Consider the following 94,908-nt stretch of genomic DNA (forward strand, 5'->3'; position numbering starts at 1 on the left):
CTCTGCAGGGGCTTTGTTTTGCGCGCTCGCTTCGTACACTCGGGTTAGAATAAACTTCGCCTTAACAAGCACCACACAGTGCCTTCGCAGGAGATTTCATGATTCAGGATGACGACACCCCTGTTCCCGCCGACAAGGGCCTGACGCAAGGTCAGCTGATCCATCTGATGTATGGTTTGTTTGCCGTGGGGATCCTGTCGGCAGGATTTCTGGGCGCCGCTGTGGTTGCCGCTGTGGTGCTGGCTTATCTAAAACGCAGCGACATGGTGGGCACCATCTATGCCGGACACCTCGACTGGATCATCCGCACTTTCTGGTGGGGCCTGTTGTGGCTGGTAATCAGTGCCGCACTGACAACAATCTTTATTGGGTTTATTACCGGTATCGTTGCGATGATCTGGATCATCTACCGCTTGGCCAAAGGCTGGCTGGCCCACTTCGCCGGAGAAACCCCGCTGCCGGGGCTGTAATAAGCAAGCCCCCGGCACTGCCGGGGGCTGCATGGCAATACCAGGGGAAACTGGCTTATTTCAGGTGCTGGCTTACCAGTTTGGTCAGCTCGAACATCGATACCTGATCTTTGCCAAACAACGGGCGCAGCTTGGCATCTGCATTAATGTTGCGGCGGTTGGCCGGGTCTTGCAGATCGTGCTTCTTGATGTAGTCCCAGATGCGCTTGGTAACTTCAGTGCGGGGCACGGCTTCGTTGCCGATGATGGCCGCCAGAGTGGCGCTCGGCGTCAGGGGCTTCATGAAGGCCGCATTGGGTTTGCGCCCGGACTTTTCGGTGGTTGCCATGAATACAGGCTCCTACTTGATTGAATGATTAGCCCCCGAAGCTTACCGCGTGTTTCCCTCAAAGACAAAGCGCTTGCGTAAAAAATCCTTAAGAAAATAATTCAAGAGACGATTCATGAGCATTTCAGACACCTTCACAGAGGCTTCAAGGCCTTTGTCAGCTGTGCAGACAGGCTCAGCGGCCAGTGTGGGCACGCAAGACACGCTTGTCCTGGTGCGCCCCGACGACTGGCATCTGCATTTGCGTGATGGTGCGGTGCTGCGTAGCGTGGTGGGAGATTCGGCGCGCCAGTTCGGCCGGGCCATCATCATGCCCAACCTCAAGCCGCCTGTTACCACCACAGCGGATGCGCGGGCGTACCAGGGACGCATACTGGCGGCATTGCAGCAGGCCGGTGTGCCGGCAGGCGGTTTCCAGCCGCTCATGACGCTATACCTCACCGATCACACATCGGCCGATGAGATCCTTCGTGCCCGCGATTCCGGCATCGTGCATGGGGTCAAGCTTTACCCCGCGGGTGCCACCACCAACTCCGACTCCGGCGTCACTGATTTGCTGGGGCATTGCACGGTAACCCTTGAGGCCATGCAGGCCTGTGGCATGCCACTGCTGGTGCACGGAGAAGTCACTGATCCCGATATCGATCTGTTCGACCGCGAGGCGGTGTTCATCGACCGGGTGATGAAACCCTTGCGTCAGGCGTTTCCTGCGCTCAAGGTGGTGTTCGAGCACATCACAACCGCCGACGGCGTCGCCTATGTGCGCGAGGCGCCCGGGCCGGTGGCAGCCACCATCACGGCGCACCATCTGCTGTACAACCGCAATGCCCTGTTTAAGGGCGGGCTGCGGCCTCACTGGTATTGCCTGCCGGTACTCAAGCGCGAGCGCCATCGTCTGGCACTGCTTGAGGCTGCTACCAGCGGCGACAGCCGATTCTTTCTGGGTACGGATAGTGCGCCGCACCCCAAGGGTGCCAAAGAGCAAGACTGTGGCTGCGCAGGTTGCTATACCGCCCACCACGCAATGGCACTGTATGCCACCGCTTTTGAGTCGGTGGGGCGCTTGCGGCACCTCGAGGCCTTCGCCAGCCTTAATGGCCCGGCTTTTTATGGTTTGTCGCCCAACACAGACACCCTGACGCTCGAGCGCATCGCCCAGCCTGTCCCGGATGTCTTGCCCATGGCCGACACCGAAGTGGTGCCCCTGGCTGCAGGTGAGACACTCGCCTGGCGTGTGCAGGCCAGCTGATCGGCATCAGGCTTGGTTGCACTGGGCTTTATTCGCCGCGTTTGGCTTCCAGTGCCTCCCAGCGCTCAAACAGGGTGTTCAGCTGGGTGTCGATTTCACCGAGTGCCGCCTGGATGTGCTCGGCTTGCTCGGGGCCGTCCCGATAGAGATCTGGGTCGGATAAGGCAGCAGCTTGCTCAGACTGCCTGGCCTCAAGAGCAGCAATCTGGTCGGGTATCTTGGCCAGTTCCTCGGCTTCCCAGGGGGCCAGACGGTTCTTGCGAGATCTGGCGGCTTCTGGTGCCTCTACCGGCTGCGATGTGACTGTTTGCCGCCCCTGCGGGCTGTCATCGGCCTTTGCCGCCGTATCGCCCGTGCCGGATGCCTCGGCCACCTGTGGCGTGGGCCGCTGGATGAGCCAATCGGCGTAGCCACCCACGTATTCCTGCCAATGCCCATTGCCTTCGGCGACGATGGTCTGGGTGACGACGTTATCCAGAAAGCTGCGGTCGTGGCTGACCAGCAGCACGGTGCCGGTGTAGTCTTGCAGCAGGCTTTCCAGCAGTTCCAGGGTATCGATGTCGAGGTCGTTGGTGGGTTCGTCCAGCACCAGAATATTATGTGGCTGGGCAAACATCCTGGCCAAGGCCAGGCGGGCGCGTTCACCCCCCGACAAACTGGATACTGGTGAGTGCGCCCGGGCGGCCGGAAACAGAAAATCCTCGAGGTAACTCATCACGTGCTTGCGCTGATTGCCGATTTCAACCCATTCGCTGCCGGGGCTGATGGTATCGGCCAATGTAGCGGATTCGTCGAGGTGATCGCGCATTTGGTCGAAGTAACCAATCGACAGGTTGGTGCCCAAATGCACACTGCCTTCATTGGGCTGGAGTTCGCCCAGCAAAATGCGTAAAAGCGTGGTCTTGCCTGCCCCGTTGGGGCCGATGATGCCAATGCGGTCGCCACGCAGGATCAGGGTGCTGAAATTCCGGATCAGGGTGTTGCCACCAAACGCGTGACTGACATGCTCCAGCTTGGCCACCTGTTTGCCCGAGCGCTGGCCATCGGCCAATGCAAAGCGCACCTGGCCTTGTTGATCTCTTCGGGCGGTGCGCTCGCGGCGCAAGGCTTCAAGGCGTCGCACGCGACCCTCGTTGCGGGTGCGCCGTGCTTCGATACCCTTGCGAATCCATACTTCTTCTTGCGACAACAGCTTGTCAAACCGAGCGTTGGCCTGTTGTTCTGCCTCAAGCCATTGGGCCTTGCGTGCCTGCCAGGCTGAGAAATTGCCCGGGAAGCTCAGCAGTTGGCCACGATCAAGCTCGATGATCCGGGTGGCCACTGAGTCGAGGAAACGCCGGTCGTGAGTGATCAGGATGATCGTCATCCGGGATTTTTGCAGCAATTCTTCCAGCCAGGTAATGCCTTCGAAGTCCAGGTGGTTGGTGGGTTCGTCCAGCAGCAACAGATCGGGTTCTTGCACCAGTGCCCGGGCCAGCGCCACCCGTTTGCGGGTGCCGCCAGACAAGCCCCGAACCAGGCTGTCGGGGCTCAAGCCCAGTGCGTCAATCAGGGTTGAGGCCCGTGCGCTGCGCGACCAGTCTTCGGAGGCCAGCAGATCGCCGCACAGCACCTGCATGACAGTCTGATCTTCGGGCAAGATAGGTTCTTGCTCGACAGTGGCCACGCGCAGGCCCTTTTGACGTCGGATTTCACCGTCGTCCAGCTGGGTGCGGCCATCCAGTACCCGTAGCAAAGACGACTTGCCGGCGCCATTGCGACCAATAAGACCAATGCGTTCACCGGCCAGAAGGGCGAGCTCTGCATGGTCGAGCAGCGGATGATGGCCATAGGCCAGTTGGGCCTGGCTTAGGGCAAGAATTGTGTCGGGCATAAAAAACCGGAGAAACAGAGGGTGAAAAGTGCGGGCTGCCGGCATGCATCCTGGATGGTTTGCAGGCACCACCGCTTATTGTCGCAGTTTGGTGCCTTGCGTGCCGGCAAGCCCCGCGCATGCCGTACAATTGCGGGGCGGGGCAGATCAGGCAATCGCGGTGCCACGGCACCGAGGAAGGTCCGGACTCCATCGGGCGGGATAGCGGCTAACGGCCGTCCGGCGATCTCTGACGAGAAAGCCGAGGAACAGGGCCACAGAGACGAGTCTGCCATGCGGGTGCGTTTTCGGATGCACACGGGTACGGCTACTCCGTACTGCCGACGGGCTTTTGCCTGTCGGGCATGGCAGGGTGAAACGCGGCAACCTCTATCCGGAGCAACATCAAATAGGCATGCGCCGGCTTTGTGCCGACAGGGCGGCCCGCCCGAGCATGCGGGTAGATGGCTAGAGCATGCCAGCAATGGTATGTCCAGAGGAATGATTGCCCGCCCGGGAAACCGGGTGTACAAAATCCGGCCTATCGATCTGTTCCGCATTTTTCATCTTGGGCATTAGGAATTATGCGCATACGGCTGTGAGAATAGCTGTGATACTCTGTCACCACTTTTTCGAACCAGCGGTTTGCTGTCTATCCTTGCAGCAGATACGCCGGCGGGATTCCAACCCTGGATATCCAGCAGGAGACATCGGTGGCAGATTCGACAGCATCATCTCTGTCGGAGACGGCAACCGGGCAGGCACATCCGCTGCTCGAAGTCCGTGATCTGGCGAAGCGCTTTGGTGGCCTGAAGGCCGTAGACCATTGCTCATTTCAGGTGGAACGCGGCACCATCACAGGCCTGATCGGCCCTAATGGTGCAGGCAAAACCACCATGTTCAATCTTATTACCGGGTTCATCAAGCCCGATTCCGGCCGCATTTTGCTGGATGGCCAGGATATCGGCCACCTTCGACCCGATGAAATTTTCATGCGGGGCATGTGCCGCACCTTTCAGATTCCCCGAGAGCACGGCACCATGAGCGTGCTCGAAAACCTCATGCTGGTGCCTGCGGGGCAAACCGGAGAACTCTGGTGGAACGCCCTGCTGCGTCCGGGCCAGGTCAGATCCGAAGAAGCCCGCCATTTGCACAAGGCACAAGAGGTCCTCGAGTACCTCCAGCTTACCCATGTGCAGCACGAGTACGCCGCCAATCTGTCGGGCGGGCAAAAGAAGCTCCTCGAGATGGGCCGCACCCTGATGGCCGACCCTCAATTGGTGCTGCTCGACGAGCCCGCCGCCGGGGTCAACCGTACGCTGCTGCAAAGCATCATCAAAAATATTCAAACTATGGCGCGCGACCGCGGCATCACCTTCCTGCTGATCGAACACGACATGAACATGGTGATGAACCTGTGCAATCCCGTCATTGTCATGAGCGAAGGACGCAAGCTCGCCGAGGGTGAGCCCGAAGCGGTACGCAACAATCAGGCTGTTCTCGAAGCCTATCTCGGAGGCCAGTATGCCACTGCTGCAGGTTGATTCCATCACAGCGGGCTACGGCGACACCGAGATCCTGCGGGGCTTGTCCATTTACGTCGAAGCCGATGAAATCGTTTCCATCATTGGTCCCAACGGGGCGGGCAAGTCTACCCTGATGAAAACCATTTTTGGCCTGTTGCATCCGCGCCAGGGCTCTATTACGTTTGATGGCCACGACATCAGCCACGACGCCCCGCACCGTATTGTGCGTCGCGGCATGTGCTACGTGCCTCAGGTGGCCAATGTCTTCACCACTCTTACCGTCGAAGAAAACCTCGAGATGGGCGCGTTTCCCATGGGGGCTGTCGATCTCACCGCCGGCAAAGAGCGTGTCTACGACATGTTTCCCAAGCTGCGTCAGCGGCGCCGGCAACTGGCCGGCAAGATGTCTGGCGGCGAAAGGCAAATGGTGGCCATGGGCAGTGCGCTGATGATGAATCCCAAGCTGCTGTTGCTCGACGAGCCCACTGCGGCGCTGTCGCCCAAGCTGGTCGACGAGATCTTCGAACGCATCACCCGCATCAACGAATCCGGTATTGGTGTGTTGATGGTCGAACAAAATGCCCGCCAGTCGCTCGGGATGGCTCATCGCGGCTACGTCCTGGCTAATGGCGAGAACCGACAGGAAGGCACGGGCCAGGCCCTGCTGGATGATCCCAATGTCGGACGACTCTACCTCGGAGGTTGATATGGCCGAAACGGCAAACGCGCTGGCAGACGATGCGCTTGAAGCGTCAGCCGAGTCCGGCTCGGTGGATGTACGCGATTCTGGCGGTGTGCGCAGTGCCCGCTTTGTAGGCGGCGTGCTGCTGCTTGTGCTTATCGGGATGTGGATGGCCGGCTGGCTGTCCGGCACCAGTGCCCAGGATATGCTGTCCCTTACGGCCTGGGGGGTGATGCTGGGCGGGATCATCGCACTGGGCGGCATCGGCCTGACGCTGTGCTACGGGGTGCTTAAGTTTCCCAACTTTGCACACGGCGAGTTCGTCACTCTGGGGGCATATGTTACCTACGGCGTGGTGCTGGTGCTGCCGCAAAGTAATCCCATCTGGCGGTTTTCATTTGGCTGGGAGCTCCTCGTCGGCCTGCTGCTGGCCGCCATTATCACGGCAGTGGTAGCCATCGTCATCGATCGGCTGCTGTACCGCCCCTTGCGCAAGCATCAATCGCCCCTGGTGTTGCTGGCCATGGCGTCGCTGGGCATGGAGTTTCTTTTGCGCGGTATTGTCTACCTCATCTGGGGATCCGATTTCCACTTCTATTATTCAGGGCGTGCCAACCCGGCCCTAGAGCTCCCGCTTGGCTTAAGGCTGCAAGCCGACCAACTCTTTGTCTTTGCTCTGGCTCTGATTCTGGTGATCTTGCTGTACTGGATGCTTAATTACACGCGCATCGGCAAGGCCATGCGGGCCACCGCGGATAACCCCGATCTCGCACAGGTGCGCGGCATCAACACCGAGCAAGTGGTTGCCTGGACATGGGCCATCGGTGCCGGCATGGCCGCGGTGGGTGGGGTGATGTATGGCCTTGCTTCGCAAATGCGTCCCGACATGGGTTTTGTGTTGCTGCTGCCCTTGTTTGCCGCGGTCATCATGGGTGGCATTGGTAGTGCCTGGGGGGCGCTGGTGGGGGCCGTCATCATTGGCATTGCCATGCAGCTTACCTCCGCTTTCCTCAACCCGGCTTATGGGCCGGCAGTCGCTTTTGTCCTGATGGTGCTGGTGTTGCTCATGCGCCCTCAGGGGCTGTTTGCTCAACGCTAAGAGGCGCGTGTCATGGATCATCTGCATTTGCTTAAAGCCTGCTTCTTGCTGATTCCCGCCTTTTTGCTGGGCTGCCTGGTGTTTTCCAGCTGGTGCTGGCCAAAGCGGCTGCCGGCGGCTATCGTGCTGGCAGTGGTCCTGGCCTTTGGGGTGGCTGCCTGGCTGCCGGGCATCATGGATTATCTGGTGTCCTTCAGCATCATGGCCATTATTTACTCCATTCTGTCGCTGGGCCTTAACGCGCAGTGGGGTTATAACGGGCACCTCGATTTTGGTGTGGCAGGTTTTTTTGCCGTGGGCGCCTTTACCATGGCCCTGTTTGTAACCTCCGAGCCCGCTGGTGTCATGGCCGCCTATGCCCAACAATGGTTTGGCCTTAATGCGCCTTACCTGGTGGGCGTGGTGGCTGCAGGCATCATGGCAGGGGTAGTGGCCTACCTGATTGCCCAGCCGATTCTGCACCTCAGGGCTGATTTTCTGGCCATCGCCACTCTGGGTATTGCCGAGATCATTCGTCTGATCTTCCAAAACGAGCGCTGGCTGGCCAACGGGCCGCAGCCGCTGTCGGGCATCACGCAGCCACTGTCCTGCCTGCTGGATTCAGCCAATCCGTGCAGCTGGTTGCCCGAGGCCGTCAAGCCGGCGCTGTCGGCCATGGCGCCTCGCGATTACAGCTATCTGTATCTTGTTATTGTGTCGCTGGGTTTGGCAGTCGTTTATGTGCTGCTCGAAACCATGGTGCGCTCTCCCTGGGGGCGTGCCCTCAGGGCTGTGCGCGACGAAGAAGAATCCGCCGCCATGAACGGCAAACCGGTCAAATCGTTGCGGGTGCAATCCTTTGTGCTGGGGGCCGTCATCATTGGTGTGGCGGGTGCTTTGTATGCTCCTTATATGGTCACCATCGACTACAGCCACTTCAAGCCCCTGTTTGCCACCTTCCTGGTGTGGGTGATGCTGATGCTGGGTGGAAGTGGCAATAACAAGGGCGCTATCCTGGGTGCGTTTGTCATCTGGGCCGTCTGGAGCGGCACCGGCTTTGTCACGGATTACTTGCAAGTGGCGCTGCAAAGTGTGGCTCCCGACATGGCAGCACGCATGTCGTTCTTGCGCTGGGCGTTTGTTGGCCTGCTGCTGGCACTGATTGTGCTGTATCGGCCCCAGGGTATCCTGCCCGAGAAAAAGCGCGTCTCGCGGTTTATTCCGGATGGTCCCAAAAAATAAGCAGCCACGGCGGGCTGCCCCAGGGCAGCAGCCAAACAAAAAGGCCAGTTCGCAAGTGTGAACTGGCCTTTTTGTTTGGCCGGATACCCCGTTTTGGGGCATCCGACGGCTGGCTTATGCCGCTGGAATATCCTTGGCTGCCACCATTTTGACGGTTTCGATTTGGTCGCCGGAGTATTTCCAGATATTGACCGGGGTGATGACGTCGCCGTTTTTGTCGAAATCGCACGGGCCGGCAACACCGTTGTAGTTGATTTTCTTTTTGGCCTTGAGTGCCTTGAGCATCTCGGTGATACGGCCTTGATCGCCGCCGTCGATCAGATCGCCCGGCGGGTTGGCGATTTCACGCAGGTGATCGCGCAAGACGGTGCCGGTGATCTTGGAGGCATCCGTGGCCCCTGCTGCTACCGCAGCTGCCATGGCCAAGCCCGCCACCATGCCGGCGTCGTAGGAGCAGGTGGTAAACGGCGGGAAGTGGTCGTATTTGTAGGTTTCCATGTAGGTTTTGGCGAAGTCTTTGTACGACTGCGTGGTGGTGTCCTCGCCGGGAGCCGTGCCGTAGCGGCCGTCTATGACCTTGCCGCCAACTTCTTTGATGATGTCGATGCTGGCGTTGCCATCGGTGAACTGCCAGTTGGTGAAGTTGAAAGTATCGCGGGATTCTTTACAAATGGCGATGGTATGGGCCGGGTAGCTGACGATGAGTAGGAGGTCGGGTTTGTCTTTGAGCGCCTGGGACAGCATGGATTTGTACGTAGGCTGGACTTCTTCGGGGTGTGGTACCTGGGCCAGCACTGTGCCGCCGCGTTTTTTGAAGGCCGCGGCAAAGGCATTGGACAAGCCCTGCCCGTAGGGGTTGTTGATGTAGATGGTGGCGACTTTCTTGAACTTGTAGTTGGGGTCGATTTCGCCGTTGACGAATTGTGCGGCCACCACACCTTGCATGGCGTCGGAGGCACTGGTACGGAACAGGAGATCGGCCTTGGCATCGGCGGGCAGCACACTGACCAGCGGAGAAGTGGTGCCGTTACCAATTTGCAGAACCCCTGAAGGGATGGTGACTGAGGTGGCAATGGCCACCGTTACGCCGCTAGACCAGCCGTTGATGATGATCGGCGTGTGTTGGGTGTCGACCATCTGGCGGGCAGCTTGCACACCCACGGTGGGCAATGTGGCGCTATCGGCCGTGACGTGGTTGGCGATGATCGGGCCGCCGAAGACCTCTTTTGCGGCAGTGTTGATCTGATCCACCGCCAGACGCACGGCGTCCCGGTAGTAGGGGCCAAACTCGGCTGCCGAACCTGTCATGGGCAGAACCTGGCCAAGATTGATGGCAGGTGGGCCCCCGGCAGCAAGTGCGCGATGCAGCGGCAACATGCCGCCAATCATCATCATGCCGCCTGTTGCCCCGACAGATTGCAGGAATTGGCGACGTGATTTAGGGGTGGAAGTCTGATCCGACATGGAGGGTCTCCTTTTATTGGTGGCTGACGGTACCGCAGGCAAACGTAAAAGAGGCTCGGATGCTTTCGAGTCTGGCGCCGGGTGGCGCCGGGTTGGAGCCTCGGTTGAGGCACGGATTCATTACATAGGCTGGCCCCAGGTCTGTCAATCGGGGATTGGCACGAGTTCAGAAAACGCCTGGATCATGGTTTGTGCCTATTTATGCTGATAAAGGACATTCAGTTTGTTTTGCAGTTCATTGATTTTTCAAGATTTTATTTTTTATGAAATTGTTCAAAACAGTTGTAAGTGCTTGTTGTCATTGAATAAATCTTGAGTTTCTCCTTGACCGCCTTGCGGGTATCCCGTAGAGTGGGGAAAAGTAGATTTTTGTGTGACGAAGTGGGAGACACAACCCATGTTTCAAGGAAGCAGTGCGCTAACGTTGGATGCCAAAGGTCGGATGTCAATCCCGGCCCGGTACCGCGACGCCCTGCTGTCCGACGAGCAAGGCTGTCTTACCCTGACGCGTCATCCGGACGGCTGTCTGATGCTGTATCCGCGCTCTACATGGGAAATCAAACGTGCCCAGATATCTGCACTGACAGCTGCTGCGCGGCCATTGCAGCGGTTTGTGCTGGGGAGTGCCCAGGATGTCGAGATGGATTCAGCCGGACGAATTCTAGTATCACCCGAGTTGCGTGAAGCAGCCGATTTAAAGCGAGAAGTGATGTTGTTGGGGTTGGGGTCGGGTTTTGAATTGTGGAATCGCGAGCAGTGGGAAGCCCGCGGTCTGCAGGACGTCAACCAGCTGGATGCTTCCATTCTTGAGCAGATTTCTTTCTGAGCCCCGTCCATGGCGTATTCCCACCGTACCGTTCTGCTGGAACCGGCGATCGACGCATTGTTGAATGCGTCGTTTGGCCGCGGTGCGCTTTACGCTTCTTCTCCCGACCTTAACGGTGTTTACGTCGATGCAACCTTTGGCCGCGGCGGCCACAGCCGGCTGCTGCTGCAGCGCTTGGCGCCGGGTGCCCGATTACTGGTTTTTGATAAAGACCCGGAAGCCATCGCGATCGCCCGCCAGCTGGCGGCTGAAGATGCGCGTGTTGAGGTGGTGCACGATGGCTTTGCAACGCTTGGTCAGCAGCTGGATGATCGCGGGCTGGCGCAGGTGGATGGAGTACTGATGGATCTCGGGGTGTCGTCACCGCAAATTGACGATGCCAGCCGTGGTTTTTCATTTATGCGCGATGGCCCATTGGACATGCGTATGGACACAACTCGGGGGCAGACCGCCGCCGACTGGTTGGCGCAGGCCGACCAAGATCAGATCAAGGAGGTCATTGCTCATTATGGCGAAGAACGGTTTGCTTTCCAGATTGCAAAGGCGATTGTTTCGGGCCGCCAATCCGGGGTGCTGCGCACCACGAGCCAATTGGCCCAGCTCGTCGCCGGTGTCGTCCGCACGCGCGAAAAAGGCCAGCATCCGGCCACACGGACGTTTCAAGCTATACGGATTTACATCAATGCGGAGCTCGAAGAACTCGCGCACGCCCTCCCGGCAGCCCTGAGTCATTTACGTGACGGCGGGCGGCTGGCGGTGATCAGCTTTCATTCCCTGGAAGACCGCATGGTGAAACAGTGCTTGGCAGCGGCTGCGCGGCCGGGCCAGGAGCAGGCGCGCCTGCCAATCCCAGAGAAGGATATGCCCAAGCCCTGGGTGAACTTGCTCGGCCGTGTGCAAGCGGATGCCGCTGAGGTTCAGGACAATGTCCGTTCGCGTTCGGCTGTGCTGCGCGTGGCTCAACGCACGGCAGAGCCGCTGTCCGCCGGGCAGGCGGCGGCTTTGGTGCATCTGCCGGGCCAGCCTGCGGCGGGTGCCAGGCGGTCGGGCAAAAGGGGGCATCGATGATCCGGGTGGCCATCTTCCTGGCATTTTGCCTCATGCTCTCGGCCATTTCCCTGGTTACCGCGCGCTTTCAGACGCGCGAACTGTTTGTCGCATCCGAGCGCCTTAAATCGCAAGCCCACGAGCTCGACACCGAGTGGCGCCGTTTGCAACTTGAGCGCGCAGAACTGGCCCGCAACGTGCGTATCGATTCGCTGGCGCGCACCGAGTTGCACTTGATCCCGGTGACGCCGGATCGCACGATTTATCTGCAAGAGCCGGCACCGGCTGCAACCTCCTCATCCGGAGGGCGGCCATGAAGCGCTTTGGTTTCCATGAAAGCCCTGTATTGGCCAGTCGCCCGGTCTTCTGGCGGGCGCGGCTGGTGGTAATTGTGCTGATGCTGGCATTTGTGGCACTGGTGGCCAAGGCCTTGTCGCTGCAGATTCTGTCCAACGAATTCCTGCAGCGCCAGGGCGAGCGCCGCTACGAGCGCACCCTGGTGCTGCCCGCCTCTCGTGGCAAGATCTTTGATCGCAGCGGCTCGGTGGTGCTGGCGTCCAGCATGCCGGTGCGCGCCATTTGGGTGATCCCCGAAGACTTCCACAAAGCCAGTGACAGCCAGGTAAAGCAGTTGTCCACCTTGCTGGGCGTCTCCGTGAAAGAAATTCACCAGCGCACGCGCGATGAAGACAAGAATTTTGTGTACCTGCAACGGCAGGTAAGCATGGATGTTGCCGACAAGATCCGTCAGCTAAAAATCCCCGGGGTACAGCAGTTGCCTGAAACCCGGCGCTATTACCCCGAAGGCGAGGTCATGGCGCATATCCTGGGATTTACCAATATCGAAGACCGCGGCATCGAAGGCACCGAGCTGGCATTCAACGATCTTCTCTCGGGCCAGCCAGGTTCGCGTCGTGTCATCAAGGACAGGCTGGGCCGCGTGGTAGAGGACGTCCAAGCGGTGGTGCCGCCGGTGGACGGACAAAATCTGCAACTGTCCATCGATACTGGTATCCAGTTTGATACCTATACTGCCCTCAAGGCCGCAATCGAGCAGCACAAGGCGCGGGCGGGAGCGGCCATTGTGGTGGATGCCCACACAGGTGAAATCCTGGCAATGGTGAACCTGCCTTCCTACGATCCCAACGATACTGCGCAGCGTACGGGGCCGGCCTTGCGCAACCGCGTCATGACCGACACCTTCGAGCCGGGCTCCATCATGAAGCCCTTTACGGCCTCGCTGGCACTGGATGAAGGTGTGATCTCGACGCGGACCCAGTTTGACACGGGCAATGGCCGTTATCGCTATCAGGGGTCCCTGATTTCCGACGTGGGCCACTATGGGGTGCTGACTGTGGGTGGCATCATCCAGCACTCCAGCAACGTCGGCATGACCATGATCTCCGAGCTGCTTAGCTCGCAGGCCATGTGGACAAAATTCTCCGAACTGGGCTTTGGGCGTGTCCCCGAGACGCATTTCCCAGGCATGGCATCCGGGCGCTTGCGCCCCTGGCAACGTTGGCGCCCCATCGAGCGGGCCACCATGGCGTACGGCTATGGGCTGTCAGTGTCTCTTATCCAGGTGGCACATGCCTACACCGTATTCGCCCGCGATGGCGACATGGTGTCCTTGTCTTTATTGCGTCGCGAAGGGCGCCCCACCAGCGTGCAGGTGTATTCGCCCAAGGTGGCGCATCTGATGCGCAGCATGCTCGAAGCTGCCGCTGGGCCGGATGGCGCCAGGCGGGCCCAGGTGCAGGGGTATCGCGTGGCAGGCAAAAGCGGTACGGCGCGCAAGATTGTTGATGGGCAGTACAGCAAAACCAAATATCGGGGCTCGTTTGTAGGCTTTGCGCCCGTGTCTGACCCCCGAGTTGTGGTGGCTGTCTCCATTGATGAGCCCACGACCGGTGGCTATTACGGCGGCGCCGTTGCTGCCCCGGTTTTTTCCGATATTGTTTCCAGCACCCTGCGCCGAATGGGGGTGCGGCCCGATGCGCCCGTGGATTCACTGGTGGCCGTGGCAGAGCAGGGGGCGCATACACGATGAATACGATTGATATCCTGGCCTGGCTTGACGAGCGCGTTCAGCGCCATGCTCATCTGTGCCTGGACTCGCGCCAGATTCAGGTGGGAGATGTTTTCTTTGCCTGCCCCGGTATTGCCACCGATGGGCGTGCCTACATGGGCCAGGCGCAGGCTGCGGGCGCTGCCGCAATTGTGTGTGCCGCAGATGCCGCACACCCGGTGCCTGATGGCATTCCTGTTCTGATGGTGGAAGATCTGGCCTCTTTGCTCGGCGAGATCGCCCACCTGTGGTATGGCCGTCCTTCGGATGCGCTGGCGGTGATTGCAGTGACGGGCACCAATGGCAAGACGTCCACCGTGCGCTGGATTGCGGATGCCATGAATTCCGAGGGCATGCCCTGCGGGACTGTGGGCACGCTGGGTGTCACGCTGGCTGATGGTAGCAATCTGGGCGGTGTGCTTACCACTCCGGATGTGCTGACCTTGCACCGCAGCCTGGCGGCGATCGTGCGCTCTGGCGGGCAGGCGGCTGCCATCGAGGCCTCGTCCATCGGTATCGAACAGGGGCGGCTGGATGGCGTGCGCGTGCAAATTGCCGGCTTCACCAACCTTACCCGCGATCATCTGGATTACCACGGTACTTTCGAGCGCTACAAGCAGGCCAAGTTTGCCTTGTTCTCGCGGCCCGGGCTGCGGGGCGCGGTGATCAACGCCGATGATGCCGCAGGGGGTGAACTCCTGGGCATGTCCTTGTCAGCTTCGCACGTGGTGGGCTACAGCTTGCAACGATCATCTGGCGCCGCATTCAGGGCCGAAGATGTGCAGCATGGCGCCGATGGCCTGGTGTTCAAGCTTTTTGGGCCTGATGGCCGGGTGCAGATTTTTACGCATCTGGTGGGCGAGCACAATATTTCCAATCTGTTGCTGGTGGCCGGTGTGTTGCGCGAGCTGGGCTGGGGGATGAGCCGTGTGGCCCGGGCGCTGGCAGTGTTGCATCCCGTGCCTGGCCGGCTGCAGATGGTGACTGCCATTGGTGGTGCCAGTGCGGCATGCCCGCAGCCTCTGGTGGTGGTGGATTATGCCCATACGCCAGACGCCCTCGAACGTGTCCTGACGGCACTGCAGCCCGTGGCAGCAGAGCGCGGAGGGCGTGTGTGGTGTGTGTTTGGCTGCGGTGGCGATCGGGATGTCGGCAAGCGCGCCATGATGGGTGAAGTCGCAGCTCGGCTGGCCGACGAGCCCGTGGTTACCACCGATAACCCCCGATCAGAATCCCCGGACGCAATTATTGAAGACATTGTGGCCGGCATGCCGGCCCGGCCGCACATCGAGCCGGATCGCGCCACTGCAATTCTCGATACTGTCTGGCGGGCCGGCGAACAGGACGTTGTGTTGCTGGCAGGCAAGGGCCATGAAACCTATCAGGAAGTTCAGCATGTGCGCAGTGCGTTTGATGACCGCGAATGGGCGCGATTTGCGCTGAGCTGGCAGCAGGCCCCGGGGTTGTCCACCGACACGCGCCACGCCAGTGCCGGCGTGATGTTCCTGGCGCTGCGGGGCGAACATTTTGACGGCCATGACTACCTGGATGCTGCCGCCAAGGCTGGTGCGCGGGCGGCCATTGTGTCGCACGCAGTGGCTGGGGCAGCCATCGCGCAGATTGTGCTTGGCGACACCCATCAGGCGCTGATCCGGGTGGCCAGTGTGTGGCGCCGGCAGTTTGATCTGCCTGTGATTGCCGTCACCGGCAGCAACGGCAAGACCACCACCAAAGAAATGATCAGTGCCATTTTGGCCGCGTGGTGGGGCGACGCCGCCCGTCTGGCCACTTGGGGCAATTTCAACAACGAAATTGGCGTGCCGCTGACGGTGATGCGCTTGGGCAAGACGCATCGCGCTGCCGTGCTGGAACTGGGTATGAACCATCCCGGAGAAATCGCCGTGCTGGCAGCAATTGCTGCGCCGACAGTGGCGCTGGTGAACAATGCGCAGCGCGAACACCAGGAGTTCATGAGCTCGGTAGAAGCCGTTGCCCGGGAAAACGGTGCCGTGCTGCAGGCCCTGCCTGCCAACGGTGTGGCCGTGTTTCCCGACGACGAACCCTTTACCGGTTTGTGGCAGCAACTGGCTGCGCCGCGCAAAACCTTGCGCTTTGGCTTTGATGAAAATGCCCAGGTACACGCCTCCCGGATTCAGGCAGGAACAGATCACACCGAATTTCGCCTGCATGTAGGTCAGGAGGTGATCCCCGTTACCTTGCACGCCCCAGGCCGCCATAATCTGCGCAATGCCCTGGCTGCGGCAGCGTGCGCCCGTGCCGCCGGGGCGCCCCTGTCCACCATCGCCGCAGGCCTTGCCGCCTTTGTGCCGGTGGGCGGACGCATGCGCCCCCAGCTGCTGGCCGATGGTTTTCATCTGATCGACGACACCTATAACGCCAATCCTGATTCGGTGCGTGCCGCCATCGATGTGCTGGCTGGTCTGGATGGCCGGAAAGTACTGGTATTGGGCGATATGGCCGAGGTCGGAGACCAAGGGCCCTCCATGCATGCCGAGGTAGGTACCTATGCTCGCCAGTGCGGCATTCAGTGCCTGCTGACCCTGGGTACCGCAAGTGTCGAGGCTGCCCGCGCCTTTGGTGACGGCGCGCAGGCGTTTGATTCGCTGGATGCCTTGCTGCCGCGGCTGCTGGCTGCCCGACCCGCCCACATTCTGGTCAAGGGTTCGCGCAGCATGCGGATGGAGCGCGTGGTGCACGCCCTGCAAACCAATGGTGCAGACCAAGGGGGGAATCATGCTGCTTGAATTGGCACGCTGGCTGGCCGACCATCATTTCCGGGCATTTGGGGTGGTGGAATACATCACTTTCCGGGCGGTTCTGGCATCGGCCACTGCGCTGACCATTGGCCTGTTGGCAGGGCCCTGGCTGATTCGCCGGTTGACGGCACTGAAGATTGGCCAGGCTGTGCGCAGCTACGGCCCGCAAACTCACTTGCAGAAAAATGGCACACCCACAATGGGGGGCGCCCTGATCCTGATCGGGATCGGGATCAGCACCCTGCTGTGGGCCGACTGGACCAACCGCTTTGTCTGGGTTGTGCTGTTGGTGACCTTTGGTTTTGGCTGGATCGGCTGGGCGGATGACTACCGCAAGGTAGTGCACCACGACCCCGAAGGCATGCCGGCACGCCAGAAGTTTTTCTGGCAGGCCCTGATTGGCCTGGTGGCGGCGGTCTATCTCAGTTTCGCGGTGTCGGCACCGGCCAACGCCGATCTCTGGCCGTTGTTTCGCGACTGGGTGCTGAGCGGCTTCACCATGCCTTTGCCTGCGCGGGCCGATTTGATCGTGCCGTTTTTCAAGTCTGTCAGTTATCCCTTGGGTGTGTTTGGCTTTGTTGCACTGACCTGGCTGGTGATTGTGGGTACCAGCAATGCAGTCAACCTTACCGATGGCCTGGACGGCTTGGCCATTATGCCTACGGTGATGATCGGCTCGGCCCTGGGCATTTTTGCTTATGTGGTCGGGCGCGTCGATTACTCCAAGTATCTGCTGTTTCCCTATATCCCGGGTGCGTCCGAGCTCATGGTTCTGTGCGCCGCGATTGCCGGCGCCGGCCTGGCGTTCTTGTGGTTCAACGCGTATCCCGCCCAGGTGTTCATGGGCGATGTGGGTGCCTTGGCGTTGGGTGGTGCGCTGGGCACGATCGCCGTGATTGTGCGCCAGGAGATTGTGTTGTTCATCATGGGCGGGGTGTTTGTGGTGGAGACCCTCTCGGTGATGTTGCAGGTGAGCTGGTTCAAATACACCAAAAAGCGCTATGGCGAGGGCCGGCGCATCTTTCGAATGGCCCCGCTGCATCATCACTTTGAAGTCAGCGGCTGGAAAGAAACCCAGGTGGTGGTGCGCTTCTGGATCATCACCATGATGCTGGTCCTGGTGGGCCTGGCGAGTTTGAAATTGCGATGAGTACCGTATTTGAGTTTCCCTCTGTGCGCCGTGACGGCCTGACCCTGATTCTGGGTTTGGGCGAAACCGGCGTGGCTGCGGCGCGCTGGTGCGCGCACCAGGGGGCGGCTTTGCGTGTGCTGGACACCCGGGATGCGCCCGCGGGCCTGGCCACGCTGGCGGATCAGGGCATCGAGGCCGATGTGCATTTGGGTACAGATGCGCTGCAGCCGGCGACCCTGGATGGGGTGGTGTCGGTTGTGCTCAGCCCTGGGCTCAACCCCCATCAAGCACCTGTGGCCGGATTTTTGCAGGCGGCGCGCGAGCGCGGCATCGAAATCATCGGCGAGATCGAGCTGTTTGCGCGGGCCTTGGCCGATTTGCGCAGCCAGGGCTATACACCTGGTGTGCTGGCGATCACAGGTACCAATGGCAAAACTACCGTCACTGCCCTGGTGCGCCACCTGGCACAGGGGTGTGGGCGCCCGGCCCGGGCGGCCGGGAATATCAGCCCTGCCGCCTTGCACAGCCTGATGGATGCCCTGCAAACAGACGATCTGCCGGCACTCTGGGTGCTGGAGCTCTCCAGTTTTCAGCTGGAAACCACGCACTCGCTGGCGGCCGACGCAGCCGTGGTGCTCAATGTCACGCAAGATCACCTCGACTGGCATGGCTCGATGCACGACTATGCCGCGGCCAAAGCGCGTCTGCTGGAGATGGCCCGGATCCGTATCATCAACCGCGATGATGCGCGGGTATCCGCCATGGTAGAGCAGCCAGAAGCGCTGGATGTTCGCAGTTTTGGCGCCGGCCTGCCGGTTCTGGCGGGCGACCTCGGCCTGCAGAGCTCTCATGATTTGTCCTGGCTGGCCTATGTGCCGCAGATGAATGCTCCTGCGCCTGACAATGGCCGACGCAAAGGCCGTCAGCCGGAGGTGGCCGTGCGCACGCAAGGCACGCCGCACGCGCTGATGCCTGTTGATGCCTTGCAGATCCGGGGGCGCCACAATGCGCTCAACAGTCTGGCTGCGCTGGCGCTGGGCGATGCTGTCGGGCTGGACTGGGCCGGCATGTTGCACGCTTTGCGCCGGTATCGCGGCGAAGCTCATCGAACCGAATTCATCCAGACCATCGCCGGAGTGGATTTCATTGATGACAGCAAGGGCACCAATGTTGGCGCCACGCTGGCTGCACTGCAGGGGCTGGGGCGTCCGGTGGTGCTGATTGCCGGTGGTCTGGGCAAGGGCCAGGACTTCTCGCCGTTGGCCAGTGCTGTGCAGGCGCATGCGCGCGCCGTCATGCTGATTGGCCAGGATGCAGCCATCATCGCGCAAGCCCTGAAAGACAGTGCTGTGCCCCTCATTTTTTGCGACACCTTGCCTGATGCTGTTCAGCAGGGCCTGGATCAGGCGCAGCCCGGCGACGCCGTGTTGCTCTCGCCGGCTTGCGCCAGCATGGATATGTTTCGCAATTACGCCCATCGCAGTGCCTGTTTTGTCGAGGCTGTGCGCGAGCTGGCAGCGGACAGGGGGGAAGTGGCATGAGCCTGATGGCAGACCTCAGCGTGGGCTTCCAGGGTGGACGGCAGGGCCGCACCACCATGCCGATGGTGGACGTCAGCCTGGTGGTGGCGGTGACCGCGCTGGTGCTGTTTGGTCTGTTGATGGTGTATTCGGCGTCGATTGCGCTGGCAGATGGTCCACGCTACGAAAGTTATGGGCGCTTCTATTTTGTCGGCCGGCATGCCGCATTTATTATCGTGGGCCTGCTGGCGGCCTTGGTGACGGCCAGTGTGCCCATGAAGGTCTGGCAGAAGCTGTCCATTCCCTTGTTTGTGCTGGCGCTGGTGTTGCTGCTGGTGGTGCTGGTGCCCGGTATCGGACGCGAGGTCAACGGTGCGCGGCGCTGGTTGTTCTTGGGACCGGTCAATTTCCAGCCATCCGAGCTCATGAAATTCGTCGTGGCCTTGTACGCCGCTGATTACGTGGTGCGCAAAAAAGCGCACCTGCAGGGATTTTGGCGCGGCTTTGTTCCCATGGCAGTGACACTGGTGCTGGTGGGCCTGCTGCTGTTGCTTGAGCCCGACCTTGGGGCATTTATCGTCATTGGTGCCATTGCCGTTGGGGTGCTGTTTATTGGTGGCATCAATCTCAAGCTGTTTTCAACGTTGCTGCTGGGCGTGATGTCCTGCTTTCTGCTGCTGATCTGGCTGTCTCCGTGGCGGCGTGAGCGTCTGTTTGTTTATCTGGATCCCTGGAATCCCGACAACGCTTACGGCAGTGCATATCAGTTGTCACATTCGTTGATTGCCCTGGGACGAGGGGAGTGGTTCGGCGTGGGCCTGGGGGCCAGTGTCGAGAAACTGCATTATCTGCCCGAGGCGCACACCGACTTCATTGTTGCAGTGATTGGCGAGGAACTGGGCTTTGTGGGTGTGATGTGTCTGGTTGCCGTGTTCGGGTTTGTCGTGCTGCGCGGCTTTGAAATTGCCCGCAAGGCCATGGTGATGGATCGGGTGTTTGATGGTCTGGCGGCCCAGGGGCTGACCCTATGGATCGGCGTGCAGGCTTTCATCAATATTGGTGTTTGCGTGGGCTTGTTGCCCACCAAGGGGCTTACCTTGCCGTTGGTCAGCTACGGCGGCTCGGGCATCGTCATGAATCTCGTAGCCATTGCCTTGCTGCTGCGGGTGGATTTTGAGACACGTTGCATGATGAGGGGGAAGCGGCGATGACACAGCCCGTCATTCTCATCATGGCCGGCGGCACAGGCGGGCATATCATGCCGGGCCTGGCAGTGGCCGAGGCACTGCAATCCCAGGGCTGGCAGGTGCTGTGGCTGGGCAATCCTGATCGCATGGAAGGCCGGCTGGTGCCGGCGCACCACATCACGCTTTTGCCCCTGCGGTTTGGCGGGGTGCGTGGCAAGGGCCTGGCGGCGCTGCTCAAGCTGCCCTTTACCCTGGTGGCCGCCTGCCTGCAGGTGCGTCGCTTGCTGCGTCAGCATCGTCCCGATGTGGTGTTGGGTATGGGCGGGTATGCCGCCGTACCCGGTGGCCTGATGGCCCGCCTGAGCAAAATCCCGCTGGTGATTCACGAACAGAATGCGGTGGCCGGCACGGCCAATCGCCTGCTGGCCCGTTTGGCCACCCGGGTATTAAGCGGGTTTCCCGGTGTGCTGCCCGATGCGGTGATGGTGGGCAACCCCGTGCGCGAAGCCTTGCTGTCGGTAACGCCCGCGGAAGCCCGCTATGCAAACCGGCAAGGGCCGCTGCACCTGCTGGTGCTGGGTGGCAGTCTGGGTGCGGCCAGCATCAATGCCGTGGTGCCCGAAGCCCTGGCCTTGATGCCTGAGGACATGCGTCCCACCGTCTGCCATCAGGCGGGTGAACGCCATGCAGACACTGTCCAGGGGCACTATGCGCGCCTGGGGCTGCAGGCGGATGTGCGCCCGTTTATCCAGGATATGGCGCAGGCCCTGGGCGACGCTGATCTGGTGATCTGCCGCGCCGGCGCGATGACGGTGGCCGAAGTAGCAGCTGTCGGGGTAGCGGCCGCGTTTATCCCCTTGCCGCACGCCATTGACGACCACCAGACCGCCAACGCGCGCTATTTGTCTGACTGCGATGGCGGCTGGCTGATGCCGCAGTCCACATTAAGTGCCCGTGCGCTGGCCGACTGGCTGAGCCAACGTCGGCGCCCCGAGTTGGCGGCGGTTGCGGCGCACGCACACGAACATTCCAGCCTGAACGCTACGCAGCTGATTGCTGAAGCTTGCGTCCATACCCAGAAGGAATCGGTATGAAGCATCGTATACATAATATTCATTTCGTCGGGATTGGCGGCGCGGGCATGAGCGGGATCGCCGAGGTGCTGCTGAATCTGGGCTATGCCATCAGCGGCTCGGATGTGCAGGAAACCGCCGTTACCCGTCGCCTGGCCTCCTTGGGCGCCCGGATTTCCATTGGTCATGATGCCGCGCATATCCAGGGCGCCGGTGCGATTGTGACTTCTACGGCAATCCACGCAGACAACCCTGAGGTACTGGCCGCACGCGCCGCCCGTGTGCCGGTGGTGCCCCGGGCCCTGATGCTTGCCGAACTCATGCGCTTGAAGCGCGGGATTGCGGTGGCCGGTACCCATGGCAAGACCACCACCACCAGCCTGGTGGCCAGCGTGCTGGCTGCGGGCGGGCTGGATCCCACCTTTGTGATTGGCGGGCGCCTGAATGCGGCCGATGCCAATGCGCGTCTGGGGCAGGGCGAGTACATCGTGGTCGAGGCCGACGAATCCGACGCTTCGTTTTTGAACCTGCTGCCGGTGATGGCAATCATCACCAACATCGACCTTGATCACATGGACACCTATGGCCATGATGTGGCGCGCCTGAAAAGCGCCTTTGTCGAATTCACCCAGCGCCTGCCTTTTTATGGCAGCGCAGTGCTGTGCCTGGACGATTCCAATGTGCGTGAAATCATGCCGTTTGTCTCGCGTCCCATGACCACCTATGGCATCGACACGCCTGCCCAGGTGCGTGCCCGGGATCTGCGAGCGGAGGGCACCGCCATGGCGTTTGTGGTGGAGCGCCAGGGCCAGCAAGGCGCTCTGCCGCCGCTGGATATACGCCTGAACCTGCCGGGCCGACACAATGTGCTGAATGCCTTGGCCACCATCGCCGTCGCCACCGAGCTGGGTGTGCCTGATGGCGCCATTGTCGAGGCATTGGCGCAGTTTCGAGGCGTGGGCCGGCGCTTTACCCAAGTGGGCGACTTTCCTGTGTCGGCACGCAACGGAGGGGGGATGTATTCGGTGGTGGACGATTACGGCCACCATCCCGTGGAGATGGCGGCTACGCTGGCTGCCGCTCGTGGCGCCTGGCCCGATCGCCGCGTGGTGCTGGCGTTCCAGCCTCATCGCTATACCCGTACGCGGGACTGCTTTGAAGACTTTGTACGCGTGCTCAGTTCGGCCGATGCCGTGCTGCTCACCGAGGTCTATCCCGCTGGCGAGGCACCCCTGATTGCCGCGGATGGCAGGGCACTGGCGCGCGGCTTGCGGGTAGCCGGCAAGGTAGAGCCTGTCTTTGTGGAAAACGTGGCCGAGATGCCTCAGGCGATTCAGGATTTTGTGCGCGACGGCGATGTGGTGATCATCATGGGCGCCGGCTCAATCAGCCGGGTGCCCGCGCAATTGGGAGGCCTGTCATGAAGCAAGACTGGGGTCGTGTGGGTGTGCTGTATGGTGGCCTGTCCTCTGAGCGCGAGGTGTCGCTGATGTCGGGCACCGGTGTCTGCGCGGCTTTGCGAGAAGCCGGTGTGGATGCGCATTTGTTTGATACCGGGCGGCAAAGCCTGGCCGAGCTGTCTGCCGCCGGCTTTGATCGGGTGTTCATTGCCTTGCATGGCCGATACGGTGAAGACGGCACGATTCAGGGTGCGCTCGAGCTCCTGGGCATTCCCTACACCGGTAGCGGTACGTTGGCCTCCAGCCTGTCCATGGACAAGATCGCCACCAAACGACTTTGGCTGCAGCACGGTTTGCCCACGCCACGATTTGTGGCGCTTGAGCAAGCGGCCGCCGGCCAGACGGATCTTGTGGCTGAGCTGGGTTTACCCCTGATTGTGAAGCCTCCGCATGAGGGCTCGACCCTGGGTCTTACCCGGGTGTTCTCCGCCGGGCAGTTGCCGGCCGCTTTGGCGCTGGCTTATGCGCATGATGAGTGCGCCCTGGCCGAGCAGTTCATCGAGGGCCGGGAGCTTACCGTGCCGCTGCTGGGTACCGGTGCCGATGCACATGCCCTGCCGGTGATTGAAATCATTGCCCCCCAGGGAAACTACGACTACGAGCACAAGTATGTGTCCAACGACACGCAGTACGTGTGTCCGGCTGATCTGCCTGAGCCCCTGACCCAACAGATTCAGTCGCTGTGCGTGCAAGCCTATCGCGTCCTGGGGTGCGAGGGCTGGGCTCGGGCTGATCTGATGCTGGATCGGAATAATCAGCCCTGGTTGCTTGAAATGAACACATCTCCCGGCATGACCAGTCATTCGCTGGTGCCCATGGGTGCGAAAGCCCTGGGTATGAGCTATGGCGAGTTGTGTGTTGCCATTCTTGCCACCGCGCGCTGCAAAGTGCAGCGCCCGGAAGCCCACTGAACAGGAGCCAACGGTGTTTGCAGACGCCCGCCTGACCAACCTGATCGCCAACCTGCTGGCTTTGCTGGCTGTGTTGGCTATGGTGGCTGGCGTGCTGTCGTGGATCATCCGTCGGCCGTACTTTGCCATCCAGCAGATTCAGCTGGCGCCGGTGGCGGGCAGCACCTTGCAATATGTCAGCCCCAGCAGCCTGCAAACCGCACTGGCCGGCCAGGTGCAGGGCAATTTCTTCCTGCTGGATCTGGATGAGGTGCGTCAACGCATCGAAAACGTGCCTTGGGTGCGGCATGCAGCCATCCGCAGGGTATGGCCCTCCACGCTGCTGGTGCGTATCGAAGAACAGCAACCGCTGGCGCTATGGAATGAAAACCAGATGATCAATACCTGGGGCGAAGCCTTTACGGCCAATCCAGGTGAACTGCCCGATGGCCTGCATTTGCCGCAGCTGAATGGGCCCGCCAGCTCCGAGCGCCTGGTGGTGCAGCGTTATGCCGAGATTGCCCGCTGGTTTGCGCCGCTGGGCCTGAGCGTACGGGAAGCCACCCTGACACCCCGCTATGCATGGGAAGTGTCGCTCTCGGACGGAGTGCATCTGGCTTTGGGGCGCGACCCGGCCGCGGATGCCACCGACCCGCATGGCCGCTCGGGCGCGCTGCCGTTTGCCGCCCGCATCGAACGTTTTGTCCAGGCCTGGCCCGCGTTGTCGCAACGTCTGGGCAGCCGCATGATCGCCAGCGCCGATTTGCGTTACCCCAACGGGTTCGCAATCACGCTGGCCCCTGAAACCAATGCTACTCATCGACCTTCCAAACCATGACTCGTGACATCAAAGACCTGATCGTTGCACTCGACATCGGCACCAGCAAAGTGGTTGCCGTGGTGGCTGAAATCTTGCCGGATGCCGGGTTTGAAGTGCTGGGCCTCGGCCAGCACGAGTCAGACGGTATGCGCAAGGGTGTTGTCGTCAACATCGAATCCACCGTCAACTCCATCCAGCGTGCGCTTGAAGAAGCCGAGCTGATGGCTGATTGCAAGATCCGCGAGGTATACACCGGTATCGCCGGCAGCCATATCACCAGTTTCAACTCCAGTGGCATGGTGGCCGTCAAAGACAAGGAAGTCACCGCCACGGATGTCGAGCGGGTGATTGAAACTGCCAAGGCCGTCAACATCCCCACTGATCAGAAAGTGCTGCATGTCCTGACGCAGGAGTTCATCGTGGACGCCCAGGATGATATCCGCGAGCCGATCGGCATGAGCGGCATGCGCCTGGAAGTGCGCGTGCACATCGTCACAGGGGCAGTCAGTGCCGCACAAAACATCGTCAAGTGTGTGCGCCGCTGCGGGCTGGAGGTTCAGGATCTGACCTTGCAGCCGCTGGCTTCCAGCTTGTCATGCCTCACTGCTGATGAAAAAGAATTGGGTGTGGTGCTGGTGGATATTGGTGGCGGCACCACCGATATTGCCATCTATACCGGCGGAGCCATTCGCCATACCTCGGTCATCCCGATTGCCGGTGATCAGGTCACCAGTGACATTGCCGCCATGCTGCGTACGCCCACTCCGGACGCCGAGGAAATCAAGCTGCGCTATGGCGTGGCCAAGCAGGTATTGGTGGGTGCTGACGAAATGATCGAGGTGCCGGGGCTGGGTGATCGCCCCAACCGCAACGTCAAGCGCCAGGCACTGGGTGCCGTGATCGAGCCGCGCATGGAAGAGCTGTTTGGATTTGTGCAGCAGGTAGTACGTGAATCCGGCTACGAAGAATTGTTGTCCTCCGGGGTGGTGTTAACCGGCGGGACGGCGCTCATGCCCGGCATGGTCGAGCTGGCTGAGGACGTGTTCCTCAAGCCGGTCCGGGTGGCCGTGCCGGTCTATGAGGGCAGTTTGTCCGACGTGATGCGCAATCCGCGCTTCTCGACGGTGATGGGTTTGTTGATCGAGGCCCGCATGCAGCGGGCACGAGGTCGCAAAGTGGCGCAACAGAAAGGAACCGTCAAGTCCATTCTGACGCGCATGAAGGAGTGGTTCATGAACTGACCGATGGTCGGTCATTCGTGGGCTATCAGGGGATTGTTTTTTTCGTTTTCCGTATGTGAGGGAGTCAACCATGATGAATTTCGAAATGCTGGATACCAGCAGAAACGGCACCGTGATCAAAGTCGTCGGCGTCGGTGGCGCCGGGGGTAACGCGGTGGCCCATATGATCCACTCCGGAGTACAAGGAGTGGAATTTATCTGCGCCAACACAGATTCGCAGGCCTTGCTGGCCAGCGAAGCGCCTGTGCAGATCCGCCTGGGTCGCACCGGTTTGGGTGCTGGTGCCAAACCCGACCAGGGTCGTGCAGCGGCGGAGACTGCTCGCGAGGAAATCCGTGCCGCCTTGAACGGGGCGCACATGGTGTTTATCACGGCCGGCATGGGCGGTGGCACCGGCACCGGGGCTGGCCCAGTGGTGGCCGAGGTTGCCAAGGAACTGGGTATCCTGACCGTCGGTGTGGTTACCAAGCCGTTCATTTTCGAAGGCAACAAGCGCATGCGCCTGGCCGAAGAAGGGATCCGCGAGCTGACGCGCCACGTGCATTCCCTGGTGGTGGTGCTCAACGAAAACCTGTACGACCTGATGGACGAAGACGCCACCCAGGAAGACTGCTTCCAGGCAGCTGATGACGTGCTGCACAATGCCTGCGCAGGCATTGCCGAAATCATCAATGTTGAAGGCAATGTGAACGTCGACTTCGAGGACGTGAAAACCATCATGGGCGAGCAGGGTCAGGCCATGATGGGCACAGCGGTTGCCGCTGGCGCCGATCGTGCCCGTACCGCCGCTGAGCAAGCCATTGCCTGCCCCTTGCTTGAGGGTGTCGATCTGCATGGTGCCCGTGGGATTCTGGTCAACATTACGGCCAGCCGCTCGCTGAAAATGCGTGAAACCCGCGAAATCATGGAAACCATCCGCAGCTATGCATCCGAAGACGCCACCGTCATTTTCGGGACGGCGTACGACGATGCGATGGGTGAAAGCCTGCGTGTCACCGTGGTGGCAACCGGTCTGGGCGCTGCCAACAGCCGTCCGCAACTGGTGTCCAACAATGCTGAAATCCAGCGCACCGGCACCGACAATCAACCCGTGCATCTGGGCCATGATTTTGCCGGTACGGATGTGCCGTCGGTGATCCGCCGCCCTCGCACCAGTGCTTCGGCACAGGTACAGGCGCTGGAAGGCGCCGGGATGGATCACTTTGATATCCCTGCCTTTTTGCGTAAACAGGCCGATTGATCTCTGAAGATCTGTCGTTCTGACCTCACATCGCGGCTGCTGTCACGCCGGTCGCGGCGCCTGGCACACCCTTCTCTTCCCCTGGAGGAGGGTGTGCCTTCGCATAACAAGTGTGAAATCCAGTGACAAGGGTCGTGGAAAACCCGTAGAGCGGTTACAATACCCCGACATTCTGCGCCAGGGCGGTAGTGCCTTGTGCGTGTAGCCTATTCCGATATACCCATGCTCTTACAGCGCACGATCAAGCAAGCGATTTCCACCAAAGGCGTGGGCCTGCATTCAGGCCGCCGGGTTGAAATCACATTGCGCCCCGCACAGCCCAATACGGGCATTGTTTTCCATCGCACCGATCTTCCCCAGGTGGTTGATCTGCCGGCGCGCGCCGATGCTGTGGGCGATACCCGTATGGCCTCTGTATTGCAGCAAGGGTCAGTGCGCGTATCTACCGTCGAGCACCTGATGTCCGCCCTGGCTGGCCTGGGGGTGGATAACCTGCACGTTGATCTCAATGCCGAAGAAGTGCCCATCATGGATGGCAGCGCCGGCACCTTTGTGTATCTGCTGCGTAGCGCCGGCCTGCAAGAGCAATCTGCGGCCAAGCGGTTCATCCGGGTACTCAAGCCCGTCGAAGTCCGCGAGGGCGATGGCCCGGCCGCCAAATGGGCGCGCCTGGAGCCTCACGACGGCTTTGCGTTGTCGTTTTCCATCGATTTTCGCCATCCGGCCATCAACTCCACCGCCAATCGTGCCGAAGTTGATTTCGCCACTGATTCTTACGTCAAAACCATTGCGCGTGCGCGTACCTTCGGATTTGCCTCCGAGGTCGAGGCGTTGCGCTCCATGGGGCTGGCCCGGGGCGGCAGCCTGGATAACGCGATCGTCATGGACGAATACCGCGTGCTTAATTCCGATGGCTTGCGCTACGACGACGAATTCGTAAAACACAAGATCCTCGATGCCATCGGGGATCTTTATCTCGCCGGCCAACCGCTGGTGGCCCGGTACGTGGCCTGCAAGTCTGGCCATAGTCTTAACAACCAGCTGGTACGCGCTTTGCTGGCCCAGCAAGATTGCTGGGAAACCGTCACCTACGAATCCTCCCAGCTGGCACCCGCTGCCTACACCCGCGACTGGCAACTGGCCTAAGGGGCAGCGGTCGCTATTTTTGTGTACCTTCTGGCCGGTGATGACGCAATAACCGGCTGACTGCATCGGATAAGGGCCCGGGGCTTAGATCCTTGGCCAATGTCTCAAAGCAGTGCAAGGCCTGCTCGTCCAGTGGTCGGGTTTCACGCAGTGGCTTTTGTGTCCCGGCTTGCCCCATGGCGGCATCAATGCGCACGACAATGGTTTCTACCGGCCATCCCTGTTGCTGCAGCTGGCTGGCCACTTGGTGTGTCAGTTGCCGCAGGCGTGCGGCATAGGCAGGGCCAGGAACCAATACGGTAAGTTGTTGTCCCTCTATACGGGCTACCTGTGCGCGGCGCTGCAGGGCAAGGGGCAAGGTGGCGCGCAAGGCGCTTTGCAGGGCCATCAGCGTATGCGCTGTTTGCAGCAGATGGGCCCCTTGCGGGTTTGCCTGCAACCAGCTCAGGGCCGGGGCCCCAGGGGCATGGCTGCGGTGGCGAGAAGCCTGAGACATTTAAGGATTAGTTGGATGAAGTCAGAAGTTGATGTTGCAACAACCGCACGACGGTTCAGCCATTCTACCGTGCACTGGCTGGCACGCCTGGGCTTGTTGCTCTTGTTGTTGTCTGCCGCTGCATGGGCAGGTGCGCAGTGGCAGTCCTGGCAGGGCACTTCTTTGTTGCAAACTCAGCAAAGGCAAACGCTGAATGCCCGGATGCAACAGCAAACCGCGGCCCTGCAGGGTAACCTCGCCGATCTGGCAGGTCGCGTCGGAGAGCTCCAGGGGCGGGTGTTGGCCATGGAGGCCGTGCGCAGCCGTATCGCCCAAGCAGCCGGCCTCAAGTACAGCGCCCCAGAGATTGCCGGTGGTCCAGCTCCCACGGCCGCTGATGTGGACAGTTTGTCGCACATCCCGCAGGCTGATGCGTCCCAGGTGCTGGATGACATCACAGACCCTTTACCCATGTCCTTGTCCTTTGAGTCGGCCGAACAGTTGGGCGCACGGGTAGATGCGCTGGGTGCGCGTCTGGACAGCCAGGAAGACGCTTACGCATTGGTGGATGCGGCCTTGTCCCGGCAGGCGGGGTTTCAGGCCAGTTTGCCTACCTTGTCGCCGGTGGATTACCCGGCACTCAGTTCTTCTTTTGGCTGGCGCCGCAATCCGGTCACCGGGCGGCAAACGATGCACGAGGGGCTGGATTTTGCAGCACCCCGGGGCACGGACATCCGTGCCGCCTCGGGCGGGATTGTGGTGCGAGCCGGCACCTGGCACGGCTATGGCAAGATGGTTGAAATCGACCACGGCAATGGTTTGCGCACCCGATATGCGCATGCGTCCAGCATACTGGTCAAGGCGGGAGACCTCGTGCGTCAGGGAGATCTGATCGCTCGGGTGGGCAGCACAGGCCGCTCCACCGGGGCTCATCTGCACTTCGAGATTCGCATGGCAGATTACCCACTGGATCCTACCTTGTTCCTGCAGGCGCCAAACCGATCGTCCGCACAGGCCTTGGCGGGACTACGGGTAGCAGCCGCAGATCAGCCTGCCAAAGCGGCGGGCCCGCAGCTGCGTTAAACTGCATCGTTTACCTGCGGTCACTGTTCAGTGACCGTGCCTGACAATCATCCGGTTGCCGGGGCTGTTTTTGGCAGCGCCGGCCCGCAGCGACGACACACTATGGTTTCTCTGCTTAAAAAGTTCATTGGCAGCCGCAACGACAGGTTGCTCAAGCAGTACCGCAAGCAGGTCGCACAGATCAATGCGCTCGAGCCCTCTGTGCAGGCTTTGTCCGACGAAGCGCTACAAGCCAAAACTGACGAATTCCGTCAGCGGATCGCCGACGGCAAGTCGCTAAACTCTTTGCTGCCGGAAGCGTTTGCGGTGGTCCGCGAGGCCAGCAAGCGGGTGTTTGGCATGCGCCACTTCGATGTGCAGATGCTGGGGGCGATTGCCCTGCACAATGGCAAAATTGCAGAGATGCGCACGGGTGAGGGCAAAACGTTGATGGCTACCCTGGCGGTGTACCTCAATGCTTTGCCCGGCAACGGGGTGCATGTGGTGACAGTCAATGATTACCTTGCCCGGCGCGATGCCGAGTGGATGGGCCGCCTGTACGGGTTTCTGGGCCTGAGCACGGGCGTGGTGGTGCCGCAGCAAGAAAACGAAGAAAAGCGCGCGGCTTATCAGGCAGACATCACCTACGGTACCAACAACGAGTACGGTTTCGATTATCTGCGCGACAATATGGAATTCCGCCCTGGCGACCGCCGTCAGCGCAGCCTGTCGTTTGCGATTGTCGATGAGGTGGATTCGATTCTTATCGACGAAGCCCGTACGCCGCTGATTATTTCTGGTCAGGCCGACGACAACACCGAGCTGTACGTGCGGATGAATGCGGTGCCGCCTCTGCTGACGCGCATGGCCGAAGAACCGAAGCCGCACGAGCCAGAGCCCGAGGGTGATTTCTGGGTGGACGAAAAAGCCCAGCAGGTGCATTTGTCTGAGGCCGGGCAGGTCAAGGCCGAGCAGGTGATGGTCCAGCAAGGCATCTTGCCCGAGGGCGAGTCGCTATACGATCCCCGTCATATTTCGCTGATGCATCATCTGTTGGTGGCGTTGCGTGCGCACAATTTGTTCCACCTTGATCAGCAATATGTGGTGCAAGACGGCGAAGTCGTGATTGTGGACGAGTTTACCGGCCGCCTGATGGCTGGTCGCCGCTGGTCTGACGGCCTGCACCAGGCCGTTGAGGCCAAAGAGGGTGTGCGCATCCAAAACGAGAACCAGACGCTGGCCTCGATTACGTTCCAGAACTATTTCCGGATGTACGAGAAGCTGTCGGGGATGACGGGTACGGCCGACACTGAAGCCTACGAGTTCCAGGAGATTTACGGCCTCGAAACGGTGATTATCCCCACCAATCGTCCGATGGCCCGCGATGATCAGAACGATCAGGTGTTCAAGACAGATGCCGAGAAGTATCAGGCGATTCTGGCGGATATCGTCGATTGCCATAAACGCGGTCAGCCGGTACTGGTGGGCACCACCAGCATCGAGAACTCCGAGCTTCTGTCCAATGCCTTGCGCAGGGATGGTTTGCCGCACGATGTGCTGAATGCCAAGCAGCATGCGCGCGAAGCGGAGATCGTGGCCGAGGCGGGCAAGCCTGGACACATTACGATTGCCACCAATATGGCCGGCCGGGGTACGGATATTGTGCTGGGCGGCAGTGTCGACAAGCAGATTGATCTGGTGCGTGCTGATGCCGATCTGTCGGCCGAAGACAAAGAGGCACGGATTGCACAGATCCGCGCAGAGTGGGCACCGGCCAACGAAGCCGTGAAGGCTGCGGGCGGCCTGCGCATCATTGGCACCGAGCGTCATGAGTCACGGCGCATCGATAATCAGTTGCGGGGCCGTGCTGGGCGCCAGGGCGATCCTGGCTCGTCACGGTTCTATCTGTCGCTGGATGATTCGCTGATGCGCATTTTTGCGGGCGATCGTGTCCGTGCCATCATGGATCGTCTGCGCTTGCCCGAGGGTGAGCCAATCGAGGCACGGATGGTGTCGCGCTCGATCGAATCCGCGCAGCGTAAGGTAGAAGGCCGCAACTTCGATATTCGCAAGCAGTTGCTTGAGTACGATGATGTGGCCAATGATCAGCGCAAGGTGCTGTACGGTCAGCGCAACGAGGTTCTGGAGTCTTCTTCGGTTGCCGATACGATTGCGAATCTGCGCGAAGCTGAGATTACCGCGGTGTTCCGTCGCTATATTCCAGAGGAAACGATGGAAGAGCAGTGGGATGTGCCGGGTCTGCAGACGACGCTGGAGTCCGATTGGGCGATGCCGATGGCGTTGGCAGAGATGCTGGAGAAAGAGCCCAATTTAACTGACGATGATTTGCTGGATCGAGTATTGGCGGAATCCAAGCGTCTGTACGATGAGAAGGTGACGCTGGTTGGGCGCGAGGGCTGGGAGCCTTTCGAGCGCTCGGTTTTGTTGCAGGCGCTGGATTCAAACTGGCGTGCGCATTTGGCATCACTGGATCATTTGCGCCAGGGGATTCATTTGCGGGGGTATGCGCAGGTGGATCCGAAGCAGGCGTACAAGCGGGAGGCGTTCGAGCTGTTTTCGGACATGCTGGACCGGGTGCGCAATGAGACGGTCCGGGTGTTGATGACGGTGCGGATTCAGTCTGCCGAGCAGGTTGAGGTCGAGGAACCTACATCGCCGGCGCTCGAGAATGTGCGCTATCACCATGCGGATTATGACGCGGCGCTGCGGGGCGAGGATCCGGGCCTGGATCAGGGGTCTGCTGCGCAAGCGGGTGGTGTTCCGGCCGGGGCTGTGCCACGGGTGGGGCGCAATGATCCGTGTCCGTGTGGCAGCGGCAAGAAATACAAGCATTGTCACGGAAAATTGGCGTGATTTTTTGAAAGAGGCCGGGAAGTTTCCCGGTCTTTTTTCTGGGGGGCGCTCGACTGCGTCATTACTCTTGTCGGAGAGCCCGGCGGTGTGTTGGGCTGGCGGATGGGGCAAGTCGTTCGGTTCCGGCTGCGCCGGAACTGCCCGTGCGGGAGGCCATCAGAGGGCGCTCGCCAAACGCGCGGGGTGGTCAGTCCCCCGGACTGACCACAAGCGTCCCGCTTGAACGGCGGCTCGCTTGCCTCCCTCTGATGACCTCCCTCCCGGCGAACTCCAATTGCCCCACCCGCCAGCCCAACACACCGCCTGACGTACGGGGAGGGGGCAACGGTTCAGTTTGCCTGTTCAGAGGGTTGGGTCAGGCCGAGTTCATTCAAGAGCCAGTCGCGGAAGATGCCGATAGTGTGGCGTTGTTGGCCTGCGCTTGAGTAGGCCAGGTGGTGGCCGGTGTAATGGATTTCTCGCTCGCGTCCTGCAAGAGGGCGTACCAGACGGTTGCTCAGGAGTTCGCGCTCGGCCAGGCGGGTGGATTCCAGTGCCACGCCAAGTCCGTCTGCAGCGGCGGCGATTGCCAGAAAGCTGCGGTCGAAGCGTGCCCCTTGTGGGGTGCGTATGGGCAGGCCGTTCAGCTCAAACCAGGACGGCCAGCGAAACTGCTTGTATTCGCTTTGAATCAGAGGGACATGCGCGAGGTCTGCCGGGGTACGGATACGCTTTGCGGTTTCAGGGCTGCATAAGGGGGTGAGCAGTTCTTCGCCCAAGGGGATGCTCATGGCATTTTCGGATCTGGGTTTGCCGTAGGTGATATCGATGTCGAATTCATCGGTGCCAAAGCGCACGTAGTCTGTGCTGGCGGCCATACGCAGGTCGATCATGGGGTAGGCCGCAAGGAATCCCGCCAGGCGGGGAGCAAGCCATTGGGCTGCAAAACTGGGTGCGGAATGAAGGCGCAGCACGGTTGGGCCTCGGGCGGCGACAGTTTCGATGCCGTAGCGCAGGTCGTCAAATGCCCGGTTGACGTGCCGGTATAGGTATTCACCCTCAGGTGTCAGGTGAATTGCTCTTGTGCTTCGCACAAAAAGACGGGTTCCCATACCGGATTCGAGTTTGCGGATTGCGTGGCTTATAGCGCTGGCAGAAAGCGATAACTCGTTGGCAGCATTACGAAAAGAACCGTTTCTTGCTGCAGCTTCGAATGCGCGCAATAGAGATAGTGGGATGGTTTTAAACATCTTGCTCTCAATATTGATGAAATCATTTCATCAATTATTGCAGATATATCGTTTGTCGGTGCGCGGGTGTGCTTCTACCATGATTCCAGCATTTCAGTACAGGACATCAGGAGAGCAGAACATGCTATTGAAGGACAAGACCGTCATTATTTCAGGCGCTGCAGGCTTGCGTGGCATTGGTTACGCCACGGCGCGACTGTTTGCTGAAAATGGTGCGCGTGTCGCAATACTGGATCTGGATCAGGGCGCGGCGCAGGCAGCGGCGGATTCGCTGGGCAAGGGGCATTTGGGCCTGGCCTGCAATGTGGTCAGCCCACAAGCGTGTCAGACAGCAGTACATACGGTGACGGCAGAGCTGGGTGCGGTGGATGTGCTGATCAACAACGCCGGTATTACGCAGCCTGTGAAGATTATGGAGATCGATCCGGGTAGCTGGGATCGCATCATGGATGTGAACCTGCGCGGGGTACTGAACCTGAGCCAGGCAGTTATTCCGGGCATGCGCCGGCGTCAGTCGGGTTCGATTGCCTGCATGTCTTCCGTGTCGGCGCAGCGTGGCGGTGGGATCTTTGGTGGCCCGCATTATTCTGCCGCCAAGGCAGGGGTGCTAGGCCTGGCCAAGGCGATGGCGCGCGAGCTCGGGCCGGACAATATCCGGGTGAATTGTGTGACGCCGGGTTTGATCCAGACAGATATTACCGGCGGCAAGCTGACCGATGAAATGCGCACCGAAATCCTGAAGGGTATTCCTCTCAATCGGCTTGGGGATGCGCTGGATGTGGCCAAGGTCTATCTCTTCCTGGCGTCGGATCTGTCCTCTTATGTGACGGGTGCAGTCATTGATGTCAATGGCGGCATGCTGATTCACGGTTAAAGGAAACTATCTATGCATACTCTTAATCTGTCACCGGTGGAGAGCCGGAAGCAGCTTTTAAGCAAGCTGGCGGTGGATGCCTACCAGATTCGGCGCTATGCACTGCGCATGGGCGAGGTTCAGGGGCAGGGCTATATTGCTCAGGCGCTGGGCATTGCGGACATGCTGGCAGTGGCCTATGGGCATGCGCTGAGTTACCGGATCGATGATCCCAAGTGGGAGGGGCGGGATCGCTTTCTGCTGTCACATGGCCACTATGCGATCGGGTTTTATGCAGCCCTGATTCTGGCGGGCATTCTTCCGGAGGATGAGCTTGAGACGTATGGCTCGGATGACAGTCGTTTACCGATGTCAGGCATGGCCAGTTACACCCCGGGGATGGAAATTTCAGGCGGGTCGCTGGGGCATGGCTTGGCGATTGGTGTAGGGATGGCTTTGGCTTTACGGCACAAAGAGAACCCGGCTTTTGTTTATGTGTCGATGTCCGACGGAGAGCTGGATGAGGGGGCAGTCTGGGAGGCAGCCCTGTCGGCCGCACACCATGGTCTTGGCCGGCTGATCAATCTGGTGGATATCAATAACCAGCAGGCGGATGGGCCCTCATCAAAGGTTTTGGGCTTCGAGCCGCTAGCGGATAAATGGCAGGCCTTTGGTTGGCATGTGCAAGAGGTGGACGGCAACGATCTTGAGGCGGTGCTTGATGCCTTTGATCGGGCACGCCATCTGGAGGGTGACCAGCCAAGGGTAATTTTGCTGCGCACTCACATGGGATGTGGCGTGGATTTCCTGGAAGCCAGAGAAAAAAATCACTTTATCCGGGTTGATGAACACGAGTGGCAGCAGGCGATTGAGTACCTGGATGCCCAACACCAAGGAGCGCAGGCATGAATCAAACTGCCACCCCCCCGACGCGTCTGAAAACGTCGGCGATGATCGCCTCGATTGCCTCAGAAGGACAGGCCACAAAGTCTGCGCCCTTTGGGCATGCACTGGTTGAGCTGGCCCGACAAAAGCCCGAAATTGTCGGTTTGACAGGTGATCTGGCCAAATACACGGATTTGCATGTGTTTGCCGCTGCATTTCCAGAGCGCTTTTATCAAATGGGTATGGCTGAGCAACTGTTGGTTGCTGCTGCGGGTGGTATGGCCAAGGAAGGCCTGCAGCCCTTTGTGACTTCTTACGCGGTTTTTGCCACCCGGCGTGCTTACGACTTCATCCACCAGATCATTGCCGAGGAGCACCTGGATGTGAAGCTGTGCTGCGCGCTGCCGGGCTTGACCACGGGCTATGGCCCCAGCCATCAGGCGACAGAGGACGTCGCCATGATGCGAGCCATCCCCGGCCTGACTATTGTGGACCCCTGCGATGCGCTGGATATCGAGCAGGCGGTGCCCGCCATCTCTGCACATAAGGGGCCGGTTTACATGCGTCTCCTGCGTGGCAATGTTCCGGTGGTGCTGGATGAGTACGACTACAAATTCGAGCTGGGCAAAGCCAAGTTGTTGCGGGATGGTCGGGATGTACTGGTGATTTCCAGCGGCCTCATGACAATGCGGGCCCTGGAGACGGCACAGCAGTTGCAAGGCAGTGTTGATGTGGCAGTGTTGCATGTGCCCACGATCAAACCGCTGGATGAAGCCACCATTTTGCATGAGGTGCGGCGCAGTGACCGTCTGGTTGTCGTCGCAGAAAACCACTCTGTGGTCGGTGGGCTCGGAGAGTCTGTGGCCAGTTTGCTGTTAAAGGCTCGTTTGGCACCTGCGTTTCATCAGATTGGTTTGCCCGATCAATTTCTGGACGCCGGCGCTTTGCCGACACTCCATGATCGTTACGGCATATCCAGTCAGGCATTTGCAAAATCCATTCAGTCCTGGCTTTAATCAGCGTTTCTTTTTAATGCAGCCCTCTCTTTTACCGTTTTAATCTGGCTGATAGCCATTCGTAATTTACCCGTGAGGAGACAATCATGAGAATTTCACGACGCCAATTTATGCATACCTTAGGTGGTGCAGCCACCATTGCTGCGACACCTCTGTGGATGTCTCAAGCCCATGCAGCCACCACGCTTACTTTGGGGCATGGCGCAGCGCCCGGTAACCCCCGGTCGGTCGGAGCCGAAAAATTTGCGGCCTTGGTCGCGGAAAAAACTGGCGGCAGTGTCAAGATCAATGTGGCCGGCTCAGAACAGCTGGGCAACGACGTGGCGATGCTGACCAGCCTGCGCACCGGTGTGCTGGATTTCACCATCAATAGTCAGGGCGCCACAGGCGGGATTGTTCCGGAGATTAATGCGCTGGGGCTGCCTTTCCTGTTTGATAGCGCGAGTCATGCCTATCAGATCCTGCAAACGGATATTGGTGCTGATCTTGCCGCACGGATGGAGGCGAAAGGTCTGGTTCTGCTGGATTGGTGGGATAACGGTGTGCGGCAGATCAGCAACAGCCAGCGGCCCGTTCATGAGCCCAAGGATTTGTCGGGGATGAAGATCCGCACGCCAGCGGATGCCATGACCATCGATATTTTCAAGGCATTGGGCGCAGCCACCGAACAGATCGCGTTCAGTGAGCTGTACATTGCCTTGCAGCAGGGCGTGGTGGATGGTCAGGAGAATCCGCTGGCCAATATTGCCAGTTCGAAAATCTACGAAGTCACGCCTTATATCAGTCTGTCAGCCCATAAATGGGAGAGCACGCCGTTTCTGATGTCCCGGATGGCCCTGGGGCGTCTGAAGGATGCAGAGAAGCAGGCCGTGCGTGAAGCTGCCCGGGAAGCGGGGGATCTGCAGCGTGGACTGATGCAAGAGGCAGATAAAAAATACTTGGCGCAGTTCGAGGCAGATCCCAGCATCAAGGTCAATCCCGTGGATCGTGCCGCATTCAAAAAGGCAACCGCGCCGGTTGCGGCCGAATGGCAGGCCAAGCCGTTTGGTGACTTCGTCAAGAAACTCATCACCGCAGTCGGGTAATGGGCGCGGCCATGAAGCGCGAGTCCTCACTTGTGGGGCTGTCCACCCGGGGTGGCCGGGTGGGTGAACCCTGGTTTTTGGGTATTTCAGCCACCTGCAACGCCTGGATCGCCAAGGTTTGCGAGCTTCTGGTCATGGCAACCACGGTAATTTTGCTAGTACTGTTAGGCGTTAATGTGGCCGTGCGCTATGTATTTGAGGCGGGTGGTATCGAGTGGATCAGCGAGGTGCCCGCCCAATTGTTTCCGTGGATGATCGCCGGTGGCATTGTGATGGCCACTCAGCGTGGTGGCCATATTGCAGTTGATTTTGCCTATAAGTTGGTGGGTGATCGTGGCGGGCGGTGGCTGGCGATAAGTATTCAGGCTTTGGTGTCCGTGGCCTATGGGGTGCTGTTTGTGGTGGCCTGGCAGGTGGCTGACATTGTTGCGATCGAACGCAGCCCGCTGCTGGGTATTTCCGGCAGCTGGGGGTACTACGCCCTGATGTTTGCCGCTGCCGGCACCAGTCTGGCCAGCCTTAATATCCTGTTGCGTGTTGCAGTGTATGGCACACAAGCCCTGCCGCAGCCTAATCCTGAGGAGAGTCCGACATGATGATGACACTCAGTCTGGTTTTTTTCGCCCTGCTGTTTCTTGCCGTGCCAGTAGGCCATGTGCTGGTGGTGGCCTCTGGTATTGCAGTGGGTACGTCGGATTTCCCGCCACTCATGGTGATTGCCCAGCAGATGTTTGCCCCCACGCAATCATTTCCCATGCTGGCACTGCCCTTCTTCATTCTGGCTGGTAGCCTGATGATGAGTGGCGAGCTGGGACAAAATCTCATTGGTTTTGCGACCTCGCTGGTTCAACGTTATCGAGGTGGTCTGGGTTCGGTTTCAGTTGTTGGGTCTGCTGTTTTTGGTGGCGTTTCAGGTTCGGCTGTGGCCGATGCAACCGCACTGGGGTCCATGCTGATTCCCTGGCAGCAAAAAGAGGGCTATCCAGCCGGCTTTACGGCAGCCAACAATGCGGCATCGGCCATGATTGCCGTCCTGATCCCGCCGTCGATTCCACTGATTCTCTACTCGCTGGTGTCGGGCGAATCCATCAGTTCGTTGTTTTTTGCTGGTGTCTTGCCTGGGCTGATGCTGACCGCTGTGTTTGTTCTGGTCTGCAATCTGTCAGCACGGTTTCGTGGATTTCCGTATCAGCCGGCTGCATTTGATTGGCCACGGTTTCGTCGCCTCTTTTGGCGGGCCTTGCCTGCCCTGGCCTTGCCGGTGATGATTCTGGTGCTGCTGCGCTTTGGGATCGCAACACCCACCGAGGTCTCCGTACTGGCCACGCTATATGCCCTGGTGATGGGGGTGTTTGTTTACCGGGATATGAACTGGGCGCGCTTTCGTGCCGCCGTGAGCAGTGCCGGGGTCTCGACCGGCGTGGTGATGCTGGTGATCATGGGCTCGTCTGCCGTGGGGTGGCTGGCCACATATGCCCAGATTCCGCAAAGTTTCGCGGCTTGGTGTGTAGAAACCTTGCAAGATCCATGGCTGATTATCCTGGCCATGAACGGCATCATGCTGGTGGTTGGCATGTTCATCGATTTGCCGGCAGCCATTCTGCTGTTGGGCCCCATCTTTGTGCCTTTGGCGCAAACCATTGGTCTGGATACGTTGCAGTTGGGCTTGATGATGGTACTTAATTTAAGTATCGGCCTGTTTACGCCGCCGGTGGGTACCACGCTGTTTATTTCCAGCACCATTGCACGCGTGTCCATTATCACGGCCACGCGGGAACTGATCCCGTTTTATTTGGCCACCCTGCTGATTTTGGGTTTGTTCAGCTACGTGCCGTACTTGACGCTGCATTGATGCATGAGGCCTGGGGCGGCTACAGCAAAAAGATGGTGGCCAGCCCCAGAAACAGAAAGAACCCCAGCGAGTCGGTGGCGAAGGTGAGCAAAACGGATGACCCCACTGCGGGGTCTTTGCCAAAACGGTCGCGCAGCAGTGGGATAAGCACGCCCAGGGTGGCGCCAATCAGCATGTTGCCTACCATGGCGGCCATCATCACGGCGGCGATGGCGTAGGAGTCTGAGATAACCCAGGCAAAGGTGGCGGCTACCAGGCTGCCACAGGCGCCTACTAAAAAGGTAACCTGCAGCTCGCGCTTGACCAGTTGCCAGACGTTGGCGCCGGTAACGCGGCCGGTGGCCATGGCGCGGATGATCATGGTCATGGTCTGGTTGCCGGAGTTTCCGCCAATGCCGGCGACGATGGACATCAAAAATGCCAGGATCACGATGTGGCTGACGGTGTCCTCGAATCGCGAGGCCACCAAAGATGCGATTGAAGCGGTGCACAGGTTGACCAGCAGCCAGGGGGCGCGGTTGCGCAGGGCCGAAAGCACGGGGGCAAAGATGTCTTCTTCTTGCAGGCCGGCCCGCGACAGGGCTTGCTCTTGGGAGTCTTCCTGCAGCACGTCCACGACTTCGTCGATGGTGACACGTCCAATCAGGCGGCCTTGTTCGTCCACAACCGGGGCGGAGACAAGATCGTAGCGCTCGAAGGCGTTGGCAGCATCGGTATCGGAGTCTGTGGGATTCAGGCTCAGGACATCAGGCTCCATGACGGCGTTCACCAGGGTCTCGGGCTCGCTCAGCAGCAGGCGCGATAACGACAAGGTGCCGCGCAACTGGTCGGCGCGATCCACCACAAAAATCTGGTCGGTGTGGTCGGGGAGCTCGTGCAGGCGCCGCAGGTAGCGCAGGACAACCTCGAGGGTGACGTCCTCGCGCACGCGCACCATATCGAAGTCCATGATGGCCCCGACAGTATCTTCGGGGTAGCCCATGGCCGCAATCAGCTGGGCGCGTTCGGCGTCGGTAAGGCCTTTTTGAACCTCGGCGATGACGTCCGGTGGCAGATCGGGGGCGAGATCGGCGATCTCGTCGGCATCCATATTGCCCGTGGCCGCGATGAGGTCGGCATGATCCATGGACTCGATCAGCGACTCGCGGACCCAGTCTTCGACTTCCAGCAGGACGTCGGCGTCATACTCCTGGCTGACCAGTTGCCAGATGGCCTGGCGCTGGGTTATGGGCAGGGATTCGAGAATGAAGGCGATATCGGCCGGGTGCAGGGCGTTGACGATCTGACGAATTTCGTCTTCGTGCTGGCGCTGCAGCATGCCTTCGAGCAGGTTCGAGCCGTCTTCGTCCTCACCTTCGTGCTGGCGCTGGGCGAGTACGTCCACCACTTCCTGGCGCTTCAGGATGGACTGAAGTTCCTGCAGGGCCAGTTGAGCATCCTCGGGGTCCAGCCGGCGCGGGATCACGACAGGGTTTGGGTTCTCGGCAACCTGGGGATCGACCATCGGTGTCTCAGATTGGAGGAAGGGGCCGGCTGTGGCGTTGCTCGTCGGTGGCTACGTAAGTGAGCGTGGCTTCGGTGACTTTGACTACCTCGGCCTCCAGACGCTGACGCTCGGCATAGACTTCGACGGAAACGGTGATCGAGGTGCGCCCGGTTTTGAGAATGGTGGCGTAAAAGCTCAGCAAGTCGCCCACAAAGACCGGTTGTTTAAATAAAAATGCATTGACGGCTACCGTGGCAACCCGGCCAGCCGCGCGACGGGTTGCCGGGATGGAGCCGGCAATATCTACCTGAGACATGATCCAGCCGCCAAAGACATCGCCATGGATGTTGGCGTCGGCAGGCATAGGCATGACACGCAAAACAGCCGGGTGGTCGTGTGGAGGCAGGGTCGTTGACATGGTGTCCTCGGTATCAGCGTGGGTGACAGGCAGGCCGGGTAGGTGGTGAAGGCCTGCCGCGCGTATTTTACGTGAAGCCTGTGGCTGGCGTGCAGCTCTGTGGGGAGGTGCCGCGTACGGGGCGATGCCTGGATTTAGCTGCCTGTGAGATATCGGTGTGTCAGCATCACCCAGTAGGCTGCGCCCAGCGGGATGAGGCTGTCGTTGAAATCGTAGCTGCCGTTGTGCAGGGTGCAAGGCCCCAACCCATGGCCGGCGCTGCGGTGGTCACCGTCGCCGTTGCCGATCCAGATATAGCAACCGGGTTTTTCGAGGAGCATGAAGGCGAAGTCCTCGGCGCCCATGGAAGGGCGCACACCGGCCCGCACGCACTCGGCACCGACAAGCTCGGTGAGAACCCATGTACTGAGGGCGGTTTCGGCCGGATGGTTGATGGTGGGCGGGTATTCGCGGCTGAAATGAAACTGGGCTGTGCAGCCCATGGCCTGGGCCAGGTGCTGGGTGATGTCGCGCATGCGTGATTCGATCAGATCAAGCACGGGGGTGCTGAGTGTGCGGACGGTGCCGCGCAAGACGGCTTCGTCGGGGATGACGTTGTCAGCCGAGCCGGTGTGGATCTGCGTGACACTGATGACGCCCGCATCGAGGGGGTCTTGATTGCGGGTGAGAATGGTTTGAAATGCCAGGGTGAGCTGTGCAGCGGCGACGACGGGGTCGATGCCCAGGTGCGGCATGGCGCCGTGCGCGCCCTTGCCTTGCAAAGTGATGTCAAAGCGGTTGCTGGAGGCCATGATGGGGCCTTCGGTAAGCCCGAAGCTGCCCACCGGGATCCCCGGCCAGTTGTGCATGCCAAAGACGGCATCCATGGGAAATTGCTCGAACAGGCCGTCCTGGATCATGCGCTGGGCACCGCCACCGGCTTCTTCGGCAGGCTGGAAAATCACGTGCACGGTACCGGGGAAATGGCGGTTTTCGGCCAGATAGCGGGCAGCTGCCAGCAGCATGGCGGTGTGGCCATCGTGGCCGCAGGCGTGCATGACGCCAGGGTTTTGGCTGGCGTGGGCAAAGGTGTTGTTCTCGGGCATGGGCAGGGCGTCGAGATCGGCGCGCAGCCCGATGGAGGGGCCGGGTGCATCGCCTGTGATGCGCCCCACCACGCCGGTGTCGCCCAGACCTGTGTGGGTGTCGATGCCCCAGGATTCGAGTAATCGTGCCACGGTGCCCGCAGTGCGGGTTTCCTGGAAGGCGAGCTCTGGCCAGGCATGGATGGACCGTCGGATGTCGGTCATGTCAGGCAACCAGTGATTCAGCGTGTCGAGAAGAGCTTGTTTCATAGGTGTTTACTGATCAGAGTGTCAAGGGCCAGGGCGAGATGTGTGTTGCTTGCCATGACGTAGCCGCCCTTGGGCCAGGGATCTTGCTGATGGATGTCTTCGCAGACGCCCCCGGCGGCACGCACAATGGCGCAACCAGCGGCCACGTCCCAGGGGGCCAGACCCATTTCCCAGTATCCATCGTAGCGCCCGCAGGCCGTCCAGGCCAGATCCAGCGAAGCCGCCCCCAGGCGGCGCACGCCACGGGTCTGATGCATGGCATCGATGAATCCGGGCATGTATTGCGATTCGAAGGAAAAGTCGCGGAAAGGAAATCCGGTGGCCAATACAGCTTGATCGAGCGTCCTGGTGCTGGAGCACTGGATGCGTCGGCCGTTCAGCCAGGCGCCAATGCCGTGCAGCGCAGAAAAGAGCTCCTGGCGGTTGGGGTCGTAGATAACCCCGATGAGCGGGGTGTCCTGGGCCAGAGGATGCCCGCCGTCGGGGCAGCAGCCTGCATGGCCGATCAGGGCAATGGAGACGGCATAGTGGGGGATGCCGCTGAGAAAATTGGTGGTGCCGTCCAGGGGGTCGATGCACCAGGTTGCGTGCTCGCCGGGTTGGCCGCCGGATTCTTCGGCGATGATGCCCGCCTCGGAGGTGCGCTCGCGCAGCACGGCGATGATCGCCTGCTCGGCCTCGCGGTCGGCCTGTGACACCAGATCGTTGCGTTGCTTGGTGTCAATGATGAGATCAGAGCGGTGCAGCGCGTGAGTTTGTAAAATGGCTGCTGCTGCGTGGGCGGCTGTGACAGCAGCGTCCAGGTAGTCGGCCGACAGGAGATGCGTTGTCAACATGTGAGTCTCTGTCCTGTACTGCGCCTGTGGGGCCGCCAATCGGCCGCATGCGGCGTGTGATTCATTGTACGTGAGCAACCTCTCCCAAGTATCCCTGCATGTCCGGCCCCTACCAACCTCTGATCCCCGCTGTCTGGCACCAAACCGTCGACGGTATCCCCGATAGTGAACGCTACGGGGATGTCTATCACGGCCAGGCAGGCCCGCTGGCCCAGGCGCAGCAGGTGTTTCTGCGGGGCAATCATCTGCCCGGGCGCTGGCAGGGGCGTGCCGCATTCACCATCTGCGAAACCGGCTTTGGCCTGGGGCATAATTTTCTGGCCAGTTGGCACGCATGGCGCAGCGACCCGCAACGCAGCCAACGGCTGCATTATCTGGCCTTCGAGGCGCATCCCTTTGAAGCGCAAGACTTGCGTCGCGTGTGGCGGTGCCTGCCGGCTGCCTTGCAGGATCTGGCTGACGAACTGGCACACGCCTGGCCGGCCCTCCTGCCGGGTGTCCAGCGCCTCGATCTGACGGGTGGCAAGGTCAGCCTGACGCTGGTCTGGGGCGATATCCGACGCACGGTGCGCCAGGCGCAGGCCGCAGTGGATGCGTTTTATCTGGATGGTTTCGCACCCGACCGCAATCCCGAGATGTGGTCGCCTGGTGTGTTTGGCCAGATGCGGCGCCTGGCTTGCACGGGTGCGACAGTGGCCACCTGGTGTGCAGCCGGCCAGGTACGGCGCGATTTGCAAAGTGCCGGCTTTCTGGTGTCCAGGGTGCCCGGTTTTGCCGGTAAGCGGCACATGACCGTGGCCACCTTGCGCCCCGGCCTGGGGCAGGCCCTGCCAGATCCCCAACGGCGCCGCGTGGCCGTGATTGGTGGTGGGCTGGCGGGGGCCGGTGTGGCTCAGGCGCTGGCGGCCAGGGGCCATGAGGTGCAGGTTTGGGATTCCCACTGTGCCCTGGATATCAAACCGGAGGTCCGGCAATATGGGGCCGCTGCGCTCGTCCCGGCGCTCAGCCTGGATGACGATACCCGCTCGCGCTTGTCCCGGGTGGGTCTGCAGCGTGCTCAATCACGGTGGATGGGTTTGCCCGAGCCAGCCAAGCCAAACCAGTGCGGTGCGCTGGTGTGTGCGGGCAATCAGGACGACGCACAACGACAGCAGGCCGCCATGCAGCGCCTGCAGTTTCCGCCAGGCTGGGTACGCTGGCTGGATAATGCTGCAGCCAGCCGGCAGGCGGGTGTGCCGCTGGCACAAGGGGGTTTGTGGTTCGATCAGGCTTTGCGTGTGTGTCCTGGAGAGCTGATTGCCGCCTTGTTAAGCCAGCCAGGCGTCACCCGGCGAGCGATCGATGCCGCTACGTTGCGGGCGCACCCTGACGGTGGCTGGTGTTTGCTGGATCAAGATCAGCGCGTGCTGGATCGGGTGGATGAGGTTGTGCTGGCCAATGCGCGGCATGCGCCGGCGCTATTGGCCTTGCACCCGTTGCTGTCTGCCTGGCCGGTGTTGTCGGGTTTACGGCCGATTGCGGGACAGATCAGTTTGTATGCAACATGTGATGATTCTGTACCAGCCTGTATCCTGTCAGGCAAGGGCTACTGCTTGCCGCCGGCCGCGGGTTGGGGAGTGGCTGGCAGCACCTATCGCCCACGGGTGGGTAGCACAGTGGTGGATGACACCGGTCATCGCGCGATCCTGGCGCAGTTGCGCCGCTGGCTGCCCGCCGGGTCTGTCCCGTGGCTGGGGCGTGGCAAGCCTCAGGGTTGGGCGGGCTGGCGTGCGGCCACGCGCGACCATCTGCCGATCATCGATGCGGTGGCGGAGATGCTCGGGGTGTGGCTGGCGTGTGGATATGGATCGCGAGGCTTAAGTTGGTCGGCCCTGGCTGGAGATCTGATTGCGGCAAGGCTGGATCGTGAGCCCTGGCCGGTGGAACGAGAGCTTCAACACCGGATCCGTTTGCGCTAAACGGGCGCTAAATATTGCCTGTGCAGCCCGGGATAACCCCTGGTCACGCAACAGGATTTTATTTTATGGCGCAAATCCGTCAGAATAACGTCTTTTACAAGACTTATGTGGGCAAGCTGCCCAGAGGATCACACTGTGTCGCCCACCATCGAATTGGCGGACCAACTCTTCGAGACCGGCCCTGTCACCCAGACTTCGTCCTGCGTCGAATGGGCCTACCATTCAGAAGACTGGTGTTTGCGCATCGAAGCCCACTCGCCTGGCGTGTTTCGCCTGCGTTGTGGCCCAAAGGCCTGGCTGAACCCGGCAAAGCCCAGTGCGCGCGCTCAGCGTCACGCAGCGATGCTGCTGGCCCGCGAAGAAGCCGTGGGCGAGCTCGACTGTGTCGCCGTGCAGCCTGGCGTCTGGCGCATCAATCAGGGTGAAGCCAGCCTGGTGCTGGAAGGCGCCGGGCCCAGCGTACAAATTTTGTCTCAGGATGCCTGCATCGCGCGCGCTTCCCTGACACTGCCCGTAGGGGCGCCCGCAGATACCACGCGTCTGTGGCAGGTCAACTGGCAGTTGCAAGATACCGAAGGCATTTTTGGCCTGGGTGAAACCTGTCACGATCTCGATCGGCGTGGCGCGCGGCTGGTGTCGGATGCACCGGCCAGCCGCTGCTTGCCGCTGGCCTGGAGCCCGCTGGGCTGGGGCGTCTACCCCAATACGCTCAACCAGGTGGTGCACACACTGGATACCCCAGAGCAATACCAGCTGCAGGTGCAAGGGGCAGGGCTGGATATTTTCCTGTTTGTGGGCGATCCCTCCGAAATCCTCAACCAGTACACGGCCCTTACCGGGCGTGCCGGGCAGCCAGACCTCTGGCCCATGGGGGTGTGGATGGATCAGGCCGATGGCCAAACCCCCGAAGCCAGCCTGCAGCAGGTGCGCAGCATGCGCGCGCAAGGCTTGGCGCTGGATGCCGTGCGTCTGGCCGAGCCCGCCATCATCGGTTTTCAGGCCGATAAGCCCGTGTTCGAATGGTCGGATCGCGTGCCCGACTGGCGCGTGCTGGTGGCCGAGGCCGAAACCCTTAACGTGCATCTGGCCGGCAGCCTGATCCCTGGCGTGATACAGGGCACAACCCTGTTCGACGAGTGGGAAGACCGGGGCTGGCTGCTGTGCGACGATTCTGGCTCAGCCTGGGTGTGCCCGGGTACGGCCGCATCTGGCGGGCAACCCTTTGGCTTGCTGGATCTCACCCATAAAGACGCTGCACGTCTCTGGACAGAACGCTACGCACAGGCCCTCGAAGACAATTTGCAGGCGCCGGTGTGCCAGGCCCAGTTTGATTTCCCCGACGACGTCGAGGCCCGTGGCGGAGAGTCCGGTGCCATCCTGCGCACTGCGTACCCGCATCTGGCTCGCCAGGCGCTGTTTGATGCCGTGGCCGGCCCACGCACACCCCAAGAGGGCGTGATGCTTAGCCGCGATCTGTTTCCGGGTGTGCAGCGGTTTGCCTGGCAACAGGGGCCTCAGGTAGACAACACCTGGGGCGGTTTCGCGCAAACCTTGCGCGCGGCGTTGGCGGTGGGCAACAGCGGCGTGGCCGTGCAAACCCATACGCTGGGTTGCGCCGGCCGGCCGGCCGCTGGTTTAAACGCAGAGCTTTACCTGCGCTGGCTGGCCATGTGCGTGTTTTCGGCCAATTTCAGCTTCCAGGGCCGGCCAGATCTGATGCCCGATGCCTTCGATGCCGATACCCGGGCTTTGGTGCAACACTGGCTGCAGTGGCGCTATCGTTTGTTGCCATATATTGCCGGCATTATCGATGACGCCGTGCGCACAGGGTTGCCGGTACAGCGCTCGATGATGCAGGCCTATCCGGCCGACCCCGAAGCCCATGCCTGGGATACTCAGTACCTGCTGGGCCCGGCCCTGCTGGTGGCGCCCGTGATGCAACCGGGGCAGGCCACAGAAATCTATCTGCCCCAAGGCGATGCCTGGTGGGATCTCAGTACCGGCTGGCGCTACGAAGGTGGCACCCGCCTGGCGCTGCAGGCTGGGCTGGATGCGCTGCCTGTGTTTGGCCGTGAAGGCCATATGTTGTGTCTGGGGCCTGTTACCCAGCACACCGGAGAAATCAACTCGGCACGTATCCTAGAAGAAGTCTGGATGTTTGGCATGCCCGAGCACAACCCGGTGGTGATGCGCAACAAGATCCGGGTGATGCAGATGCAGGGTTCCAGCTATATCAAGGGCCTCGAGGGCCTGCGCATCCTGCCCTCCGAGGGCCTTGAGGTAAAACGGCGGGGTGCCGAGGTGCGGATTTCGCGGGCCCGCTAGGGTTTTAGGGGCTGGATGACTCCGTTACCGGGATGTCAATGCAAAGTCCGGGGTCAAACTCGGGGTTTTCATTGACGCCATCCCGGTAATAGCCGCGCGGATTACACACCACACGGGTTCCCCGGACGGTGTAATCAAAGCTGTCGTGGGTATGGCCGTGTATCCACAGGCAGGCGCGGCCCATCAGCCCGGTGCAATCAGACACAAATCCGGCACTGATCAAAGAATCTTCAAACCGAGGGTGCACGCTGCGCAGGCTGGGCGCATGATGGGTAATCACCACTGTGGGGCCGTCAAAGGGCTCGTCGAGCATGTGATCCAGCCAGTCGTATTGCTGGCGAAACAGGCGGGCGGAGTCTTCGGGGGTAAACCGTTGGTCGTCAGCGCTGCGAATCACTTGAAAGTCTCGCATGAACTGGCCAGTTTTTTCCATGGCCTGCTGGCGTTGGTCGGTGCCAAAGAGTTCGAAGTCCGTCCAGAGCGTGGTGCCCAGAAACCGCACGCCGTTGATCACGACTGCGCGTTGATCAAGGAGCTGGATGTGGTGTTGTTGAGCCGCCTCGGCCAGCTGGGCCCGTACGCCAACAATATCGCCCCCATAGAACTCGTGGTTGCCCGGCACAAACAGTACCGGGCCCGAGATCTGGCCGGCCCATGTCATGGCAGCCTGGGGGCGGGCGATGTCGCCCGCCAATATGGTGACATCGGCGTGGGTTTCGGGTAGTGCCAGGCCCTGCATGCTGAGATGGAGGTCGGATAGGATATGAAGCCGCATTGCTGGGACATCTTGTGGATCAGACATGGTGGGAGGTCTCCAGAAACAGCGTCGCTTGACGTTTTTTTTTTAAGATGTCAAAATCTCGTTCTTGTTTTGGGTCGTTAGCTCAGTTGGTAGAGCACCGGACTTTTAATCCGTTGGTCGCGCGTTCGAGCCGCGCACGACCCACCAAAGCATTCAGGGAAATCAGCTGTCAACTAGCTGATTTCCCTTTTTTACTGCTATCTGACGCCTATTTGCTATCGGGTTTTTCCCCTTGCAGATCTGTCAGGCGGATCATCCCCGCGGCAACTGTCTGGTGGCTTGCGTCATCAATCAGGATGAAGGCTCCGGTGGCCGGCTGGTGATCATACTCGTCCAGCGCCAGGGTGTCGCGGGTACGGATCTGCACCCGCCCGATATCGTTCAGCCCCAGTGTGCCACGCCAAAGTCCGTCCTTCAGTTCGGCGATATCGCGACGGCTCATAACTTCCGTGATACGGGCCTGCGTCAGACGCGATCCCTGCTTGAGCCAATAGCGCCGCATGGGGCTGAGCGCCTGGCGATCCAGCCAGCACACATCGGCCTGAAATTCGCGTGACAAGACCGGTTGCGATTGGGCATCCGTCATCAGATCACCGCGGGAGATGTCGATCTCCCGATCCAGCACAAGGGTGATGCTGTCGCCCGTGCGTGCGATTTCCAGCACTACATTGCCCAATCTGAGCTCGCGAATCTGTGCCGTTTCACCAGATGGCCATACTTGAATCGTATCGCCCGGGCGCAAACTGCCCCCTTGAAGTTGCCCCGCGTAGCCACGAAACGCCTGCTGCGTGCTGCCGTTGTGGCGGATAACCCACTGGACAAAAAACCGTGTGGCCCTCGACTGTACAGGTTTATCCAGGGGGAGGGACTCCAGTAGCGGCAGCAGGGCAGGGCCGTCGTACCATGGCATGTGCGCGCTGGGATACACCACGTTGTCGCCGGTGAGCGCCGATACAGGAAGGCAGCGTACGGCGGGCAGGCCAAGGGCCTGTGCCAGGTGCTGGCAAGCGGCCTGAATGCGGGTGAAGACAGCCTGGCTCCAGTCTACCTGGTCCATTTTGTTCACCACAATGACCAGATGGCGCAGCGCAAGCAGCCGGGCCACTGTGGCGTGCCGTGTGGTTTGTGCCAGAAGCTGGCCATCTGCAACCCGTGTGGCGTCAATCAGGAGGAGGGCTGCGTCGGCTGTGGATGCGCCGGTTACCATATTGCGCGTGTATTGCTCATGGCCTGGCGCGTCTGCCACAATAAACTTGCGCCGCGGTGTTGCAAAGTAGCGGTAGGCCACATCGATCGTGATACCCTGTTCGCGTTCGGCTTCCAGGCCGTCGGTTAATAAGGCCAGATCCAGTGCCTGATCGGGCGCCCGTGAATATCGTGAGCCTGAGATCGATTTCAACTGATCGGCATACACCCCTTTGCTATCCAGCAGCAGACGCCCGATCAGGGTGGATTTGCCGTCATCCACAGAGCCCGCCGTAACAAAACGCAGAACATCCGTGTCCGGGACGATGGCCGGGTATTGGTTGAGAGTGTCCATTTCAGAAATATCCTCGTTTCTTGCGTCGTTCCATGGAGGCTTCAGAAACCTGATCGTCCATGCGGGTCGCGCCGCGTTCGGTGATGGTGGTGACCGCTGTTTCGGCGATGATGTCGGCGGGGGTTGCCGCGGTGGATGCCACGGGGCAGGTGCAGGAGATATCGCCCACTGTGCGAAAGCGCACCTTGAGTGACTCCACCTTTTCGCCGTCGCGTGCCGGCGTCAGTGGTGTGACTGGTGCAAGCAGACCGTTGCGCCGCACGACATCACGTACGTGGCTGTAATACAGCGGTGCCAGCGCCAGCTTCTCGCGCTCGATGTACTGCCAGACGTCCAGCTCGGTCCAGTTCGAAATCGGAAACACGCGGATGTTTTCGCCCGGATGAACATGGGTGTTGTATAGGTTCCAGAGTTCTGGGCGCTGGTTCTTGGGATCCCACTGCCCGAACTCGTCGCGAAACGAGAAAATGCGCTCTTTGGCCCGCGCTTTTTCTTCGTCGCGTCGTGCGCCGCCAATGCAGGCATCAAAGCGAAATTCGGCAATGGCCTCTAGCAGCGTGGTTGCCTGTGCCGCATTGCGTGAGGCGTTCTCGTGATGCAGTACAACCGTGCCGCGTGCGATGGAGTCCTCCACTTGACGCACAACCAGCGTCTCTCCCAGGTCTGCCACGTATTGATCGCGAAACGTAATGACTTCAGGGAAATTGTGGCCGGTATCCACATGCAGCAGTGGAAAGGGAAATTTCCCGGGTCGAAAGGCTTTTTCCGCCAGTCGCAACAGGACGCAAGAGTCTTTGCCGCCCGAAAAAAGCAGGACAGGGCGTTCGCACTCGGCCGCGACTTCACGCAAGATGTGGATGGCTTCGGATTCGAGCCAGTCCAGATGGGTCTGTTGCAGTGTAAGAGTGGTGGTCATGGATTTACTCAGACAAATGGGTGGAAAATCGGGGGACAACGGTGGGGGTGTGATCGGCGCCCTCTGGTGCAACGTGCAGGCCACATTCGCGGCTTTGGCGTTGCTCCCACCACCAGCGCCCTGCGCGTGGATCTTCGCCGGGGCGTACGGCGCGCGTACAGCATTCACACCCGATCGACGGATAACCGCGATCATGCAGCGGGTTGTAGGGCACGCCCAGGGCGCGGACCACCGCCCAGACTTCTTCTGTCGTCCAGGACGCCAAGGGATTGAATTTCTGCAGGCCGTTGGCTTCATCCCATTGAGACTCGGGCAAATCGACACGGGTGATGGATTGCTCGCGTCGCTGGCCGGTGATCCAGGCTGAATGGCCGGCGATTGCGCGGCGCAGCGGCTCGACCTTGCGAATCGTGCAGCATTCCTTGCGCAGCGCCACGCTTTCGTAGAAGGCGTACTCACCGTGCTGATCAACGTAGGTCTGGACCGCTGCGGGCTGGGGATGCATGATTTGCACTTGCAGGCCATAACGCGCCTGCAAGGTATCGACCATGGCCAGGGTTTCTGCGTGCAGCTTTCCGGTATCCAGCATGAAGACACCCAGCCGGTGGGGCAATTGCATCATTCCGTGGATAAGCAGCGTATCTTCCACGCCCATGGATGAAGCCAGCAGTGCATCCGGATGGGTGTCTGCAATCTGCTGCAAGAGCAGCAGCAAATCGTTCCAGCGGGCGGCGACAGGGCCCTCCAGCTTGCCGGCCGCGGGTTCTGTTTGATGGTTTTCAGTCGTGTTGGTGCCCGTCTGCGGGGGCCGCGGGCGGATATCTTCGGGCGGGTTCATGCGGCCATCACCTCCAGCTCCGGGTAGATCTCGGCCTCAACCCTGTGTTCGGATGCAATCGTTTCACCAAACCAGCTCAGCTGGCGTCCCAAAGCGGCCACGGCGCCCACAATAAGCAGTGCGGGTGAGGTGATCGCCTGTTGCTGCGCCGCTGTGGCAATATCATCCAGATTGCCGTGCAGGACACGCTGATTGGTGCGCGACCCGTTCTCAATCAGTGCGCAGGGCGTGGTGTGTTTCAGCCCCTGCGCAATCAAATCCCTGGATAAGGTGGGCAGCTCTTTTACCCCCATGTAATACACCCGGGTCGACCGGCCCGCGGCAGCGGATTCATTGCGCTGTGCTCCGTGTCTATGATGGGCAGCCTCCAGCACCAGTGTGCTTGCATGATCCCTGTGGGTGAGCGGAATGCCTGCATACGCCGCGCAAGCCAGGGCCGCCGTGATGCCCGGCACCACCTCGTAGGCGATGCCATGTGCCCGCAAATGTTTCAGCTCCTCGCCGCCACGTCCGTAGATCAGCGGGTCGCCTCCCTTCAGCCGCACAACACAGCGCCCCTGCCGTGCGTGCTGCACAAGCAGGGCATGGATGCGTTGCTGGGTGTTTTCGTGATCGCCGCCGGGAGCCTTGCCAACCAGGATGCGCTGTGCATCCCGGCGCGCAAGGGCCAGCACATCCATGCTGACCAGCCGGTCGTACAGGATGACATCGGCTTCGTTCAGGGCGCGCAACCCGCGTAGTGTCAGTAAGCCCGCATCTCCGGGGCCGGCGCCCACCAGCAATACCCGTCCGGGGCGAACGGCTGGTTGGTCTTGCAGCGCCTCGTTCAGCAGGCGCTCTGCGCGTTCCGGCCGGTTTCGGCGCAGTGCGGCCATCACCGGGCCATCCAGCAGCTCTTCGTAGAAGCGGCGGCGGGCGCCGAGATCCGGGTAGGCGGCGCGAATCGCGCACCGGTGGCGTTGCGCCAATGCAGCCAGAGGGCCGATAGCAGGCTCTGTCAGGGCTTCCAGACGTTCGCGCAGACGCCGGGCGATGATGGGTGCCGCGCCGCCCGAGGAAATGGCTACCGTTACGGGAGAGCGATCTACGATGGCGGGCACCTGGGCGCTTGAGAGCGCCGCATCGTCAACCACATTGCACCAGATCCGGCGTGCCGCTGCTGCGGCCGCCACAGCCTGATTCACATCAGGGTCGGGTGTGGCCGCGACCACGATCCAGACGGCGTCGAGCCATGCCGGATCGAAGGCCTTGGCGTGCCAGGTGATCTGCCCAGCCTGGGCGCGTGCGCGCACCGCAGCACATGCCTCGGGTGCAAGCACTGTAATTCGGGCGCCGGCCTGCGAAAGTAGTTCGATCTTGCGCTCGGCCACGAGGCCGGCTCCGATGACCAGCACCGCCTTGTCATGTAAATCCAGAAACAGGGGAAAAAGATTCATCGTTATTTGACTCAATATGGTTTTGTTCAGCTGGAAAGTCACTCGATATCATTTGGATCGTTAATATCCAGAAACAAAATATAAATGTTTTGTGATTATCAATGCGTTGCCATGAATCGGGGTAATCAGATCAAACAATTCTACGGATAGCCTTATGGGCACAAAACAATTGTTTCGTTATTCCATTATGCAGAATATATAAATTACCAAGATCAAGGGTAATAGATGGCACGCTTATATAGCGATAAGGAAAGCAGAAGGTTATTACTTATTTTTTTATTACGAATCATTCTTTTATTGCATCCATATTATCTGTCTATCATTTTGGTTCGCCGCATTCACCACGGTTTTTATTATCCAAAATGGAGTTTCAAATGACACCAGCGAGCGAATTCGCACAAACCATGTTGCCGATTCCGCCAGACAAGGTGCAGGCAGTCGCCCAACTGATTCAGGATCTGGATCATCAGGCGCTTCAGTGGCTGTCTGGTTATCTGGCCGGCACCGCCGCGCAACTGCGGCCCGCTACTGGTGCCTTGACGCTTGCTCCGGCGCTGGACAAATCGGCAGCCGCCTCGCCCGAACTTGGGCAAGCTGTCACCATTCTCTATGGCAGCCAAACGGGTAACGCCAAGCGGATTGCCGAGAAACTGGCGGCTGACGTGGAAGCAGGGGGCTTGAATGTGCGTCTGGTGCGCGCCGATACCTACCGCACCAGTGAACTCAAGAAAGAGCAGTTCCTGTACGTTGTGATCAGCACGCACAGCGTGGGTGACACGGTTGAGCCGCCCGATGATTCACGTGGCTTTTTCGAGTTTTTGGCCGGACGCCGGGCACCGAAGCTGCCCGATCTGCATTACGCAGTGCTCGCCTTGGGCGACTCAAGCTATGCTGATTTCTGCGGCATCGGGCGCCAGATCGATGAGCGGCTGGCTGAACTCGGCGCGCATCGCCTGTTCGATCGGGCGGATGCGGATGTCGATATCAAACCGGTTGCCGACCCCTGGGTACAGCGCGCACTGCAGCAAGCCCGGGAGCGCCTGCAGGCATCATCGGCGGCTACTGCCGCACGAGGCAATGCGCCGGTAACCTTTTTGCGGCCCGTGCCAACGGGCTGGAGCCGTGAACGTCCGTTTTCTGCCGAGGTGCTATCCAGCCAGACGATTGTGGCCAGCGACAGCGCCAAGGATGTGCGCCACCTTGAACTCTCATTGGATGGCAGCGGCCTGCGCTATCAGCCGGGCGATGCGCTGGGCATCTGGCCAACCCAGGCCCCTGAGCTGGTGGATAACATCCTGGCGCAACTGGGCTTGTCTGCGGAGGCGGAAGTGGTCCAGGGCGATGAGCGCCTGACCTTGTCAGATTGGCTCAGCCATCGTCGCGAGCTGACTATCCTTACGCGGCCCTTTATCGCCGCGCATGCTGAACTCAGTGGTGATGCCGGGCTGCTTGCACTGTTGCAACCGGATGCGAAGGGGCAGCTGGCGCAGTTGCTCAAGAACTGGCAGTTGATCGACCTGCTGCAGGCATACCCGGCGCAGTGGGACGCACAGGCGCTGGTGGCTGCGCTTCGGCCACTGGCACCGCGTCTGTATTCCATCGCCAGCAGCCAGGATCAGGTGGACGACGAAGTGCACATCACGGTGGCGCATGTTGACTTCGAACACGATGGGCAGGCGCGATGGGGCGTGGGCAGCCACCATCTGTGCGCCTTGAAAGAAGGCGATCAGGTGTCTGTGTTCATCGAGCCCAATGAGCGCTTTCGCCTGCCGCAGGATCCGGCGCAGGACATCATCATGATTGGACCGGGCACAGGGGTGGCGCCATTTCGCGCGTTCCTGCAGCAGCGTCGGACGGCAGCGGCCTCAGGCCGCAACTGGCTGTTTTTTGGCAATACCCATCGGCACAGCGATTTTCTCTACCAGGTTGAATGGTTGCAGGCTCGCAAGGAGGGCGTCCTGACACGGCTTGATGTCGCCTTTTCACGCGATCAGGCTGAAAAGGTCTATGTGCAGCACCGGCTGCACGAGCAGGGTGCCGAGGTCTGGGCTTGGCTGCAGGGTGGTGCCCACCTGTACGTCTGTGGTGATGCAGATCACATGGCTCCCGATGTTCACGCCGCCCTGATTGAGCTTGCCATCGAACACGGCCATCAATCGCGCGAAGCCGCCACGGCATGGCTGCAAGGCCTTCTGACCGAAGGGCGTTATGTGCGCGACGTGTACTGAGCGCCTGGATGACACCCTGACCCGTGGCGCTGATTGACGCTCCACACCTCTTACGAAACAGGATTTTCATGACACAAGCAAGCGAATCGGCCGCACTCTCTGCGCTGGAACACATCAAGGCCGACAGCCGGTTCCTGCGCGGCACCATCGCCCGCGGGCTGGCCGACCCCACCACGGGCTCCATCAGCGAACCGGATACCAAGCTGCTCAAATTTCACGGCAGCTACCAACAGGACAATCGCGATGTGCGCGACGAACGCCGGCGCCAGAAGCTGGAGCCCGATTACGGCTTCATGGTGCGCGTGCGCCTGCCAGGCGGCGTGCTGACGCCCCAGCAGTGGCTTGCACTGGATGATCTGGCCAGCCGCTATACCAAGGGTGGCCTGCGTATCACCACGCGTCAAACCTTTCAGTTTCACGAGATCCGCAAGGAGAATCTGCGGGACATGATCGGTGGCATCAACGCAGCAGGCCTGTCTACGCTGGCTGCTTGTGGCGATGATGTGCGTAACGTTATCTGCTCGGTCAATCCGCAGCTGTCCTCCAGCCATGCCGAGATCTACGACTGGGCGCAGAAGATCATGGAGCACGTCAAGCCGCATACCACGGCCTACCAGGAACTGTGGATCGACCGCCGCCAGGAGACCAGCGACGGGGCAGGCGACGAGGAACCTTTGCTTGGGCCTGCCTATCTGCCACGCAAGTTCAAGTTTGGCATCGCCATCCCGCCCTACAACGATATCGACGTCTTTGCCCAGGATTTTGGCCTGATCGCTATCCTGGATGAAAATGACCAGCTGGCGGGCTTCAATCTGGCGCCGGGGGGCAGCATGGGCGCCACAGCGGGTGACCCCAAAACCTATCCGTCGCTTGCCGACCTGATCGGTTTTGTCACGCCGGATCACCTGCTGGAAACTTGCTGGCATGCAGTGGCTGTGCAGCGAGATTTTGGCGATCGAAGCGAGCGCAAGCATGCGCGCCTGAAATACACCATCAATGACCGCGGCCTGCAGTGGTTTCACGATGAGCTGCAGTCGCGCCTGAGCTTCAAGATCGAGCCGCCGCGCCCCTATCATTTCGAGCACAACGGAGATCGCTATGGCTGGATCGAGGGCGATGATGGCCGCTGGCACCTGACGCTGCAAATCCCCAGTGGTCGTATTTTCGACGTGGCAGATCATGCGCGCCAGACAGGGATGCGCGAAATCGCCCGCATCCACCAGGGCGAGATCCGCATGACTTGCGATCAGAACCTGATCCTTGCCAACGTGGCGCCCGAGTCGCGTGCTGCCATCGATGCGCTGGTCAGCCAGTACGGGCTGGATGACTATCGGCGTGCCAGAAGCGCACTGCGCCTGCATGCCCTGGCCTGCGTGGGGCTGCCAACCTGCGGGCTGGCCATGGCCGAGTCCGAGCGCTATCTGCCGGAGATCCTGGATAAGCTCGAAGTGTTGCTCGATCGGCATGGGCTTCTTGACGAACCCATCCACTTCCGTCTTTCGGGCTGCCCAAACGGCTGCTCGCGCCCCTATATGGGCGAGATCGGCCTGGTTGGGCGGGCGATTGGCAAGTATGACTTGCGTATCGGCGCCGACCACGTGGGCGAGCGCCTGAACACACTCTGCCGCGAGAATGTCGACGAAGCCGAGATTCTGAGTGTTCTGGATGACGTCTTTGGACGCTTTGCCCAGGAACGTAACAAAGACGAGCACTTTGGGGACTACGTGGTGCGTGCCGGCATCGTGATCGCCCAGAAGCGCCGACCCACCATCCGCTATCGCTGAACCCAAGTGGTCTCCGCTTTCATCCTTTTGGGCGCGGTCGTGGGCTTCGCCGTCGGAGCAACCGGTGTGGGCGGCGGCTCGCTCATGACGCCGGGCCTTATCTGGTTGTTTGGCGTCCCGCCCACTGTCGCCGTTGGCACCGACTTGCTGTACGCCACGCTCAGCAAGGGCTTTGCTGCCACCTTGCTGGCGTTGCGCCGGGAGATCCTGTGGCCGTTGGTGGGGTTGTTGTCCCTGGGCAGCCTGCCCGCCACGGCACTGACCGTCAGCCTTGCCCACACGCTGTTGGGGCCTCAGCAACTGGCCTGGCTTGTCCAGGTGGTGCTTTCGGTGGCCATCATTCTGACGGCACTCTTCACGCTGATGCGGGGGCGTCTGTTTCCACATCCGCGCAGTGATGTGCAGCAGGGGGATCATGCTTCCATCGGGCGTCAGCGCACACTGACTGTCCTGACAGGCGTACTGATCGGCGTTCTGGTGGGGCTGACTTCTGTGGGTGCGGGGGTGGTCGGCATGGCGCTGCTGTTGCTGCTTTACCCGCAGTACAGCAGTTTGCGCCTGATGAGCAGTGATCTCGTGCACGCCGTGCTGGTGACTGCCGTGGCGGGTGCCGGCCATGCATTAAACGGCAGCGTGGACTACGCCCTTCTGGGTGCGCTGCTGGCAGGGGCCATCCCGGGTACCTGGCTGGGTGTGCATATTGCCGTGCGCCTCAACGAACGTACCCTGAAGCAGATCATCACGACTGTATTGCTGCTGGTGGGGATTGTTTCGCTTGCGCGGACGGTGGCTGCCTGAAGGATATATAGGTATCACCTAATTGTGTTTTCCTGCCACAGTTTCTGTCCATAGAATATTGATTTACGCCGTGGATATTGACGGCAGCGCTTATTTTCATCAACGAGGCCAACGTGGAAACCACTTCTCCTGAGAAACATACCGTCGTAATTATCGGTGCGGGCACGGGCGGTATTGCCGTTGCCGCAGGCCTGAAACGTCATCGGCCAAACCTGGATATTGCGATTATCGATCCGGCACCCCATCACGATTATCAACCCGCCTGGACGCTGGTGGGGGGTGGCTCATATCAAGCCGAACGCACCCGTCGTCCATTGGCACGTTGCGTGCCTCGTGGCGTGCAGCTCATCAAGAGTGCCGCAAGCGTCTTCGACCCGGATGCACAACGGGTTGGCCTGGCAGACGGCCGCTCGGTGGCCTACGACATCCTGATTGTCGCGGCAGGGATCCAGCTGAACTGGGGTGAAATCAAGGGCCTGGAATCCGCGCTGGGAAAAGACGGCGTCACCAGCAACTATCGTTATGATCTGGCGCCCTATACCTGGGAGCTGGTGCGCAACTTTAGTGGCGGAACGGCGATCTTCACGCAACCGGCCGGCCCGGTGAAATGCCCTGGTGCCCCCCAAAAAGCCTTGTATCTGGCCGCCGATCGTTTCCGCCAGCAAGGTGTTCGTGCGGAAAGCCTGCAGTTTCGCAGTGGCGGCCCGTCCATTTTTGGTGTCGCGCATTATGCAGCGCCGCTTGCCCGGATTCTGGATGCTTACGATGCGCAGGCCCATTACGGCAGCCGGCTGGTCGAAGTGCGGGGAGCAGAGCGCATTGCCGTGTTTGAATCCACGCAAAACGACCAGACGGTGCGTGAAGAAGTGGCCTACGACATTCTGCATGTGGTGCCACCCCAAGGCGCACCAGACTTTATCCGCAAAAGCCCATTAGCCAACGACGCCGGCTGGCTGGATGTCGACAAGAGCACGCTGCGTCACAATCAGTACCCCAATGTGTTTGGGTTGGGCGATTGCACCTCGACGCCCAATAGCAAAACTGCTGCAGCCATCAAAAGCCAGGCCCCGGTATTGATTCGCAACGTGACCCGCGCACTGGATGGCCAGGAGCCCTCGGAATCCTACGATGGCTACGCCGCTTGTCCGCTTACCACCTCGGTTGGCAAGGTGCTGCTGGCCGAATTCACATACGGTGGTGTTGTCACACCCAGCCTGCCGCTGGATCCCCGGGTGCCGCGCCGTTTTTACTGGTGGCTCAAGCGCAGCTTCTTGCCGTGGTTCTACTGGAACCTGCTGCTAAAGGGCAGAAATCTGCCTGCGCTGCACAAGAAGCGTGAATTCCCTGCAAGCGTCACGTCTCCGGTACAGCCTTAAGGCTGGGTGGTGCACCCGTATCTCCAGCGCTAAGTTCATCCCTCTTATCGTCATCGGGCACAGCGCGGGCAAGCTTTGGCTGGCCGGCTCTCAGGCTAGAATAGTTTTCTCTTTTTGCCTTGATCCTTGAGTTTGTCCATGCATGATTATGATGACATCATCCGCCTGCTGAACCAGCAGGGCTGGGCGGTGGTTGATAACGCCATTGCCACGGATTGGCAAGAGACGCTGCTGTCTTCGGGACAGCAGTTATGGCAGGCGGGCGAGTTCTCGGGCGGCGAAATCGGCCGCAGCCAGCATGACACACGCCAGCCGCGGATTCGGGGCGATGCCATCTGCTGGGTACCCCCGGGTTCGGTGCTGGCGGGGCATCCGTTTTTTGCCTGGATGGCCCAGTTTCGCGCAGTGCTGAATCAGCAATTTGATATGGGCTTGCGCAGCCAGGAGTTTCACTTTGCGCGTTACGACAGTGGTGCCGGCTATCAAAAGCACATCGACCAGCATCGCGGCAGTGATCATCGCAAGGTGTCTATCGTGCTGTATCTGAATCCTGGCTGGGATGCCGCAAACGGCGGCGAGCTGTGCCTGTACAACCCTTACGACCCAGACACCGAGATTGCCCGGTTTGCCCCCTTGGCTGGCCGGCTGGCAGTGTTTGTCAGTGGTGTGATGCCGCACCAGGTATTGCCCGCCCTGGCCACTCGCTGGAGCCTCACCGGCTGGCTGCGCACGGACGAGATCCGCGACAGCCACGCATCAGGTTTGCGGCGCTAGCTGACGGCGGTCGTGCAGCCAGAGCCAGGCCAGGGCCAGAGCCACCAGCAGCAGGCAGGGCAGGGCGCCGATGTTCAGCCAGGCCCACCCACTGGTGGTGGCCACGGCGCCCGAGGTAAACGAGGTAACAGCCATGGTGATGAATACCCAGAAATTGAGGGCTCCCTGGGCGCGGTCTTTTTCTTCGGGGCGGTAGCCGCGGATGGCCAGCGTGGTGCTGCCGGTAAACAGGAAGTTCCAGCCCACGCCCAGCAAAATAAGGGCGGCCATGAAGTGCGCCATGGTGGTGCCCGAGAGCGCCACGACCACGCAGGCAACCATCACCAGAACGCCGGCGCCCATGACTTCAAGCACGCCAAAGCGGCGGATCAAGTGTCCGGTGAAAAACCCTGGAGCGTACATGCCGATGACGTGCCACTCGAGCACCATGGCAATATGCCCAAACTGAAATTGGTGGACATCCATCACAAGCGGCGTGGCAGCCATCAGGAGATTCATGACCCCGTAGCTGATGGCTGCAGCCAGGGTAGCCACAAAAAATACGGGTTGGCGCATGATCTGGCCCATGGGCCGGCCTTTGGCCATCTGCCGCGTGTGGGCGGGTTCGGGTGGAAACTTGATCAGGGCCATCACGCCCATCGACAGCAGTGCCACCACGGACAGGGCCAGGTAGGCCCCCACAAAGGGCACGGACAGCGCCGCGCGTGTCCAGTTGGCCAGATTGGGCCCGACGATGCCGCCCAGCAGGCCACCGGCCAGCACCAGCGAGACGGCCTTTTCGTGCCAGGCCGGGTGGGTGAGCTCGGTGGCGGCAAAGCGGTACAGCTGGCCATTGGCGTTGTAATAGCCCGCCACCACAGTGGCCAGGATCAACAGCCAGAATGAGTCGTTTTGCGCAGCCACTGCTGCCAGCAGGGCAGAGCCCAACGCCACCACCAGACCAATCTGAAACGAGCCCCGACGGCCAAACCGGCTTTGCGTGCGGGCAACCAGGGGGGCGGCCATGGCTCCACCCACCACGTACGCCATGATGGGCAGGGTTGCCATCCAGGGGAAGGGCGCAAGCGCCAGCCCCACCAGACCGTTGATGGCAATGAAAGTGACGTTATTGATTAAAAACAGCCCCTGACAGAAAGCGAGGAGCAGCAGGTTGCGGTTCATGCGGGCGTATCCCAGGGCATGGATGGCTGCCCGCTGACGTGCGGGCAGCCGTAAACCTGCAGTTTACCGGTTATGCGGCATCCAGTGCCTGGTTGACATCGGCGATCAGGTCGTCAATGTGTTCGATGCCCACGCACAGACGAACGAGGTCGGTGCTGACGCCGGCCGTTTTAAGCTCTTCTTCGTTCAGTTGGCGGTGTGTGGTAGTGGCAGGGTGGCATGCCAGGGTTTTGGCGTCGCCGATATTTACCAGGCGCTTGATCAGCTGCAGCTTGTCCATGAACCGGGTGCAGGCCTCGATCCCGCCCTTGACGCCAAAACTGAACAACGAGGATGGAATTCCGCCATCGATGTACTTTTGCGCCAGCGCGTAATCGGGGTTGTCTTTGAGGCCGGCAAAATTGACCCAGCCCACCTTGGGATGCTGCTTGAGATGTTGAGCCAGCGTCAGGGCGTTTGAGCAGTGGCGCTCCATGCGCAAGCCCAGGGTTTCGATACCCTGCAAAATCAGGAACGCATTAAATGGCGAAATCGCCCCGCCGGTGTTGCGCAAGGCCACGGTACGTGCCCGGCCGGCAAACGGTACGGCGGCGAAATCATCGGCATACACCACGCCGTGGTAGGCGGGCTCTGGCTGGTTGAATTGTGCAAACCGTGGGTTGTTTTTCCAGGGAAACGTGCCGGCGTCGATCAGGATGCCGCCGATGCTGGTGCCATGGCCGCCCAGGTATTTGGTGAGCGCGTGGATGACAATGTCGGCGCCGTGTTCGATAGGACGGCACAGGGCGGGGGTGGGTACGGTGTTGTCTACCGCCAGAGGGATGCCTTTGGCGTGTGCGATCTTGGCCAGGGCTGAGATATCAACCACATTGCCTGCTGGATTGCCCACTGATTCGCAGTACACCAGGCGGGTGCGGTCGTCGATTGCCTTGGCAAAGGCGTCGGGGTCGCGACCATCCACCAGGCGGGCCTCGATGCCAAGGTCTTTAAGCGTGTGGCGCAAGAAGGTGTAGGTGCCGCCATATACCTGGCTGGTGGCAATGATGTTGTCGCCGGCCTTGGCCACGGTAAGCACGCAGGCCGTAATGGCTGCCATGCCCGAGGCAAATGCCAGACCTGCAGCGCCGCCCTCCAGTTGGGCGACCCGGTTTTCGAGGACGTCAGTGGTGGGGTTCTGGATGCGCGTATAAATATTGCCGGGTACCTTGAGATCAAACAGATCGGCACCATGCTGCGTGTCGTCAAAGTAATAGCTGGTGGTTTGGTAAATAGGCACAGCCACCGAATGGGTTTCGGGGTCGCCCGCAAAGCCGCCGTGCACGGCGATGGTGTCGCGTTTCATGCTGTCTCCAAAGTCTGGGGGTCTGGTGCATTGTGTCATAGCTTCCCCGGCCTGTGCTATGCACGGATCGGTATGACACTATAAGGACAGGGTATTAAACTGGGCGTTTGATGTTTTCCGAGACAAGACATGAGTGCCGATATCGCCCCCCTGATGTTGCTGGCAATCCAGGCAGGCAATTGCTGATGGGCGCTTGGTTACTATCCTGGCGCCAGCAGATTGCATTGCACAAGGGGCCTGCAATAGGCCTGTTGGTGGCGTTGCTGGCCATTGCGTGGTTGCTGCTGGATAGCGGGATCCAATCCTTTGCGGGCCACAATCGGGATTACCTGATGTATGCCCTGGTGGGGGGCACGGCAGGCTTTGGGGCCACTGCGCTGGGTGCCTTGCTGGCGCTGGCGCTGCACCGGGTGGACGATCGTGCGCAGGATGGCATGCTGGGCTTTGCTGCCGGGATGATGCTGGCAGCGGCTTCTTTTTCGCTGATTTTGCCCGGCCTGGCCGCGGCCCAGAATCTGTTGGCCAGTGCCAGTGGTGCTGCCGCCATTGTGGTGTTGGGCCTGGGCTTGGGTGTGCTGTTGATGCTGGGGCTGGATTACTTTACCCCGCATCGTCACGAAACCACAGGCTCTCATGGCCCTGCCACTGATCGTATCAGCGGCGTCTGGCTGTTTGTTCTGGCCATTATTTTGCACAACCTGCCCGAAGGCATGGCCATTGGCGTGGGTTTTGCGCAGGGCGACCTCTCGGTGGGTTTGCCCTTAACCTCTGCCATCGCGATTCAGGATATTCCCGAGGGTCTGGCGGTGGCGCTGGCCTTGCGTGCAATCGGTTTGCGTCCGGGCATTGCGGTGGCTGTGGCCGTGGCTTCAGGCCTGATGGAGCCCCTGGGTGCGCTGATGGGCGTTGGCATCGCCAGCGGCTTGCCCATTGCATACCCCATCAGCCTGGGGATTGCCGCGGGTGCCATGATTTTCGTGGTGTCGCACGAGGTCATCCCCGAGACGCACCGCAACGGCCATGAAACCGTTGCAACCGTGGGTTTGATGGCTGGATTTGCCGTGATGCTGTTTCTGGACACTGCCCTGGGCTAGCCACGTGGGCGCTTGCCCTTAATGCAAGGTCTTGGGGGGCGGATCGCCCACATCCTCGGGGGCGTTGGCGCTGTATTCATCAATGCGCAGATCGGGCGCACCCTGAGCGTCTTCCCAGCTGCGCAGCGGGATGCAGGTTTGCAGGCGTACCACCGCCTGGTGGATCAGGGCTGCGTGCAGCTCGTGGCCTACGTTAGAGGCAATATCCAGGGTGACGTCGCCCTCGAGCTCGGCCAACCGTGCGTGCACCTGGTGGGCTTGGCTGGCTGGGGCAATGGTATCGGCGGCGCCATGCAGCAGATGCAGCGTCACCGTATGTGGGATGCTTTCGGGCAAGGAAGCAAACCGGGTTGAAAACAGCAATGCCCGTCCGGCCAGGCGAGGCACGGTAGAGACAGCCTCCAGTGCCACGGCGGCCCCTTCCGAGAAGCCCACCACTGCAGTTTGCTCGCCGCTGACGCCGTGCTGTTGCTGCCAGTTTGTGATCTCTTGGGCCAGGGACGCGCCCGCCTGGGCAATCAGCTCGACGTATTGGTGTGCGGTTGGTGTGCTGCTGGCAATCCAGCGGCGCTTTTCGGTTGTCCCAAACGGCCCGTAAGGCTGGATGATGGCCGATGAGGGAAACGCCTGGCGCAAAGCCGCGACCAGTTGCAAAACCTGAGCCGGGTCGGCCGCCTCGCCATGCAGCACCACAAACAACTGGGCGGGCGGGGCGTTTGTTGGAATAATGGACAGCGGGTCTGGCCGCTGAGTGTCGTAATCTGACATGGAAGGCCTCCGTCAAGGGCGTCGCAACAGAACTGCGCTGATGGCAATCACCACACAGACAATGGCCAAGCCATCTTGCCAGCTGGGCCATTCGCCAATCAGCATGCTGCCCAGGATGCCGACAATCGGCACGGCCGTGATGCTCATGGCGCTGGTAGAGGCCGGCAAGGCGCGGGCCATGGCAAACCAGATCACCTGAGCAGCGCCGTAATTAAGCAATATCGACCACAGCAACACACCGGCAGTGGTAGAGCTGAAATGCCACTGTGGTGCAGGTTCTATTGTCCATGCTAACAGCAGCAAGGCAATCGATGACAAGCCCAGCATCCAGATCACCAGGGTTTCAGGGGCCAGGTTCAGGCGGGCTCTTTGCATCCACACAGTACCCAATGCCCAGCAAAATGCGGCACCTTGCATCCAGACGATCCCCACCGGGCTGCCCGCCAGGGCATGAACCTCGTGCCAGAGCAAAAGCGCAATGGCAATCAGTACCGCCGTGACCGCCAACGCCAGCCGGGCAGTAAAGCGCTCGCCGTAAAACAGCACGGCCAGCAGCACGGTAAAAACCGGCATCGTAAAGCCCAGAATCGCCGCACGCCCCGCAGGCAGATGGTCGACACCGATGATTGACAGACCATGCCAGCCCAGCACATTGGGCAGCCCCAGCACGATGACGCTGCGCCATTGCGCAGCGCCGCGAGGCAACAGCGGCAAGCCCTGGCGCCAGTAGTACAGCAGCAACACCAGCGCACCGCCACCCATGGTGATGGCGCGAAACCACAGGGGGCTCCATTCGCGCAGCCCCAGTTTCATCACCGGCCAGTTCAGGCCCCACATCAGGGTAAGCAGCACAAGACCGATCAGTTGACGCGCGTTCACGGGAGTGACCAGAAAAAGAGGGTGGGTCGGAATCTTAGCATTGGCAGGGCGGCCACTATAATCCGGTGATGGATGACCGTCGTCAATGGATGCAGCAAATACAGGCCTGGGCGCAAGAGCTGGGTTTTTCCCGGATCGGTGTCTCGGGGGTGGATCTGTCGTCAGCCGAGCCACGCTTGCTGCAGTGGTTGGCCCAAGGCTACCACGGCAACCTGCACTACATGGAAAAACACGGCCTTATGCGTGCGCGCCCCGCCGAGCTCGTGCCCGGCACGGTCAGCGTCATCACGGCGCGCATGCCCTATTTGCCGCGCAGCACCTCTCCCGATTGGCAAGCCCTCGAACGCGCCCGGCTGGACCAGCCCACTGAGGGCGTGGTGTCGCTGTACGCCCGTGGGCGGGATTATCACAAAGTGGTGCGCGGACGGCTGCGCAAACTGTGTGACCGCATCGAAACCCTGGTGGGGCCGTTTGGCTATCGCGTGTTTTCGGATTCGGCGCCTGTCCTTGAAAAGGAACTGGCCAGTCGCAGTGGTCAGGGCTGGCGGGGCAAGCATTCGATGGTGCTGTCGCGCGAGGGCGGATCGATGTTCTTCCTGGGCGAAATCTTTGTGGATTTTGCACTTGAACCCACCGAGCCGGTTACCGACCACTGCGGCACCTGCACGGCCTGCATCGATGTCTGTCCCACCGGGGCGATCATCGCCCCAGGGGTTGTGGATGCGCGCCGCTGCATTTCGTATCTCACCATCGAAAACCACGGCCCTATCCCCGAAGACCTGCGTCCGCTGATGGGCAATCACATCTTTGGCTGCGACGACTGCCAGACCATTTGCCCCTGGAATAAATACGCGCAAACCACCGAGGTGCCCGATTTTGATGAGCGCTCGCCATTGGTGGGCCAGCAACTGGTGGATTTGTTTTCCTGGGACGAAGAGACGTTTCTGAAGCGCACCGAAGGTGGGCCCATCCGGCGCATCAATCATGAGCGTTGGCTGCGCAATATTGCAGTGGCGCTAGGCAATGCCTTGCGTGAGGCCAATGCCGAACAGGCCCCCGGGATCCGCGCCGCTTTGCAACGTCGTGCGGATCATGAGAGTGCGATGGTGCGCGAGCATGTGGCCTGGGCCCTGGCGCAGGACCACCTTGAGTAAGAGAGCGGATGGTTGCTTGGTGTTGTTATCTTGGACCGTGCAATTTGGTTAGTGGGCCTTTTACCAGTTGGCAGTAGAAAACTGCATCGACTCGGACTCTCTGCGAAGTGTGACTTCTTTTGGCGATACCGCCAAATACCAGGTTTGTTGCCGGGCATGTGGGTGGCGTGCAGCAAAGCCTGCGGGTGTCAGCAAGGCCAGGCACCAGGAAGGGTGTGGGCTTCGTACTGATCGGTACAGAATGCCACCAACCTGAGCCTGGCGGGCCACACGGGCAAACTGCTGTGTAGGCCCGTAATCTGTGGGGTGCTGCCAGATGGCGGCGTCCTTATCGAATGGCGGGCGTTGCAGATCAACTGCCTGGGTGTCTATGTCTACCCGGAAAGCAGTATGTGCCACGGGGTCAAGGCGTTCGAGATCGGTCGCATCCTGCAGAAATTTCCAGCGCCAGTAGCCTAGTTCGGCCCCTGCTGTTTGCACAGATTGTGCACCGTAAAAAACACCCGGGTCAGTGGCGGCACGAAACCTGGAGCCTGACCTTTTTGGCGTATATCTAAAGGGAGTGGCCAGCAAGTAGTGCAGCCCTGCGGTTTCTTTGGGTTGCACGGGTTTGCTTGATTCGAGCAGGGACTCGAGCAGATCTTGCTCGTCGCGATCGTCGACCAGTTTCATGGTGGCCGCGATGTGTTGCGATTCGACTATGCGCCAGGCCCAGCCGCGCCAGGCAAATGCCTCAGGCGAGACCGCGGGAGGCGTCCAGGTAGTGAACGACACGAACCAGCCCTTCTGTTTGGTGGATGAGATCGATTGGGCGACCATTAAGCCCGTGGTTATTGCTGTTAAGCCATTTGCGTGCGGTGTCTTCGTCGCCCACGATGGAATTGAGTGACCGGAATACGCGTACAAACAATAAGGCGAGCTCCCATTCTTTGCGACGATCGTCCAGCTTGTATGTGCCGTTGTAGAGGCGTGTGATGGTGGGGGCGCTAACGCCGAGCACCTTGGCAAGCAGGCGGTGAGAGACCTCAAGCCGTGTCGCTGCACGAGCCACAGCCTTGGTAAGCACCGTGGCTGGATCCGGCTTGGCTGCGAGATTTTGGGTGGCGGTGATCATGAGTTCTCTCCATTTCTACAGAAATAATAGCATTGTTTTATTTCTTTAGAAAGAGGCTATGATTGTCATGCGTGACGGATGTACCCGTATTGCGCACGGGTACATGTCTTTTGGCCTTATTTCAGTTTCAAGTTAAAGGGATTAATGAGAAACATCAAAGTGCTGCCAATTTGGGTGATTAAAGTATTTTCCATATTCATTTAGCGATTGAGCCATTTTTACCAGGCCTTGCTCGGGCTGAGACCCTGAAACCTTGCCCTCCATGACCTCGACCCCCTGCATCATGCCAGCCAGTAAAACGTGCAGTTGCGCATCGGCCTGCGGCTCTAGTTTGCAGTTTTCGACAATATATGCAAATTGCTGGTTGATTTTGCCAGACATATTTTTGTAGTCATCCGGTTGCAGCGTATTGGCGTGTGCGCCATCCAGGCCATTGGAGACAATTTTGTGCAGATTTCCCATGCCCTGGCGCAAGGGGGCATCGGTTTCCCATTGCTGGCCGTGGTTCATTTCGAGCGTGCCGTGAACTTCAGGGCCGTGACTGTGCCCGGTGTCTGCGGCCAGTGCCGCGCTGGTGTTGAAGCCAAGTGGAAGTGCCAGAACGATGGCGGCGATAATGCGGATGGATGGTTTCATGATGAGCTCCGAAAATTAAACATATTTTGCATTGCTGGTTTTTCTCAACAATGTGTTGGATCAACAGAGTTCATGTTAAATGCATGGGCCAATATAAAAAATGACGATCATCAACTTTAAAAAGGATTATTTATTTTTACATTTTACAATTAATTATTTTTGGTAAAACAGAAGTTTAAATGAGAATGAACCGCATCATTGTTGTTATTGGATATTTTTAAAAATTGTCGGCCGTCAAGGTCTTAAATGCTTTTTTCTCCTACGATGAAATCATCCGTTAAACGTCAAGGAGAAAAAAATGAGCAAAGTCACTTTTACGATGGAGCCCTTCACCTGCCCATCTTGTGTCAAGAAAATTGAGAACGCAGTTGCCAGGATCAATGGCGTGCAGGGCGTGCAAGTGATGTTTAATTCCGGGCGTGTCCGGGCCGAATTTGATCCTGGCAACACCAACGCCCATGCGTTGCAGGAGACAATCGAGCGGCTAGGTTATCCGGTGTTGTCCAAAAAAGAGTCGTAGCTGGCCACAAAATGGCCGCCAAGGGTGGTCAGGATTTTGACCACTCACTCTGACCGCATTGGAGCCCACCATGAAACAGTTCAAAAATTCTCATATCGCTGCAGTCACCAGCCTGCTGTTGTTGATTGCCTTCGGTTTTCATCTTGCCCAACTGACGCCCTGGAAAAACGGTGTTTTGGTGGCGTCGTCTATGTTTGCCGGCACCTTCATCGCCATCAAGGCATTCAAGGCCTTGCGCATGAAAGCCTTCAGCATCGAGCTGCTGGTGACGATTGCGGTGGTTGGTGCTTTGATTATCGGTGAGTACGTCGAATCTGCCGTCGTGACGTTTCTTTTTATCTTCGGGGCTTATCTGGAGTCTCGTACGTTGGAGAAAACCCGGGCGTCATTACGCAGCCTGATTGATCAGACGCCCACTGAAGCCACCGTGGTCCGCCCCGAAGGCCACGTCAGATTGCCCGTCGAGGAGGTCGCCAAGGGTGATCGGGTGCTGGTTCGCCCGGGCGAGAAGGTGGCTGTGGACGGCGTGATTGTGTCAGGCCAGGCACTTATTATCGAAGCCGCGATTACCGGAGAATCCGTGCCGGCCAGCAAGAAAGTGGGCGATCGCGTGTTCAGTGGCACCCTGATTGATAGCGGTTTTGTTGAGGTGACTGCCGACCGGGTGGGCGATGACACGACCTTTGCCAAGATTATCGAGCTGGTGGAGAACGCCCAGGAAACCAAAACCAAAACACAAAAATTTCTGGATCGCTTTGCGCAGATCTACACGCCCTCCATCGTGGTTCTATCGATTCTCGTGTACGTGGTATCGCGCAATATCGAGCTCGCCCTCACCTTTTTGGTGATCGCCTGTCCGGGGGCGCTGGTGATATCTGCACCGGTTTCCATGGTGGCGGGGATTGGCAACGGAGCGCGTAATGGCGTGCTGGTCAAGGGCGGCGAAATCATGGAGAAACTCTCCAGGATTGACCTGGTGATTTTTGACAAGACAGGCACCCTGACCAAAGGCAAGCCCGAGGTGACAGAGATCCGCAGCTGGGGGCCGACGGAAAACACCTTGCTGCAGCGCGTGGCCGAGGCCGAGCAACTGTCCGAGCATCACTTGGGGCAGACCATCGTTGCCGAAGCAAAAAAGCGTCAACTCTCGGTGGGTGAAGCGCCGCAGGATGTCCGGATCATCAAGGGTGGCGGCTTGGTGGCCACCGTGGCTGGGCAGCGCCTGGCGATCGGCAACCGCAAATTGATGACCGACTACGGGGTGTCCGTCGACGATGAGGCCGATACCTATGCCACCGCACGAGAGAAGGTCGGCAATACTGCCGTGCTGGTTGCAATGGATCAAAAATTGGTCGGCGTGATCTCGATTGCCGACCAGATCAAGCCCGAAGCCAAGGGGGCTATTCAGCAGTTGCGCCGTGCTGGTGTAAAGCAAGCCATCATGCTCACGGGCGATAACCGTCACACGGCGCAGCAAGTGGGTGATACGCTGGGCTTGGATGCCGTGCATGCCGAGCTGCTGCCGCAGGACAAGCTGCGCTGGGTCAATCAGCTGAAGCAGCAGGGGCATCGGGTGGCGATGGTGGGCGACGGCATCAATGATGCCCCGGCGCTGGCCGCTGCGGATGTGGGTTTGTCGATGGGTGTCGGGGGGACGGATATTTCCATGGAAACTGCCGATATCGTCCTGATGTCTGATCGATTGGATCAGTTTGCCCATGCATATTCACTTGCCAAGGCGACGGTGCGCAATATGCAGCAAAATACGGTGTTGGCCGTCAGCACGGTGGTGCTGTTGCTGGCGGGGGTGTTGTCGGGCCAGATATTTTTGGCCTCGGGTATGCTGGTGCACGAGCTTAGCGTGTTGCTGGTCACATTCAATGCGGTCAGGTTGATTCGCTACCGGCCTGGTAAAAAGGTGGGCCCGCATGCCGCTGACGTGTCGCTGGCGCCTCAATTCACGGGAGATTCCGCATGAACCCCAAACCCCAGGCTCAGTCTGATGAGAATCAGGCCGAGCACATACCGGCGCTATGTGTTTCGCGGGTACCTATCTTTAATCATCTGCCAGCTGAAACCCTGGCGATCATTGCCGATAAAGCTTCGATGAACACCTATGATCGCGGGCAGTTTGTGCATCGCGCAGGCGATCCGTCCGACAAGCTCTTTATCGTCCATCAGGGCAAGGTCAAGGTGTACCGGCTTTCCGACAGCGGCAAAGAGCAACTGGTGCGGATTCTCAATCCGGGTGATTTTGCCGGCGAACTCGCGCTTTTTTCAGCCACTTCGCATGACTCCTACGCCGAAACCATGCAGGTATCAAAGATCTGCACGATTTACCGGGCCGACGTGCGCGCGCTTTTGTTGCGGTTTCCTGATATCAGCCTGCATATGCTGGCAGAGCTCTCACGGCGTCTGGGTACCAGCGAGAAGCAAACGGCATCCATCGCCACGGCATCCATCAATGCCCGTCTGGCACAGTATCTTGGTCATCTTTCCCAGCAAGAAGGCTCCTGTACGATCACACTGCCCATGAGCCGGCGGCACCTGGCATCGTTTTTGGGCACCACTCCCGAAACCGTCAGCCGCAGGCTTGGAGAGTTTGAAGAAACCGGGTGGATTGCCCAGACAGGGCAGCGCAAGATCGAGATTCTTGACCCTGACGCACTTTCGCTAGTTGAATAACCCTGGCTGGAGCCCACCATGAAACGACTTGAACTCCTGATTCCACCGCCTCTGGTGATGCTGCTTGTCGGGCTGATCATGTGGTTGTTGGCACAAATATTTCCTTCCCTGGCTGCCGCATGGTTGTCAGATACCCTGATGGCAATCGTGCTGGCCTTTTTAGGCCTAGTCATCGCGCTGGCAGGCGTTGCCACGTTCAAACGGGCCCGCACCACCATCGATCCAAAGCGGCCAACCGACGCCTCTGCGCTGGTGAGCTCGGGTATCTACCGCTTCAGCCGCAACCCCATGTACCTGGGGGTACTGCTTGTTTTGGCAGGGTGGGCGGTGTATCTGGGCAACCTGCTGTCGGTGCTGGGCCTGTTGGTTTTTGTCGCCTACATCACACGATTTCAGATCATCCCCGAAGAGCGCTTGCTGCATGAGAAATTTGGGGCAGCGTTTCTGGCGTACAAAGATAAGGTGCGCCGGTGGATTTAGCGCTGTTCTGATGTTTCCGCCGGTGCCTGCCTGCCGATAGGGGTTATTCGAGTCACAGACCTGTCATCTGTTTTGGTTAGGATGTCGTTCGTTATGTGAACCCCAAGGTGGGGCAATGGATTTTTTGTCGACCTCATTACCACAAGAAGAAGTCGCGCGCCCTGGGCCGACCAACAATCGGTGCTTCGTCAAGAGTTGATGACCCTGTTGGCATCTGATGGGTTGACACCCGTTTTCCAGCACATTCTTCGGACACACTCAATGACGTCGTTTTCAAACGGTTCACGGCCGATCCGGATTTGCACATGCTTCCCGTGGTGGATGATGGTATCCCGGTGGGTGTTCTGACTTGCAGCAGTCTGGTCGAGCGCTTCTCTTTGCCCTATCAGCGCGAGGTTTACGGCCGCAAGCCATGCCGGATTTTTATGGATAACGCGCCCCAGGTTTTTGATATGGGCACGTCGCTGATTACATTGAGCTGTTCGCTGGCGCAAGGCAACCGCCTGGTCAGCGATTTTCTGATCACGCACCATGGGCGCTACTTGGGTATTGGCTCAAGCCAGGAGCTTTTGTTGGCGCTCAACCACATGCAGTTAAGTGCGGCCCGCTATGCAAACCCCCTGACGCAGCTTCCGGGCAATGTGCCTATCGATCGGCAGATCCGACGTTATCTGGGTAGTGGGTTGCCGTTTTGTGTGTGCTATGCGGATCTGGATAACTTCAAGCCCTTTGCTCAGGCAGCATCCGAGGCCAAATTCCAAGCGAAAAAGTCCCGGGGTTCTGCTTTGTTTATCGAGCCACGTCACTCAGTGGATGTCAGTGTTGCGGCTGAGTGACGTGGTTTTACATCCTGTTTAGTGTGCTGGCCTGACACGTATCCCAATCAATTATTCAAAAATATATTTCCCCGGTTGGGTTGTTTAGGCTGGTTGGCAACGGCTTTTTTCCGGGTATTGGCTTTGCCTGTCGCCATGGGCGCTTTCTTATCCGTTTTGCGCACAATATACGTGGTGCCTTCGGATAACGTACCAGTGGCCAGTTTTAGAAACGCAAATTTCGGCTTGACCTGGGTAATCTTGCCCAGGCCTACTTCGGTTTCCATCGAGCCCAGGGATTCACCGCTCTGGGGGTCGATGAGTGCTTCACCCGCCTCGAAGACGGCATAGGTCTCGCCCGTGGCCACACCGCCCTCGCCCCTGTTGATGATGGCAGTTTGACTGTTCACCACCTTGACCACCTGGATGGGGTAAATGGCAGAGACCATGCGATCGATCAGCTTATCGGAAGCTCCGCTGATGAGTTTGGCCAAGGTAGAAGCGCCCACGCTGGTGGCTCCTGCGTAAGTACCCCCAAATTTCTGCAAGCCGGACCATTTGATCTTGCGTGATGCGAATTCAATGACCTGTAACTGCAGAGTGCCGCTGGCCGCGCTTTTAACCAGCACTTCACCCGTCATGGCGATGGTTTCGCGCTGATTATTACTCACGCTCAAGCTGGGCAGGCTGGCCACGATCAGGTAATCTGCTCCGCTAGCCTGTGACAGGCGGGCCATTTCGGCATCTGCTGTCGCGTCGCCGAGGATGAATTCCTTTTCTTCCTGGAATAACTGATCGTTTTCGCGATTAAGCACATCAAAGCGGCGCGACTCTACTAGCGATTCGCTCACGGCTTGGATGATCGCCGAGCGATATTTTTTATTGTTGCTGACGACCACCACACTGCGGCGGCTGGTATCGGCTCCCAGGCGCTCGAATTTGGCATAGCGCAGGGTGATGGTGGCCTCCCAACTGCTGCCCGACTGAAAGACATTGTTGACGTCGTAGCCCTGGATTGGAGAATTTTGTGGGGTATTTAACACTTGCTGGATATTTTTGTTCAGTGCGCTGACCAAAACAGAGTGATCCTCGGAATCTACCGAGGTGTCCACCGAGGTGTTTTGCACCACAGACTGGGCGGCCAAGCGTACGCCAAAAGCTTGACTGGCTGCATTGACCAGAGCGGATTGGATGGCTTCGTCCCGGCTGAGGCCTTGGCCATCAGCGGTCATGGTGGCTTCGGTTACCTGGGCGACGGCGGGTGCTCCCGCCATCAGGCTAACGGTAAACGCCAAAAACCAGGCAGAGATTAGTGCTTTCATCACGGTATCCAGTAAAGACTATACGACGGCCCATGGCCAGAGCGGAGGGCTTGTGCCCCGCTGGGACGACACCATCCCGCGCTGGCATGATATGTGTTGGCAAAAGCGTGGTTAGAAATCGTCTTTGCTGTTAACAGTTTTAGATTGACGGGCTTGGTCGGTGGCCCCCCCATTGGCGGCACCCGCCTGGGATCCATTGGCTTGCCCGCGATTTTGAGCATCGATGGCATTGGCGTTATTTAGCTGGCTATATGTCCAACCCACGACGGTGCCGACATGCACCACACCGTTATCGTCTTTCTGCTCCCAACGCTTTAATACGCTGGTGCCACGCAAGTCTCCAGCAGCAGACGCTTTGCCGGATTTAAAGAAAGCTTGTGTGGTTTCGCTGATATTTTCTTTTAACTGCTGCACATCACCCGGCTTACCATTGGTAATGTCGGTGATTTGCTTAGCCCATTCTTCGTTGATATCGCCGATCTCCACTGAAGTGGATACCTGAATATTTGTGTTCATGAACTCGACGATATTAGCTTCAGCCATGGCCTGGGCGATGCTCTGGGCATTCTGTTGGGCACGCATGGCACGCGATGCACTCCAGTTGGGATCCATGGGAACTGAAGTGCGGCCATAGGCTAGCAGCATGGGTTGGCCGGATTCATCGTACACGTAGCGCAGGCCGATTTCGTTTAGATAGCCCGCTTGGCGTGCTGGCAAAACATCACTTAATAATTTGGGGCTGCCTTTGACCAGCGTGGGCCGTTTGCGAGCAATGTCTTTGGCAAACTGGCGGGTTTTTTCTGATTGCACTGCAATCACACCGACCTCCATGGTTTTTTTGCCATTGGCTTCGGCCGGAGCGATCCGGGTTTTAACGGGCACCAACCCTTGCATGTTTTGGTAGGCTGACTTGATGATTTTTTTATTGAAATTGTCTTTGTACAGATTCTTTTTCTGCTCGACTGACATCTTCTGGATATCATCGGCAGGGACACCTTCTTCTACCAAAGCGTTGTCTAGTTTTTTATCCGCCAACATCAGGGCTTTGTCGAGCAAGGCTTCCAATTTACTGCCGCCGGCCTCCAGGGCCTGGTTCAGCTCAACTGGATCCATCGCGTCTTTGTCGCTGGATTGGTTGTCAAAGATTGTGCGTACTGCTGCAGACTTTAAACGGCCGTAGTTTTGCAGGATGTAATCCGCTTGCAAGTCGAACATTGCGCGTTCGTAGGCTAGCGCTAACTGGGTGCCATAGTGTGGGTCAGCGGCGCTATCGGCAGAAATGGTGGCTCTACCCGAATAAAACACTCGGCCATTCATGGCTCTGCCCGTGGATTGGCCAAACTCTTGTTCAAATTGGGCGACCCAATCGTTGTGGCTTTGTGTCGGTACGTTGGGCATGGCATCAGCTGGCGTAGCTTTTTCCAGCAACGCCTCAGGGGCCTGCGCGACTGGGGTAGAGACGTCGCCTGCTTGCGCCAGGCTGGTGGCTGGAGGCTGTACCGCCGCCGGTTGTGCCGTATTTTGGGCAACACTGGTTTGGGCGGCCACTAAACAAAGGGCGGCCATGATCGGGCTTAACTTAAACATATGGCTCTCTTACCACGCAAAATTTTGGTTGGATCCCAGCTTTTCGATGGGGATAAACGACTGGAAAATTTCCAGGCCTGTATCGCGTTCGACTACACGGAAGTCGAATTCGTATTCCAGTTGTTGCTGCTTGCCGCTGCCATCCACCAGGGTTCGCTGGCGAATCGTACCCAGCATTTCTAGATCGGGCGCAACCACGGTGCCATTACGCGCGACGGTAGATTTTTTGAACATCTTGGATTTACTGAGCTGGCGTGAATCTTGCACAAAGCGAGTGCGTTCGGTGCCTGTAGCCCCAGTAAAGATAAACTGCCGTGTTTTGGTCATGTTGCGCTTCATGCGAGATGTCATGCTGGCAGTGTCGATGCGGAATGTAGTGTCGTTGATGACTTCACCCATTTGCACCACCCAACGGCCACCACCTGGCTTTTGGGCATAAGGAGACTCCAGGAATTCCTGTACGGCTTTTTTGGCTGCATATTCAAAATCCGTGCTTTGCAGCCCAAAAGACACCATGCCCGGCTTGCCTGTACGGCTGAATTCGGCATTCGGGTTACTGGATACAACCGGTATGGTTTGGCAGCCGGCTAGGGCCAGGACCATTGCGGCAACAAGGGGGAGTTTTTTCATGATCTTTCCTGAAGCTTAGTTTTCTACTGTGATGCGCAACATGGCGTGGGTGGCGTAAAGATCCATGGCAACAGACTGGACAATTTCCTGGCGGTTGGCGTCCAGCATCAAGCCATCCGAGACCTGTGCGCCCGTGGTGATCAGACGGCCACAGTCGTCGGACCAGTGAATGGTGTAGTGAACCTTGAGTATGGTGTTAAAGGGGTTCGGGTTACGGGCATTGCGTACGGAAAATTGCACGGCCTTCATGCCACTGGCCAGGGTGACCAGCGTGGCGTTCTGCACCACAGCCCCTTTACTGCTTGCCTCGTCCTGCACTTGTAACAAAGCCTGTGGGGCGACGGTGGTGTCGCAGGTCACCACTCGTGGGGACGTCTGGGCGCTGGCGGCAACTGTCACACTCAGTGATAAGCACACCCCGATCAAAAATTTGGTTTTTTTCATATTAGGTTTTCTGGATGGATGGGGCAGATGGTGCCGCCTCTAGTGGGGGCGCCATCTTCTGCGCTGGCAGCGGCTGGACATACACGGCTGGCTTTCCGGAGGTGCCAGATGCTTTGACCAGCACAAGTGTATTGATGTCTTTTTCGATGGAGAGATCGGCCACGGGCTGGCCTAGTGGGCCGGTTAATTGCAGGTTGCCAGAAGCAGGCCGGTCTACCACCACCATTTGGATGGTATTAGGCAGGTTGGCCCAGGCGCGGGTATCCGCCTTGGTCAGGGCATACTGAGCAGCGCCAGTACCCAGTTTCAGCAGAGAGCCAACCAAGGGATCCATCTTTTGCTCGTCGATCTGGTGATTGATGACGGCCTGCGCAGCCGTTTTGATTGTGGTGGAAATGACGGCCTTGGTCACCACTCCCTTGTAGCCTGCATCGAATTCCAGGGCAGCTAGCTCGTTGATATCGGTTAGGGTGGCGGTTTCTTGTTGCGTTTTACCTGCGCCGACCTTCAGATTGCCAAAGGCCGCGTGGCCTGGCACAAACTGCGGCAGGGCAATACCGGTGTACGTTACTTTGTTGGTCACGATGAACAGGGGAAGATCCAGGCGAAACTCTTTTAAGCTGGGGCCGATGCCGTCTTCGTAGACGAGGATGACTTTATTGTCCAAAGCACCTTTGTTGCGCTTGAGTTCGCGGTTCAGGTAAGCAATGACAGCGTTACCGCCCCGTGTCGCGCTGGATGTGTTGGCGCTTTTCAGCATATTGCGCGATAGGCTTTGGCGTTTATCGGACTGTGCTGAAGACGTGGCGCGGAACACCGCACTCATGACATCGCCGGCAGCTAGACGGATTTTTGACTTCTTTAGACCGCTAGGTAAATCCTTGATACCGTCCGCGATCTTGGGGCCGATTTCGCTCAGGCTTTCGCGCGCGCCAGCGTTGTTGTCGTCGCGTAAGCCATCTTTGGAGGTTTGATTGACCGTTTTGATGTAAGCCTTCAGTTGAGTTTCCGCGTTGCCCTGGCGCACCTGCAAGCGGTTAAGGTCTACCCGGGTATTGGCTTCATCGCCCAGCATCAGGTGGTTGATGGCCTGGTAGTAATCAATCAGGACGCCCTGGTGAATCTTGCCCTGATACGCACCAAAAGCATCGCTGGTTAGCGTTGTGCCCAACAGATTGGCGACTTCAGCTGGCGTGTCGACGGTGTCTTCTTTCCAGTTGAGTTGGGTGGCGGCGGCGTCAAAGGCATCGCGGCTGAGTGCCCACATGCCGGCATCATTGAAGGCCTTGCCGGCTTCCAGGGCGTCCAACAAACTTTCGGGATCGTAGCTGGGATCTCCCGTAACCGGATTAAGGTATTGCTGCGCGTAAGCCCTGTAGTCGGACTGCGCCAGATAGTTGGCTGCGGCGTCTTGATTAACCGTGCGTGTGCCCGCACACCCGGTCAGCAGCAACACACTGAGACACAGCGCCCCTACGCGCGCCCAAAATTTGCCGTGCATGTGTTTCCCCAAGAAATATATTTACTTACGATTGATACAGTTTACACAATCAATTCTTGTTTGGTTATATATGCCAGTAGGGTTATTTTTGGGGAAACATGTGGGCACGGGCTGTTCATGTCGCTACCTCACCGCAGCAAACTGGCATCTATCGTTATCGACTCGGTGATCTTGAAATCACGGCGCCTGGCCATACTCCGGGGCATAGTCTCTACCGCATAGAGAGCAAAGGGCAATCGATGGATTTGCCGACTTGTGGGGATGATATCCAAGGCAAGCTTGCGCCTGCCCTGGATATTTGTGTTTACGAACCTGCGAGCTGGGGGAACTGCGGATTCGTGACAACTTGCTTGAGCAGTTCTTGCACTGCAGGCCCAAAAGCGTCTGCCACGTTCTTGCAAGCGGAATACGCTGTCCAGCTGGTTGCAAAGGGGTATTTGATGGATACCGCGTAGCCGGCGGAGTGGTTTGAACTCACCTGCATGGTGATGTTCCAGCTGGCTGGTGAGACAGAGCTGAAGCTTACGGCATCCAGGCGGCCATTGATTGTTGCTGGTGCGTTGGCCTCATAAACCTGGGCCAAGAACAGCTCTTCCTGGAATGCTTCTTTGATGTACTGGGAAAGTGATTTTCCAGGTGCAACTTTCACCGTCCCGTTCATGCGGCACATCAGGCTTTCGTCCACACCGGGAGCCAGGGCGATCGAGCCGACGTTTACCGTCTTTCCCGTGGATTTCAGGTTTTGCTGGATGGAGATGACGTTGGTGGTGGAGGCTTTGTACGGAATGGAGTTGGTTGTTTCGCAACCGGAAAGAAGCAGCAGGCAGCCCGTTGCCACCAGTACGGTTTTAGTCACGCTTATTCATAATGTCCAATTTGTAAGTTACAAAAAGTTAGGATTCTAACAAAAAGGCAACTAGAAAATCGGACTGCTGACAACAGGCGGATCGCGCTGTCGGAGCAGGTGCAATCGCTGCTGCGTCGATAAATTACCGCGTTATGACAGCCAGGGCGCCAGGGTATGGTCGGCGATGTCGGCCCAGCCCCGGTTGGGGCTGCGGGGTTGGCCGGGTGGGGTCATGGTTGTTATGTAGCCTTGCGCTCCGATAGGCACGAGTCAATCAGTGTGCGTGCGCCTTCCAGGGTCAGGGGCTTGCTTTGGAACAGGATGCGGTACATGACGGGTGCCACAAAGCGATCCATGATGAGTTCCAGATCGGGTGCGCGCTCACCACGCCGGGCGGCGCGATCCAGGATGATTTGTATCTGGGTTTGGGTATAGCTGGAGCACTGGCTCTGCCAGCCGCCTTGAGCCGCACAGGCCATTACATCGCGCACCATGGCCCGGCCCGGAGCGGATGTCATTTCTTCGAAGAATTGCTCGGCCCATGCACGGAGGTCGGCTTCTACATGCCCTGTGTCCAGGGGCTCGCCGTCTGGCCGCAGACGCTCGACCGCAACGTCTGCAAGCAGTTGGGACAAGTCTCCCCATCGGCGGTAGATCGTTGATGCGGTGACGCCGGCCCTGGCAGCAATTATCGGAACGGTAAAGTTGGGGCTGCCATGTTCTGCAAGCAGATCACGGACAGCCTGATGAACCGATTCCTGGACGCGTGCGCTGCGACCACCGGGGCGGGAGCCTTCTCGTATAGCCATGGCTTCACGTTAACACAAATTATTTGCTTTAAGGACGATGCAGGTGCACAATCCGTTAACGCAAATATTTTGCATTAACTGGAAAGTATGATGGAAACACGCTGCTCCACCTTTACCAGGTCAGGCATCCAGACCCGTTTACAAGCAATGAACGAAGTATGGGCCTTGTGGCTGCAGGGGCTGATCCTGCTCACGCTCATGGCAGCCTCCAGTGCGCCCACACCGCTGTATGGTATCTACCGGGAACACTGGGGCTTCTCAGCCATCACTTTGACGGTCGTGTTTGGCGTCTATGCCGCATCCGTACTGTTGGCCTTGTTGGTGCTCGGCTCTGTATCAGATCACATTGGCCGTCGACCGGTCATCATTGGGGCGTTGCTGCTGGATGCGGTATCCATGTGGATATTTTTGACTGCGGCAGATGTTCCGGCCCTGATCGCGGCTCGGTTGCTGCAGGGTCTGGCCACAGGGGCAGCTACCAGTGCGCTGGCGGCCGGGCTGGTCGATCTCGACCGGCAACGCAGCCCGTTGGTCAATAGCGTTGCTCCCATGGTTGGACTCGCATTTGGAGCCTTGGGGGCCAGCGTACTCATCCAGTATGCTCCAGCACCGCTGCAGCTGACTTTCATCGTGCTGGCTGCCATCTTGATCGTCCTGGCCCTGATAGCCTGTTTTCTGCCAGAGACCGCCGGCAGGCGCCCCGGATTATTGGCCGCGATGCGTCCCACCATCACAGTTCCGATACATGCCTGGCGCGTGCTGTGGCTGGTTGCTCCCATCGATATTGCCGCTTGGGCGCTGGGTGGTTTCTATTTATCGCTGGGGCCGACGCTAACCCGGCAAATCTCGGGCATGGATGCTCCAGTCGTGGGGGGCGTGATGGTGTTCGCCTTGACTGCGAGTGCCGCAATCACCACGTTGGTGCTGCGCGCCTGGCAGCCGCAGCGCATGGTTCGGTTTAGCGCAGTCATGTTGCTGTTGGGCATCGGGATCACGCTGGGCAGCATCCATGCGGGCTCCGTAGGGTTGCTTTTTATAGGCACCGTATTAGCAGGCACCGGTTTCGGGATGGGGTTTCTGGGTGCCCTACGAACCTTGCTGCCTGTGGCACAGCCGCACGAGCGGGCCGGCCTGATGGCGGCGTTCTACATCCTGAGCTATCTGTCGTTCAGTCTGCCAGTCATCATTGCAGGTATTTTGGTCAATACCCTGGGCTTGACCACTGCAAGCTATTGGTACGGAGGAGGGCTGATGTGCCTGGCGGCGGCCGCCCTGCTTGGTACGCGCTTGTACCGCACGGGTGATGTGGCGGCGCGCCCCTCTGGTACACGCTAGAAAGTCGTTTCCTCGACGTTGCCGTGTACCAGAAAATCCCGGATGCTGGCACTGCCCTTTGTGTGTGAAGCAAAGGCGCATTCGGGGCTGAAACCTTTGCCACCGGTGCAGTCTCTCATCCGTGGGCAGTGCTGGAATAGCTCGGTAACCCAGTCGACAAAGACGCGTACTTTGGGTGACAGGTGCCGGTTGTACAGGTACGCCACGGAGATTGGCATGGGTGCAGGCGCCCATGGCGCCAGTATCTCGCGCAAGGCGCCAGTTTGCAGATGAGGGGTGACCATGTAGCGCGGCAACTGGATCATGCCGATGCCTTGCAGCCCGCACGCCAGGTAGGCATCTGAGTCGTTGACCGAAATGATGCTGCTGATGCTCACGTCAACGGCTTTCTCGTCGACCAAAAAGTTCCACTCCTCGATCGTCTTGCCTGTTGCGCTGGAGAAATAGTGGACGGCCTGGTGCTGTTCCAGATCCTCGAGTGTTTTTGGTTCACCACGCCGCTCGATATACGAGGGTGCGGCGCAGGTAACGATCTCCAGGGTGCCGATGCGCTTGCCAACCAGGGTGGAGCCCTTTAACTCTCCCACGCGAACCACGCAGTCTACGGCTTCTTGCACCATGTCGACGGGGCGGTCGCTCATGCCGATGGCCAGTTCGATGTCGGGATAGCGCGTGTGAAAGTCGCATAGCGCGGGGATCAGGATCTGCCGGCCGATCGAGGGAAGCGTATCGATGCGCAGGCGGCCGTGTGGGCCGCGTGTGGTGTCGTGCAGCGAGGCCTCGGCATCCTCTACGTCGGCAAGGATGTGCACGCAGCGTTCGTAATAGGCAGCGCCGTCGGGTGTCAGGCTCAGGCGCCGGGTGGTGCGGTTCAGCAGCTTGGATTTCAGCTGGCGCTCGAGTGCCTGAATGGTGGTTGTAATGGTTGAGCGCGGGAGCCCGAGTGTGTCGGCAGCCAGCGTAAAGCTGTTGGCTTCGACGACGCGGGTGAACACTTGCATGGCTTGAAAGCGATCCATTATTTGCATATTCCGAATTAAGTTGTCGGAAAACAGATATTTATCTGTTTATCAAAACAATCAATAATACGCCAACTTTTCTCTCATGCATATGGTGCGTTTTTCTACGCGCCACCCAAGGACCATCATGCTTTCAAAATCCAATCGATACGCTGAGGCGGTTATTGCTGTGGCGCTTGCCTCTATCGGCATTGCGGCCTTTTATCTGCGCGCCGAAACAGCCCGGGCCGCGATCCCCTCAACTGCCATGGCAGCGGCGGTTGATGTCGCCACGGTTCGCAGCTGGATGATGACGGATTGGCACGATTATTCGGGCCGGCTTGAAGCAGTTGAGCACGTGGACATCCGCCCCCTGGTGTCCGGCACCCTGACTGCCGTGCACTTTACCGGCGGCAGCTTTGTGCAAAAGGGCAGTCCGCTGTTCACCATCGACCCGCGTCCCTACCAGGCCGCGGTGGATCGCGCCAAAGCCGACTTGGCTGCCGCGCGTGCGCGAGCTGCCTACACGGCGTCCGACCTGGCACGGGGCAAGCGCCTGCTGGCAAACAATGCCATCGCCAAGCGGGACTATGAGGAAAAACGCAATGCATCGAGGGGCGCGGCCGCCAACTTGCTGGCGGCTCAGGCAGTGCTGGAGTCGGCTGAGCTGGATCTGGAGCATACCCGCATCGTGGCGCCTATTGCCGGTCGGGTATCACGCGCGGCCCTGACCGTCGGCAATGTGGTGACGGCGGGGGCTGAGGCAGCGCCCCTGACCTCGCTGGTGTCGATGTCTCATATGTATGCCTCTTTTGATGTAGATGAGCAAAGCTTTCTGAAGGTTGTGAATCCGGCCCGCAAGACAGGAGTGCAGTCGATACCGATCCGGATGGGCCTGACCGGCGAGGACGGGTATCCGCGCAACGGCCGCCTGGTGTCCATTGATAACCATCTTGATATCTCATCGGGCACGATCCGCGTGCGGGCGGTGTTTGATAACGCAGACGGCGCGTTGGTGCCGGGCCTGTACGCCCGGATCCAGCTGGGCGGTGGCGCGCCCCGTCCAACAGTATTGATTGATGAGCGGGCGGTTGGCACAGATCAGGACAAGCGTTTCGTGCTGGTGGTCGACAAGCACAACAAGACGGCTTATCGCGAGGTGCACCTGGGTGCGGGCGGGGGCGGACAGCGGGTTGTCGAATCGGGTCTGAAGGTGGGTGAGCGCATTGTCGTCAACGGCCTGCAGCGCGTCCGGCCGGGTGATCCCGTAACGCCGCAACCCGTACTGGCATCCGGCCAGCCGGAGCTTGCTTCGTCGGCGCCTGAGGCGACTGCGACGGCGTCCAAAGCCCACTCCTGATCACCGGGTTGATAACTGATGAATATTTCAAAGTTCTTTATTGATCGACCGATATTTGCCGGGGTGCTGTCGGTCCTGATCCTGCTGGCCGGTGGCCTGGCAATGTTTCAATTGCCGATCTCCGAGTATCCAGAGGTAGTACCCCCCTCGGTGGTGGTGCATGCACAGTATCCCGGTGCCAACCCCAAGGTTATTGCAGAGACAGTTGCTGCGCCCCTCGAAGAATCCATCAATGGCGTAGAGCATATGCTCTATATGCAGTCGCAGGCCAATAGCGATGGCAACCTGACACTTACGGTGAATTTCCAGCTGGGGACCGACCCGGACAAGGCTCAGCAACTGGTGCAAAACCGGGTTTCCCAAGCCTTGCCCCGACTGCCTGAGGAAGTGCAGCGGCTGGGGGTGACAACAGTCAAGAGCTCGCCCACACTGACCATGGTGGTGCACCTGCTCTCGCCTGACAATCGCTACGACATCACCTATTTGCGCAATTACGCGGTGCTCAATATCAAGGACAGGCTCTCACGCATCCCAGGTGTGGGCGAAGTTCAGATATGGGGGTCCGGCGACTACGCGATGCGTGTCTGGTTGAACCCGCGGGAAGTCGCACAGCGTGGCCTGACCGCAAGCGATGTGGTTGCGGCCATTCGCGAGCAGAATGTGCAGGTGGCGGCGGGCACCATCGGTGCATCGCCCAGCCTGGCCGATGTGCCCATGCAGCTGTCAGTCAATGCGCACGGCCGCTTGCAGACCGCCGATGAATTTTCCAACATTATCCTCAAGACCTCGGCGGATGGCGGGGTCACACGCCTGGGCGACGTGGCGCGTGTGGAGCTTGATGCGGCCCAATACAGTTTGCGTTCTCTGCTGGACAACAAGCCTGCAGTGGGGATGGCCATCATGCAGTCGCCGGGTGCCAACGCGCTGGCCGTGTCTGATCAGGTGCGTGCCGCCATGAAGGAGCTGTCGGCTGATTTTCCTTCATCGATCGAAAGCAACATCGTTTACGACCCCACGCAGTTTGTGCGCTCGAGTATCGAGGCAGTCATCCATACCCTGCTAGAGGCAATCGCCCTGGTGGTATTGGTGGTGATCATTTTTCTGCAGACCTGGCGCGCATCGATTATTCCGCTCCTGGCCGTGCCGGTTTCCATCGTGGGCACTTTCTCGCTGATGCTGGCGTTTGGCTACACCATCAATGCCTTGTCGCTCTTCGGTCTGGTGCTTGCCATTGGCATTGTGGTTGACGACGCAATCGTGGTGGTCGAGAACGTCGAGCGCAATATCGCCGAGGGCCTGTCTGCACGCGACGCCACTTATCGCGCCATGCGCGAGGTCAGTGGCCCCATCATCGCAATCGCCTTGACGCTGGTAGCCGTATTCGTGCCCCTGGCTTTCATGACGGGCCTGAGCGGCCAGTTCTTCAAGCAATTTGCCATGACTATCGCCATCTCGACGGTGATTTCGGCATTCAATTCGCTCACGCTTTCGCCTGCGCTGGCCGCATTGCTGCTCAAGGGGCATGGCGAGGCTCCCGACTGGCTGACGCGCACCATGAACCGGTTTCTGGGCGGCTTTTTCAGGCGGTTCAATCATTTCTTTGGCCGAGCCTCTGATCGCTATGCCGGTGGGGTATCGGGTGTGGTTTCCCGCAAGGCGTCTTTCATGGGGGTCTACGCCGTCTTGCTGGCGCTGACAATCGGGATCTCGTATCTCGTGCCTGGGGGATTTGTGCCGGCCCAGGACAAGCAGTACCTCATTGGCTTTGCTCAGCTGCCCAATGGCGCGTCCCTGGATCGCACCGACAAGGTGATTCGCGACATGGGCGACATTGCCCTGAAGCAACCCGGTGTGGAGAACGCCATTGCATTCCCGGGCCTGTCCATCAATGGCTTTACCAACAGTTCCAGCGCGGGGATTGTCTTCGTGACCCTTGCGCCATTTGCGGATCGTCGCGATGCCGCGCTGTCAGCCAATGCCATCGCGGCCAGCCTGAACCAGCAATTCTCGGGAATCAAGGACGCATTCATTGCCGTCTTTCCACCGCCGCCGGTCATGGGCCTGGGCACGGTCGGTGGCTTCAAGCTGCAGATCGAGGATCGTGCCGGGGTAGGTTACGCACAGCTGGATGAGGCTGCGCAGGCGTTTCTCGCCAAGGCACGCCAGACGCCTGAGCTGGGACCATCCTTTTCCAGCTATCAGATCAATGTGCCGCAGCTGGATGTGAATCTGGATCGCACCAAGGCCAAACAGCTGGGTGTGCCGATTACGGATGTGTTCGACACGATGCAGATTTACCTGGGGTCGTTGTATGTCAATGACTTCAACCGGTTTGGGCGCGTGTACCAGGTTAGGGCGCAGGCGGATGCGCAGTACCGGTCTCGTCCCGAAGATATCCTGCATCTCAAGACGCGCAGCCGTTCGGGCGAGATGGTGCCGCTGTCGTCGCTGGTCGAGGTGACACCCAGCTTTGGGCCCGAGATGGTGGTGCGCTACAACGGGTATACCGCCGCCGACATCAACAGTGGGCCGGCGCCGGGGTATTCGTCGGATCAGGCGCAGGCTGCCGCCGAACGTATTGCGGCAACCACCTTGCCCGCCGGCGTGAAGTTCGAGTGGACCGATCTGACTTATCAGCAAATTATTGCGGGCAATTCAGGCCTCTGGGTGTTCCCCATCAGTGTGCTGCTGGTGTTTCTGGTGCTGGCGGCTTTGTATGAGAGTCTGACGCTTCCCTTGGCGGTCATCCTGATCGTGCCTATGGGCATTCTCGCGGCCCTGACCGGCGTGTGGCTGACCGGGGGCGACAACAATATCTTTACGCAGATCGGCCTGATGGTGCTGGTTGGCCTTGCCTGCAAGAACGCCATCCTGATTGTGGAATTTGCACGTGAACTGGAATTGCAGGGCGTGCCAACCATCAAGGCAGCCATTGAAGCAAGCCGCCTGCGTTTGCGCCCCATTCTGATGACATCCATTGCATTCATCATGGGTGTTGTGCCCCTGGTGACATCGGTGGGTGCAGGCGCCGAGATGCGCCATGCGATGGGGATTGCCGTGTTCTTCGGCATGCTGGGCGTCACTTTGTTCGGCTTGTTCCTGACACCGGTGTTTTATGTCTTGCTGCGCTCGCTGGGGCGTCGCAGCCTGCATTCGGCCTCGGCGCATGAGGCGCCCACGCTGGCCATCCATGCAGAGTAATCGAGAATTTCCATGACAACATATTTACGAACTGTTCTTGGGCCCGTGTTTTTGGCCGCGTTGCTGGCAGGCTGCGCGGTGGGGCCGGATTATGAGCGGCCATCCGTCGAGGTGCCTGCTGCATTCAAAGAGGCTACGCTTTCGCCCGAGGCTGCCCAACGCTGGAAGGCGGCACAGCCCGCGGATGCGATGACGCGCGGCCGATGGTGGGAAATATTCAACGATGCCGAGCTGAATGCTTTGCAAGCGCAAGCCATGGAGGCCAATCAAGACTTGAAGGCGGCTGCCGCCCGCGTCACCCAGGCGCGTGCCTTGCAGAAAGGGGCGAGTGCCGAGTGGTTGCCGCGGGTGGATGCCGGTTTTGGGGCAAGCCGTCAGCGGGCTTCAAACGCCTCCCGGGGTTTGTCTGCAGAGACACCTAATCCGCCGCTTACCTTGTGGCGCGCACAGGCAGGCATTTCCTACGAAGCCGATCTGTTTGGACGGATTGCGTCTACCGTTGATGCAGCCACAGCCGATACACAGCAAAGAGAGGCCTTGTTCCGATCCGTGCAGCTTGCTTTACAAGCGGATGTTGCACAGGCGTATTTCCTGATTCGCCGGCTGGATACTGAACAAGCACTCTATCGCAGCACCGTTGAGTTGCGCGGCAAGACCCTGGATCTGGTGGAGCACCGCTATGCGCAGGGCGATATCAGCGAGCTGGATGTGGCACGTGCCAAATCCGAACTGGCGGCAACCCAGGCGCAGTCTCTGGGGATTACACGTCAGCGCTCGGTCGCCGAGCACGCCTTGGCCGTGTTGTTGGGCAAGACACCCGCCGAATTTGCCTTGCCGGCCCATACGCTGGAACGAGTGGCGGTGGGAATCCCTGCTGGACTGCCTTCGTCTTTGCTCGAACGTCGCCCCGACATTGCAGCAGCCGAACGGGCCATGGCGGCAGCCAATGCGCGTATCGGCGCAGCGCGTGCGGCGTTTTTCCCGCGATTGAGCCTGACGGGCGCGATGGGATATGAGTCCTCAGAGCTGGGGGATCTGCTTCAATGGTCCAGCCGGACATTCCTGCTGGGGCCGCTGGTTGGCACGATGCTGTCCTTGCCAATTTTTGACGGTGGCCAGCGACAGGCGGGTGTGGATCTTGCACGTGCTCGCTATGAAGAGGATGTTGCGGCGTATCGCCAGACGGTGCTGGGTGCGTTTCGGGACGTAGAGGACGGTTTGTCGAGCCTGCGTGTTTTGGGGCAGCAAACCGATGTGCAGGATGCCGCAGTGCAATCTGCCGCCCGGGCGGCCCGCCTGTCGCAGATTCAGTATCGCGAGGGTTCAGTAAGCTATCTGGATGTGATTGACGCGGATCGCGTGGTGTTGCAGCAGCGGCGCGCGGCGGTACAACTTGATGGCGAACGGGTCCGGACGGTGGTCGAGCTTATTCGCGCGATTGGCGGGGGGTGGGGTGCGTAACGGTACGTCTCTGGCAGGTGGCTGGTGGCGTCCGACTATGTGTGGGATTCGTGATCGAGTCCGACGTAATCGTGGGCATCTGTATTCACGTGCGAGAGCCGCCATTCGATGGGCTGGCCATTATAGGAATATGCTACCCGACGAATTTGCAGTAGCGGATGTGGCAGGCTGAGGCCCAACAAGTCGGCAAATTCTTGCGAAGCCGTTACGATGCGCAGATGTTCGGTAGCCGCGATGACATTGATGCCGTATACATTCTGGTAAAAGCTGTACAGCGTGCTTTGTCGTGCGTGCAACTGCTCGGCCGTGAGCCCGCGAAACAAGGTTTCGGGCACCGTGATCACGTCGATAATGGTTTTGTGGCCCTCAAGGCTGAGGATATTTAGAAACTCGAAGACGTAGCTGCCGGCACCCAGCTGCAACTTCTCGCGTGCCTCTTTATTGGCGCGCAGGTGTCGAAACCGATGCAGTTGCGTAGTGGGATAGGCCTTGGTGCCGTCATGTGCGACCACTCTGAAAAACTTGAAGAAATGCTGATTGCGCGTGTGGATGGCTACAAAAGTGCCGCGGCCCTGGTGGCGCACCAGGATATTCTCGGCGACCAGTTCACCAATCGCCTTGCGCAAGGTGCCAATCGAGACCCGAAAGCGGTCTGATAATACTTTCTCGGATGGGATGGCTTCACCCTGCTTCCATTCACCGCTGGCCAGTGTGTTCAGGACAGCATGCTTGACTTGCGCATAGAGGGGCGTGCCGGTGGGGGATAGTTGAGGCAGTGTGGTGTCTGGAGTATCCATCATGGCGCCCATTATCCATATAAAACCAGCATTCTGCAGCAAAAACCGGCATCCAATGCGAGCATGTTGGATGCCGGCTCAGGGCTTGGCGCTGCTGCATCGTCGGGCGCAGACCTGCGGTGTGTGTCGCGCCGATGCTGCATGATTGCCGCACCGGGCGTGTTCGCCGGACGGTAGCGCATCGGCTGTGTCCGCGTACGTAACGTGAAGTGACTGGCCGGGTTGCAGCTAGGGGTGGTGGCCTGAATCGCACCCCCCAGCAAAATTCCCGGCGAGTACCTGCCGCCTTGTTACAGCCAGGGCGCCAGGGTTTGGTCGGCGATGTCGGCCCAGCCCTGGTTGGCTGCGGGATTGGCCGGGCTGGGGTGCAGCAGGTACACGGTGGGCACGCTGTTGCCTGTGATGATCTGCGCGCGGCCGTGGGCGAAGCGTCCGATGCCCACCACTGCACGTGGCCTGATTGCGTGAATCACGGCATTCAGGGCTGCATCGCAGATGCCAAATAGGGGCTCGCGCTCGGCCTTGTGCAATTGTTCCGGCACCAGGTTGCGGTTATTGCGCAAAAACAGCAAGGGGCAGTAGTTCCAGATGAAGATCTCCTGGAAGCATTTGTCGGCACTGCCGAAGCGCCGTTGTGCCCATCCCCAGAACCGATCCCCGCTGCCTTCGCTTCGGTGGCACGCAAAGCCTGTAATCGGGTACTTGTCGTGTTGGTCGGGCAGCGGGCCACCCAAGGAGGTTTGGATCTTCAGCCAGTCGCGGGCCATGGCAACCTCGCCAAAGGGCACGCCGGTTTGCGCCATGCCCCAAGGGCCGGGGTTCATGCCGACCAGCAAGATCCGGCCTTCGCGGTTGCCGTACCGCTGCAAGTACTCGCGGTGTGCCGACCACATGTAGATCAGTGGGTTATAGACGTGGCTGGCGCTGGGAAACGTCAGCACCTGCAGGCTGCCAGCCAGTACGCGCGCAATCGCTGTGCTGGCGTTATCGATGTCGGTGGTCATGTTGATTGCTGGGTGAGGCCGAGACTGGTAGCCGCACTGCGTCGGGGCAGCGCGATCTGCCGATCATCATACTCGGTGGGCTTGACCCTCCACCGAGGACCTGGCTTTGTGGTCGGAGCACCGAGGCAGCGAATAGACCGCTACTTGCGCACAGGATTTGGATTGCCTGGGGAAGGTGCGGGATTCGACCCGGCAGGCTTCATTCTTTCGCCCAAGGGAACGATCCCCCGCTTGGCATTCTCTCTTTTTATGCGCTCTTTTAGTTCCAGCCGCCGGGCTTTATTTTGGGCATGATCTTCCTTGAGTTTTCGCGAAGTTTCTTCCCGCTGAGCATCGGACATGTTTCCCTTGCCTCGCAAGGCGGGGCCGGGCGAAACCTGAGCCGCCGCGGGTATACAAGCCATTACAGCGCTACATAACAGAATATGATGAATGATTTTTCGCGTCGTGCGGGAAGCCGGTTGAGTATCTTGAGGTTCAATCATGATGTTCTCCTCTAGAGGTAACAAGCCTAGCAGATTCCGCCAACGGAGCAGCCCTCCATTCGGCCGATATGCCATAGCAGAACTTAGGGATATTCTGCAACACTACCTTCCCCACGCCCCTGGTCTACCAGCGGTAATTTGGCTGTATCAACGTCAGTGAGGCATGGCCATGAAAGCAATGCTCCGTCCAACTGGAACCAGACATACAAAGAAAAAAACGCGTTGGGCTGCTTTGCTGTTGTGCTCACCGGCCATGCTCGGCTTACCGGCACATGGCGCCGAGCCTGTGCGGGATTCTCCTCATGCCATATACCAGCCACGGGCGCAAATGTATCTCATAGTGTCGTACTGGAAAACGAAGCATCCCGCTATACAGACCAGCGATACCTTTCGTTTGTCGTCGCACATTGTCGTGCCGGACGACAATGCGCCGGCCGGCGGTACCGCAACATTTGGCTGGTTCGATTCCGGCGAAGTTAGGCTGCTACATTATGTGGCGTATTTTCCCTCGATCCAGTTCGCACAGTCCGGACGAACGGTAAAACCCACGAAACTGCCTATCGATGTCGGCGACTTGCCTCGTTACGCCATGGTCTGCGCATGGCCACTGGAAGACGGGAAGCCGCCCGGGGCTCCCATCAGGGCGTATGCGGAAAGGGAAGATGCAAACTACACCGTGAAAGAGACTAAGGGGCATGTGAACGTGACCGCTGCCTGGCGCAATGTGCGCGTGCAAAACGCGGAAGGCAAGTTTGCGGACAAGGACTATTGCAAAGAGATCGCCGAATCCAAAGCCTCATCGGCAGCCTGGTGGTGGCCGGCGCCCGACAAATAATGGCAAGGCAAATGCCGCTGATCATGGCGGCTTGCCTGTTCCGGAGGAAACCTCATGCGTGATGAAGAACAGATGGCCCAATCCCCTGCCGCGGATCATCGCAATGCACCAGCACCCATTCTCAGCGCACACGTGTTCCTGCACTCATTGACCTTTGCGTTCGCAACCGTCATTTTTTCAAGCTTTGGATCGCTGGCCTGGGCCGATGCACCCTGCAAAACCATTCAATTCAAAGCAGGTGCGTCATCAACCAAAATCTCGGGTTCAGTGGATCCCGATGCGACGGTATGTTTTCGCTTTTCAGCCCGCAAGGGACAATCCGTTCGTATCGCTATCCAGTCCAAAGACCGGAACACCATTTTCTCGGTACCGGATTTGGTTGATGCCCATGACACGTATGAATTCAAAAGCCAGAAAAAGACGTATGAAATCATCGTGGGCCAATTGATGAAGTCCGCGACTGCGGACTCCTTTCAGCTAACGCTGTCAATCAAGTGATTGAACTATCGGGTCAGGCAATGCTTTCGACGATACTGCCTTCCACTCACTTTCGCAGCGCCGCAGAAATTCCAGCATTCCGGTCTGGATAGACGAGTAGTTCACGCCGGTCAAGTCCCTAGTCAACTGCTCGTAGGTGATGCCAATGGCGGCGGCGACCGCGCGAAACTGTGTGCGCAGGAACTCGGAGTGGGAGCCACCTACGTCTGCCGGGTCGGCAAACTTGATGTCCTCGCACAAACTGCCGGAAATTAAAGCATAAAGCTGCCGATATTCTTCTTTCCCCTAGGGGAGCAAAAACCTACGTGCATTGGGAATAAAGCCTAAGGATGCCTTCCTGGCGATACAACGGCAGGTGGTCGGCGTACTTGGCTACGAGTACCTGTGCCAACAGGCCAGCGGTCGGGATAGCGGGTACAGGCCGCATCAGGAAAAGCCAATCTGTCTCTTGATATCAGCCCGCAGGTCTGTGTAGACAATATGACCGGACAGCCTCACCCTTATATGGTGAGCCTGACTATGAATGGACAGTCTATGCAAGGTTGTGGCGGCAATCCCGCGCGCCTGCTGCAGGGCGTACGCTGGCAATTGAAAGCCATCGGCGGCAAGGTTGTGACCTCCGACGCTTCACTTGAGTTTCTGACCGCCAATCGCTTGGCGGGTTCCAACGGCTGCAACCGTGTTATGGGCCGCTATGCGCTTAGCGGCGAAGGCCTGAGCTTCTCACAGCTGGCAAGTACACGCATGGCCTGCGAGCCTGCAGACATGACACAGGCCGATACAGTCGATCAGTATTTGTCTAGTGTCCGCGGTTTTGCCTTTGATGATGAGGGTGCGCTCGTCCTCAAGACAGAGAAGGGCGAGCTGATGTTGCAACCTGCCGCAACGCCTGCTCGAATATCTCAGGGGGCTGGCCGCCCTGGATCAGATGTTGCTCATTCAGGATAATGGGAGGGACGGAGTTGATACCCTGCTGGGTGTAGAAGCGTTCGCGGGCGCGCACTTCCGTTGCATACTCGTCTGACGCCAGAATCTCGCGTGCGCGATCCGGGTTTAGCCCCGATTCGCGGCATAGCCTGATCAGGGTCTCGTGATCGCTGGGGTTCTCGCCATCCGTGAAATACGCCTTCAACAGCGCGTGCTTCAGGGCCAGCTGATGGCCTTCCAGGCCGGCCCAATGCAGCAGCCGGTGCGCATCGAAGGTATTGTAGGTGTGCGTGCGCTTGTCCATATTGAAGGTGAAGCCAACCTCACGGCCCCGTGCCGTGATGGCTTCGCCATTTTGGCGAACCTGTTCCGGCGTCATACCGTACTTGCGCGATAGACGCTCGACGGTATCCTGCCCTTCGGGGGGCATGTCCGGGTTCAGTTCAAAGGGTTGGAAATGAAGTTCGGCCTCGATTTCGCCATCAACCCTGGATAAGGCTTGCTCTAGCGAGCTCAGCCCCACCGCGCACCAGGGGCAAGACACATCGGAGACGAAATCGATCTTGATGCGGGTGGCCATGTGGGCCTCCTTTCAATAGACGGCAATGGCTCTATTTTATCCGTGGAGAACAGGCATGCGCCGGCCTTTCCAGCCAACAAAAAACCCAACGGAAAACCGTTGAATTGATCGCGGCATCTGTACGCTCATGGGTGCGACTATCACAAGGTGGTGCGCTCGCGCAGTGTCCTTGATCATCCTTCTGTCACCTTGGTGCGCAGTTGCTTAAGGGCGCTGCGTTCGGTTTTTGCCTGTTGGCGTCGGCGCCTGGCCCCTTGCGTGGGCCGTGTGGGGTGCCGGATCTCAGGGACGTCGCTGGCCCGGTCAATCATTTCCTGCAGGCGCGCCAGCGCTTCCAGCCGGTTCTGGGCCTGGTTGCGGCTGGATTGCGCCTTGATCACGATGATGCCCGCCGCCGTGATGCGATGGTCGTGCAGGCCCAGCAATCGTTCGCGGACGAGGTGGGGTAGCATGGACGTATGGATGTCAAAACGTAGGTGGACAGCGCTGGAAACCTTGTTGACGTTCTGGCCGCCCGCGCCTTGAGCGCGGATGGCGGTGAATTCGACGTCCTGCGCCTGGATGGGGTATCGGTGTCGTGTCATGTTAAGAATGCTTGATTTAGCGCCAGGTGTCGGGGAGCAGGTCTTCCAGACGCAAGGGGCCGATGCGGATCTGCACCAAGCGTAAGGTCGGCAACCCCAAAGCGGCCGCCATGCGTCGGATCTGACGCATGGCGGCTTCGGTGGGGGCGCCTTTCACATGATCGGTGCAATCTTTGACAAAGTCTATCCAGACGGCGACCCGACCACGCACATCCGCGCCATCCTGCATAGCGTGAGCGGCGTGGCCATCGATGGTGTCACCTACCCCAGCCCGATGCCAGCGTTTGGCGGCGTGTTAAGCGATGCCGACGTGGCCGACATCGTCAATCACGAACGCACATCGTGGAGCAATCAGGCCAAACAGGTGACAGACAAACAGGTAGCCATGCTGCACCTCCACATGGCAGGTGGTGCGGAGGGGGGAGGTTTGGTTCATCACAATTCCTGTGGGAGTGGAATTGCGTATAGGCAAACTCGCGTGCGGTGTTTGTCAACGAAGATGTCCGGTAAATCATGCGGCACGTCTTATGGTTTCAGGTGATTCCTGATGCAGCTTT

86 protein-coding genes, 1 tRNA gene, 1 other RNA gene and 2 pseudogenes are annotated in these 94,908 nt (G+C 59.4%); 53 read left to right on the top strand and 37 right to left on the bottom strand.

Annotation, left to right across the window (positions count from 1 at the left end; all coding sequences use genetic code 11):
- Nucleotides 1–98 precede the first annotated feature (98 nt).
- Nucleotides 99–470 (top strand): DUF4870 family protein, encoded by a 372-nt coding sequence (locus ABS758_RS13375; protein WP_350383699.1) that lies wholly within the window; start codon nt 99–101, stop codon nt 468–470.
- Between the two features lie 55 nt (nt 471–525).
- On the opposite strand, the gene ABS758_RS13380 is transcribed toward ABS758_RS13375, so the two are convergent.
- Nucleotides 526–798: an SWIB/MDM2 domain-containing protein gene (locus ABS758_RS13380; RefSeq protein WP_350383697.1), complete on the bottom strand. Its 273-nt coding sequence runs from the start codon at nt 796–798 to the stop codon at nt 526–528.
- A gap of 187 nt (nt 799–985) precedes the next feature.
- On the opposite strand from ABS758_RS13380, the gene pyrC reads away from it, so the two are divergent.
- Entirely contained in the window at nt 986–2,047 is a 1,062-nt protein-coding gene (gene pyrC / locus ABS758_RS13385) for a dihydroorotase (RefSeq protein ID WP_350383707.1), read from the top strand.
- Nucleotides 2,048–2,075: 28 nt separating this feature from the next.
- Here the strand turns inward: pyrC and ABS758_RS13390 are convergent, their stop codons facing one another.
- On the bottom strand, nt 2,076–3,920 hold the full coding sequence (locus ABS758_RS13390) for an ATP-binding cassette domain-containing protein (RefSeq protein WP_350383695.1): 1,845 nt from the start codon (nt 3,918–3,920) through the stop codon (nt 2,076–2,078).
- Between the two features lie 139 nt (nt 3,921–4,059).
- Between ABS758_RS13390 and rnpB the strand changes: the two genes are divergently transcribed.
- From rnpB to ABS758_RS13415, 5 genes are all read left to right on the top strand, one after another.
- Nucleotides 4,060–4,459: RNase P RNA component class A (rnpB, locus tag ABS758_RS13395), an RNA gene on the top strand.
- A gap of 153 nt (nt 4,460–4,612) precedes the next feature.
- Entirely contained in the window at nt 4,613–5,443 is an 831-nt protein-coding gene (locus ABS758_RS13400) for an ABC transporter ATP-binding protein (RefSeq protein ID WP_350383693.1), read from the top strand.
- Entirely contained in the window at nt 5,424–6,131 is a 708-nt protein-coding gene (locus ABS758_RS13405) for an ABC transporter ATP-binding protein (RefSeq protein ID WP_350383690.1), read from the top strand. The genes ABS758_RS13400 and ABS758_RS13405 overlap by 20 nt, the downstream gene beginning before the upstream one ends.
- On the top strand, nt 6,103–7,206 hold the full coding sequence (locus ABS758_RS13410; RefSeq protein WP_350383687.1) for a branched-chain amino acid ABC transporter permease: 1,104 nt from the start codon (nt 6,103–6,105) through the stop codon (nt 7,204–7,206). Before ABS758_RS13405 ends, ABS758_RS13410 begins: the two co-directional genes overlap by 29 nt.
- A gap of 12 nt (nt 7,207–7,218) precedes the next feature.
- Nucleotides 7,219–8,427, top strand: coding sequence for a branched-chain amino acid ABC transporter permease (locus ABS758_RS13415; RefSeq protein WP_350383686.1), 1,209 nt, complete (start codon nt 7,219–7,221; stop codon nt 8,425–8,427).
- A gap of 114 nt (nt 8,428–8,541) precedes the next feature.
- Here ABS758_RS13415 and ABS758_RS13420 read toward each other — a convergent pair whose 3' ends face one another.
- Nucleotides 8,542–9,891 carry an ABC transporter substrate-binding protein gene (locus ABS758_RS13420; protein ID WP_350383684.1) on the bottom strand — a complete coding sequence of 450 codons (1,350 nt, stop codon included), beginning with the start codon at nt 9,889–9,891 and terminating at the stop codon, nt 8,542–8,544.
- Between the two features lie 397 nt (nt 9,892–10,288).
- Between ABS758_RS13420 and mraZ the strand changes: the two genes are divergently transcribed.
- From mraZ to lpxC, 15 genes are all read left to right on the top strand, one after another.
- Nucleotides 10,289–10,717, top strand: a complete 429-nt coding sequence (gene mraZ, locus ABS758_RS13425; RefSeq protein ID WP_350383683.1) for a division/cell wall cluster transcriptional repressor MraZ — start codon at nt 10,289–10,291, stop codon at nt 10,715–10,717.
- A 9-nt stretch (nt 10,718–10,726) separates the two neighbouring features.
- A complete protein-coding gene (gene rsmH / locus ABS758_RS13430) occupies nt 10,727–11,785 on the top strand; it encodes a 16S rRNA (cytosine(1402)-N(4))-methyltransferase RsmH (protein WP_350383682.1) in 1,059 nt (352 codons plus the stop codon).
- On the top strand, nt 11,782–12,081 hold the full coding sequence (gene ftsL, locus ABS758_RS13435; RefSeq protein WP_350383681.1) for a cell division protein FtsL: 300 nt from the start codon (nt 11,782–11,784) through the stop codon (nt 12,079–12,081). Before rsmH ends, ftsL begins: the two co-directional genes overlap by 4 nt.
- Entirely contained in the window at nt 12,078–13,814 is a 1,737-nt protein-coding gene (locus tag ABS758_RS13440; RefSeq protein WP_350383679.1) for a peptidoglycan D,D-transpeptidase FtsI family protein, read from the top strand. Before ftsL ends, ABS758_RS13440 begins: the two co-directional genes overlap by 4 nt.
- Nucleotides 13,811–16,597 carry a bifunctional UDP-N-acetylmuramoyl-L-alanyl-D-glutamate--2,6-diaminopimelate ligase MurE/UDP-N-acetylmuramoyl-tripeptide--D-alanyl-D-alanine ligase MurF gene (gene murF, locus ABS758_RS13445; RefSeq protein ID WP_350383677.1) on the top strand — a complete coding sequence of 929 codons (2,787 nt, stop codon included), beginning with the start codon at nt 13,811–13,813 and terminating at the stop codon, nt 16,595–16,597. The genes ABS758_RS13440 and murF overlap by 4 nt, the downstream gene beginning before the upstream one ends.
- Nucleotides 16,587–17,759 carry a phospho-N-acetylmuramoyl-pentapeptide-transferase gene (gene mraY, locus ABS758_RS13450; protein WP_350383674.1) on the top strand — a complete coding sequence of 391 codons (1,173 nt, stop codon included), beginning with the start codon at nt 16,587–16,589 and terminating at the stop codon, nt 17,757–17,759. The genes murF and mraY overlap by 11 nt, the downstream gene beginning before the upstream one ends.
- Nucleotides 17,756–19,282: a UDP-N-acetylmuramoyl-L-alanine--D-glutamate ligase gene (murD, locus tag ABS758_RS13455; protein WP_350383672.1), complete on the top strand. Its 1,527-nt coding sequence runs from the start codon at nt 17,756–17,758 to the stop codon at nt 19,280–19,282. Before mraY ends, murD begins: the two co-directional genes overlap by 4 nt.
- The gene (gene ftsW, locus ABS758_RS13460) at nt 19,279–20,472 is read left to right on the top strand and encodes a putative lipid II flippase FtsW (protein WP_350383671.1); all 1,194 of its coding nucleotides are present in this window, start codon (nt 19,279–19,281) and stop codon (nt 20,470–20,472) included. Before murD ends, ftsW begins: the two co-directional genes overlap by 4 nt.
- Entirely contained in the window at nt 20,469–21,542 is a 1,074-nt protein-coding gene (gene murG, locus ABS758_RS13465) for an undecaprenyldiphospho-muramoylpentapeptide beta-N-acetylglucosaminyltransferase (RefSeq protein WP_350383669.1), read from the top strand. The genes ftsW and murG overlap by 4 nt, the downstream gene beginning before the upstream one ends.
- On the top strand, nt 21,539–22,945 hold the full coding sequence (gene murC / locus ABS758_RS13470) for a UDP-N-acetylmuramate--L-alanine ligase (RefSeq protein ID WP_350383667.1): 1,407 nt from the start codon (nt 21,539–21,541) through the stop codon (nt 22,943–22,945). Before murG ends, murC begins: the two co-directional genes overlap by 4 nt.
- Nucleotides 22,942–23,892, top strand: a complete 951-nt coding sequence (locus tag ABS758_RS13475) for a D-alanine--D-alanine ligase (RefSeq protein WP_350383665.1) — start codon at nt 22,942–22,944, stop codon at nt 23,890–23,892. Before murC ends, ABS758_RS13475 begins: the two co-directional genes overlap by 4 nt.
- 13 nt (nt 23,893–23,905) lie before the next feature.
- Entirely contained in the window at nt 23,906–24,709 is an 804-nt protein-coding gene (locus tag ABS758_RS13480; RefSeq protein WP_350383663.1) for a cell division protein FtsQ/DivIB, read from the top strand.
- A complete protein-coding gene (gene ftsA, locus ABS758_RS13485; RefSeq protein WP_350383660.1) occupies nt 24,706–25,932 on the top strand; it encodes a cell division protein FtsA in 1,227 nt (408 codons plus the stop codon). The genes ABS758_RS13480 and ftsA overlap by 4 nt, the downstream gene beginning before the upstream one ends.
- A gap of 70 nt (nt 25,933–26,002) precedes the next feature.
- Entirely contained in the window at nt 26,003–27,172 is a 1,170-nt protein-coding gene (gene ftsZ, locus ABS758_RS13490) for a cell division protein FtsZ (protein ID WP_350383657.1), read from the top strand.
- Between the two features lie 222 nt (nt 27,173–27,394).
- Entirely contained in the window at nt 27,395–28,318 is a 924-nt protein-coding gene (gene lpxC, locus ABS758_RS13495; protein ID WP_350383655.1) for a UDP-3-O-acyl-N-acetylglucosamine deacetylase, read from the top strand.
- Between the two features lie 13 nt (nt 28,319–28,331).
- Here lpxC and ABS758_RS13500 read toward each other — a convergent pair whose 3' ends face one another.
- Nucleotides 28,332–28,814, bottom strand: a complete 483-nt coding sequence (locus tag ABS758_RS13500; protein ID WP_350383654.1) for a DciA family protein — start codon at nt 28,812–28,814, stop codon at nt 28,332–28,334.
- Nucleotides 28,815–28,829: 15 nt separating this feature from the next.
- Here ABS758_RS13500 and ABS758_RS13505 point away from each other — a divergent pair, with 15 nt between their 5' ends.
- Nucleotides 28,830–29,876, top strand: a complete 1,047-nt coding sequence (locus tag ABS758_RS13505) for a peptidoglycan DD-metalloendopeptidase family protein (RefSeq protein ID WP_350383652.1) — start codon at nt 28,830–28,832, stop codon at nt 29,874–29,876.
- Nucleotides 29,877–29,978: 102 nt separating this feature from the next.
- Nucleotides 29,979–32,729 (top strand): preprotein translocase subunit SecA, encoded by a 2,751-nt coding sequence (gene secA / locus ABS758_RS13510; RefSeq protein WP_350383650.1) that lies wholly within the window; start codon nt 29,979–29,981, stop codon nt 32,727–32,729.
- A gap of 329 nt (nt 32,730–33,058) precedes the next feature.
- On the opposite strand, the gene ABS758_RS13515 is transcribed toward secA, so the two are convergent.
- The gene (locus ABS758_RS13515; protein WP_350383648.1) at nt 33,059–33,958 is read right to left on the bottom strand and encodes a LysR substrate-binding domain-containing protein; all 900 of its coding nucleotides are present in this window, start codon (nt 33,956–33,958) and stop codon (nt 33,059–33,061) included.
- Nucleotides 33,959–34,079: 121 nt separating this feature from the next.
- Between ABS758_RS13515 and ABS758_RS13520 the strand changes: the two genes are divergently transcribed.
- From ABS758_RS13520 to ABS758_RS13545, 6 genes are all read left to right on the top strand, one after another.
- The gene (locus tag ABS758_RS13520) at nt 34,080–34,832 is read left to right on the top strand and encodes an SDR family NAD(P)-dependent oxidoreductase (RefSeq protein WP_350383645.1); all 753 of its coding nucleotides are present in this window, start codon (nt 34,080–34,082) and stop codon (nt 34,830–34,832) included.
- Between the two features lie 12 nt (nt 34,833–34,844).
- A complete protein-coding gene (locus ABS758_RS13525; RefSeq protein ID WP_350383643.1) occupies nt 34,845–35,720 on the top strand; it encodes a transketolase in 876 nt (291 codons plus the stop codon).
- On the top strand, nt 35,717–36,712 hold the full coding sequence (locus ABS758_RS13530; protein WP_350383641.1) for a transketolase family protein: 996 nt from the start codon (nt 35,717–35,719) through the stop codon (nt 36,710–36,712). Before ABS758_RS13525 ends, ABS758_RS13530 begins: the two co-directional genes overlap by 4 nt.
- An 86-nt stretch (nt 36,713–36,798) precedes the next feature.
- Nucleotides 36,799–37,797, top strand: a complete 999-nt coding sequence (locus ABS758_RS13535; protein WP_350383640.1) for a TRAP transporter substrate-binding protein — start codon at nt 36,799–36,801, stop codon at nt 37,795–37,797.
- A gap of 11 nt (nt 37,798–37,808) precedes the next feature.
- A complete protein-coding gene (locus ABS758_RS13540; protein ID WP_350383638.1) occupies nt 37,809–38,393 on the top strand; it encodes a TRAP transporter small permease in 585 nt (194 codons plus the stop codon).
- Nucleotides 38,390–39,649, top strand: a complete 1,260-nt coding sequence (locus ABS758_RS13545) for a TRAP transporter large permease (protein WP_492304514.1) — start codon at nt 38,390–38,392, stop codon at nt 39,647–39,649. Before ABS758_RS13540 ends, ABS758_RS13545 begins: the two co-directional genes overlap by 4 nt.
- A 19-nt stretch (nt 39,650–39,668) precedes the next feature.
- Here the strand turns inward: ABS758_RS13545 and mgtE are convergent, their stop codons facing one another.
- From mgtE to ABS758_RS13565, 4 genes are all read right to left on the bottom strand, one after another.
- Nucleotides 39,669–41,153, bottom strand: coding sequence for a magnesium transporter (mgtE, locus tag ABS758_RS13550; RefSeq protein WP_350383636.1), 1,485 nt, complete (start codon nt 41,151–41,153; stop codon nt 39,669–39,671).
- 7 nt (nt 41,154–41,160) lie between these two features.
- On the bottom strand, nt 41,161–41,553 hold the full coding sequence (locus ABS758_RS13555) for an acyl-CoA thioesterase (protein ID WP_350383633.1): 393 nt from the start codon (nt 41,551–41,553) through the stop codon (nt 41,161–41,163).
- A gap of 134 nt (nt 41,554–41,687) precedes the next feature.
- Nucleotides 41,688–42,887: a M20 aminoacylase family protein gene (locus tag ABS758_RS13560; RefSeq protein ID WP_350383631.1), complete on the bottom strand. Its 1,200-nt coding sequence runs from the start codon at nt 42,885–42,887 to the stop codon at nt 41,688–41,690.
- Nucleotides 42,884–43,723, bottom strand: a complete 840-nt coding sequence (locus ABS758_RS13565; protein WP_350383629.1) for an inositol monophosphatase family protein — start codon at nt 43,721–43,723, stop codon at nt 42,884–42,886. Before ABS758_RS13565 ends, ABS758_RS13560 begins: the two co-directional genes overlap by 4 nt.
- A gap of 98 nt (nt 43,724–43,821) precedes the next feature.
- Here ABS758_RS13565 and mnmC point away from each other — a divergent pair, with 98 nt between their 5' ends.
- Nucleotides 43,822–45,681 (top strand): bifunctional tRNA (5-methylaminomethyl-2-thiouridine)(34)-methyltransferase MnmC2/FAD-dependent 5-carboxymethylaminomethyl-2-thiouridine(34) oxidoreductase MnmC1, encoded by a 1,860-nt coding sequence (mnmC, locus tag ABS758_RS13570; RefSeq protein ID WP_350383628.1) that lies wholly within the window; start codon nt 43,822–43,824, stop codon nt 45,679–45,681.
- A gap of 135 nt (nt 45,682–45,816) precedes the next feature.
- Nucleotides 45,817–48,006, top strand: coding sequence for a glycoside hydrolase family 31 protein (locus tag ABS758_RS13575; protein WP_492304515.1), 2,190 nt, complete (start codon nt 45,817–45,819; stop codon nt 48,004–48,006).
- Nucleotides 48,007–48,010: 4 nt separating this feature from the next.
- On the opposite strand, the gene ABS758_RS13580 is transcribed toward ABS758_RS13575, so the two are convergent.
- Nucleotides 48,011–48,808: a metallophosphoesterase gene (locus tag ABS758_RS13580; protein WP_350383625.1), complete on the bottom strand. Its 798-nt coding sequence runs from the start codon at nt 48,806–48,808 to the stop codon at nt 48,011–48,013.
- A 71-nt stretch (nt 48,809–48,879) separates the two neighbouring features.
- On the opposite strand from ABS758_RS13580, the gene ABS758_RS13585 reads away from it, so the two are divergent.
- Nucleotides 48,880–48,955 (top strand) — tRNA-Lys (locus tag ABS758_RS13585).
- A 61-nt stretch (nt 48,956–49,016) separates the two neighbouring features.
- Here ABS758_RS13585 and ABS758_RS13590 read toward each other — a convergent pair.
- Genes ABS758_RS13590 through cysG form a run of 4 tightly spaced genes read right to left on the bottom strand, consistent with a single transcriptional unit; the run spans nt 49,017 to nt 53,538 of the window.
- A complete protein-coding gene (locus ABS758_RS13590; protein WP_350383622.1) occupies nt 49,017–50,348 on the bottom strand; it encodes a sulfate adenylyltransferase subunit 1 in 1,332 nt (443 codons plus the stop codon).
- A gap of 1 nt (nt 50,349) precedes the next feature.
- Nucleotides 50,350–51,264: a sulfate adenylyltransferase subunit CysD gene (gene cysD / locus ABS758_RS13595; RefSeq protein WP_350383619.1), complete on the bottom strand. Its 915-nt coding sequence runs from the start codon at nt 51,262–51,264 to the stop codon at nt 50,350–50,352.
- 4 nt (nt 51,265–51,268) lie between these two features.
- The gene (locus ABS758_RS13600) at nt 51,269–52,102 is read right to left on the bottom strand and encodes a phosphoadenylyl-sulfate reductase (RefSeq protein WP_350383617.1); all 834 of its coding nucleotides are present in this window, start codon (nt 52,100–52,102) and stop codon (nt 51,269–51,271) included.
- Nucleotides 52,099–53,538 carry a siroheme synthase CysG gene (cysG, locus tag ABS758_RS13605; protein WP_350383615.1) on the bottom strand — a complete coding sequence of 480 codons (1,440 nt, stop codon included), beginning with the start codon at nt 53,536–53,538 and terminating at the stop codon, nt 52,099–52,101. The genes ABS758_RS13600 and cysG overlap by 4 nt, the downstream gene beginning before the upstream one ends.
- A gap of 374 nt (nt 53,539–53,912) precedes the next feature.
- On the opposite strand from cysG, the gene ABS758_RS13610 reads away from it, so the two are divergent.
- The 5 genes from ABS758_RS13610 (at nt 53,913) to ABS758_RS13630 (ending at nt 60,498) form a co-directional block, all read left to right on the top strand.
- Nucleotides 53,913–55,766: an assimilatory sulfite reductase (NADPH) flavoprotein subunit gene (locus tag ABS758_RS13610; RefSeq protein ID WP_350383612.1), complete on the top strand. Its 1,854-nt coding sequence runs from the start codon at nt 53,913–53,915 to the stop codon at nt 55,764–55,766.
- 68 nt (nt 55,767–55,834) lie between these two features.
- A complete protein-coding gene (cysI, locus tag ABS758_RS13615) occupies nt 55,835–57,550 on the top strand; it encodes an assimilatory sulfite reductase (NADPH) hemoprotein subunit (RefSeq protein ID WP_350383609.1) in 1,716 nt (571 codons plus the stop codon).
- Nucleotides 57,551–57,556: 6 nt separating this feature from the next.
- Entirely contained in the window at nt 57,557–58,348 is a 792-nt protein-coding gene (locus tag ABS758_RS13620; RefSeq protein ID WP_350383608.1) for a sulfite exporter TauE/SafE family protein, read from the top strand.
- A gap of 113 nt (nt 58,349–58,461) precedes the next feature.
- Complete coding sequence (locus ABS758_RS13625; protein WP_350383606.1) at nt 58,462–59,724, top strand: NAD(P)/FAD-dependent oxidoreductase; 1,263 nt, start codon at nt 58,462–58,464, stop codon at nt 59,722–59,724.
- A gap of 138 nt (nt 59,725–59,862) precedes the next feature.
- Nucleotides 59,863–60,498, top strand: a complete 636-nt coding sequence (locus ABS758_RS13630; RefSeq protein WP_350383604.1) for a 2OG-Fe(II) oxygenase — start codon at nt 59,863–59,865, stop codon at nt 60,496–60,498.
- Here ABS758_RS13630 and ABS758_RS13635 read toward each other — a convergent pair.
- The gene (locus ABS758_RS13635) at nt 60,481–61,659 is read right to left on the bottom strand and encodes an MFS transporter (protein ID WP_350383602.1); all 1,179 of its coding nucleotides are present in this window, start codon (nt 61,657–61,659) and stop codon (nt 60,481–60,483) included. The two genes, ABS758_RS13630 and ABS758_RS13635, sit on opposite strands and share 18 nt — an antisense overlap.
- Before the next feature lie 70 nt (nt 61,660–61,729).
- Complete coding sequence (locus tag ABS758_RS13640; RefSeq protein ID WP_350383600.1) at nt 61,730–63,001, bottom strand: O-acetylhomoserine aminocarboxypropyltransferase/cysteine synthase family protein; 1,272 nt, start codon at nt 62,999–63,001, stop codon at nt 61,730–61,732.
- A 185-nt stretch (nt 63,002–63,186) separates the two neighbouring features.
- On the opposite strand from ABS758_RS13640, the gene ABS758_RS13645 reads away from it, so the two are divergent.
- The gene (locus ABS758_RS13645) at nt 63,187–64,095 is read left to right on the top strand and encodes a ZIP family metal transporter (protein WP_350383598.1); all 909 of its coding nucleotides are present in this window, start codon (nt 63,187–63,189) and stop codon (nt 64,093–64,095) included.
- An 18-nt stretch (nt 64,096–64,113) separates the two neighbouring features.
- On the opposite strand, the gene ypfH is transcribed toward ABS758_RS13645, so the two are convergent.
- Complete coding sequence (ypfH, locus tag ABS758_RS13650) at nt 64,114–64,863, bottom strand: esterase (protein WP_350383596.1); 750 nt, start codon at nt 64,861–64,863, stop codon at nt 64,114–64,116.
- Nucleotides 64,864–64,875: 12 nt separating this feature from the next.
- Nucleotides 64,876–65,742, bottom strand: a complete 867-nt coding sequence (locus ABS758_RS13655) for a DMT family transporter (protein ID WP_350383594.1) — start codon at nt 65,740–65,742, stop codon at nt 64,876–64,878.
- Between the two features lie 68 nt (nt 65,743–65,810).
- On the opposite strand from ABS758_RS13655, the gene queG reads away from it, so the two are divergent.
- Nucleotides 65,811–66,896, top strand: coding sequence for a tRNA epoxyqueuosine(34) reductase QueG (gene queG, locus ABS758_RS13660; protein WP_350383591.1), 1,086 nt, complete (start codon nt 65,811–65,813; stop codon nt 66,894–66,896).
- A gap of 60 nt (nt 66,897–66,956) precedes the next feature.
- Here queG and ABS758_RS13665 read toward each other — a convergent pair whose 3' ends face one another.
- The 3 genes from ABS758_RS13665 to ABS758_RS13675 form a co-directional block, all read right to left on the bottom strand.
- Complete coding sequence (locus tag ABS758_RS13665; RefSeq protein WP_350383589.1) at nt 66,957–67,670, bottom strand: RES family NAD+ phosphorylase; 714 nt, start codon at nt 67,668–67,670, stop codon at nt 66,957–66,959.
- Complete coding sequence (locus ABS758_RS13670; RefSeq protein ID WP_350383588.1) at nt 67,630–68,010, bottom strand: antitoxin Xre/MbcA/ParS toxin-binding domain-containing protein; 381 nt, start codon at nt 68,008–68,010, stop codon at nt 67,630–67,632. Before ABS758_RS13670 ends, ABS758_RS13665 begins: the two co-directional genes overlap by 41 nt.
- 141 nt (nt 68,011–68,151) lie before the next feature.
- Nucleotides 68,152–68,646, bottom strand: coding sequence for a hypothetical protein (locus ABS758_RS13675; protein ID WP_350383585.1), 495 nt, complete (start codon nt 68,644–68,646; stop codon nt 68,152–68,154).
- 298 nt (nt 68,647–68,944) lie between these two features.
- On the opposite strand from ABS758_RS13675, the gene ABS758_RS13680 reads away from it, so the two are divergent.
- The 5 genes from ABS758_RS13680 (at nt 68,945) to ABS758_RS13700 (ending at nt 73,167) form a co-directional block, all read left to right on the top strand.
- Entirely contained in the window at nt 68,945–69,166 is a 222-nt protein-coding gene (locus ABS758_RS13680) for a heavy-metal-associated domain-containing protein (protein WP_350383583.1), read from the top strand.
- Nucleotides 69,167–69,236: 70 nt separating this feature from the next.
- Nucleotides 69,237–71,144: a heavy metal translocating P-type ATPase gene (locus ABS758_RS13685; protein ID WP_350383582.1), complete on the top strand. Its 1,908-nt coding sequence runs from the start codon at nt 69,237–69,239 to the stop codon at nt 71,142–71,144.
- Nucleotides 71,141–71,851: a Crp/Fnr family transcriptional regulator gene (locus ABS758_RS13690; protein WP_350383580.1), complete on the top strand. Its 711-nt coding sequence runs from the start codon at nt 71,141–71,143 to the stop codon at nt 71,849–71,851. The genes ABS758_RS13685 and ABS758_RS13690 overlap by 4 nt, the downstream gene beginning before the upstream one ends.
- Before the next feature lie 18 nt (nt 71,852–71,869).
- Nucleotides 71,870–72,331, top strand: a complete 462-nt coding sequence (locus ABS758_RS13695; RefSeq protein WP_350383577.1) for a methyltransferase family protein — start codon at nt 71,870–71,872, stop codon at nt 72,329–72,331.
- 305 nt (nt 72,332–72,636) lie between these two features.
- Nucleotides 72,637–73,167 (top strand): CBS domain-containing protein, encoded by a 531-nt coding sequence (locus ABS758_RS13700; RefSeq protein WP_350383576.1) that lies wholly within the window; start codon nt 72,637–72,639, stop codon nt 73,165–73,167.
- Between the two features lie 47 nt (nt 73,168–73,214).
- Here ABS758_RS13700 and ABS758_RS13705 read toward each other — a convergent pair whose 3' ends face one another.
- From ABS758_RS13705 to ABS758_RS13735, 7 genes are all read right to left on the bottom strand, one after another.
- Nucleotides 73,215–74,468, bottom strand: coding sequence for a hypothetical protein (locus tag ABS758_RS13705; protein WP_350383575.1), 1,254 nt, complete (start codon nt 74,466–74,468; stop codon nt 73,215–73,217).
- Nucleotides 74,469–74,579: 111 nt separating this feature from the next.
- Nucleotides 74,580–76,055 (bottom strand): DUF6844 domain-containing protein, encoded by a 1,476-nt coding sequence (locus tag ABS758_RS13710; protein ID WP_350383573.1) that lies wholly within the window; start codon nt 76,053–76,055, stop codon nt 74,580–74,582.
- Nucleotides 76,056–76,064: 9 nt separating this feature from the next.
- On the bottom strand, nt 76,065–76,685 hold the full coding sequence (locus tag ABS758_RS13715; protein ID WP_350383571.1) for a penicillin-binding protein activator LpoB: 621 nt from the start codon (nt 76,683–76,685) through the stop codon (nt 76,065–76,067).
- 15 nt (nt 76,686–76,700) lie between these two features.
- Nucleotides 76,701–77,129, bottom strand: a complete 429-nt coding sequence (locus ABS758_RS13720) for a putative periplasmic lipoprotein (protein ID WP_350383569.1) — start codon at nt 77,127–77,129, stop codon at nt 76,701–76,703.
- A 1-nt stretch (nt 77,130) separates the two neighbouring features.
- Complete coding sequence (locus tag ABS758_RS13725) at nt 77,131–78,630, bottom strand: COG3014 family protein (protein ID WP_350383567.1); 1,500 nt, start codon at nt 78,628–78,630, stop codon at nt 77,131–77,133.
- Nucleotides 78,631–78,934: 304 nt separating this feature from the next.
- Nucleotides 78,935–79,468 carry a hypothetical protein gene (locus tag ABS758_RS13730; RefSeq protein ID WP_350383565.1) on the bottom strand — a complete coding sequence of 178 codons (534 nt, stop codon included), beginning with the start codon at nt 79,466–79,468 and terminating at the stop codon, nt 78,935–78,937.
- Nucleotides 79,469–79,716: 248 nt separating this feature from the next.
- Entirely contained in the window at nt 79,717–80,286 is a 570-nt protein-coding gene (locus ABS758_RS13735; protein WP_350383563.1) for a TetR/AcrR family transcriptional regulator, read from the bottom strand.
- Between the two features lie 147 nt (nt 80,287–80,433).
- Between ABS758_RS13735 and ABS758_RS13740 the strand changes: the two genes are divergently transcribed.
- A complete protein-coding gene (locus ABS758_RS13740; protein ID WP_350383560.1) occupies nt 80,434–81,621 on the top strand; it encodes an MFS transporter in 1,188 nt (395 codons plus the stop codon).
- Here the strand turns inward: ABS758_RS13740 and ABS758_RS13745 are convergent.
- Complete coding sequence (locus ABS758_RS13745; RefSeq protein ID WP_350383557.1) at nt 81,618–82,640, bottom strand: LysR family transcriptional regulator; 1,023 nt, start codon at nt 82,638–82,640, stop codon at nt 81,618–81,620. The two genes, ABS758_RS13740 and ABS758_RS13745, sit on opposite strands and share 4 nt — an antisense overlap.
- A gap of 127 nt (nt 82,641–82,767) precedes the next feature.
- Between ABS758_RS13745 and ABS758_RS13750 the strand changes: the two genes are divergently transcribed.
- Genes ABS758_RS13750 through ABS758_RS13760 form a run of 3 tightly spaced genes read left to right on the top strand, consistent with a single transcriptional unit; the run spans nt 82,768 to nt 88,641 of the window.
- Nucleotides 82,768–83,979, top strand: coding sequence for an efflux RND transporter periplasmic adaptor subunit (locus tag ABS758_RS13750; RefSeq protein WP_350383555.1), 1,212 nt, complete (start codon nt 82,768–82,770; stop codon nt 83,977–83,979).
- Between the two features lie 18 nt (nt 83,980–83,997).
- Nucleotides 83,998–87,180, top strand: a complete 3,183-nt coding sequence (locus ABS758_RS13755; RefSeq protein WP_350383552.1) for an efflux RND transporter permease subunit — start codon at nt 83,998–84,000, stop codon at nt 87,178–87,180.
- 12 nt (nt 87,181–87,192) lie between these two features.
- Nucleotides 87,193–88,641 (top strand): efflux transporter outer membrane subunit, encoded by a 1,449-nt coding sequence (locus ABS758_RS13760; protein ID WP_350383550.1) that lies wholly within the window; start codon nt 87,193–87,195, stop codon nt 88,639–88,641.
- Nucleotides 88,642–88,676: 35 nt separating this feature from the next.
- Here ABS758_RS13760 and ABS758_RS13765 read toward each other — a convergent pair whose 3' ends face one another.
- The 3 genes from ABS758_RS13765 to ABS758_RS13775 all read right to left on the bottom strand — a co-directional run bounded on the left by ABS758_RS13765 (nt 88,677) and on the right by ABS758_RS13775 (nt 90,927).
- A complete protein-coding gene (locus ABS758_RS13765; RefSeq protein ID WP_350383547.1) occupies nt 88,677–89,441 on the bottom strand; it encodes a GntR family transcriptional regulator in 765 nt (254 codons plus the stop codon).
- 287 nt (nt 89,442–89,728) lie between these two features.
- A complete protein-coding gene (locus ABS758_RS13770) occupies nt 89,729–90,442 on the bottom strand; it encodes a uracil-DNA glycosylase family protein (protein ID WP_350383544.1) in 714 nt (237 codons plus the stop codon).
- 140 nt (nt 90,443–90,582) lie between these two features.
- Nucleotides 90,583–90,927 carry a hypothetical protein gene (locus ABS758_RS13775; RefSeq protein ID WP_350383541.1) on the bottom strand — a complete coding sequence of 115 codons (345 nt, stop codon included), beginning with the start codon at nt 90,925–90,927 and terminating at the stop codon, nt 90,583–90,585.
- Nucleotides 90,928–91,096: 169 nt separating this feature from the next.
- On the opposite strand from ABS758_RS13775, the gene ABS758_RS13780 reads away from it, so the two are divergent.
- Nucleotides 91,097–91,762, top strand: coding sequence for a hypothetical protein (locus tag ABS758_RS13780; protein WP_350383538.1), 666 nt, complete (start codon nt 91,097–91,099; stop codon nt 91,760–91,762).
- A 54-nt stretch (nt 91,763–91,816) separates the two neighbouring features.
- Nucleotides 91,817–92,260: a hypothetical protein gene (locus ABS758_RS13785; RefSeq protein ID WP_350383536.1), complete on the top strand. Its 444-nt coding sequence runs from the start codon at nt 91,817–91,819 to the stop codon at nt 92,258–92,260.
- A gap of 51 nt (nt 92,261–92,311) precedes the next feature.
- On the opposite strand, the pseudogene ABS758_RS13790 reads toward ABS758_RS13785, so the two are convergent.
- Both ABS758_RS13790 and ABS758_RS13795 read right to left on the bottom strand, forming a co-directional pair.
- Nucleotides 92,312–92,494 (bottom strand): annotated as a pseudogene (locus ABS758_RS13790) (phage portal protein); the annotation flags it as partial.
- A 94-nt stretch (nt 92,495–92,588) separates the two neighbouring features.
- Nucleotides 92,589–92,681: pseudogene (locus tag ABS758_RS13795) on the bottom strand (IS66 family transposase); the annotation flags it as partial.
- Nucleotides 92,682–92,794: 113 nt separating this feature from the next.
- Here ABS758_RS13795 and ABS758_RS13800 point away from each other — a divergent pair.
- On the top strand, nt 92,795–93,208 hold the full coding sequence (locus ABS758_RS13800) for an META domain-containing protein (RefSeq protein WP_350389106.1): 414 nt from the start codon (nt 92,795–92,797) through the stop codon (nt 93,206–93,208).
- Here the strand turns inward: ABS758_RS13800 and ABS758_RS13805 are convergent.
- The 3 genes from ABS758_RS13805 to ABS758_RS13815 all read right to left on the bottom strand — a co-directional run bounded on the left by ABS758_RS13805 (nt 93,105) and on the right by ABS758_RS13815 (nt 94,508).
- The gene (locus ABS758_RS13805) at nt 93,105–93,767 is read right to left on the bottom strand and encodes a DsbA family oxidoreductase (RefSeq protein WP_350383532.1); all 663 of its coding nucleotides are present in this window, start codon (nt 93,765–93,767) and stop codon (nt 93,105–93,107) included. The two genes, ABS758_RS13800 and ABS758_RS13805, sit on opposite strands and share 104 nt — an antisense overlap.
- Nucleotides 93,768–93,940: 173 nt before the next feature.
- Entirely contained in the window at nt 93,941–94,351 is a 411-nt protein-coding gene (gene arfB, locus ABS758_RS13810) for an alternative ribosome rescue aminoacyl-tRNA hydrolase ArfB (RefSeq protein WP_350383530.1), read from the bottom strand.
- Nucleotides 94,352–94,367: 16 nt separating this feature from the next.
- Complete coding sequence (locus tag ABS758_RS13815) at nt 94,368–94,508, bottom strand: hypothetical protein (RefSeq protein ID WP_350383527.1); 141 nt, start codon at nt 94,506–94,508, stop codon at nt 94,368–94,370.
- Between ABS758_RS13815 and ABS758_RS13820 the strand changes: the two genes are divergently transcribed.
- Nucleotides 94,509–94,892 carry a c-type cytochrome gene (locus ABS758_RS13820; protein WP_350383525.1) on the top strand — a complete coding sequence of 128 codons (384 nt, stop codon included), beginning with the start codon at nt 94,509–94,511 and terminating at the stop codon, nt 94,890–94,892.
- Nucleotides 94,893–94,908: the final 16 nt, after the last annotated feature.

The sequence above is a fragment of the Castellaniella sp. FW104-7C03 genome, from assembly GCF_040276085.1.
Lineage (GTDB): Bacteria > Pseudomonadota > Gammaproteobacteria > Burkholderiales > Burkholderiaceae_B > Castellaniella.

Excerpts from the sequence above, each read along its gene's own strand:
- ABS758_RS13680 (WP_350383583.1), top strand. The coding sequence starts at position 68,945 with ATGAGCAAAGTCACTTTTACGATGGAGCCCTTCACCTGCCCATCTTGT.
- ABS758_RS13770 (WP_350383544.1), bottom strand. The coding sequence starts at position 90,442 with ATGACCACCGACATCGATAACGCCAGCACAGCGATTGCGCGCGTACTG.
- ABS758_RS13405 (WP_350383690.1), top strand. The coding sequence starts at position 5,424 with ATGCCACTGCTGCAGGTTGATTCCATCACAGCGGGCTACGGCGACACC.
- murF (WP_350383677.1), top strand. The coding sequence starts at position 13,811 with ATGAATACGATTGATATCCTGGCCTGGCTTGACGAGCGCGTTCAGCGC.
- ABS758_RS13590 (WP_350383622.1), bottom strand. The coding sequence starts at position 50,348 with ATGGACACTCTCAACCAATACCCGGCCATCGTCCCGGACACGGATGTT.
- ABS758_RS13755 (WP_350383552.1), top strand. The coding sequence starts at position 83,998 with ATGAATATTTCAAAGTTCTTTATTGATCGACCGATATTTGCCGGGGTG.
- ftsZ (WP_350383657.1), top strand. The coding sequence starts at position 26,003 with ATGATGAATTTCGAAATGCTGGATACCAGCAGAAACGGCACCGTGATC.
- ftsA (WP_350383660.1), top strand. The coding sequence starts at position 24,706 with ATGACTCGTGACATCAAAGACCTGATCGTTGCACTCGACATCGGCACC.
- ABS758_RS13530 (WP_350383641.1), top strand. The coding sequence starts at position 35,717 with ATGAATCAAACTGCCACCCCCCCGACGCGTCTGAAAACGTCGGCGATG.
- cysG (WP_350383615.1), bottom strand. The coding sequence starts at position 53,538 with ATGAATCTTTTTCCCCTGTTTCTGGATTTACATGACAAGGCGGTGCTG.
- ABS758_RS13760 (WP_350383550.1), top strand. The coding sequence starts at position 87,193 with ATGACAACATATTTACGAACTGTTCTTGGGCCCGTGTTTTTGGCCGCG.
- ABS758_RS13520 (WP_350383645.1), top strand. The coding sequence starts at position 34,080 with ATGCTATTGAAGGACAAGACCGTCATTATTTCAGGCGCTGCAGGCTTG.
- ABS758_RS13740 (WP_350383560.1), top strand. The coding sequence starts at position 80,434 with ATGAACGAAGTATGGGCCTTGTGGCTGCAGGGGCTGATCCTGCTCACG.
- ftsL (WP_350383681.1), top strand. The coding sequence starts at position 11,782 with ATGATCCGGGTGGCCATCTTCCTGGCATTTTGCCTCATGCTCTCGGCC.
- ABS758_RS13410 (WP_350383687.1), top strand. The coding sequence starts at position 6,103 with ATGTCGGACGACTCTACCTCGGAGGTTGATATGGCCGAAACGGCAAAC.
- ABS758_RS13820 (WP_350383525.1), top strand. The coding sequence starts at position 94,509 with ATGATCGGTGCAATCTTTGACAAAGTCTATCCAGACGGCGACCCGACC.
- ABS758_RS13685 (WP_350383582.1), top strand. The coding sequence starts at position 69,237 with ATGAAACAGTTCAAAAATTCTCATATCGCTGCAGTCACCAGCCTGCTG.
- ABS758_RS13715 (WP_350383571.1), bottom strand. The coding sequence starts at position 76,685 with ATGAAAAAACTCCCCCTTGTTGCCGCAATGGTCCTGGCCCTAGCCGGC.
- murC (WP_350383667.1), top strand. The coding sequence starts at position 21,539 with ATGAAGCATCGTATACATAATATTCATTTCGTCGGGATTGGCGGCGCG.
- ABS758_RS13600 (WP_350383617.1), bottom strand. The coding sequence starts at position 52,102 with ATGAACCCGCCCGAAGATATCCGCCCGCGGCCCCCGCAGACGGGCACC.
- cysI (WP_350383609.1), top strand. The coding sequence starts at position 55,835 with ATGACACAAGCAAGCGAATCGGCCGCACTCTCTGCGCTGGAACACATC.
- ABS758_RS13635 (WP_350383602.1), bottom strand. The coding sequence starts at position 61,659 with ATGAACCGCAACCTGCTGCTCCTCGCTTTCTGTCAGGGGCTGTTTTTA.
- ABS758_RS13375 (WP_350383699.1), top strand. The coding sequence starts at position 99 with ATGATTCAGGATGACGACACCCCTGTTCCCGCCGACAAGGGCCTGACG.
- ABS758_RS13415 (WP_350383686.1), top strand. The coding sequence starts at position 7,219 with ATGGATCATCTGCATTTGCTTAAAGCCTGCTTCTTGCTGATTCCCGCC.
- ABS758_RS13690 (WP_350383580.1), top strand. The coding sequence starts at position 71,141 with ATGAACCCCAAACCCCAGGCTCAGTCTGATGAGAATCAGGCCGAGCAC.
- secA (WP_350383650.1), top strand. The coding sequence starts at position 29,979 with ATGGTTTCTCTGCTTAAAAAGTTCATTGGCAGCCGCAACGACAGGTTG.
- ABS758_RS13475 (WP_350383665.1), top strand. The coding sequence starts at position 22,942 with ATGAAGCAAGACTGGGGTCGTGTGGGTGTGCTGTATGGTGGCCTGTCC.
- ABS758_RS13525 (WP_350383643.1), top strand. The coding sequence starts at position 34,845 with ATGCATACTCTTAATCTGTCACCGGTGGAGAGCCGGAAGCAGCTTTTA.
- ABS758_RS13540 (WP_350383638.1), top strand. The coding sequence starts at position 37,809 with ATGAAGCGCGAGTCCTCACTTGTGGGGCTGTCCACCCGGGGTGGCCGG.
- ABS758_RS13805 (WP_350383532.1), bottom strand. The coding sequence starts at position 93,767 with ATGGCCACCCGCATCAAGATCGATTTCGTCTCCGATGTGTCTTGCCCC.
- ABS758_RS13720 (WP_350383569.1), bottom strand. The coding sequence starts at position 77,129 with ATGAAAAAAACCAAATTTTTGATCGGGGTGTGCTTATCACTGAGTGTG.
- ABS758_RS13545 (WP_492304514.1), top strand. The coding sequence starts at position 38,390 with ATGATGATGACACTCAGTCTGGTTTTTTTCGCCCTGCTGTTTCTTGCC.
- queG (WP_350383591.1), top strand. The coding sequence starts at position 65,811 with ATGGATGACCGTCGTCAATGGATGCAGCAAATACAGGCCTGGGCGCAA.
- ABS758_RS13705 (WP_350383575.1), bottom strand. The coding sequence starts at position 74,468 with ATGAAAGCACTAATCTCTGCCTGGTTTTTGGCGTTTACCGTTAGCCTG.
- mraZ (WP_350383683.1), top strand. The coding sequence starts at position 10,289 with ATGTTTCAAGGAAGCAGTGCGCTAACGTTGGATGCCAAAGGTCGGATG.
- ABS758_RS13515 (WP_350383648.1), bottom strand. The coding sequence starts at position 33,958 with ATGTTTAAAACCATCCCACTATCTCTATTGCGCGCATTCGAAGCTGCA.
- ABS758_RS13630 (WP_350383604.1), top strand. The coding sequence starts at position 59,863 with ATGCATGATTATGATGACATCATCCGCCTGCTGAACCAGCAGGGCTGG.
- ABS758_RS13535 (WP_350383640.1), top strand. The coding sequence starts at position 36,799 with ATGAGAATTTCACGACGCCAATTTATGCATACCTTAGGTGGTGCAGCC.
- ABS758_RS13695 (WP_350383577.1), top strand. The coding sequence starts at position 71,870 with ATGAAACGACTTGAACTCCTGATTCCACCGCCTCTGGTGATGCTGCTT.
- ABS758_RS13700 (WP_350383576.1), top strand. The coding sequence starts at position 72,637 with ATGCTTCCCGTGGTGGATGATGGTATCCCGGTGGGTGTTCTGACTTGC.
- ABS758_RS13725 (WP_350383567.1), bottom strand. The coding sequence starts at position 78,630 with ATGCACGGCAAATTTTGGGCGCGCGTAGGGGCGCTGTGTCTCAGTGTG.
- ABS758_RS13675 (WP_350383585.1), bottom strand. The coding sequence starts at position 68,646 with ATGAAACCATCCATCCGCATTATCGCCGCCATCGTTCTGGCACTTCCA.
- ABS758_RS13555 (WP_350383633.1), bottom strand. The coding sequence starts at position 41,553 with ATGTCAACGACCCTGCCTCCACACGACCACCCGGCTGTTTTGCGTGTC.
- ABS758_RS13500 (WP_350383654.1), bottom strand. The coding sequence starts at position 28,814 with ATGTCTCAGGCTTCTCGCCACCGCAGCCATGCCCCTGGGGCCCCGGCC.
- ABS758_RS13565 (WP_350383629.1), bottom strand. The coding sequence starts at position 43,723 with ATGTTGACAACGCATCTCCTGTCGGCCGACTACCTGGACGCTGCTGTC.
- arfB (WP_350383530.1), bottom strand. The coding sequence starts at position 94,351 with ATGACACGACACCGATACCCCATCCAGGCGCAGGACGTCGAATTCACC.
- ABS758_RS13785 (WP_350383536.1), top strand. The coding sequence starts at position 91,817 with ATGCGTGATGAAGAACAGATGGCCCAATCCCCTGCCGCGGATCATCGC.
- ABS758_RS13390 (WP_350383695.1), bottom strand. The coding sequence starts at position 3,920 with ATGCCCGACACAATTCTTGCCCTAAGCCAGGCCCAACTGGCCTATGGC.
- rsmH (WP_350383682.1), top strand. The coding sequence starts at position 10,727 with ATGGCGTATTCCCACCGTACCGTTCTGCTGGAACCGGCGATCGACGCA.
- mraY (WP_350383674.1), top strand. The coding sequence starts at position 16,587 with ATGCTGCTTGAATTGGCACGCTGGCTGGCCGACCATCATTTCCGGGCA.
- ABS758_RS13380 (WP_350383697.1), bottom strand. The coding sequence starts at position 798 with ATGGCAACCACCGAAAAGTCCGGGCGCAAACCCAATGCGGCCTTCATG.
- ABS758_RS13745 (WP_350383557.1), bottom strand. The coding sequence starts at position 82,640 with ATGGATCGCTTTCAAGCCATGCAAGTGTTCACCCGCGTCGTCGAAGCC.
- ABS758_RS13710 (WP_350383573.1), bottom strand. The coding sequence starts at position 76,055 with ATGTTTAAGTTAAGCCCGATCATGGCCGCCCTTTGTTTAGTGGCCGCC.
- ABS758_RS13580 (WP_350383625.1), bottom strand. The coding sequence starts at position 48,808 with ATGTCTGATCCACAAGATGTCCCAGCAATGCGGCTTCATATCCTATCC.
- mgtE (WP_350383636.1), bottom strand. The coding sequence starts at position 41,153 with ATGGTCGATCCCCAGGTTGCCGAGAACCCAAACCCTGTCGTGATCCCG.
- ABS758_RS13610 (WP_350383612.1), top strand. The coding sequence starts at position 53,913 with ATGACACCAGCGAGCGAATTCGCACAAACCATGTTGCCGATTCCGCCA.
- cysD (WP_350383619.1), bottom strand. The coding sequence starts at position 51,264 with ATGACCACCACTCTTACACTGCAACAGACCCATCTGGACTGGCTCGAA.
- murD (WP_350383672.1), top strand. The coding sequence starts at position 17,756 with ATGAGTACCGTATTTGAGTTTCCCTCTGTGCGCCGTGACGGCCTGACC.
- ABS758_RS13750 (WP_350383555.1), top strand. The coding sequence starts at position 82,768 with ATGCTTTCAAAATCCAATCGATACGCTGAGGCGGTTATTGCTGTGGCG.
- ABS758_RS13645 (WP_350383598.1), top strand. The coding sequence starts at position 63,187 with ATGGGCGCTTGGTTACTATCCTGGCGCCAGCAGATTGCATTGCACAAG.
- ABS758_RS13670 (WP_350383588.1), bottom strand. The coding sequence starts at position 68,010 with ATGATCACCGCCACCCAAAATCTCGCAGCCAAGCCGGATCCAGCCACG.
- ABS758_RS13800 (WP_350389106.1), top strand. The coding sequence starts at position 92,795 with ATGCAAGGTTGTGGCGGCAATCCCGCGCGCCTGCTGCAGGGCGTACGC.
- ABS758_RS13780 (WP_350383538.1), top strand. The coding sequence starts at position 91,097 with ATGAAAGCAATGCTCCGTCCAACTGGAACCAGACATACAAAGAAAAAA.
- ypfH (WP_350383596.1), bottom strand. The coding sequence starts at position 64,863 with ATGTCAGATTACGACACTCAGCGGCCAGACCCGCTGTCCATTATTCCA.
- ABS758_RS13640 (WP_350383600.1), bottom strand. The coding sequence starts at position 63,001 with ATGAAACGCGACACCATCGCCGTGCACGGCGGCTTTGCGGGCGACCCC.
- ABS758_RS13505 (WP_350383652.1), top strand. The coding sequence starts at position 28,830 with ATGAAGTCAGAAGTTGATGTTGCAACAACCGCACGACGGTTCAGCCAT.
- ABS758_RS13440 (WP_350383679.1), top strand. The coding sequence starts at position 12,078 with ATGAAGCGCTTTGGTTTCCATGAAAGCCCTGTATTGGCCAGTCGCCCG.
- ABS758_RS13560 (WP_350383631.1), bottom strand. The coding sequence starts at position 42,887 with ATGAAACAAGCTCTTCTCGACACGCTGAATCACTGGTTGCCTGACATG.
- ABS758_RS13775 (WP_350383541.1), bottom strand. The coding sequence starts at position 90,927 with ATGATTGAACCTCAAGATACTCAACCGGCTTCCCGCACGACGCGAAAA.
- murG (WP_350383669.1), top strand. The coding sequence starts at position 20,469 with ATGACACAGCCCGTCATTCTCATCATGGCCGGCGGCACAGGCGGGCAT.
- ftsW (WP_350383671.1), top strand. The coding sequence starts at position 19,279 with ATGAGCCTGATGGCAGACCTCAGCGTGGGCTTCCAGGGTGGACGGCAG.
- ABS758_RS13420 (WP_350383684.1), bottom strand. The coding sequence starts at position 9,891 with ATGTCGGATCAGACTTCCACCCCTAAATCACGTCGCCAATTCCTGCAA.
- ABS758_RS13735 (WP_350383563.1), bottom strand. The coding sequence starts at position 80,286 with ATGGCTATACGAGAAGGCTCCCGCCCCGGTGGTCGCAGCGCACGCGTC.
- lpxC (WP_350383655.1), top strand. The coding sequence starts at position 27,395 with ATGCTCTTACAGCGCACGATCAAGCAAGCGATTTCCACCAAAGGCGTG.
- mnmC (WP_350383628.1), top strand. The coding sequence starts at position 43,822 with ATGTCCGGCCCCTACCAACCTCTGATCCCCGCTGTCTGGCACCAAACC.
- ABS758_RS13765 (WP_350383547.1), bottom strand. The coding sequence starts at position 89,441 with ATGATGGATACTCCAGACACCACACTGCCTCAACTATCCCCCACCGGC.